119 protein-coding genes and 3 pseudogenes (2 of these 122 running past the window's edge) are annotated in these 115,343 nt (G+C 37.4%); 15 read left to right on the forward strand and 107 right to left on the reverse strand.

The window, feature by feature from the left end; all coding sequences use genetic code 11:
* From ACZ427_RS08910 to ACZ427_RS08920, 3 genes and pseudogenes are all read right to left on the reverse strand, one after another.
* Window positions 1–110, reverse strand: partial view of a group II intron maturase-specific domain-containing protein gene (locus ACZ427_RS08910; protein ID WP_464883581.1) — the beginning only. 148 nt of this gene lie to the left of the window's left edge; the window shows 110 of its 258 coding nt (coding positions 1–110); it begins with the start codon at window positions 108–110; its stop codon lies off the left edge, out of view.
* Window positions 111–1,154, reverse strand: a complete 1,044-nt coding sequence (gene ltrA, locus ACZ427_RS08915; protein WP_461177732.1) for a group II intron reverse transcriptase/maturase — start codon at window positions 1,152–1,154, stop codon at window positions 111–113.
* A 549-nt stretch (window positions 1,155–1,703) separates the two neighbouring features.
* Window positions 1,704–2,344: pseudogene (locus ACZ427_RS08920) on the reverse strand (reverse transcriptase domain-containing protein); the annotation flags it as partial.
* 894 nt (window positions 2,345–3,238) lie between these two features.
* Here ACZ427_RS08920 and ACZ427_RS08925 point away from each other — a divergent pair.
* Window positions 3,239–3,631 (forward strand): hypothetical protein, encoded by a 393-nt coding sequence (locus ACZ427_RS08925; RefSeq protein ID WP_461177731.1) that lies wholly within the window; start codon window positions 3,239–3,241, stop codon window positions 3,629–3,631.
* A 782-nt stretch (window positions 3,632–4,413) separates the two neighbouring features.
* On the opposite strand, the gene ACZ427_RS08930 is transcribed toward ACZ427_RS08925, so the two are convergent.
* The 19 genes from ACZ427_RS08930 to ACZ427_RS09020 form a co-directional block, all read right to left on the reverse strand.
* Window positions 4,414–5,076 carry a carboxymuconolactone decarboxylase family protein gene (locus tag ACZ427_RS08930; protein WP_461177730.1) on the reverse strand — a complete coding sequence of 221 codons (663 nt, stop codon included), beginning with the start codon at window positions 5,074–5,076 and terminating at the stop codon, window positions 4,414–4,416.
* A 270-nt stretch (window positions 5,077–5,346) separates the two neighbouring features.
* Window positions 5,347–6,822: an aldehyde dehydrogenase family protein gene (locus ACZ427_RS08935; RefSeq protein WP_461177729.1), complete on the reverse strand. Its 1,476-nt coding sequence runs from the start codon at window positions 6,820–6,822 to the stop codon at window positions 5,347–5,349.
* Window positions 6,823–6,873: 51 nt separating this feature from the next.
* On the reverse strand, window positions 6,874–7,887 hold the full coding sequence (gene adhP, locus ACZ427_RS08940; protein WP_461177728.1) for an alcohol dehydrogenase AdhP: 1,014 nt from the start codon (window positions 7,885–7,887) through the stop codon (window positions 6,874–6,876).
* Window positions 7,888–8,137: 250 nt separating this feature from the next.
* On the reverse strand, window positions 8,138–9,610 hold the full coding sequence (locus ACZ427_RS08945; protein ID WP_461177727.1) for a sigma-54-dependent transcriptional regulator: 1,473 nt from the start codon (window positions 9,608–9,610) through the stop codon (window positions 8,138–8,140).
* Window positions 9,611–9,617: 7 nt separating this feature from the next.
* Window positions 9,618–11,297, reverse strand: a complete 1,680-nt coding sequence (locus ACZ427_RS08950) for an ATP-binding protein (protein WP_461177726.1) — start codon at window positions 11,295–11,297, stop codon at window positions 9,618–9,620.
* Between the two features lie 12 nt (window positions 11,298–11,309).
* A complete protein-coding gene (locus ACZ427_RS08955; RefSeq protein WP_461177725.1) occupies window positions 11,310–12,458 on the reverse strand; it encodes an iron-containing alcohol dehydrogenase in 1,149 nt (382 codons plus the stop codon).
* A 200-nt stretch (window positions 12,459–12,658) separates the two neighbouring features.
* Window positions 12,659–13,405, reverse strand: a complete 747-nt coding sequence (locus tag ACZ427_RS08960) for a class I SAM-dependent methyltransferase (RefSeq protein ID WP_461177724.1) — start codon at window positions 13,403–13,405, stop codon at window positions 12,659–12,661.
* A 284-nt stretch (window positions 13,406–13,689) separates the two neighbouring features.
* The gene (locus tag ACZ427_RS08965) at window positions 13,690–14,298 is read right to left on the reverse strand and encodes a malonate decarboxylase holo-ACP synthase (RefSeq protein WP_464883559.1); all 609 of its coding nucleotides are present in this window, start codon (window positions 14,296–14,298) and stop codon (window positions 13,690–13,692) included.
* Between the two features lie 207 nt (window positions 14,299–14,505).
* Window positions 14,506–15,141: a GntR family transcriptional regulator gene (locus ACZ427_RS08970; protein WP_461177722.1), complete on the reverse strand. Its 636-nt coding sequence runs from the start codon at window positions 15,139–15,141 to the stop codon at window positions 14,506–14,508.
* A 72-nt stretch (window positions 15,142–15,213) separates the two neighbouring features.
* Window positions 15,214–16,902: a biotin-independent malonate decarboxylase subunit beta gene (locus tag ACZ427_RS08975; RefSeq protein ID WP_461177721.1), complete on the reverse strand. Its 1,689-nt coding sequence runs from the start codon at window positions 16,900–16,902 to the stop codon at window positions 15,214–15,216.
* The gene (locus ACZ427_RS08980) at window positions 16,895–17,194 is read right to left on the reverse strand and encodes a malonate decarboxylase subunit delta (RefSeq protein ID WP_461177720.1); all 300 of its coding nucleotides are present in this window, start codon (window positions 17,192–17,194) and stop codon (window positions 16,895–16,897) included. The genes ACZ427_RS08975 and ACZ427_RS08980 overlap by 8 nt, the downstream gene beginning before the upstream one ends.
* A gap of 16 nt (window positions 17,195–17,210) precedes the next feature.
* Complete coding sequence (locus ACZ427_RS08985; protein WP_461177719.1) at window positions 17,211–18,047, reverse strand: triphosphoribosyl-dephospho-CoA synthase; 837 nt, start codon at window positions 18,045–18,047, stop codon at window positions 17,211–17,213.
* A complete protein-coding gene (mdcA, locus tag ACZ427_RS08990; RefSeq protein WP_461177718.1) occupies window positions 18,044–19,702 on the reverse strand; it encodes a malonate decarboxylase subunit alpha in 1,659 nt (552 codons plus the stop codon). The genes ACZ427_RS08985 and mdcA overlap by 4 nt, the downstream gene beginning before the upstream one ends.
* A 2-nt stretch (window positions 19,703–19,704) precedes the next feature.
* Window positions 19,705–20,622, reverse strand: a complete 918-nt coding sequence (locus tag ACZ427_RS08995) for an ACP S-malonyltransferase (protein ID WP_461177717.1) — start codon at window positions 20,620–20,622, stop codon at window positions 19,705–19,707.
* A 67-nt stretch (window positions 20,623–20,689) separates the two neighbouring features.
* A complete protein-coding gene (gene madM, locus ACZ427_RS09000) occupies window positions 20,690–21,457 on the reverse strand; it encodes a malonate transporter subunit MadM (protein WP_461177716.1) in 768 nt (255 codons plus the stop codon).
* Window positions 21,454–21,852, reverse strand: a complete 399-nt coding sequence (gene madL / locus ACZ427_RS09005) for a malonate transporter subunit MadL (RefSeq protein ID WP_461177715.1) — start codon at window positions 21,850–21,852, stop codon at window positions 21,454–21,456. The genes madM and madL overlap by 4 nt, the downstream gene beginning before the upstream one ends.
* Before the next feature lie 54 nt (window positions 21,853–21,906).
* Window positions 21,907–22,185, reverse strand: a complete 279-nt coding sequence (locus ACZ427_RS09010) for a hypothetical protein (protein WP_461177714.1) — start codon at window positions 22,183–22,185, stop codon at window positions 21,907–21,909.
* 454 nt (window positions 22,186–22,639) lie between these two features.
* On the reverse strand, window positions 22,640–23,017 hold the full coding sequence (locus tag ACZ427_RS09015; protein WP_461177713.1) for a hypothetical protein: 378 nt from the start codon (window positions 23,015–23,017) through the stop codon (window positions 22,640–22,642).
* Between the two features lie 139 nt (window positions 23,018–23,156).
* On the reverse strand, window positions 23,157–23,279 hold the full coding sequence (locus ACZ427_RS09020; protein WP_464883560.1) for a hypothetical protein: 123 nt from the start codon (window positions 23,277–23,279) through the stop codon (window positions 23,157–23,159).
* 697 nt (window positions 23,280–23,976) lie between these two features.
* On the opposite strand from ACZ427_RS09020, the pseudogene ACZ427_RS09025 reads away from it, so the two are divergent.
* A pseudogene (locus tag ACZ427_RS09025) lies at window positions 23,977–24,123 on the forward strand (integrase core domain-containing protein); the annotation flags it as partial.
* A 539-nt stretch (window positions 24,124–24,662) separates the two neighbouring features.
* Here the strand turns inward: ACZ427_RS09025 and ACZ427_RS09030 are convergent.
* Window positions 24,663–24,962 (reverse strand): hypothetical protein, encoded by a 300-nt coding sequence (locus tag ACZ427_RS09030; protein ID WP_461177712.1) that lies wholly within the window; start codon window positions 24,960–24,962, stop codon window positions 24,663–24,665.
* Between the two features lie 186 nt (window positions 24,963–25,148).
* A complete protein-coding gene (locus ACZ427_RS09035) occupies window positions 25,149–26,006 on the reverse strand; it encodes a tyrosine-type recombinase/integrase (RefSeq protein WP_461177711.1) in 858 nt (285 codons plus the stop codon).
* Between the two features lie 708 nt (window positions 26,007–26,714).
* Between ACZ427_RS09035 and ACZ427_RS09040 the strand changes: the two genes are divergently transcribed.
* Genes ACZ427_RS09040 through ACZ427_RS09055 form a run of 4 tightly spaced genes read left to right on the forward strand, consistent with a single transcriptional unit; the run spans window position 26,715 to window position 29,763 of the window.
* On the forward strand, window positions 26,715–27,494 hold the full coding sequence (locus tag ACZ427_RS09040) for an ABC transporter permease subunit (protein WP_461177710.1): 780 nt from the start codon (window positions 26,715–26,717) through the stop codon (window positions 27,492–27,494).
* Between the two features lie 27 nt (window positions 27,495–27,521).
* Window positions 27,522–28,217 (forward strand): ABC transporter ATP-binding protein, encoded by a 696-nt coding sequence (locus ACZ427_RS09045; protein ID WP_461177709.1) that lies wholly within the window; start codon window positions 27,522–27,524, stop codon window positions 28,215–28,217.
* Entirely contained in the window at window positions 28,218–29,231 is a 1,014-nt protein-coding gene (locus ACZ427_RS09050; protein WP_464883561.1) for an aliphatic sulfonate ABC transporter substrate-binding protein, read from the forward strand. It abuts the gene before it with no gap.
* A gap of 16 nt (window positions 29,232–29,247) precedes the next feature.
* Window positions 29,248–29,763 (forward strand): thioredoxin domain-containing protein, encoded by a 516-nt coding sequence (locus ACZ427_RS09055; RefSeq protein ID WP_461177707.1) that lies wholly within the window; start codon window positions 29,248–29,250, stop codon window positions 29,761–29,763.
* A 1,011-nt stretch (window positions 29,764–30,774) separates the two neighbouring features.
* On the opposite strand, the gene ACZ427_RS09060 is transcribed toward ACZ427_RS09055, so the two are convergent.
* The 9 genes from ACZ427_RS09060 to ACZ427_RS09100 form a co-directional block, all read right to left on the reverse strand.
* Window positions 30,775–32,160: an HNH endonuclease gene (locus ACZ427_RS09060; protein WP_461177706.1), complete on the reverse strand. Its 1,386-nt coding sequence runs from the start codon at window positions 32,158–32,160 to the stop codon at window positions 30,775–30,777.
* Between the two features lie 758 nt (window positions 32,161–32,918).
* A complete protein-coding gene (locus ACZ427_RS09065; protein WP_461177705.1) occupies window positions 32,919–37,586 on the reverse strand; it encodes a DEAD/DEAH box helicase in 4,668 nt (1,555 codons plus the stop codon).
* 123 nt (window positions 37,587–37,709) lie between these two features.
* Window positions 37,710–37,934 carry a site-specific integrase gene (locus tag ACZ427_RS09070; RefSeq protein ID WP_461177704.1) on the reverse strand — a complete coding sequence of 75 codons (225 nt, stop codon included), beginning with the start codon at window positions 37,932–37,934 and terminating at the stop codon, window positions 37,710–37,712.
* 303 nt (window positions 37,935–38,237) lie between these two features.
* The gene (locus ACZ427_RS09075; RefSeq protein ID WP_461177703.1) at window positions 38,238–41,372 is read right to left on the reverse strand and encodes a DEAD/DEAH box helicase; all 3,135 of its coding nucleotides are present in this window, start codon (window positions 41,370–41,372) and stop codon (window positions 38,238–38,240) included.
* Window positions 41,362–42,189 carry a Hachiman antiphage defense system protein HamA gene (locus ACZ427_RS09080; RefSeq protein ID WP_464883562.1) on the reverse strand — a complete coding sequence of 276 codons (828 nt, stop codon included), beginning with the start codon at window positions 42,187–42,189 and terminating at the stop codon, window positions 41,362–41,364. Before ACZ427_RS09080 ends, ACZ427_RS09075 begins: the two co-directional genes overlap by 11 nt.
* Before the next feature lie 116 nt (window positions 42,190–42,305).
* Window positions 42,306–42,758: a serine integrase family protein gene (locus ACZ427_RS09085; RefSeq protein ID WP_461177701.1), complete on the reverse strand. Its 453-nt coding sequence runs from the start codon at window positions 42,756–42,758 to the stop codon at window positions 42,306–42,308.
* A gap of 11 nt (window positions 42,759–42,769) precedes the next feature.
* Window positions 42,770–43,249 (reverse strand): 23S rRNA (pseudouridine(1915)-N(3))-methyltransferase RlmH, encoded by a 480-nt coding sequence (gene rlmH, locus ACZ427_RS09090; RefSeq protein ID WP_461177700.1) that lies wholly within the window; start codon window positions 43,247–43,249, stop codon window positions 42,770–42,772.
* Between the two features lie 71 nt (window positions 43,250–43,320).
* Entirely contained in the window at window positions 43,321–43,674 is a 354-nt protein-coding gene (locus ACZ427_RS09095; RefSeq protein ID WP_461177699.1) for a hypothetical protein, read from the reverse strand.
* 100 nt (window positions 43,675–43,774) lie between these two features.
* Window positions 43,775–44,113, reverse strand: a complete 339-nt coding sequence (locus ACZ427_RS09100; protein WP_461177698.1) for a hypothetical protein — start codon at window positions 44,111–44,113, stop codon at window positions 43,775–43,777.
* An 868-nt stretch (window positions 44,114–44,981) separates the two neighbouring features.
* Here ACZ427_RS09100 and ACZ427_RS09105 point away from each other — a divergent pair.
* The 4 genes from ACZ427_RS09105 (at window position 44,982) to ACZ427_RS09120 (ending at window position 48,866) form a co-directional block, all read left to right on the forward strand.
* The gene (locus ACZ427_RS09105) at window positions 44,982–45,395 is read left to right on the forward strand and encodes a hypothetical protein (RefSeq protein ID WP_461177696.1); all 414 of its coding nucleotides are present in this window, start codon (window positions 44,982–44,984) and stop codon (window positions 45,393–45,395) included.
* A 118-nt stretch (window positions 45,396–45,513) separates the two neighbouring features.
* A complete protein-coding gene (locus tag ACZ427_RS09110) occupies window positions 45,514–47,202 on the forward strand; it encodes a recombinase family protein (protein WP_461177695.1) in 1,689 nt (562 codons plus the stop codon).
* Between the two features lie 536 nt (window positions 47,203–47,738).
* Window positions 47,739–48,095, forward strand: a complete 357-nt coding sequence (locus tag ACZ427_RS09115; protein ID WP_461177694.1) for a YhjD family protein — start codon at window positions 47,739–47,741, stop codon at window positions 48,093–48,095.
* Window positions 48,096–48,584: 489 nt separating this feature from the next.
* Complete coding sequence (locus ACZ427_RS09120) at window positions 48,585–48,866, forward strand: hypothetical protein (protein WP_461177693.1); 282 nt, start codon at window positions 48,585–48,587, stop codon at window positions 48,864–48,866.
* A 183-nt stretch (window positions 48,867–49,049) separates the two neighbouring features.
* Here the strand turns inward: ACZ427_RS09120 and ACZ427_RS09125 are convergent, their stop codons facing one another.
* The 34 genes from ACZ427_RS09125 to ACZ427_RS09290 form a co-directional block, all read right to left on the reverse strand.
* Entirely contained in the window at window positions 49,050–49,139 is a 90-nt protein-coding gene (locus ACZ427_RS09125) for a putative holin-like toxin (RefSeq protein WP_464883563.1), read from the reverse strand.
* A 152-nt stretch (window positions 49,140–49,291) separates the two neighbouring features.
* Window positions 49,292–50,737 (reverse strand): vWA domain-containing protein, encoded by a 1,446-nt coding sequence (locus ACZ427_RS09130; RefSeq protein WP_461177692.1) that lies wholly within the window; start codon window positions 50,735–50,737, stop codon window positions 49,292–49,294.
* Window positions 50,738–50,816: 79 nt separating this feature from the next.
* Window positions 50,817–51,941 carry an AAA family ATPase gene (locus tag ACZ427_RS09135; RefSeq protein ID WP_464883564.1) on the reverse strand — a complete coding sequence of 375 codons (1,125 nt, stop codon included), beginning with the start codon at window positions 51,939–51,941 and terminating at the stop codon, window positions 50,817–50,819.
* A gap of 73 nt (window positions 51,942–52,014) precedes the next feature.
* Window positions 52,015–52,410 (reverse strand): hypothetical protein, encoded by a 396-nt coding sequence (locus tag ACZ427_RS09140; RefSeq protein WP_461177690.1) that lies wholly within the window; start codon window positions 52,408–52,410, stop codon window positions 52,015–52,017.
* A gap of 31 nt (window positions 52,411–52,441) precedes the next feature.
* Window positions 52,442–52,795: a hypothetical protein gene (locus ACZ427_RS09145; RefSeq protein WP_461177689.1), complete on the reverse strand. Its 354-nt coding sequence runs from the start codon at window positions 52,793–52,795 to the stop codon at window positions 52,442–52,444.
* Between the two features lie 125 nt (window positions 52,796–52,920).
* Window positions 52,921–53,571 carry a RadC family protein gene (gene radC / locus ACZ427_RS09150; RefSeq protein ID WP_461177688.1) on the reverse strand — a complete coding sequence of 217 codons (651 nt, stop codon included), beginning with the start codon at window positions 53,569–53,571 and terminating at the stop codon, window positions 52,921–52,923.
* 106 nt (window positions 53,572–53,677) lie between these two features.
* Window positions 53,678–54,049 carry a hypothetical protein gene (locus ACZ427_RS09155; protein WP_461177687.1) on the reverse strand — a complete coding sequence of 124 codons (372 nt, stop codon included), beginning with the start codon at window positions 54,047–54,049 and terminating at the stop codon, window positions 53,678–53,680.
* Window positions 54,046–54,291, reverse strand: a complete 246-nt coding sequence (locus tag ACZ427_RS09160; RefSeq protein ID WP_461177686.1) for a hypothetical protein — start codon at window positions 54,289–54,291, stop codon at window positions 54,046–54,048. The genes ACZ427_RS09155 and ACZ427_RS09160 overlap by 4 nt, the downstream gene beginning before the upstream one ends.
* Before the next feature lie 1,035 nt (window positions 54,292–55,326).
* On the reverse strand, window positions 55,327–56,316 hold the full coding sequence (locus ACZ427_RS09165; protein WP_461177685.1) for a thermonuclease family protein: 990 nt from the start codon (window positions 56,314–56,316) through the stop codon (window positions 55,327–55,329).
* Between the two features lie 173 nt (window positions 56,317–56,489).
* Window positions 56,490–57,194, reverse strand: a complete 705-nt coding sequence (locus ACZ427_RS09170; RefSeq protein ID WP_461177684.1) for a RecB family exonuclease — start codon at window positions 57,192–57,194, stop codon at window positions 56,490–56,492.
* 83 nt (window positions 57,195–57,277) lie between these two features.
* Complete coding sequence (locus ACZ427_RS09175) at window positions 57,278–57,718, reverse strand: single-stranded DNA-binding protein (RefSeq protein ID WP_461177683.1); 441 nt, start codon at window positions 57,716–57,718, stop codon at window positions 57,278–57,280.
* A 57-nt stretch (window positions 57,719–57,775) separates the two neighbouring features.
* Complete coding sequence (locus tag ACZ427_RS09180; RefSeq protein WP_461177682.1) at window positions 57,776–58,534, reverse strand: hypothetical protein; 759 nt, start codon at window positions 58,532–58,534, stop codon at window positions 57,776–57,778.
* Window positions 58,535–58,539: 5 nt separating this feature from the next.
* Entirely contained in the window at window positions 58,540–59,838 is a 1,299-nt protein-coding gene (locus ACZ427_RS09185; RefSeq protein ID WP_461177681.1) for a RecT family recombinase, read from the reverse strand.
* A 1,065-nt stretch (window positions 59,839–60,903) separates the two neighbouring features.
* Window positions 60,904–61,539, reverse strand: coding sequence for a DUF4352 domain-containing protein (locus ACZ427_RS09190; RefSeq protein WP_461177680.1), 636 nt, complete (start codon window positions 61,537–61,539; stop codon window positions 60,904–60,906).
* A 509-nt stretch (window positions 61,540–62,048) separates the two neighbouring features.
* The gene (locus tag ACZ427_RS09195; protein WP_461177679.1) at window positions 62,049–62,477 is read right to left on the reverse strand and encodes a hypothetical protein; all 429 of its coding nucleotides are present in this window, start codon (window positions 62,475–62,477) and stop codon (window positions 62,049–62,051) included.
* Window positions 62,431–62,655 (reverse strand): hypothetical protein, encoded by a 225-nt coding sequence (locus ACZ427_RS09200; RefSeq protein WP_461177678.1) that lies wholly within the window; start codon window positions 62,653–62,655, stop codon window positions 62,431–62,433. Before ACZ427_RS09200 ends, ACZ427_RS09195 begins: the two co-directional genes overlap by 47 nt.
* Before the next feature lie 99 nt (window positions 62,656–62,754).
* Entirely contained in the window at window positions 62,755–62,946 is a 192-nt protein-coding gene (locus tag ACZ427_RS09205; RefSeq protein WP_461177677.1) for a DivIVA domain-containing protein, read from the reverse strand.
* Window positions 62,947–63,153: 207 nt separating this feature from the next.
* On the reverse strand, window positions 63,154–63,597 hold the full coding sequence (locus tag ACZ427_RS09210) for a DUF6841 family protein (RefSeq protein WP_461177676.1): 444 nt from the start codon (window positions 63,595–63,597) through the stop codon (window positions 63,154–63,156).
* 279 nt (window positions 63,598–63,876) lie between these two features.
* Window positions 63,877–64,014, reverse strand: coding sequence for a hypothetical protein (locus ACZ427_RS09215; RefSeq protein ID WP_461177675.1), 138 nt, complete (start codon window positions 64,012–64,014; stop codon window positions 63,877–63,879).
* A gap of 785 nt (window positions 64,015–64,799) precedes the next feature.
* Window positions 64,800–65,291, reverse strand: coding sequence for a hypothetical protein (locus ACZ427_RS09220; RefSeq protein ID WP_461177674.1), 492 nt, complete (start codon window positions 65,289–65,291; stop codon window positions 64,800–64,802).
* Window positions 65,292–65,467: 176 nt separating this feature from the next.
* Complete coding sequence (locus tag ACZ427_RS09225) at window positions 65,468–65,824, reverse strand: DUF3923 family protein (protein WP_461177673.1); 357 nt, start codon at window positions 65,822–65,824, stop codon at window positions 65,468–65,470.
* Window positions 65,825–65,882: 58 nt separating this feature from the next.
* Window positions 65,883–66,461 carry a DUF5694 domain-containing protein gene (locus ACZ427_RS09230; protein WP_464883565.1) on the reverse strand — a complete coding sequence of 193 codons (579 nt, stop codon included), beginning with the start codon at window positions 66,459–66,461 and terminating at the stop codon, window positions 65,883–65,885.
* A gap of 345 nt (window positions 66,462–66,806) precedes the next feature.
* A complete protein-coding gene (locus tag ACZ427_RS09235) occupies window positions 66,807–67,223 on the reverse strand; it encodes a hypothetical protein (RefSeq protein WP_464883566.1) in 417 nt (138 codons plus the stop codon).
* Window positions 67,224–67,484: 261 nt separating this feature from the next.
* On the reverse strand, window positions 67,485–68,327 hold the full coding sequence (locus ACZ427_RS09240) for a nucleotidyltransferase (protein ID WP_461177670.1): 843 nt from the start codon (window positions 68,325–68,327) through the stop codon (window positions 67,485–67,487).
* A gap of 90 nt (window positions 68,328–68,417) precedes the next feature.
* Window positions 68,418–68,759 (reverse strand): hypothetical protein, encoded by a 342-nt coding sequence (locus ACZ427_RS09245; RefSeq protein WP_461177669.1) that lies wholly within the window; start codon window positions 68,757–68,759, stop codon window positions 68,418–68,420.
* Window positions 68,760–68,884: 125 nt separating this feature from the next.
* Window positions 68,885–69,571, reverse strand: a complete 687-nt coding sequence (locus ACZ427_RS09250) for a hypothetical protein (protein ID WP_461177668.1) — start codon at window positions 69,569–69,571, stop codon at window positions 68,885–68,887.
* Window positions 69,572–69,763: 192 nt separating this feature from the next.
* Window positions 69,764–70,480: an FRG domain-containing protein gene (locus ACZ427_RS09255; RefSeq protein ID WP_461177667.1), complete on the reverse strand. Its 717-nt coding sequence runs from the start codon at window positions 70,478–70,480 to the stop codon at window positions 69,764–69,766.
* Between the two features lie 121 nt (window positions 70,481–70,601).
* The gene (locus ACZ427_RS09260; RefSeq protein ID WP_461177666.1) at window positions 70,602–71,360 is read right to left on the reverse strand and encodes a hypothetical protein; all 759 of its coding nucleotides are present in this window, start codon (window positions 71,358–71,360) and stop codon (window positions 70,602–70,604) included.
* Window positions 71,339–71,605 carry a hypothetical protein gene (locus tag ACZ427_RS09265; RefSeq protein ID WP_461177665.1) on the reverse strand — a complete coding sequence of 89 codons (267 nt, stop codon included), beginning with the start codon at window positions 71,603–71,605 and terminating at the stop codon, window positions 71,339–71,341. The genes ACZ427_RS09260 and ACZ427_RS09265 overlap by 22 nt, the downstream gene beginning before the upstream one ends.
* A gap of 126 nt (window positions 71,606–71,731) precedes the next feature.
* Window positions 71,732–72,445: a GNAT family N-acetyltransferase gene (locus ACZ427_RS09270; protein ID WP_461177664.1), complete on the reverse strand. Its 714-nt coding sequence runs from the start codon at window positions 72,443–72,445 to the stop codon at window positions 71,732–71,734.
* A gap of 11 nt (window positions 72,446–72,456) precedes the next feature.
* Window positions 72,457–72,927 (reverse strand): DoxX family protein, encoded by a 471-nt coding sequence (locus ACZ427_RS09275; protein ID WP_461177663.1) that lies wholly within the window; start codon window positions 72,925–72,927, stop codon window positions 72,457–72,459.
* Window positions 72,928–73,021: 94 nt separating this feature from the next.
* Window positions 73,022–73,204, reverse strand: coding sequence for a hypothetical protein (locus ACZ427_RS09280; RefSeq protein ID WP_461177662.1), 183 nt, complete (start codon window positions 73,202–73,204; stop codon window positions 73,022–73,024).
* 343 nt (window positions 73,205–73,547) lie between these two features.
* Complete coding sequence (locus ACZ427_RS09285) at window positions 73,548–74,141, reverse strand: TetR/AcrR family transcriptional regulator (protein WP_461177661.1); 594 nt, start codon at window positions 74,139–74,141, stop codon at window positions 73,548–73,550.
* Between the two features lie 300 nt (window positions 74,142–74,441).
* Window positions 74,442–74,525 (reverse strand): LPXTG cell wall anchor domain-containing protein, encoded by an 84-nt coding sequence (locus ACZ427_RS09290; protein WP_200090415.1) that lies wholly within the window; start codon window positions 74,523–74,525, stop codon window positions 74,442–74,444.
* 412 nt (window positions 74,526–74,937) lie between these two features.
* Here ACZ427_RS09290 and ACZ427_RS09295 point away from each other — a divergent pair.
* Window positions 74,938–75,171, forward strand: a pseudogene (locus tag ACZ427_RS09295) (GNAT family N-acetyltransferase); the annotation flags it as partial.
* Window positions 75,172–75,323: 152 nt separating this feature from the next.
* On the opposite strand, the gene ACZ427_RS09300 reads toward ACZ427_RS09295, so the two are convergent.
* Window positions 75,324–75,800 carry an Hsp20/alpha crystallin family protein gene (locus ACZ427_RS09300; RefSeq protein ID WP_464883567.1) on the reverse strand — a complete coding sequence of 159 codons (477 nt, stop codon included), beginning with the start codon at window positions 75,798–75,800 and terminating at the stop codon, window positions 75,324–75,326.
* Between the two features lie 453 nt (window positions 75,801–76,253).
* On the opposite strand from ACZ427_RS09300, the gene ACZ427_RS09305 reads away from it, so the two are divergent.
* A complete protein-coding gene (locus tag ACZ427_RS09305; RefSeq protein WP_461177660.1) occupies window positions 76,254–77,417 on the forward strand; it encodes a hypothetical protein in 1,164 nt (387 codons plus the stop codon).
* A gap of 571 nt (window positions 77,418–77,988) precedes the next feature.
* Here ACZ427_RS09305 and ACZ427_RS09310 read toward each other — a convergent pair.
* From ACZ427_RS09310 to ACZ427_RS09480, 35 genes are all read right to left on the reverse strand, one after another.
* Window positions 77,989–78,441, reverse strand: coding sequence for a hypothetical protein (locus ACZ427_RS09310; RefSeq protein WP_077326287.1), 453 nt, complete (start codon window positions 78,439–78,441; stop codon window positions 77,989–77,991).
* A 9-nt stretch (window positions 78,442–78,450) separates the two neighbouring features.
* The gene (locus ACZ427_RS09315) at window positions 78,451–79,464 is read right to left on the reverse strand and encodes a DUF3231 family protein (RefSeq protein WP_461177659.1); all 1,014 of its coding nucleotides are present in this window, start codon (window positions 79,462–79,464) and stop codon (window positions 78,451–78,453) included.
* A 142-nt stretch (window positions 79,465–79,606) separates the two neighbouring features.
* The gene (locus ACZ427_RS09320) at window positions 79,607–79,834 is read right to left on the reverse strand and encodes a hypothetical protein (RefSeq protein ID WP_010529229.1); all 228 of its coding nucleotides are present in this window, start codon (window positions 79,832–79,834) and stop codon (window positions 79,607–79,609) included.
* A gap of 79 nt (window positions 79,835–79,913) precedes the next feature.
* Window positions 79,914–80,387, reverse strand: a complete 474-nt coding sequence (locus tag ACZ427_RS09325) for an Hsp20/alpha crystallin family protein (protein ID WP_077326285.1) — start codon at window positions 80,385–80,387, stop codon at window positions 79,914–79,916.
* Between the two features lie 666 nt (window positions 80,388–81,053).
* A complete protein-coding gene (locus ACZ427_RS09330; protein ID WP_461177866.1) occupies window positions 81,054–81,134 on the reverse strand; it encodes a putative holin-like toxin in 81 nt (26 codons plus the stop codon).
* A gap of 164 nt (window positions 81,135–81,298) precedes the next feature.
* The gene (gene sda / locus ACZ427_RS09335) at window positions 81,299–81,448 is read right to left on the reverse strand and encodes a sporulation histidine kinase inhibitor Sda (RefSeq protein ID WP_461177658.1); all 150 of its coding nucleotides are present in this window, start codon (window positions 81,446–81,448) and stop codon (window positions 81,299–81,301) included.
* Window positions 81,449–81,467: 19 nt separating this feature from the next.
* The gene (locus tag ACZ427_RS09340; protein WP_461177657.1) at window positions 81,468–82,166 is read right to left on the reverse strand and encodes a hypothetical protein; all 699 of its coding nucleotides are present in this window, start codon (window positions 82,164–82,166) and stop codon (window positions 81,468–81,470) included.
* A gap of 13 nt (window positions 82,167–82,179) precedes the next feature.
* Window positions 82,180–83,025, reverse strand: coding sequence for a S1 RNA-binding domain-containing protein (locus tag ACZ427_RS09345; RefSeq protein ID WP_461177656.1), 846 nt, complete (start codon window positions 83,023–83,025; stop codon window positions 82,180–82,182).
* Between the two features lie 88 nt (window positions 83,026–83,113).
* Window positions 83,114–83,476 carry a hypothetical protein gene (locus ACZ427_RS09350; protein ID WP_461177655.1) on the reverse strand — a complete coding sequence of 121 codons (363 nt, stop codon included), beginning with the start codon at window positions 83,474–83,476 and terminating at the stop codon, window positions 83,114–83,116.
* Window positions 83,477–83,543: 67 nt separating this feature from the next.
* Window positions 83,544–85,745 carry a type IV secretory system conjugative DNA transfer family protein gene (locus ACZ427_RS09355; protein ID WP_464883568.1) on the reverse strand — a complete coding sequence of 734 codons (2,202 nt, stop codon included), beginning with the start codon at window positions 85,743–85,745 and terminating at the stop codon, window positions 83,544–83,546.
* Between the two features lie 97 nt (window positions 85,746–85,842).
* Entirely contained in the window at window positions 85,843–86,016 is a 174-nt protein-coding gene (locus ACZ427_RS09360) for an aspartyl-phosphate phosphatase Spo0E family protein (RefSeq protein WP_461177653.1), read from the reverse strand.
* A 275-nt stretch (window positions 86,017–86,291) separates the two neighbouring features.
* A complete protein-coding gene (locus ACZ427_RS09365; RefSeq protein WP_461177652.1) occupies window positions 86,292–86,552 on the reverse strand; it encodes a hypothetical protein in 261 nt (86 codons plus the stop codon).
* Window positions 86,553–86,675: 123 nt separating this feature from the next.
* Complete coding sequence (locus ACZ427_RS09370; protein ID WP_461177651.1) at window positions 86,676–86,900, reverse strand: hypothetical protein; 225 nt, start codon at window positions 86,898–86,900, stop codon at window positions 86,676–86,678.
* A 25-nt stretch (window positions 86,901–86,925) separates the two neighbouring features.
* Window positions 86,926–88,011: a replication-relaxation family protein gene (locus ACZ427_RS09375; RefSeq protein ID WP_461177650.1), complete on the reverse strand. Its 1,086-nt coding sequence runs from the start codon at window positions 88,009–88,011 to the stop codon at window positions 86,926–86,928.
* 265 nt (window positions 88,012–88,276) lie between these two features.
* Complete coding sequence (locus tag ACZ427_RS09380) at window positions 88,277–88,948, reverse strand: hypothetical protein (RefSeq protein ID WP_461177649.1); 672 nt, start codon at window positions 88,946–88,948, stop codon at window positions 88,277–88,279.
* A gap of 272 nt (window positions 88,949–89,220) precedes the next feature.
* A complete protein-coding gene (locus ACZ427_RS09385; protein ID WP_461177648.1) occupies window positions 89,221–90,303 on the reverse strand; it encodes a peptidoglycan DD-metalloendopeptidase family protein in 1,083 nt (360 codons plus the stop codon).
* Window positions 90,304–90,319: 16 nt separating this feature from the next.
* Entirely contained in the window at window positions 90,320–91,006 is a 687-nt protein-coding gene (locus ACZ427_RS09390; RefSeq protein WP_461177647.1) for a hypothetical protein, read from the reverse strand.
* Window positions 91,007–91,025: 19 nt separating this feature from the next.
* Window positions 91,026–93,515 carry a CD3337/EF1877 family mobilome membrane protein gene (locus ACZ427_RS09395; protein WP_461177646.1) on the reverse strand — a complete coding sequence of 830 codons (2,490 nt, stop codon included), beginning with the start codon at window positions 93,513–93,515 and terminating at the stop codon, window positions 91,026–91,028.
* A 75-nt stretch (window positions 93,516–93,590) separates the two neighbouring features.
* Window positions 93,591–94,220 carry a hypothetical protein gene (locus ACZ427_RS09400; RefSeq protein WP_461177645.1) on the reverse strand — a complete coding sequence of 210 codons (630 nt, stop codon included), beginning with the start codon at window positions 94,218–94,220 and terminating at the stop codon, window positions 93,591–93,593.
* 21 nt (window positions 94,221–94,241) lie between these two features.
* Entirely contained in the window at window positions 94,242–96,833 is a 2,592-nt protein-coding gene (locus ACZ427_RS09405; RefSeq protein WP_461177644.1) for an ATP-binding protein, read from the reverse strand.
* A 20-nt stretch (window positions 96,834–96,853) separates the two neighbouring features.
* A complete protein-coding gene (locus tag ACZ427_RS09410) occupies window positions 96,854–97,318 on the reverse strand; it encodes a TcpE family conjugal transfer membrane protein (protein WP_461177643.1) in 465 nt (154 codons plus the stop codon).
* 85 nt (window positions 97,319–97,403) lie between these two features.
* On the reverse strand, window positions 97,404–97,625 hold the full coding sequence (locus tag ACZ427_RS09415) for a TcpD family membrane protein (protein WP_461177642.1): 222 nt from the start codon (window positions 97,623–97,625) through the stop codon (window positions 97,404–97,406).
* Between the two features lie 34 nt (window positions 97,626–97,659).
* Window positions 97,660–98,688 carry a conjugal transfer protein gene (locus tag ACZ427_RS09420; protein ID WP_461177641.1) on the reverse strand — a complete coding sequence of 343 codons (1,029 nt, stop codon included), beginning with the start codon at window positions 98,686–98,688 and terminating at the stop codon, window positions 97,660–97,662.
* A 33-nt stretch (window positions 98,689–98,721) separates the two neighbouring features.
* Window positions 98,722–98,943: a hypothetical protein gene (locus ACZ427_RS09425; RefSeq protein WP_461177640.1), complete on the reverse strand. Its 222-nt coding sequence runs from the start codon at window positions 98,941–98,943 to the stop codon at window positions 98,722–98,724.
* A 124-nt stretch (window positions 98,944–99,067) separates the two neighbouring features.
* Window positions 99,068–99,775 (reverse strand): hypothetical protein, encoded by a 708-nt coding sequence (locus ACZ427_RS09430; protein ID WP_461177639.1) that lies wholly within the window; start codon window positions 99,773–99,775, stop codon window positions 99,068–99,070.
* Window positions 99,776–99,794: 19 nt separating this feature from the next.
* A complete protein-coding gene (locus ACZ427_RS09435; protein ID WP_461177638.1) occupies window positions 99,795–100,169 on the reverse strand; it encodes a hypothetical protein in 375 nt (124 codons plus the stop codon).
* Window positions 100,170–100,172: 3 nt separating this feature from the next.
* On the reverse strand, window positions 100,173–101,225 hold the full coding sequence (locus ACZ427_RS09440) for a ParM/StbA family protein (protein WP_461177637.1): 1,053 nt from the start codon (window positions 101,223–101,225) through the stop codon (window positions 100,173–100,175).
* Window position 101,226: 1 nt separating this feature from the next.
* Window positions 101,227–101,481, reverse strand: coding sequence for a hypothetical protein (locus ACZ427_RS09445; protein WP_461177636.1), 255 nt, complete (start codon window positions 101,479–101,481; stop codon window positions 101,227–101,229).
* A gap of 57 nt (window positions 101,482–101,538) precedes the next feature.
* Window positions 101,539–101,991: a metal-dependent hydrolase gene (locus ACZ427_RS09450; protein WP_461177635.1), complete on the reverse strand. Its 453-nt coding sequence runs from the start codon at window positions 101,989–101,991 to the stop codon at window positions 101,539–101,541.
* 57 nt (window positions 101,992–102,048) lie between these two features.
* A complete protein-coding gene (locus ACZ427_RS09455; protein ID WP_461177634.1) occupies window positions 102,049–102,192 on the reverse strand; it encodes a hypothetical protein in 144 nt (47 codons plus the stop codon).
* Between the two features lie 457 nt (window positions 102,193–102,649).
* Window positions 102,650–103,294, reverse strand: a complete 645-nt coding sequence (locus ACZ427_RS09460) for a hypothetical protein (RefSeq protein ID WP_461177633.1) — start codon at window positions 103,292–103,294, stop codon at window positions 102,650–102,652.
* A 38-nt stretch (window positions 103,295–103,332) separates the two neighbouring features.
* Window positions 103,333–105,531, reverse strand: a complete 2,199-nt coding sequence (gene recD2 / locus ACZ427_RS09465) for an SF1B family DNA helicase RecD2 (protein ID WP_461177632.1) — start codon at window positions 105,529–105,531, stop codon at window positions 103,333–103,335.
* On the reverse strand, window positions 105,528–106,427 hold the full coding sequence (locus ACZ427_RS09470; protein ID WP_461177631.1) for a transcription termination/antitermination NusG family protein: 900 nt from the start codon (window positions 106,425–106,427) through the stop codon (window positions 105,528–105,530). The genes recD2 and ACZ427_RS09470 overlap by 4 nt, the downstream gene beginning before the upstream one ends.
* A 157-nt stretch (window positions 106,428–106,584) precedes the next feature.
* A complete protein-coding gene (locus ACZ427_RS09475) occupies window positions 106,585–106,857 on the reverse strand; it encodes a hypothetical protein (RefSeq protein WP_461177630.1) in 273 nt (90 codons plus the stop codon).
* A gap of 25 nt (window positions 106,858–106,882) precedes the next feature.
* On the reverse strand, window positions 106,883–107,089 hold the full coding sequence (locus ACZ427_RS09480) for a helix-turn-helix domain-containing protein (protein ID WP_461177629.1): 207 nt from the start codon (window positions 107,087–107,089) through the stop codon (window positions 106,883–106,885).
* A gap of 185 nt (window positions 107,090–107,274) precedes the next feature.
* Between ACZ427_RS09480 and ACZ427_RS09485 the strand changes: the two genes are divergently transcribed.
* Both ACZ427_RS09485 and ACZ427_RS09490 read left to right on the forward strand, forming a co-directional pair.
* Complete coding sequence (locus tag ACZ427_RS09485; protein ID WP_461177628.1) at window positions 107,275–107,883, forward strand: LexA family protein; 609 nt, start codon at window positions 107,275–107,277, stop codon at window positions 107,881–107,883.
* A 41-nt stretch (window positions 107,884–107,924) separates the two neighbouring features.
* Window positions 107,925–109,457: a recombinase family protein gene (locus tag ACZ427_RS09490; protein ID WP_461177627.1), complete on the forward strand. Its 1,533-nt coding sequence runs from the start codon at window positions 107,925–107,927 to the stop codon at window positions 109,455–109,457.
* A 73-nt stretch (window positions 109,458–109,530) separates the two neighbouring features.
* Here the strand turns inward: ACZ427_RS09490 and comGB are convergent, their stop codons facing one another.
* On the reverse strand, window positions 109,531–110,583 hold the full coding sequence (gene comGB, locus ACZ427_RS09495) for a competence type IV pilus assembly protein ComGB (protein ID WP_461177626.1): 1,053 nt from the start codon (window positions 110,581–110,583) through the stop codon (window positions 109,531–109,533).
* A complete protein-coding gene (gene comGA, locus ACZ427_RS09500; RefSeq protein WP_461177625.1) occupies window positions 110,546–111,556 on the reverse strand; it encodes a competence type IV pilus ATPase ComGA in 1,011 nt (336 codons plus the stop codon). The genes comGB and comGA overlap by 38 nt, the downstream gene beginning before the upstream one ends.
* Window positions 111,557–111,675: 119 nt before the next feature.
* On the opposite strand from comGA, the gene ACZ427_RS09505 reads away from it, so the two are divergent.
* A complete protein-coding gene (locus ACZ427_RS09505; protein WP_461177624.1) occupies window positions 111,676–111,894 on the forward strand; it encodes a YqzE family protein in 219 nt (72 codons plus the stop codon).
* A gap of 371 nt (window positions 111,895–112,265) precedes the next feature.
* Here the strand turns inward: ACZ427_RS09505 and ACZ427_RS09510 are convergent, their stop codons facing one another.
* Both ACZ427_RS09510 and ACZ427_RS09515 read right to left on the reverse strand, forming a co-directional pair.
* Entirely contained in the window at window positions 112,266–114,173 is a 1,908-nt protein-coding gene (locus ACZ427_RS09510; RefSeq protein WP_461177623.1) for an LTA synthase family protein, read from the reverse strand.
* 255 nt (window positions 114,174–114,428) lie between these two features.
* Window positions 114,429–115,343, reverse strand: partial view of an ROK family glucokinase gene (locus tag ACZ427_RS09515; RefSeq protein ID WP_461177622.1) — the 3' portion only. The gene runs 57 nt beyond the window's last position; only the last 915 of its 972 coding nucleotides appear in the window; its start codon lies beyond the right edge, outside the window; its stop codon occupies window positions 114,429–114,431.

The following is a 115,343-nucleotide window of genomic DNA, read 5'->3' on the forward strand; positions in this document are numbered from 1 at the left end:
ATTTGAACGAAATGTTCGGCGGCATTACTCCATCGGTAGTAGTTACACCATCCCTTTAAGATGGGGTTGATGATGGACGCAAGTTCTGAAATTGGTGTTCGGATATCTATTCACAATGCTTGTTTAATTCTCTTTCTTATCCTTTTCATCGATTTCTGAGATGGCCACATGTAACACCAGAACTTCCCCGTTCTAGATTTCTTATACCTGAAATGAAAACCTAGAAAGTCAAACCCCTCTTTCGCATGGATCACGCTTGTTTTCTCTTCATTAATTGTTAATCCTAATCGCCTCATGATTTGTCTAACAGCTACTAAATAGCGCTCAGGATTATGTCGACAACATATCACACTATCATCCGCGAATCGCACTAGTTTTGCTTGGTGTTTTCCTCGATCCAATCCCTTCTTATGCCACAATTGATCAAAGGCGTTCAGATAGATATTAGCTAATAATGGAGAGATAACCCCACCTTGCGGTGAGCCTTTCTCTGAGGATCGGAAAACATTATTCTCAATGACTCCAGCTTTTAGCCAGCGTCGGATAAGCCTAATCATCCACGGATCGGTGACTCGTTGCCTAATTAATGCAATCAAGTTTTCATGCGGAATGGTGTCGAAGTAAGATTTCAAATCCAAATCAATTATATAACAATGTCCTGTGACAATGTGTTTGCGTACCTTCCGAATCGCTTGATGTTGATTTCTTTTAGGGCGGAATCCATATGAACAATCATGAAAGTCAGACTCGAATATGGGTTCCATCACGATTTTCGCAGCTGTTTGAACAACCCGATCTTTGACTACAGGTATTCCTAAAGGGCGTTTCTTTCTATTTTCTTTCCGAATATAGACACGCTTAACAGGCTTAGGCCGGTAGGCCTTATCTCTTAATTCCTGTTGAACCTCCTGTAAGAACGTGTTAACGCCGATAAAATCAACGATATAGTCAACACTTCGGTCATCAATTCCTGCAGAACCTTTGTTCATTCGGACTTGCTTCCATGCAAGTTTTAATACATCCCATCGGTGGGTTTTGTCATAAAGAATTCCATATTTCTTCTTTGGTTGTTCCTTGGCACTAAGATATAGCTTTCGCTGCAGTACCCGAACCTTTTCTTCCATCGGCGTGTGTTGAGCTTTTGAAGCAATCACGCAAATTCCCCCTGTTTTGAAAGCATTAACTGAAGTACAGGTCCTTCCCTTCTATAGGGTTTTGTTGTCCCCATCATCATCAGTACTATAACCTGTTCCGATTCCCTATCCACACGTTCCTAACAATTTCGAGGATCCCTCTTATATGTTGGGTTACTCTATGAGATGTGGGAGGGCCTCAGCTGTTCTCCGCCATTCTTTCCCTGCATGCCACCGCCTTTGTACCGGAAACTCTTTAATGTTCCACTTCCTATTATTCCCATTAAAGCAACGGCCTTCGCCCAACGACTCGAGGCTCGGCAGTTTCTGCTTCAACTCTCCCAGTGATATTCGTTGAATATACGCTGACGATACTTTTACGGACGTTCACTCTCGTTACGGCCTGCAGGTTTGCCTACGCTCCTTGACTGGGACGAGAACGTTGTGTCGAATCTGCTTCTACGCTACCAGTTACCCAGTAGCGCATGATTCCAGGCTAACCGAATGAATAGGAAACTTTCGGTGTGAGTACGTTTCAACTCACTAGAAATAACGGAGCTTTCAGCTCGCGCAATCATCCGCATACCTAACGAATTTATGACCGCGTTTCTCCAGTTCTTTATCCAGTTCATCCAATACAATATTTGAAAGTAACGGACTTAACGGACCACCTTGAGGAGTCCCTTCTGTGATTGGGCGGACCAATCCATTTTCGAGCACTCCTGCTTGCAGGAAACTTCGGGTAAGAGGAAGTAATTCCTTGTCTTTAATTTTATCCGCAAGTTTTGCCATGAGGCGGTCGTGGTTCACTTTATCGAAGAATTTCTCCAAGTCCATATCTACAACCCAGCGGTATCCTTCTTTAATATAGGCTCTTGCCTGTTTAACGGCAGTATGTGCCCTTCTATTCGGGCGGAACCCATAGCTGAATTCCGAGAATGTCGGATCAAACACTGCTGTCAGTTGTTGGGCAATGGCCTGTTAATGAAACGGTCTGTCACCGTAGGGATACCCAGTTTCCTGATACCTCCGCCTGGTTTCGGCTGATAGGTACCCGACCCTAGGCTGTCAACGATGGCTGTCCAGTTTTCTGTCAAATGCATCCGCAGGTCTTTTGTGGTCATTTGATCAACACCGTGACTGCCTTTATTCTTTTCTACTCGTTTTATTGCCTGTAAAAGATTTGGTCGTGCTAGAATCCGTTCCATCATAGATATATCCTCCTGCGTGAATCAGCTTTCTTCTTGTGCCATCCCATTCTCCGCCCTCGTTAAGTCCCCCACAGGATTCACCGTTTCCTCCTTAAAGTAGGTTGCCATCTTTTCTGCTTCATTGAATGGAATGAACGCTTAGACGTGATTCTCCATAATTGGTTCCGTCCTTCCCTGCTTCCTTAAGTAAAGGGTACTATGACTTCTGCTGACGCCTGTTGTTCAACAGCCTTTCACAAAGCTGCTTACCGTGTGGGCACGGCGTATCAACAGGTTCTCCCCGGGTAAGAGTACAAACTTTCCTTCCATGTCCCCGCCTCATCTACTTTGTAATACCTTTGGCAGTATGGGTTTTGTCCTGTTTGGCAGACTCATCCAATATTACCTAGCCTTAAATGAGGTTCGTGTCCCTCGGAGCGGAAGTTTGCCGTCGACTTCCTTCAGACATGACGGTCGCCCCCCATGCCCTTGTCTTGAGCTACAGCTACTACTGCCTTCGCTGTTCGGGACTTTCACCCTATAGTTTGTACCCATGCCGGGCACACCAAAAAAAGCAGGGTTTCCCCTGCTTTCCGATTTGATCTTTTATGTTTTTAAATTTTGTTGTCGTTCACTCGTGAAGAAATGGTTAGAAATCTAGTAATTAACAGAAAGTGTACTGTGGTTTCTGATTAAGTACAGATTATCGAGCATTTTGAGGAAAGCGAGTTGCCATAGGACTTTATAAATCATTTCCGTATATAATTATTACAATTTTACTAATTTTGATAAAAGACGAAAAATCGCTTGCTTATTAGTTATCGTTTTTGTACTCTAAGAATAGAGATTATTGCATGGTTTGTTTCTTTGTTTGAATTCAGAATTATAGTTCAAAAGAAAAGGAGGTGTCTATTAATGAAAATTAAACTTATCTCTTCTTTATTTATTGCTGCTTTGTTGATGGTAGGGAACCCTTTTCTTTCAGAGGCAGATGCAGCAAACAGAACTGACCCTATTACTTTTGAAACTGGGGATGGTAAATGGGATGGCAGTGTTACTGCTAGGGTACAAAGTGATGTTTCAGTACACTTATATGATTGGTCTCCTAGAGACCAGTTAAAAGTCCGGTTATGTAATGCTTCATCTGGAAATTGTACAGGATACAGACAATTTGATCCAAATACTGGTCATAGCGCCACTTTTTATAATGTACTTCCGGGAACTTACTATGGCGATGTAGCAAAGGTTGAAAACCCTTGGAGAAATGTTAGGGGGATGCTCGCTTTCCAACTTCATGAAGGGATTTAGCATACGCCATACTAAATTACAATTACAGAAAGTATGAATGAACGTCTTCCGTAAGCAGGTGCTTTTTCCTAATAAGGAACAGAGCCAATATCGCATATAAGGGCTTGATTGTTGAAGACGGACAATAAAAAATAATCATACTTTCTTATAAAAATTGAACAATACTTCATAAAAAGAATCCATTTTGATCAACTTTTTCAAAACGGATTCTTTTTATTTATCGTAAAATGTGAGTTTGGAAGGTACTTTTGATCAAACTTTATCTTAAAGCTACATTTAAAACCGGCCTCCCCCCCTTGGATAGGCATGACTAAGGAATGAGAGGGCATTAGACCCGTTGAGACATGGGAGGGTAAGCCTAAAGGGGCGGCGTGGAGAATGCGCGCAGTATACTTTTTAGAATATTTGGAGTTTATGGCTCCTTTATTCCCGCATGCCTTCATGTAGCCTTTAATATCAACACTCATTCCATTTATCCGTTATTGTACTGAAAAGTGGTTTGAAATCCTGCGAATAAGCGAGCATTTACGAGTAAATTGAATCTATCTGGGAGAGGTAATAAAGTATTTTATAAATATCGTAAAAAAGAAAACAGGAACTGCACACTTTCAAGCTCCTAAGGAACGTATTACTGTTGGTATTTTGTATACTTTTTCCTTTCCAATGCAATTCGTAAGCGTCTTGTCATTATAACTAAACCTTTAAGCTCCAACATGCACAATGGCTAACCATGAAAAATTGGGGCGGCATATCTGTGAAATTTATGCCGCCCCGTTTTATGTTCATTTTGATTCGTCAAAAGCGTTTAGGGCATTTACACTGTGTGCAATAGCCGAACCAGCTTTCAATGCGGTAGAAACCATAATCCCCTCAGCAATTTCTTCTTTTGATGCACCTGACTTTTTTGCATTTTTTGTGTGCAAATCAATGCAATACGGGCACCCTGTTGTGTGGGCGATAGCAATTGCAATCAGTTCTTTTTCCTTTGTATCAAGGAGTCCTGGTTTCATGGCTTGTTGATCAAAATCAATAAATGCCTTAAATGCATCGCCATTTAAGGATGAAAATTCCTTTAATCTATTGAAATAAGCTGCTCTGTACAGCTCTTCCTGATCGTTTTCATCAAATGCGTTTAAAGCATTCACACCGTGTGCAACGGCGGAGCCGGCTTTTAATGCAGTAGCAACCATGATTGCTTCCAACATCTCTTCCTTTGAAACATCTAAATTTTTGGCGTTTGTTACATGAATATCAATGCAATAAGGACACCCTGTAACATGGGCTACTGATACTGCAACGAGTTCCTTTGTTTTCTTTGAAAGTGTCCCTTCTGATAATGCTAGTTGATCAAACTTAACAAATGCCTTGAATGTTTCTGGTGATAGTTTTCTAAGTTCATTAAGTCTTTTTCCATATGATTTTTTATATAAAATATCTTCAGACATTTTAACAGCCCCTATTTATTTGTTTTTAAACTTATATAGTATGTACTTTCGAAGTACTAATACTAGTATAGTTTCATAGATGCACATTAGCTCAAATATACAGAATCAATTTTAAAGAAAATGTGGAAATGTGTCCGTTTAATGAACAATTTATACTAAAACAATTACTATCTTTATGGCTCTTGTATTTTCTAATACATATCCACATAAAAAACGGACAACAATCCACAACAATGAACCATTGTTTACCACCATGAATGTCAGTATTGATTAACTCATATTGATCCAGATCGTTTTCACTTCGGTATAATTATCAAGCGCATACGATCCCATCTCACGGCCAAAACCGGATTGTTTGTAACCGCCGAATGGTGCGGCCGCGTCAAAGACGTTATAGCAGTTCACCCATACCGTGCCTGCGCGCAGACGATTAGCGACGTAATGTGCATTTTTAACATTTTCCGTCCATAAGCCCGCAGCCAATCCGTATTCCGTATTGTTGGCCCGTTCGACCACTTCATCCAGATCTTCAAACGGCATGGCCGATACAACCGGTCCGAAGATCTCTTCCTTCGCGATGGTCATGTTATCATCTACGTCGGCAAACACAGTTGGCTCAACAAAATAGCCTCTGTCCGTATGAGAGCCCCCGGTAAGTAGTTCCGCACCTTCTTCCTTGCCTTTATTAATATAATTGACCACTTTATCCTGCTGCTCTTTGGAAATAAGCGGACCCATCTGCGTGTCTTTGTTCATTCCTTCCCCCTGCTTGATCTTTTTCGAATGATCAACGAGATCAGCCATGACATTATCGAAGGATTTCTTCTGTACGAACAACCGGGAGCCGGCACTGCAAACCTCACCTTGATTCATCATAATCCCGCTCATTGCTCCTGGGATAGCGCGGGACATGTCGGCATCAGGCAGAATAATGTTCGGTGACTTTCCGCCGAGTTCAAGGGTGACCCGCTTCAAGTTACCGGACGCCTGGCTCATAATATGCTTTCCCACTCCCGTCGAACCCGTAAAAGCTATTTTATTTACCCAAGGATGATTCACAAGCTCTGCACCTGTTTCGCCATAACCGGTCACGACATTGAAAACACCCTCCGGAATACCGGCTTCTGCAGCGAGCTTTGCCATATACAGTGCCGAGAGCGGCGTTTGTTCTGCCGGTTTCAGGATGATCGTACAACCGGTAGCGAGCGCTGCTCCCATTTTCCATGCCGCCATTAACAATGGAAAATTCCATGGAATAATCTGTCCGACGACCCCTGTTGGTTCATGGCGTGTGTACGTGAAAAAGTCCCCCTGCACTGGAATGGTTTGCCCCACCATTTTCGTCGACCAGCCTGCATAATAGCGGAAATGTTCGATTGCAATCGGAGCATCCGCTGCCATGGTCTCACTGATTGGCTTTCCATTATCCAATGTGTCAAGTTGTGCAAGTTCTTCCTTATTTTCTTCCATCAAATCAGCTAGTTTATAGATCAACCGGCTTCTTTCCGCTGCACTCATTTTTGACCAAGGACCATTATTAAATGCCTCCCTTGCAGCACGGACAGCCGCATCCACATCTTCTTTTCCAGCCTCGTTTACAGTCGCAAGCATTTCACCTGTCGCCGGATTTAAACTTTCAAATGTTTTGCCTTCAGCCGAGTCCACCCATTTACCGTTAATGAACAATTGCTTGGTACCCTTTAAGAATTCGGCTATCTTCGGTTGTAAATCAAGTGTTTGTACCATAATGATACCCTCCCCTAATTCTACATAGTCGTTACACCAAAATAATTGCTGTTATTCTACTGACATAACAATCCGTCCATCAATTTTTCCCTTCTCCATTCGTTCAAAAATGTCATTGATATTTTCAAGGGGTTCTACGTCAATGTTTGCTTTTACCTTTCCTTGCGCCGCAAAGTCAATGGCTTCCTGTAAATCTTTTCTTGTACCGACAATAGAGCCCTTTACTGTTTTTCCATCCAACACCGTATCAAAAATAGGAAGGGACATTTCTTCATTTGGAAGAGCGACTGCAACGAGTGTCCCTCCGCGTTTCAAAGATTGATATGCTTGTTCAAATGGTTTCTTAGCTACGGCCACGCTAATTGAAGCCTGGACGCCCCCGACCTCATCCGTTATGACTTGTGCCGGATCTACATTCGCGGAATTAACAGTTTTATCGGCTCCCAATTTTTGGGCAAGAGAAAGTTTTTCGTCATAAATATCGACCGCAATCACGTTGAATCCCATGGCTTTAGCATATTGAACTGCAATATGTCCAAGTCCACCGATTCCATATATTGCCACCCAGTCACCAGGTTTCGCACTTGAAACTTTTAACGCTTTATATGTTGTTACCCCAGCACAAAGAATTGGCGCAATTTCCTCAGAACTAACAGTGTCAGGAATTTTTCCGGCATAAGCAGCTGGAACTTTAAAATACTCTGCGAAACCACCATCAACGGAGTAACCAGAGTTTAACTGATGAGGACAAAGAGTTTCTCTTCCCTCTAAACAATACTCACATTCTCCACACGCAGAATGTAACCAGGCGTTACCAACACGGTCTCCTACTTTAATTGTTTTGACTCCATCAGCGACCTTTTCAACAACACCAACAGCTTCATGTCCTGGAATCAAGGGAAGTTTTGGTTTTACAGGCCAATCTCCAATTTTGGCGTGCAGGTCTGTGTGACAAACCCCAGAAGCTTCTGTTTTAACCAAAATCTCACCGTACTCCAATTCAGGTACAGGAACATCTTTAATTTCGAGATTCTTCGTAAACTCGTTAACAACTGCCGCTTTCATAACATCTCCTCCTTAAAAAGTTAGATTCATTTATAATACATGCAATTTTTATGCCAATTTATAAAGTGGATGAACTCAAGCTTTAACAACAATTAAGGTACCGAAAAAACGGCCAATCTGCCAATAAAACGGCAGAATGACCAAAAAATTGTCACTATTGAAAAATATTTACTTCTTTCAAGGCGACATAATTTGCAAAAGCGGTCGTCCGGGTTTTAAGAAATACACGTTTTTTATTGTTTTGCAGGGCCTAACGTTGCCTTGTTGCCTCCTTGTTCTTTTCATTTAAAATGTAACGGAGTTTTCTTTGGCTGATATTTAAATACCTCGCTGCCTCTTTACGGCTCCCGTTTGCTTCTAAGAGAGCTCTATTTACAAACTCTTTACTGACCCTGTGATCAAGTTCTTTCAATTGATTTTCTATTTCATCAAAGTCATATTTCGGCGGATTATCTAACGAATGAAGGATCCAGTCTTTCCAAGTAGACAAAAAGGATTTTAAATCCATTGTTTCATTTTTGTGTACCTGCGGTTTTTGAACAGCCACCTGATGTTGTGATTTGATGTTGAATCCAGAGATAATCTTTTCCGGTAAATCATCTGGGGTGATGATAACCTTTTCCCCTTCTATCAGAGAAGTTAGCTGTGTTACCATGTTTGAAAGTTCACGAATATTGCCGGGCCAACTGTAATTTTGAAGAAGATTCATTGCCGTCTCTGAAAACTTCAAGCGCGACTGATTTTTTTTGAGAAAATAGGAAATGAATAAAGGTATATCACTCCTTCGTTCGCGCAAAGGTGGAATATTCAGCTTAACCACATCAAGCCTGTAAAATAAATCCTCCCTGAATTTGTTTTGGGATACGGCCCTATTCAAATTAGCGTGAGAAGCGGCGATGATTTGCGTATTGGTTCTGAGCGTCTTTTCCCCTCCGATTCTCATGAACTCACGCGTTTCGAGTACTCGGAGCAATTTCACTTGAATATCTTGGGTCATTTCCGCTATTTCATCCAACAGTAATGTTCCTCGATTGGCAATTTCAAAGATGCCCTTCCTTTGGTTCGTTGCACCGGTAAAGGCACCTTTTTCATGACCGAAAAGTTCACTTTCCAAAAGCGAATGAGACAAGGCGCCGCAATTAATCCCGATAAATGATTGATCTTTCCTTGAACTTGCCTGGTGGATAAAACGAGCCAAAACTTCTTTCCCGGTGCCGGTTTCCCCCTCAATTAATACGTTGACATTTTTAGAAGCAATTTTATAAGCCAGTGTGGCTAAATGTTTCATCTCTGAATGTTTGCCTATTAGAAATCCAACATCGTTTGCGAGTGTATCAATCGTGTTCTGGGCGAATCCGCTGCCACTAAACAGAAAAGTATCAACTTGTTTTTCTAATTGATCGATGTTATCGAACGGTTTTTCAATATAATCGTCGGCTCCCAGTTTTATCGCCTCGACTGCCGTTTTTACCGTACTGTATCCAGTCATGATGATGGTTTTGCACAGCGGAATTTTTCTTTTAATTTCTTTTAATAAATCGAGTCCATTTGCATCAGGTAGTCTGATGTCTATCATAGCCAGTCCAAAATTTTCATGGTTCAAGCACTCTTTTGTTTCTTTTCCGCTCGCCGCTAGGGTTACGTCATACCCCTTTTCATTTAGTAATGCCTTCAGAAAGTTGCCAACCTCACGCTCGTCATCAATCACCAATATTTGATCCATTCTCAGCCTACCTTTCTTCTTTATGAGAGGTTGCAGGAATCATTAGTAAGAAAAGACTTCCCTGATCTTTTCTACTGCGAATCTCCAGTCTGCCGTTGTGCGTTTTTGCAATACCAAGACTTACAGACAGTCCCAATCCTGTCCCTTTCATTGCTTCCTTTGTCGTATAAAAAGGATAAAAAATTTCATCTTGTTTTGCCGATGGGATCCCCCTTCCGTTATCAGAAACTTTAAGCGTTACCCAATTCAAACCGTCCCACTCTTGAAGTCCGGTTCTTATCGTTATTTTTTTGTTAGGATGAGTACATTCCTCCAACTCGTCTTTTGCATTGATGAGAAGATTAATGAAGATTTGCTCAATTTGTTGCAAATTCCCATCAAAATCCGGTATATGCTGATCCAGTTGAATATCAAGCTGAATATTTTGTCGTTCAATTTGATAGCCTATTAAACTGGCTACCTGATCCACGGCTGAATTAATAGAACATTTTTCAAACATTAAATCGTCTTGCCTGGAAAAGGTAAGCAGATTGCTAATAATTTTTTTACTTCTATCCCCGCAGTTGCGAATGTCTTCCAACATACGATAAGATTGTTCTTTTTTATCAAACTTTCTCATTAACAGCTGAGAATTACCTAGAATGGCTGTTAATGGGCTATTAAGTTCGTGTGCCACCCCTGCGGCCATTTCACCGATTGCAGCCAGTTTGGCGGACTGCAACAATTGTGACTCCATATAGACTTTCTCAGTTATATCTTTCATACTGAGAATAGCTCCCTGAATGTCATCCGCATCATGATGGTAAACAGGGTATATTGATACTTCGAAAACACGGTTATTTTTTAACGAAATTTGTTCAAATACAGAACTTCCGTTAAAGAGATTCTTCAGTAAGAGTTTCTTATTCTCACTATCAGCTAATGAAAAAACACTTTCTAAGGTTTCCCCGTATATATGATGGTCAGGTACTTGAAGAAATCGGGAAACAGCTGCGTTAAAGCGCTGGATCACGCCATTTGTATCAACAACAACCAGAAGATCCTGTACACCATGGAATGTATTTTCCCATTCTTTCTTACTTTGAACAACGGCATTGTACAGACGGGAATTTTCAATACAAACTGCAAATTGATCTGCCAGCTGTTGAAAAAATGATTGGTCGGCTTGATTATATTCCATGCTTTCCTCACCTCCAAGACTAAACACACCGATAACTTTTCCTTTTAGAATTAGAGGTAAAATACATTGGTTTTGTATTTGCAGTTGGTCAAATCTTTCTTCTTTGGTATACGACACTATATTTTTATTATGATACGTCCGGAAAATCGCTTTTCGTTCTTTAATCACCTTCCAATAAAGCGACCCTTTTTCATGTATTTCACTTCCAACCGTCCTATGGTAGGAGTTCAATGGATAGACATGTTTTAAAAACAAGCGACCATCTTCTACCAGCGAAATGCTTAACCCGGTAAAACGGAAAATTTGGTTTAGTTTGTTCAGCAGATTCTTAAGCATGTCTTCCAGGGACATATCAACATTAAAACTTTTCATCATATCATTAATAATTTCCAGTTCTGTGTTCTTCTTTTGCATTTGCCCCACGGTTTTCTTCAGTTCTGTATAATAACTTTTTTTCGAGGATTTGATGCCAGTAAGTGATTCAATAAGGTTTTGTTTTTCGTGCACAAGGATTCCCTCCTAAATCGCCTGGTAAAACAGTTTTTCTACATCCCGGATATTTAGATCACGAGGATTGGTGATCATGCAGGCATCTTCCATGGCTATCTTGCTCATGGCGGATATATGGGATTCTTCCAGCCCCATTTCAGAGAATCGCCTGGGTGTACCGATATCATCGGCCAGTTTTTTCACGTGGGAAATCGCCTTCTGTCCGCTCTCCATTACCGTTAATCCTCTTGTGTCTTCCCCCATCATCACCGCAATGTCTGCAAAATGTTTTGGAGCAGCAATTAAATTGTACTCCATCACGTAGGGTAACAAAACGGCATTGATTTCTCCGTGGGCTAGTGGAAACCGCCCCCCGATGGCATGGGACATTGCATGTACTGCACCTAAAATGGCGTTGGAAAATGCCAGCCCTCCCTGTAAACTCGCCATGGCCATGGAAACTTTCGCTTCTTTATTTGACCTTGAGGCAACGGAAGGACGCAAATATTCCGAAACAAGGGAAATGGCGTTTTTTGCCTGTACGTCCGTTAGGGGAGTAGCAGCAACACTTACATAAGATTCAATCCCATGTGACAAAACATCTAACCCCGTTGACGCTGTGAGAGCCGAACCTTTTGTTGAGAGTGTATCAGGGTCCACAATCGCAATATCCGGAACAAGCGATTTCGATATAATCGTCAACTTCTTTTTTGCTTCTGTATCCACAATAATGGAAAATTGCGACACCTCTGATCCTGAACCGGCCGTTGTGGAAACCATCACTAAAGGAGGTAACGGGCGGTTGATTTTATCGACACCTTCATAATCCTGTATTTTTCCTCCGTTCGAGGCAATAATAGCAATTGCTTTCGCCGCATCAAGTACACTTCCGCCACCAACGCCAACGACAGCGTCACACTCGTTTTCTAGATAGACTTTTACTCCCCGGTTGACCTCATAATCTTTTGGATCAGAAGTTAATTCATTAAAAACTGCATTAAGAAGATTAACAGACTTACAATTTTTCACAACTTCTTCCTCCCATCCCGCGTTAGCCACGCCATCGTCACTAACAATTAGCACCTTTTTAGCACCAAGCCTCTGGCAGCTTTCACCTACCTGGTTAATCGCGCCATCTCCAAAAATAATTTCCGGTGTAACAAATTTACTAATATACATTGGCACTACCTCCATTCTTTAATTTGTATTTCCCGATTTCACAATAAAGATGACGCACTCGCATGTAAATCGCCATAGCAGGAATCTTTCCATCGATTTTTGTTGCTCAATATCTACAAAATTAGGAAGGTGTTTCTGCGTGTTATTTAACGATTACCCCATTACCCGTTTTCTTTCCAATAAGTTTTATCCATTTCTGTTTAAACATCGCTTCCCCGTTTTCTATTGTATGGAGAAAGGCCTGTTATTTCATTTCCTGTATCAATTTCATGATTTATATCATGGATGATCTGCTCTTTTATTTGATTATCTGTCTTGGTCAATGCCAGCCACCTTTTCAAGTGAACTGGAACGTCTACAACTTCAACTTGGTTGATTTCCAATCCAGTATTTTTAAATAGTTCAATAAATTGGGACTTCTTCAGAGCACTCGAGTGGGAAGGATCTCTGAGCCTTTCATAATGATTATAAAGGCGGTGCAATTCATTATCTTCAGGAGAAATCATATCGATTACGCCGACAGCCCCGTTACGAACGCATACCTTACTCATTTCCTGTAGGATTCTATTCGGATTTGTAAAATGATGAAAACCTAGTCTGCTAACAACCAACTCAAAGGACTCTTGTTTAAAGGGGAGATTTTCAGCGTGAGCAATGCGAAAGGCAATATTTGATATACCCTTTTGTCCTGTTTGTTTCATTCCTTCGTTAATCATTTCTTGAGATATGTCAATGGAAGTAACACGATTAACAAAAGGAGCTATGGATTGACTCAAAATGCCGGTACCTCCCGCAACATCCAAAACAGACATACCTTTTTCTAAGTCCAGACTATCCAAAATCCAGGTCAAAAGATCCTCTTGATTCAAAGTTAACGACTTATTTGAAAAGCCTGCTGCCTGCTTTCTAAATTGTTCTTTAATTTTCTTCTCGTGTTCCTTACTCATTCCACTTTGCACCTCTCAACTGGTGTTTTTGTAAAAAAATGAGTCTTTTCGAATACTTGGCCGGGTTTAACAGTAGCACCTTCCTTATTCAAGAAGTGTCAGCAATAGATAAGCTTTATGATAAAAACATGTTACAGTAATGTACATTAAATAAGAGAATGAGATATTATGTACATTGTCTGTCAAAAAATGATAATGTGTAAAATAAATAAACAAGAAAAATAGCTCCTCTTGTTATGATAAAATGAATTCTATGTTAATTTACTATATTTCCAACTTTTCGCCTATAAATTAGCCCATGGGTCTTCTACTAGTTGCGGACGAACTGCTGTTTTTAGCAATACACCTTTTCCCCTTGCCCATTCTCTTAATGAAAAAGCACCTACTGGTAAGATAACTTGTGCATCAATGAACATCGGAAAGTTCTTAAATTGTTCAAGTAAAACTCGTGATTCATCAATTCCAATTGGTTTCTGCGGTGTAATTACAATATCAAAATCACTATTTAATGTCGTCACTTTTCTTCCTGATACCATTTCGAAACCTATACTTCCAGCTGGTCCCCATTCTAAAACGTCATTTAACAATAATTTTAAATCTTTGAATGTTTTTTTTACCTGAGGTAGATGTAAGTATTCGGGCTCTAACTTTGTAAGATCAAGTGGCCGATAGTGGGTCTTTACGCTTGCGGGCATTATATAAGTTGCAAATCGCTGTGATTTAGTAAAACCGCGAACTCCAACTGGTATTTTTTCTCCGATTGTTCCCCCCCACCTTACGACGACAATAGGTGAAATGTCCAAGGAAGTTTTTATCCATTCAGGAATATCTTTATTACCAGTTTGAAGTTCTTTCCAGCTGGATATTACTAACAAGTCATGTGGTTTCATCATTAACACCTTCTTTTGGTTTCTTATGGTTTCCTATCGACTTTTTGTACGAATGTTTGAAAGCTAGAAACTAAAATTCAATCTCGCCTTATCTTTGAGAAGAGAGTATCTAACCATTTAATTTAGATTCAGAGTCTTTAAGGGAAGAAAGGGGTGATGTAAAATTCAGGAAAAGGCAAATTACAATATTCTCTTAAGTGACTTTATCAGTTATTTCATATACCCTTTTAATACATCATCGTTGTGCTTTTCCAATAGTTGTTGTGCTTTATTTAGTTCATTGGTTTGTAAATATTGTATGAGTAAAGAATGTTCTTTCAGTGACTTAGAAATTTTCCCTTCCATAGAAAAGGAATTACTTTGTACAGTTAATAACGGGGTCCCGAGGCGATTATATATGTCATTAATCATTTGACTTCCACTCATGTCTATAATGTGTTGGTGAAATGAATGGTTGAGCCTTGCATACTTGCCGGGATCTTTTTCATTTTGCATTTCCTCAAGCTTTTCATCCATCAATTTTAAGCCATCCTCATCAATACCAGCAGTCGCAATTCTTTTCATTGCTAATGACTCTAGGAAATTCCGAATTTCCAAAAGGTCAAAAATTTCAGTTTGCGAATATTTACGCACAAGCGCAGCCTTCCGTGGAGGCTTTTCCACAAGTCCTTCTAACGTTAAAATATAGAAAGCATCACGAATAGGAGCTCGACTAATACCATAAGTCTCTGCATAGCTATTCTCCACAAGCTTATCACCTGGTTTAAGCTCACCAGAGATAATTTGTTCAGTGATGTATGCAGCAATTTGATGTGAAAGTGCATCCTTAATAATTTGATTTTCCATAGTCTGTTTATCCCCCGCCATTGTTATACGTGATATTATGACAAGAAGACCCACAGAAGGGGTCCCCTCGTATTAATCATACCATTGTTTCAGCATTTCTTCTCTTACTTTGATAGAGTTGGCTCGGCTTGTCTTAGCTAGTGATGAATGTAGCCTATTTTTTAAACTAAAATCTTCTTTTAAAAGGATATCCTGAATAGCTTGTTGCAGCCTATTACAAACGTTATCCACATCCTGTTTAGTAGGATGATCAGCATGTATACCACCAACAAGTTCATGTAGTGCTCCTAATGTTTGGAAGGAATGAATATCATATGCCATTGCTGGTGCATCTTTAGTGACCTGCTCCAGCTCATCAATTGTTCGTTTCGTCACCCTTGCTGCAGATTCTTTAGACATCACATGTACATTGACTTCATCGTCATCGAATGCAATCAACCGATTAGCTTGTAACCCATGGCTAAGGAATGCCCCCGAAATAGCATTTCCTACAAGTAGAGCTACTATCGGATGGCCTGCTATACGCGCCTCTGCATATGCATTCACGGCGGCTGCACAAGCTTGGTGTATACCCAATAACTCTTCCTTATAGCCATATGCCTGACTTGGAACGTCAACGATTGCTACTATAGGACGACGTTGAACTTTACCAGCATCTGCATCTACAACTTCTTTTATAGAACTAGCAAGTGCCCATCCTTCTACTAATCCAACTTCACCACCTCTCACTCGAGGAAAAGGATTATGAGGATCTGGTCCCACGGTAATGAAGCGGGCTAATTCGTTACCCAGATTGGCATCTCCGTACCAAACAGTAGATGCCCCTTTTGTTTTAGGACATTTAAGTGACGTTAAAGCATAAAACCATTTTTGTCCGCGACTACTAGCTTCTGGAGGAAATTGCTGTGTGTTAAATTCAACAAACGTCCGTGATGCAGAAACAAGTTCCCTAAAATTATTAGGTGTAATATCATTATTAGGATCGACTTGTTTAAGTAAAGATAGGTTTTGTTCTATTTGAGTACATTTTGATTTAGATAGTTGATTTTCAAACGCCTTTCTTACCGAAGTAGCGATTTGCTTTACATCGTCATCAACGAGCTCTTCTGCTAATGATGTAGCCACACGCTGTGCGCCTCCAATACTTTTCCAAATAAGGGGACGGTCTTTACTGTCCAATTCTGAGATCCCAGCTTCTTGTTCAACGACTTCAGGGCCATTCAAACCGAGACGACCTTCAGTAGTCATAATCAATTTATCAAACAATCCTGCAGTGATGGACATACCGCCAAAACTACCTATTTTTCCTGGTATTACACCGATTACAGATACATGTTTCCTTAAAGCGACAACCGCAGCCTGAATCTCTGCGATGGCCAACAATCCGTAGTTGGCCTCTTGAAGACGGATTCCTCCAGTGTCAAGAATTATCACCGGACGTGTTTTAATACCGTTAGAATAATCTTCTAAGACCATCTCTAAAGCAGCTGCAATCTTAGCCCCGGAGACTTCCCCAATTCCACCTCCTTGAAACCCACTTTCGATAGACATAACCACCGTTGATTCTCCATCTATTTCTCCCTTTGCCACGATAACGCCATCATCGTTCTGAGGAACAATTCCCTGCTTTTCAAGATGTGGTGAAGCCAAACGATCAAAGGGCCCTAATAATTCACGAAAGGAACCCGAATCCAATATTTGTTCCGCTCTTTCTCGTGCATTACACTCTACAAAACTTACTCTTTCACCTATACTATTCATATTCTTGGCTCACCTCCCATGCCTGTTCTAAGCGGAGATTAACTACTCCTGGCGTGGCTCCGAAATCATTGATTTCTATATAAGCTGCTAGATCGTGAACTGAAAAAAAACGATCTAAAATTGCCCCCCATGTTCCTGCAAAACCTTCAGTTCCTGTACGAATACATACATTGGCTTCATTTTGATTTTGTGGCTCCATTAGAATTTCCAAATCTCCCGAACCTACTACTCCTACATGAACAAGCTTCTTCAATGGTGTTTTAGCTTGATAAGAAAATTTTATTGTTTCCAACTAAGAACCCCCCTTTTTATTGACTTTCTATCATATCTAAAAATATTGTAGCCGCTAATAGGTCGGCACTGCCACCTGGAGATACTCCAATTTCACTCATTTCTGTATTTAGACGTTGAAGTTCTTTCCAATTTAGCTTGTCGTGCTCGATAATTTTACGAGCCCTTTTCTTTACGTTTATTAAAGCCGAATAGCCACCACGATGAAGAATACAAGTATCATCAAGTTCAGCCACAATAGCTAATAGAGTATAAAGCTGTGCTGTAGTTTTACTAAACCCTTTTTTGCGTGCAATTTGAAGCATTGGTAAGCCGATATTAATGATATGAGGAAATCCATTTGTTGCCTCACCGCGGGCTCCACTTACATTAAATTGCTTTTGTACTTTCAAACCATTTGTGTCCCTGTTACCCTGATAACAATCGTCTGGAAAACGAGCAAGTTTAGCTGCGAGACGGCAAATATCACGGCTATTCTTTACGAATGGAGTAAAAAAAACAGATGCGGCTGTTAATAATCCCAGAGCCCATATTGCACCTTTGTGTGTATTTACCCCCTCTGTAGCTTCTAGCATTTCTTTCTCGCCTTTACGTCCAGCTGCTGCTATCTTTTCCCGCATATCTTGGGAAGGATGCTTATTCATTGCAATATCTGCGATTCGTTTAAACGTTGGTTCTAATGTTAGTGCGGAACGTTCCATAAGCGCTAGATTCATATCGCTATGGGCACCGCTGTCCCACTGGTCAACTAGGCCTGGTTTCGGAGTTAACCGTACTTCCGCAAGCAACGATTCTGTCGCTTGTTTACCTCTTACACTAGCCAAGGTACTATTAGAAACATTTATGGTACTCATGACCAATAGCTCCTGAATTGTTGTGGGGGATCATATAAGTCATCAGACCAAGTTATCAAATCTTCTACACTTTGTGCAGCTAATAGGGAACGCTTAGCATCAGCTCGACGAATACCTAGGTCTTCTGGGTAGGCGACGATACCCTTTGAACGTAACTGTTCTTTTTTCTTAAGACTTTGTTCTTGCCCGACGGGTGTTACGCCTGCTACAGCAGCAATGGCTTCCCTGCGTTCGGCGATGCTATTAGTTTTATAAAGATAAGCAATACCTTCCTCGGTAACGAGATGAGTCACATCTTCACCATATATCATGACCGGAGGTATATCTAAACTCGTCTCTTTAGACACATCAATAGCGTCAAGTCGCTCCACGAAAACTGGACTATTTCCTTGCTGATGCGTTTCCATCATTTGAACAACAAGTTTTTTACCACGAACCAACGTTTCTTCCGGATTCATCATATCAAGCCACGCGGGTGTAGAGTGACGTCTTCCTTTAGGGTCATGCCCCATATTTGGAGCACCACCAAATCCTGCTAGTCTGCCTCTAGTTACTGTTGACGAGTTCCCCTCGTAATCCATTTGCAGAGTAGAGCCGGCAAAAAGATCAATGGCATATTGGCCTGCCATTTGACAGAGTGTCCGATTCGATCTAAGCGTTCCATCTTGACCGATAAAAAACACATCTGGGCGCTCTGAGATGTATTTTTCCATACCTCGTTCTCCGCCGAAACAGTGGATGCTTTCTATCCAACCGCTTTCTATTGCAGGAATAAGTGTAGGATGTGGATTCACAGCCCAATGCTGACAAATCTTACCTCTTAAACCAAGGGATTCCCCATAGGTTGGAAGAAGTAACTCAATAGCAGCTGTATTGAAGCCAACTCCGTGATTCAATGATTGAACTTGATGTTTTTCATAGACCCCTCGTATCGTAATCATTGCCATTAGTATTTGAATCTCTGTAATATGGCGGGGATTTCGTGTGAATAATGCTTCAAGTTGATAAGGTTCTTCGGCAACTACGATGACATCAACCCATGAAGAAGGAATATCCACTCTTGGCAATTCGTCCACTTGCTCATTCACCTGAACGATAACAATACCTTCACGAAAAGCAGTGGCTTCTAAAATAGTAGGTGTCTCTTCCGTATTCGCACCTGTATAGAGGTTCCCTGCTGCATCTGCCTTGTCGGCAGCTACAAGGGCAACAGAAGGAATTAAATCAATAAACAAACGACCGTATAGTTCTAAGTAAGTGTGAATATTTCCCATTTCCAATTGACCATCATCAATCATCTGGGCTACTCGTAAGCTTTGTGGCCCAGCATAAGCGAAATCAACTCGGTTCGCTATTCCTTTTTCAAAGATATCAAGATGCTCGGGTCTCGAAATACTGGACATAATCATATGGAGCTCCTTTACGACGTCCGGATTCACAGTAGCAAGGGCAGTTGACAAAAATGAAGCTTGTTTTTGATTATTTCCTTCTAATACAACCCTATCTTTCGGGCGAATCAATGTCTCTAGTACTTCAGTAATATGATCAGCTGCAACATATTTTCCCTCTAAAAGATGTTCAGCTTTTTGCATGCGAGCACTTTTTTCGTCTCTTTTGGTTGTCCATGAACGTTTAACTTTGGTATTTTGAATCATTGTTATTCATCCCTTCTAAAATAATTGGTTATCGATTTCACATTATTTACTAGTGAAAGTGCACGTGAATTTTCAAAAGTCTGGTTGATAAGGTCTGTATGAACACGTCCAGGAGGAAGTTGTACAAACTGACGAACTCCGCGTTCATATAACATGGTCATACCATCATGCCAACGCACAGGGGCCTCAATATTGAAGGCGAGGTCTTTTCGGATAGATACTGGGTCCCACAGCATCCTTGCTGTTCTATTAGCAACATAAGGCACTTCGGGTCTAGCAATGCTCAGCTTATCTAGTTTCTGATCAAGTCTTTTTGCTAAATTTGAGAATAACGGACAATGAGAAGGGACAGTAACATTCAACCATTGTACCTTTCTTGCTCCCTGTTCACTAGCAATTTTAAAGGCATATTCTATACTGTTTCTACACCCAGAAATCGCAATTTGGCCGCCGGAATTCTCGCTGGCAATATAAACGGTATGGCCTTTATCACGCGCTTCATCCAGCAATATTTCAACCACGTGAAAAGGCAACCCTTGAATAACTCCCATACCATAACCTGAGGGAAAGGCTATCTCCATTTCCTCTCCACGGTATTTCACAACCTGAAGTGCATCATCGAATGAGAGCACGTTAGCAATTACAGCCGCAGTGAATGCCCCCACAGAATGTCCAGCAACAAATTTAGGTGTAAGACCTTCTTCCATGAGTGCTCGTGCACAACCTACACCAATGGTAAGTAAGGATAGTTGTATATTTCTAGTTGATTCAAGGGCACTAGATTCACCCCAAATATAAGGGTCTTCATTTATACAGGCACGTGCTTTTTCTATCGTTTCACGAACTTTCGAGTGTTCCGGAAGAGAATTTAGCATGTGCGGAAATTGTGAGCCTTGACCCGGAAATAAAAATGCAACCATTTTACCTCACCACCTAGGATTGTTATTAACAACATTAATTGACAATTAATTATTTATAAAGAAATAATTAAGCGCTGAAGACTGCTCTCATGATGAGAAATATGATCGATGGGCCAAGCAAACAGCTAAGTCCCGTATAAAAAGTAGCAGTCAAAGCCCCATATGGAACAAGCTTTGGGTCCGTGGCCGCCAAGCCCCCAGAAACACCACTCGTAGTCCCTAATAAACCACCGAACACAACCGCAGAGCGAGGATTATTTAAGCCAATGTATTTTGCTACAAAAGGTGTTGCTGACATTGTAAGCACAGATTTCATAAGTCCAGCTCCAATACTTAGGGTGATAACTTCAGAACTAGCACCAATAGCAGTACCCGTAACGGGTCCGGCAATATAGGTGGCTGCACCTGCCCCGAGGGTGGTTAAACTAATCGCATCCGTATATCCAAACATTATTCCAAGGACTATACCAACGATAAACGATAGTATGACTCCTACAAAAAGGGAAATCACCCCAATAAAACCCGCTTTTTTTAGTTCATCCATACTTGCCCCAAAAGCTGTAGCAACAATGGCGAAATCCCTCAACATGGCACCGCCTAACAGACTAATACCTGTAAATAATTGAACATCCGCTATGCCACTATCACCACCGGTTTGAACTCCGCCAAAATATGCTAAAACGAGCCCAAGAACAATTGCAATCGCTGACCCATGGACATGACCGCGTGTTAAATAACGTGAGATAAAGTATGCAAAAAACATAATCGCTCCTATAAGGGAAAAAGCGAATACTAAGCCATTATCGACAAACACATTAAATATAGAATCCATCATAGCATCCTTCTATCCTCTCCAGGATTATAAGTTTCCTTTCGATTTTTTCCAATATTGCTAATCAGGGGGACAAATAAGAATCCCGCAATTACAGCAGAAACTCCAGCAGTTATCGCTAACGGACCACCTTCTATTGCTCCGACCACATTTTGATTTGCAGCCATTGCTACAACAATTGGGATATACATCGATCCCCAGAAAGATAAGCCATCTTGCGTCGGAATACTTAAGCTTCCTCGTTTTTTTAATGCATCTATAACGAGAACCAAAATGAGCATTGCAATCCCTACTCCACCAACGTTAGCTTCCACACCAATCACAAGTCCGAACATTTCTCCAAGAATGATACCGAGAAGCGTACATCCAGCTAACAAGGCAACACCGTATATGACCATATAATCCTCCTCTTAAGTAATCGCTTACATAAATTGCATACAGTCGACTGTGTGTTAGTGCATATTATACTGGGGACCACAAAACAAGTCAATGAATATTTTGATAATAATCATATTTCTATAAATTCCGTCAACCTTCTGCCAATGTGCGGCAGTCGTATCCGTCGATACACTTTTTCCGAAGAATATCTTCAACCACTGTTCTGCCGAATTTACTAGTACTTCAATCCCCATGACTTTAAAGTCATGGGGCGTGCAGGAATATTGACGGGAGGGTTCGGAAAATGTGGTTACGTCATTCCCATTCTCGGTTGTAACGTTAGGATTTCTCATGATTCATCCTCTGTATTTCAAGCGTTAAAGCGCTTATAACAAAACTTGTCGTGCGGCGCCCTTTTCTCGAACTATAGTGTTCAAAATGTAACTGGGTAAATGGATGATGCAGAGACGTACTTACTCACGTAAGATAAATAGAACAAAAGCTGTTAAGCATTGGGTTATTATTTAGTCAACAAAGTGGAGGAACTAATCCTCCGCTTTGCTTTACAGAAAGACCATGAAGGAATGAAATTCATATTCCATTCCAGTACCCTATTGCGGAAGATCGCTACCAAACACTTTGGGGTTTATTACTGAAAGATAAATCCAAAAGAAATACCAAGACACTAACAGTTACTTAAAAAAACTCAATAGATTCTACTAAATTATTAACTTAAACTTTTAACTCATGTGTCAAACTGCCCCTTTTATTGAACAACAGCAGATTGTAATTAGTCCATTAATTCATTTATGAGATCGCTTCTTGTGACAAGCAAAAATACTTCATTGCTAACTCGTTCGTAACTTGCAAACGCCTCATTTCTTCATCATTAATTAATTTACAATGCGCAATTTTATTTCGAATTGGAACGGTTCTTAATAGTTGGGAGTATACTTCTTTTGGAATATCAGCAAAACAGGGGTAAGCTTGCAGCATGGAGATGAGTTGGTGGTAATTAAAGGAGTTAAATCCTATTAAACAAGTTTTATATTTCATGGTTACGGGAGCTTGAATCTGCCAGCCAATCCCATAAGTTTGCTCCATCGTTGTTTCAATGTATTGCCTCACCCTAGTTTCAATTTCAAACAGCAATCCATAAGCTTCTTTCATATATTCGGTTTGCATATAATCGTTCTCCTTGTGTCAATAGTAACAGTTAAACTATATTTCTCTGTGTCTGTAGTAATAAAGTTCGACATGGAATATCGAAATCCTGCATTAAAACCGATTTTTTCTCAAAAAATTCCTCTCCCTTATGGAGAGGCTAATCAATGTATGCATCTAAGACACTATCTAAAGGAAGTACTGTTCGATCATTATCATTTAACTGGATGCTTTTATTCATCGAATCAGTTTTCCAGTTTAGCTGCAATCTGATGATAGTCATGGTTTGAATAATATTCAATCTTAACCGTCAACTCATTATAAATGACCATATGCAATTTTTCTTCAATATCCTGTACTTTTGATTATCCTAGATTGGCTTCTCCTTATATTCCTGTTTTTCCATGTGTGATTTAATAACTGAATATCTCCGGCATCATTAACGAATTCCATTTAACAACATAAGAGTTAGAAAATGAGATATAAGGAATTGCTGCATAGCGCTAACATTAAATCAGTCTCTCGCAGCGATTTTATAACACTTGGCATATCTAAAGCATTCACAAATTTCATTAATTTCTGCTACACCAGAATTTGTATAGCTTTCGCGCTCTTTTTGAAGTTTTAAGTAACGGAGTATAATAGAGTGGCATCAACCTTTGTTCTGCCGAATCTACCTTTACTTCAAGACCCGTGACCTGCCAGTCATGAAGCATGACGGGATGGTTTCGGAAAACGTGGTTCCTTCATTCCCATCCTCGGTTGTAAAGTTAGGATTAATAATTCCTGTATTTCACGCTTCAAATCGCTTATAAAGAACTTGTCAAGCGATGCTCTTTATAGGGACAATGGAAGAAATGATTACTTTACTAGTGAATGATTTTTCGTTTGTCCTTTCCCCTTGGTCATCTTGATTGTAACCTAGAAAGGACTTTGGAAACATTCTACTAACCCCTTCTATATCTTTCAACTCTTCCTGATGGCGTACCATAAAGTATGAAGAAGTTTATCTGAAAGAATACAATAGTCCAAGGGAGGCAAGGCAAGAACTTAAAAATTATATTACATTCTATAACCAAAAACGAATACATCAATCACTAGATTATCAGACTCCACAGACTGTCTACTATTCTTAAAAAATATCATTTTGTATATAAGGATAGAATAGAGCCATTGTCACGACAATTTGAATAAAATTTACAGTAAGAGAACTACACTTTGTAAGCCACCATTGACCTTGCTTTTGTCCGGAGTTAATTGCAGGTTAGCTAAAAATAAAGCCTAGAGGCTCACCTGTAACAAATGGTAACACGGACAAATCAATTCTAAGCATTCGCTGGCGGGGCCCCGACCCCTTCCACCGAATACTAAGAATTGGACGCTACGGTAAATGGCAAGCAGCAGAGCTGTGGCTAGATTCAACACTGAGAAAGCATCTATCTCCGTCGTGACAGGTGTTGTGTTTTATCCATGGACAGTGAATTAAATTAACAAAATATTCAATTTACCCTCCTCGTTCTTAGGGAACCTTTGTGAAGCTCCTCCTTGACAAAAGTTTTTTAGTGAATGAGAATGATGATGAAAACTGCTAAATCCCACTAGGGAGCATCCCCACGCTCCCCCACCTTAAATATTTAAAAACCGTGTCTTGACAATGGGGTCCACTTTAAATCGTATCGGTATGCTCTATCATAATCGCATATTTTTCCGACATAAAGTGGGATTTAGCAGCATTTAACCCCCCTTTTTCTGCACTATAACTATATAAGGTATTATGGGATAAAAGGAAATTTTTATAGGAGCGAAGTTTGTTACCGGGTATCCTATTAAAAATATTCAGCAGATCCCCTTTTAAATACTTTTGAATCTTTTCCATATACTGATTTACACCCAATGTATCACAGGTTTCAATAGCATAAAGAAAAATTTCTCTATATTTATGACTTTCTTCAATTCTTTCATCCACTGTCTTGCTGCGAATTGTATCCATCTATAGGTCTCTTTTATATATGGAGGTGCTTTTATTAAATATTTTACAGACAACGAGTAAAATTCTTTCCTTACATCGGTCTTTCTAATTGATAGTTTTACTTTCACAAAATCCTATTGCTTTACCATCACTAAATAAAGGCAAAATTTGTCAATAACTTCTTTACAGTTGATCCATTTTATCCAACATCTCCGTTTTAGTGGGATTCGTATACAACAATGTCGTATGAATATTTGAATGTCCAGCCTGATTTGCCACTTCATGAATACTCATTCCCTTATTAATTGCATTCGAACAGAAGAAATGACGTAACACATGAGGTGTGATCTTTTTACCAACCTCTTTTGAATATTTCTGAAATGCTGTATTAACAACGGTTCGATCAAGTCGCCGATTCCGATTACTAGGAAACAGGTAATCACTATCTATTCCTTTTTCTTTCCTTTCCTTCAACCAGGACTGTAATGCTATACGAACCTTCGCACTCATGTAAACAATTCTCGTTTTATCCCCTTTTCCATTTCTCACCGTAATTTCTCGCGTTACCAAATGAACATCATGAACATGCAAATCCAATGCTTCCGATAGTCTTAGCCCAGCATACGCAAATATCGTAGCTAAAGCATAATAGCGCATATGATCATCATCCAATATGACCTGCCGAAATTTCTCCACATCTTCATATACTACCGTAGATAAAGAAGCATATTGTTGTTGCACTTTTTCAAAATCCTTTTTTTCAATCACTACATTAGGCTGCACACATAATTCTTCCACCAAAAATTGGTTAAATTTCATTAATCCACTTATCTTAGTATTAATCGTTTTAGGATTGAGCTTTTTAACCGTTTTCAAAAAGGAGATATACTCAAGTATATTTTCACGATGAAGTTTTTGAAAGGATACGTCTTTCGATTCATCAAACCATTGTAAAAATCCTCTGGCTGATTGAACATATCCTTTTATCGAGTTTTCTTTCAATCCATTGTTTTGCAAATAAATATAAAATGATTCTATCATTTTTTCACTCCATAAATTATGTTGGATTCTGCAAATGTCTTTTCCTCTAAATTATGTTGGATTATATACTAATAATTCTATCAAACGAAAAGAAAAACACAACATAAATGATATTATGTTGTGGAATGTAGAACTCTCTATTTCTCTTATTTATTATTAAAATCCTAGTTATAGGCGAAAAGTTTCCAGTATTATTGTTCAATTATTACTACTTAGACTTGCAGTTACAGTAATTATCCTTTATCCATTTATATCCTTCATAATGTTTAGTTTATCATACCACCCATCTTTGAGAGACAATTTTATTAGAATATAGGATAGCAAAAATCGGTAATTGCAAACTTTTTTCTATCGTTCAATCCTATAAAATTTAAAATAAGTTGCAACAGTTAGCAATCTCTTAACGAAATAAGTATGTTAATCGCAGAGGTGAAAGAAACAACCTTTACAGTGACGGAATCAATTTAACGATGGTTGATATAAGAGTTAAAAAATATGGAAAGACATATTTCCGTGACTGGGAACAAGAAATTCTCTGACACCTATATTTTTTTGCTTAAATACAGCATTTTCTTTCCATGCTTATGGAATTAATTTGAAAGGATATATTACCGTCAATTTTATCAAATGATTTTTAAATATTGACAAAACCTATAGGAATTAATATGATTATATTAATCTATTACCTTAGCATAAGGAGGTGAGAGAGTGAAAAAGAGCACCAAATGGTATAACAATCAATTCTTCCCGTGGCTATTACCAATTGTCATTGTGGTGCTGTGGCAAATACTTGGTCATTATAAAATTATTACATCAACATTATTACCGACTCCAATCGAAGTTGTACAAGCCGGGATTCAATTATTCCAAACAGGCGAACTGCAAAAACATGTTTTGATCAGTACACAACGTGCGTTAATTGGATTTGCCATAGGCGGAATTATCGGTTTTCTTTTTGGACTACTCAATGGTACGATATTATTTTTTGAGAAAATGATTGATACAATTATTCAAATGATTCGAACTATTCCCCATTTAGCGTTGATTCCACTTGTTGTTTTATGGTTCGGGATTGGCGAAAGTGCAAAAATATTCTTAGTTGCAGTTGGGGTGATGTTCCCGATTTACATTAATACATTTAATGGTATTAAAAATGTTGATCCAAAGTTAATTGAGATGGGATCTGTTTATGGATTATCAAGATGGAAGTTGTTTACGAACATCATCTTACCAGGCTCCCTACCTGCGATTTTAGTTGGTGTTCGTTATGCGCTTGGAGTAATGTGGATATCACTTATTGTTGCAGAAACAATTGGGGCAGATTCAGGGATTGGATTTATGGCAACGAGTGCTCGCGAATTCATGCAAATGGACATTGTTGTTTTAACGATTGTGCTTTACGCAATTTTAGGTAAGTTATCCGACTTTATTGCGAAGATGTTTGAGCAACGTTTATTAAAATGGAATCCATCCTTCAATAAAAAGTAAGATTGGAGTTAGACTGGGGGGATAAGGATGTTCAGCATTGAACTAAAAGATGTAGGTAAAAGCTTTGGAAATAATGAAGTCTTACATAATATCAATTTATCAGTTAATCAGGGGAGTTTCACTGCCATTGTTGGACGAAGTGGTTGTGGAAAAAGTACACTTTTGCGAATCATCGCAAAGTTAGAAGAAGTTTCGAAGGGAACATTATCGTTTTCAGGTGATGAATCAAAAGAGCCAAAAATTCGCATCATGTTCCAAGATGACCGACTCATTCCATGGAAAAATATTTTAAATAATATCTCTATCGGTGCGGTCAATCAAGCAGCAGCAAAGGAATCGCTTAAAGAAGTCGGATTGATCGATAAGAAAACTGACTTGCCCGATCAATTGTCAGGCGGACAAAAACAGCGTATTGCCCTTGCTCGTGCATTAGCGACTAACCCTGATATTTTACTATTTGACGAACCGCTTGGTGCACTTGATGCACTTACACGTATGGAAATGCAAAATTTAATTGAAAATCTATGGCAACAACAGCAATTCACTTCTCTTCTCGTTACTCATGACGTCACAGAAGCCGTACACTTAGCTGATCGAGTGATTGTCATTGACAAAGGGAGTATTCAATTAGATGAAGAAATTGATCTACCCAGACCTCGCGTACGTGATGAAAAATTTACTTATTATGAGAAAAAAATATTAGACCAAATTTTAGGGGGATAAATGATGAAAAGAGGAATTTTTATTTTAGTAACATCATTAGTGATGCTAGTATTAGCTGCCTGTAGTAGTGATTCTACTACAGGAACTGCTGAAACTGACTCCGGTTCAAATAACAGCAATCAAGAAGAAGTAATCACCATCGGTTATCAAAGAGGTAACACTATAAATATCTTAAAAGAACATGGTAATTTAGATGAAGCATTAAACGAAGCTGGTTATACCATTGAGTGGAAAGTATTTTCTACTGGTACCGTATTATTAGAAGCATTAAATACGAATAATATTGATTTTGGTCACGCATCTGACGGTAACGCTGTATTCATACAGTCTGGTGGCCATCCGCTAAACTATCTAGCTTCTGAAGCACCATATCCAGAGGGAGTTGCATTAGTCACTAAAGAGGATTCAGATATTGAAACAGTAGAAGATTTAATAGGGAAAACGGTTGGTGTAACTAGAGGTGGTAACCAACATTACTTATTATTAGTTGCATTAGAAGAAGCAGGCATTTCTTTAGATGAAGTGGATATTAAGTTTTATAAAGATGCTGCAGAAGGCTTATCAGCATTTACGCAGGACGAGTTTGATGTATACGGTTCATGGGATCCATATTTAGCAATTGCGGAAGATACGATTGAAACACGTACCATTCTGAATGGTACTGATTTAACTGAAAATCGTACATTCTACTTTGCGACAGAAGAATTTTTAAATGAAAAACCTGAGGTTGTAAAAATCATATTAGAAGAATTACAAAATGCTGACCAATGGGCAAATAGAAATAAAACAGAAGTTGCTGAAATTTTAGCTGCTGAATTAGGTTTAGAAGCAGCTCCTCTGGAACAAGCAAATGAACGTCGTACGTTCGGTGTTGAAAAAATTGATGAAGAAATTATTACAAGTCAGCAACAGTTAGCAGATAAATTCTATGAAGTAGGACTACTTGAAAATGACATCAGTGTGGAAGACGCTGTCAACATCGACGAAGCAGTTATTCCGAGTAACCTAGAATAATATTGGAGGGATTCATATGACAAAGATGGTAGAAAATGCATTCTTAAGCTATGGAAAGTCTGATGCTCCTGTAAAAGTGGAAGTATTTTTAAATCTTGCATGTCCTTACTGTGCAACATTTTTCGAAGCAGCAGATCAAGGCTTAACACCCTATATTAAAAACGGCCAAGTACAGTATATTATTAAGCATTATGACAAACCCCGAGAAATGCTATTATATGGTACTTTAGTCAATTTATTCCTTGACTACAATGATCCAGAACGTATTTATACAATTATGAAAGACCTATTCGCTAACCAAAGCGAGTGGAGTGAGTCACATAGCAACTCCATCAAAAAAATGTTAGTAGACCAATACGGATTAAAAGAAGAACCTGATACAATTGACTTAAGTTTAAAAATTACTAATGAAGCCATTAGACGAGAAGTGAAGATGGTACCGACCGTATTCATTAACGAAAAGGAATTTCAATACCCTGTTGAAATTGATGCTCAACAATTAAAGGATGAAATTGAAGAAGAATTAACTTAATGTGAATAGAGTTCACTGAAAACCCCTTAATTTTTAATAAAGCGATAAATCTGTTATAAAAAAAGATGACTTCAATTCATTTATTGAAATTTGGAGTCGTCTTTTTGCTAAATATCTGCTTTTCTTAAAGAAATCATACTTCAATCCCACCTTTAACATTGTTCTTGACCATGGTTGAATCCTTTTGTCGGATGGAATAAAAAAACAGGCTTATGGACTCCATCCGCACAACAAGCGTACTATGGACAATCACTCCTAAGTTCCGCTGGTGGGGCCCCTACCCGTCCCCTTCCAGTGTCTGCAAAGAATCGGGCGTTACAGGTCAATGGCAAGCAGCTACGCTGTGGTTCTGATTCTATTCCATAAATACGTAATTTCATTTGTGGCTCTGTGTTCCGCAAACGGGGGCTCTTTTTTCCGCAATGACTGGCTCAAAATTCCGCATAAGTGGCTCAATTCTTCTGCAATAATCAGTGGCAATCGAATCGCCGTTAAAACATTGGATATGAATATGGCTTTCCCGGATATCGAAAAACAATTGAACCGTTTCGCTGAAAGATTCTTGTTAAATTAAGTATTACTGCATGATGGTAGGAACAGGAAGTCATACATAAAATCCCCACCTTTATAGATGGGGATTATTTGACGATTACTTTTTTACATCCAGGGCAGTATTCGAGCCTGGGACCAACAGCTTAGAAGGCTGTTGACATTATCAAGACAGAAACAGATATTCTAAGAAGAATCTTGGTCCAATAGACTTTTATTATACACTAATATGATTATTAACGATAGTTCCCAACCCCAAATAAAGAATTTCAACCCCAATTCAACCCCAACTTTATATTATGCACCTAGTTTCTACATTACCTTTCTGTTAGTGGGCTTAATTGTTTGGTGCATACTCAAGTATCTCGTTTATATTAATTAATTCAAAAAATTCCACTAGTCTACCGTTATCATATCACACGTTTGATTGTTACTATGTTGTGTCTAAGATAATTTATACAACTAGATATAATATAAATTCAGTAAATTTTCTAGATTAACTGCTATTCCTGCCTGCTCAAGTTCCTTTTTTCGTTTATTATATAGCTCCCCTATTAATTTGTCTGCCCCATTTCCGTAATGTATTTGATTATGACAAGTACTACATAAAGAAACAATATTCGCTTCCACATCTAACGAATGTTCAAATTGATTTTGATACCCCATTGGAATTAAATGGTGTGGCTCAGCATATTTAATATTCGTACTTTTCCTTATAAAGCTGGGATGTTTAGAATCGATCTCACAATTGTGACTAGCCCTAATTAAAGCATTCATTGAAACCTGCCTATTTCTTGGGTATGATTTAGCCTCCGATGATACTATAGCTTCTGGTTTTTCTTTTGGTTCCGGCGAGTATGGAAACACTGATTCGGGCATTTGAATTAGCATTTTATCAATATCGTTAATCAGTTTCTGGTCTTCTGTTTTTTCATTTAATTGAGTGTCCTTCTCCTTTAATAAGCCCAATAAAAGCTTCTTTTCGGCTTCGGTCTTTTGGATGGATGCAGACATTCCTATAATATATTCAGCCATTTCTTTATTAGCCGTAAATAAGTATCCAGTATTCCCCCTTCCTCTTATATTAAAAGGAGCTCTTGTTTTCGGCTGTAATTCCATTAGTTTATTCATATGATTAGATGTAACAATTGGATTAGCAATCGTATAATATTCTGTATCTACTCTCCATCCTTTATTGTTCCACTCATTTGATAATTCTACGGGTCTATTAGCCTCATAAACATTAGATTTAGCCACGCTGATGGCAACTATCTCTTTTAAATAGCTATGTAGTATTAAATCACCTTTTCTGACGTCCCTCATCTGATCCCAATGCGAGACTTTTTTACCGTTGTCGTCATGTTGAGGTGACCACAAATATTCACCTTTTGATTCCTCATTATAACTCTTGTTCTGAAATACAAAAAAATAACGTCTTCTACTCACTTGTTGTAACTGGTTTGTCTTATTTAAAATAAACTTTTCTAATTCGTTGGTTAATCTACTTGGGCTTTGAACAGATTTTAATCCTTCAGCTTTTAATAACTCATAAGGTAGTAAATTATCATCAAAGGTTTTTAAAAGTTGTAATTCCATATATCTTCCATACTCCTCAAAATTTGTACCATCAATAACATATTCGGAGTCGTACGGCTTTAATTCTGGCAAGTTAATTGCTATTGCTTTTGTTTCGAATTTAATTGAGCTATATGGTTTTCCAATATATATATATACAATATCTCCAACCTGGACATTGACACTTTGTTTCCAATTAATTCTTTGAAAATCCTGAAAAGCCCCGACTACATCATAATATTTTGGATTACAAGTGATAATCCATTTTCCCATTAACTTTACCCCCTCTTGTTTTATTTATCACGTTAGACTCTTCTAATGTCTATAAAACCCTACCAAAACATTAAACACATTATATATACTACTGTATGCACCTTCCTAGGGCCATTTACATGTGACACATAGTTTAGGAAACCAGTTAAAAGAATTTTAATGCATTTCAGCTTATGGTGAAACGTCCATAATATGCAATTTAATAAGTTGATTTTTGGATTGTATTCCAACTATTTTAATTTATTTCGCATGGTAAGTCTCCAATTTTGTCACCAAAAAGATTTATGTTAAGCCTAAATACTGGTGGTCGGGGTCAAATATAGCTTTTATCGCTGATATATCAGTATCAATAAAACACCCTGTGTAAAATTCGTGTAAATAGAGGAAACATCTTCTTCTAAAAAATAGCTCCAAGAATCTGGGAGTATTCGAATCCCCAGCCCCTGGTACCGGAAACCAGTTAAGCCCGTTTTATTTCCTTTCGGCCCGTACCTTAATTTCAGACGTACGTCACTGAATGTCACCTTACTAAGAAAAAACAATTTCCTTTTCTTTCTATGTAATGATAAGATGGGTTATCAATAGTTAGAAGCGAAAATTTTATTCTAACATCCTACCGGCGTTAAATGAAATAGTACTTCTGTAGCTTGAATTGAATAAACAGACTCATGAAAATAGTGCTAATACTATTCGGTTATGGCACTGTTTGTTTATGAAAAAGAGTTGGTTCTGAATTTATTGGAACCAACTCTTTTTCATTATTCAATTTCTAAGGGCGGTAAACTATTAACGAGATCAACTGTTTGAACAGATACGTTTATAATCGAAAGTAACAACTTAAAAATATACTTCTCATCATCTGAATATTCATTTGGATTATCAACTAGACCTGATTTCTTGTCTTCTTTTACCTGATACTGTTCCATAACCCATTCGATTGCTGATTTCCCATTCACGATATATTTGTATGCCTTAGAAGGCACATTCTTTATAGATATATCTGAGTTTACAATAATCGTCCCCTTCTCATTTCTCTTTGGAAAACGCATCTTCTTCACGAAATAGGAAGGTGAAGAAGTTGCGTATTCAACATCTACTGAAGGATAGGGGGCTTCTGCCTCATAGTTTAAGTGTAGATTAATTAGTTCATTACCAATTCGAACAAATTGCTCCTTGTTTTTCAAGATGGGGATATGTGGAAAACCCTTCTTCAAATCGTTTTTATATTTCTCTTTATATTCGGGTGAGTGTAAAACAGCATACACATAAGCAAATACATCATTATCTGATAATTTCAAACTCTTCTTCATCTCATCGTTAATGTTTGTTGACTTTCCAGTAAATAGCCCATCTTTTTCAATAACATGATTAGTAAAGCCTTGGCCCGAATCTTGTAAGTGTAAATTGGGAATATTATCTAAAACTATTGCGGAGAAATCTCTACTTGCGCTTTTTCCTGTGATATAAATTACTCTGGTATCTTCACCCATAATATCTTTGTATTGTCCTGGACGTTCAATGATTCGCTCATCATAAAACAACCACTTTTTCACAAAAGGTCGATACATACTCAATTTAATTTTATCTGCATCTACTTGTAACTTTTCATTATTGACAAAACGATTGCTTAACTTAGCTGTCCATTTTATATAAGCATCATCTAATCGTCTAGCAGCCAACTTCTCCTTCTTTTCAGTAATAGGGCTTAAACGCTCTACTTCATGATTATAATTTTGCACTATATTAAAAGTATTTTCTTTTACCTTTTCTTTATTAAAACCATAGACCCAAACATCGCGATTCGTACTGACCCCTACTGCTCTAGTGTAAAAATAGCCACCTTCCATCGATGGATAACTTGTATAATCTTGATCTCGTTGATTTATCCAATCATTGTTATCATCTGGAGTAATAGAAGACCACTTAATCCCTTGGATTGATTTAAATTTTTCAATGACTTTAAGTTTTTCATCTCGTGTTAAATAATCACCTATATCATGATAATGGATTTCATGCTGATTTGTTCCATCTTTTACTAATACAGTAATAACAATCGGTGTTCTTGTACCTTCACCGAAAACATTTCCTGCTTCTTTCTGTCTTATCACTCCAGATGAACGAGCATCTCCACGTAAATTAAAAATATAAATATGATTAAATTCCTCATGCCAGGACTTACGTAATCCATCAGTACTTTGACTATCGATGAAAGAGGCATTCGAAACAAATCCAATAACACCTCGTTCTCCTATACGGTCACTTGCCCAACGATATGCCTGAATATAGGTATCGTATAATGATTTTTTAAGGTTAGCTTTACTAAACCTTCCATATGTTTTATCAATTGCCTTTTTTAACTTAGGATACTCTACATTCTGATTATTATCATTTGCACTTGTTTGTCCTACTGAATATGGTGGATTTCCAATGATTGCAAAAATCGATTCTTTTTGCTGTTTTTCCAAACGAGCATTGTTTTCATCAAATAAAACGTCATCAAAGCTATTTTCTTTTTCAGTTGTATCAAATGTGTCTGTTAATACCATTCCTTCAAATGAGGTATAATCTCCCTTATGCATGGCATGAAATGTCTCTTCAATATTAATAGTAGCAATATAATAACTTAATAATACAATTTCATTCGCATGAAGCTCTTGAGTATATTTTCGTAATAAATCTTCTTTTGGAACTAAGCCACTTTGTAAGAGGCGAACAATAAATGTCCCTGTCCCTGTAAACGGATCTAAAATATGAACACCTTTATCCCCAATTGATTTTCCAAAATGCCTCTTTAAGACATACTCAGCAGATTGAATGATAAAATCAACCACTTCAACAGGAGTGAACACAATTCCTAGCCGATCTGTTGTTTCTTTAAAACCAACTTTAAAGAATTTGTCATAAAGCTGAATAATGATTTTTTGTTTTGCTTCCAGGTTGTCGATGCCTTCTGCCCGTACACGCACACTTTCATAAAAATCTTCTAGTTTTTCTTGTCCTCTTAATAATCCCCGTTTATCTAACACATCTAAAATAGCCTCCATTGAATGAGAGACAGGATTATTATTCACAAAGCTATAAGATTCAAATAAGGCTTCAAAGACCGGCTTCGTTATTAAGTGCTGCGATAACATTTCAATGGCCTGTTGTTCCGTAATGGAATCATTAATATTGTGACGGATGCTTTTCATAAACTTTTGAAATTCTTGATATGTAGCACTACTTTTATCCTCCAGCATAACATTGATCCGCATAATATGCTTTCGGGCTATCTCCGCAACATCTTCGGACCATTGCTCCCAATACTTCACATTCCCCACTTTTTGAACGATTTTTCCGTATATAGCACGTTCCAATTCGGATAATTTTTCCTCAGATAAATCTAATTCTAATTGTTCAGTTCCCGCCGTACTATCTAAATCTTCAGGTGCATCACCAATTCCAATAACTTGTATCTGAGTTGGTTTGTTTTTGTTCAAGTCCAACTTATTGATGGTTGCATCAAATCGTTCATCAATAGAGCGTAACGCGTTTAAAATTTCCCAAACAACTTGATATTTTTCATTGTTATCAAGTATGGAGTGGGCTTCCGATCCTGAAGGCACACCTATTGGAAGAATAATATAACCATAATCTTTTCCTTCTGCTTTACGCATCACTCTACCAACAGCTTGTGCTATATCAATTTTAGATTTTCTTGGCTTTAAAAACATAATAGCGTCTAAATCTGGAACATCAACACCCTCTGTTAAAAAGCGTGCATTGGAAAGTACCCGACATGTATTGTCTGGAACCTCACTTTTCAACCAATTAATTTTTTCATTTTTTTCAATCGCATTCATAGAACCGTCCGCATGTTCAATATCAATCGAAAATGGATTAGAGTAGTCTGCACTTTCATACAGATACTCTTCCACTACTTGTGAAAACATTTCTGTGATTTTTTTGGAATCCTTGATTGTTCCCGTAAAAGCAATTGCCCTTTTCATCGGATCTCCTAATGTTTCATTAGTAGTTCCATTCCTCTTAACCAATCCGTTCCAGCATCCAATAATTTTAGTCACATCATCAAAAGCTAATCCTGACTTGTTATCAGCTAACATATCTTGAAATCGTCGAGCAATCACATCTTCTTCAACCGCCAAAACCATTACTTTATAATCAGTTAGTATCTCTCTGCGAATCGCATCTCCAAACCCAATCCGATAAAACTCAGATCCATATGTGTCAGGATCATTCATATCCGCAATAATTACAGACTTTTCTTCTGCCTTTTTCTTGGCGTCTTCTCCATAAACACGTGGTGTTGCTGTTTGATAAAGACGCTTAAAAGCTTGAACATTATTATTACTATGCACTTTTGTAAAAGCTGAAGCTTCCTGGTTTAATTCTGTTGTACCGGTTGTTCGGTGTGCTTCATCACATATAATTAAATCGAAATCATAAAAACCATTTTTTTGTGCTTCAATAATGACATCAATCGATTGGTAGGTCGAAAAGACAGCTATAAATTCTGCCGAAGTATTTTGTTGTTCAATCGTATGTTGGTATTCCAATAATTTATCAGCATTTGTTGTTGCAGGATAACCAATATCGGCAGTTGCTATATCTTCAATTTCAGTTCCAATTCTTTCTTTGGTTACCTTACGGTCGGAACATACAGCGATTGAATCCATATTGTAATCCGTGTCTGCGTTCCAGCTACGTAAGGATTGAGAAAGCAATTGAATACTTGGAACTATATACAAAACTTTGAATGTGCCTTCTTTTTCTTTAGCCATTTCTTCTGCTATAGCCATAGATGTAAAGGTTTTTCCGGTTCCAGGCGCCATTATCAGTTTGCCCCGGTCTGCATCTTGAAACCCATTTACGACAGCTTCAATAGCTGGCTGCTGATGCGGTCTTGGTGTTTTCTTGTCTTTTAATGCTACCTCTTTTGGGTGATTAAAACTGTACGCAGACCAATTGATCCGACTTTCTTGCAGCTCTGATAGAGAAATACGCATGATGGATTTATCACGAGAATTTAGGGACTTATCCGCGTTATCACTCCATTTATCGGTAGTGGTTACGATAAGTCCTTCTGCGTAATAACTTTTTCCTACTTCGTTTAAGAAGGAGTCGATATGCTCTTTCCTTATGACGGTATCTTTTGAATAATATTTACACTGTACGGCAACTAATTCACCTGTTTCACGTTTCCTAGCAACTAAATCTACCCCTGTATCTTTCTTTGGAATATGATATTCTGCAGGAACATCACTCAGCATCCATATTTGATCAAAAAGACGTTTATACATCGGTTCATTTTCTAAATATGTAATAACTAATAATTCAAATAACGTGCCTCTATCTCTTTGTTCGCGTTGTTTATCATCTATTTCTTTAATCAATGAAACAAAACTTTTGTAGCTGCTTTTCTCCATTTTTGTCACCTTTCCTCTATAATTAATATTTCAGAAATTATATTTACCATTAATCAACCAACATTATTTAACAAACCACTTCTTTTAAATACTCTGATCCAAAATCTTGCCTTATTTATCATATCACCAATCTACAGAACTATCTTTTTTAAAAATACAACTCCGGACCAGATCGTTCACCCGCAGCCCGGTATTTATTCCGATCAAAAAAATCAGCACATCACGCGCTGCCATTTCCGGCCGTTTAGATGTGCCTTTATTGCCTCGTTTAATGGCCAGTTTCATTTCTTCGATTTCTTCTGCACTTCGTAGTGGCTCCACGTGATACATTTTGGTTTGTTCAAGCATAACACAACCTCTTTTGTACGTATTAATTAATGACATTATAACATTTAAAAATAAAAAAAGAGGGAAATGCTGTCATATCAGCAATAAAATGTGATCATATCTAAATTCCTTACAAAAAGGGCGCGACTGAAGAAGGTGGAAAATGACCAGACTTTTTTCAAAAGCAACAATAGCTACATTCATATTTCATGAACAATGGCGTCTTATTTTAGAGACATACTTTCCATGATTAAGGATATTAGAACTTTTTCAGAGTTCTAACTATCTAAGGTGGGTTATAGACCTAAAAACACAGATTTCTTTTTAATTCAAGATATTGTTTAAAACAAGGGTAAAGTATGATGGATAAGGTGAGATATTCTCGCGAATTTCCTTTTCCTTGTTTTTAATCATTTTTTTTAATTTTCTTTTGCTTTTTGGTACTCCTGAGACTTTTAAAACTGAACTTAAACTTAAAGAAATAACTCTATCGGCGAAACCTAATTCATAAACCATTATACTTAATAAATTAGGCAGACCATACTTTAAACGCTTTTGCAATATCTTAAGGTTGTCAAAAATATTTTCATCATCTTGTATATCTATTAGAGTTTCAGCTAACTCTACTACTGCTCCAACAAGAAGCATACCTTCATATGAAAATGCGTTTTCGCAAATTTCTACAACATGGTCTATCTTAACCTCTCTTCTCTGTTTTTTAGTAACTATTCTAATATTCTTTTCCTTAAAGATATTAAGTAATTCCTCATATGATTTTCCACTAATCCATCCCAAGGCTATATCTTTTAGGACCTCTGGTCTTTCGCATTTATTAAATACGCTATTATTAATATTCTCAGAAAAGAGTGGCCATAGAACTTTTAATAACTCCTCAATAGTCTCGCAATTCTTTATTTCTTCTAAATGCCTTGTAGTCCAATCTTCAATTATCAAAGCAGATTCTACTCCATACAGCATCTTTCCAAACAATTTAATTTTTGAATTCCGGGGAACTTTTTCAGAGATATTCCTGGCGAGTAATTTAAAAAGAGTGACAATTTGTTCCTTCAACTGTTCATTAGCCAAAGAATAAGCTAATGTTTCTTTGGCAAGGGTATCTATTTTAATTTCATCTATTTCTGAAGTGATACCTCCCCAATTAGCCATCAAATAACTTTCAATAGATGAGATTGCATCTATTTTAGTAGAAATTTGTCTATTAAGTCCATCCGTTGTAAACCCCTCTTTTGCATATAATGTTGCAATTTTTTCTATGCCCTTAAAAAACTTATCAGGATCCTCTATGTAAGCTTTAAAAAACTTCATGTAATCAATTTCATATTCATATTGTTTACTATCACTATATAGTGGTTCAAATATTTTTAACAGCGAACTTCCAACAGGTTCTGAGTTATCTGGGTCTAATAATTCTTTCACTTGTTGCCAGCGCCATCTATGTTTTACACTGCTACGTTTATCATAAACACTTGGATCTGCAAAAATAATACTTCCTTCTGTATGTATACCCGACCGACCAACACGACCAATTAAATTATGAAAATCACGAACCTTCATTCTATCAATTCCTTGATAAATGCTTGTTACGATAAGATATTTAATTGGAAGATTAACTCCTTGCGCTAACGTTGATGTACATATTACAAATTTAGCCATACCTTTTTTCATAGAATGCTCAACAGCTAAACGAATACCAGAAGGTATATTCCCGTGATGTGTTAATATCCCTAACCCCGCACTTTTAGTTTCAGGTTGCTCTGCACCAAGATGGCATCTATATAGAAAATGAAGTTTCTGTATTTCGTTACTTTCCGAAAAAACATAAGGCGTTTTTAAGGATAATCCACGATCATAAGCATCAATAATTTTGGTACAAATACTTGATACACTATTCTTCTTGCCACAAAATATGGCCACACTTCCATTCGAAACAAGCTTTAATCCTAAAAATGAAGAAATGGTATTACTGTCATTTTTTTCAGGAAAAAATCTTTCTTTTTTTTCCCTACCCTTTAATTGTAGTTTTTGCTGTTCAATTATTCTTGGTACATAAAATTCATTTTCATCAGGATTTTGTTTATTTACAAATTCAAGCCTTCCAAGGCGATCTAACCAACTTGCTAATGCTACGGTACGATAAGTGGGGGACAGATTAATACCTGAAACCACTCTGCTCTCCTCTCCATTAAGCCAAGAGCCTACAACTTCCGCATTGCTTATTACCGCTGATATTAACACCTTTTGTACTCTTTCTGAGACCATCCCTTTTAATGATGTTAGTAGTAATTCGTAGTTAATTCCACGTGTTCCGCTATCAAACTGATGACCTTCATCATAAATTAATAGCCCTATTTTTTCCGCCAATTCTGTAGAATGACGAAGCATGTAAATAAGTTTTTCTGGAGTAACAACAAGAATTACTTTTTCCCTAAGTATTGATTCAAGTTCGAAATCGATTTGAAGTATATCAGTCAGTTCATCAATATTAATAGAGTCATTCTCGAAAGATCTATTTAGGCTTTCACTAATTTCATGGCATAAAGATTTAAAGGGGGCTACAATTACAGCTAAAGTGGTTCTTTTTGATAAAAAGGCACTCCTAATTATTACTTCTGTCGCCTTAGTCTTTCCTGCACTAGTTGGTAATTGAACTACAGCAGATTCCCCTCTAAAAACTCCATTTCTTCCTAGTAAATGTTGGGCAGGCCAGAATTCTTGTATGAAATTCTTATTCCTTAAAATATTTTCCCAAGTCTCAGAAGTAAGACCAGAATAACCCGGTAAAGATTTCCAAGTAGAATTTTCTATTCTTTTTCTTACCACTGCGCTAATTACATCGGAAAAAAGTAATTCTCTTGATGTACCAAACTGGTAAGTTTTATTCCTTAGACGAGATATAACTTCATATATATCCTGCTCTTTAGAACCGGAATCATAAAAATTGCTTACTAACAGTGAAATTTCTTGTATTTCACTTTTATAAGTCCCTTCATCCATCTCTAAATCAGATGAAAAATCCCCACTAAGAAGCCAAACCAATAAAACATCTAAATTAGAACATCCTAAGTTAAGATCCTCTTTATTAACACGGTTTACTAAAACTGAGGAGCTTCCGGGTAAATCGCATAGATAATAAGAAGCTGATCCCAACAATAAAACGTATGTATCTAAATCTGTTCGAAGATTTGTTTGTAAATATGCATCAAAAAAATGTGCAGAAAATAGTAGCTTATCACGCAATTCCTTAACATACTGTTCATCTACATTATCTGAATTTAAATGAGCAGATAAATCGCCTAACAACCCTATTGTTAATGAAAAAAGCATTGATGGGTCTCTAGTAAGTTTAATATGATATTCTTCACTGACACCGTATTCATTCATCTTTGCTTTTGATCGAGTAGCACCTAATAGTTGTTTAGATTGTTTCTCAGGCTTCATCTGCTGCCCTCCTATACAATTCATGAACAAGATTCATCATATCTTCACCGTGAATCACTATTAATTTCAGATTATCCTTATTGGGATGATTGTTAGTAAAAGTATTAGAAATCACCGCAGGATCATATAAGGTTGAAGAGAATAAAGCTGCAGCTCCCGAAATTTCATTATAAGGACGATCAATAGGATTTTGAAACCTGTCTATACTATTGGCTTCTCGAAGTTTGTTTTTATAAAATAATTGTTGCTTAATTGCATTGAGAGATTCAGCTTTTCTGGTCAGATCCTTAACTGAATCATCAACTGCTTTTTGAAGTGTCGGTTTAGCTTTTTTTCCAGAGAACTGTGCCTTCGCTTCAATGATTGCTAATGTATCTTCGGGTGTATCTTCTCCGTCTTTAATAATTTTAAAGGCTAGGATATCGCTACCCTTTGTTGATTCATTACTAACAGTTTTTGACCCATAGCGAGTGCGAGGTATCCAATAGTTAAGTACGAATTCAAGGTAATCAGCAACTAATATCTCACTAAAATCACCAGATCGGATGCTTGGACCTGGAGGAGAAGAATCAGGAAATTTAATTTTATTTAGATATTCAGCTTTGGTGTAACCATAGCCATTCCTGAAAAAATCAATTTCTTCATCTAAACAATAGTGTTGTCGAAAGTGTTTTGCCCAAGATGATAGAGTTTCTTCATCATTTTCGTGTTTGAATTCCAATACTTCTATTTTTTTACTTTCAGAGGTTGAAATAAAAGTCCCTGTATTTACAAACCATCTAACATGTTCCTGCATAGTTGATATCATGTTTTCCATTCCCCTATTAAATATATTTCTATAACTTGAATAATTTAATTATATTTCACCAAATAACCAGGCTATGATTTGATTTTTTATAAAACAAAGCCTGTATTTCATATCGACTTTTGCATCTAAACGATACTCCTCTTTATATCATATATAGTATTTCTTGATATTCCAACTTCACGATGAATGTCCATTACACTTTTTTGTTCACATAACAACTGTACCACTTTATCATAAATCACTTTATCCTTCCCTGTAGCACCAGCATGATATTTCTTCTTACCACCGCGAAATTTACCTTGTTGTTTGGCTATCTCGATACCTTCTTGCTGTGCAGTCCTTGTACGTTCTCTTTCTTCGTCAACCATCCATGAAAGCAGTGTTAGCACTAAATTGGAAACTAACTGCCCAACTCCTTCAAGCTCTTTATATTTTCTTGTATCAAGAATTGCCATATTTAAGACGACAATATCAATTTCTTCTTTAATAAGTGCTTCCCATTCTTCTTTTATTTCCTTTTTGTTTCGGCCAAAGCGACGACCGCAACGGCAGGAATCTGCAAACCTGGGCCATTCCAACCTTTATACAATTACTTATGATATGGCTCATTTTTTTGTATTTTGAAAGATCGGTATATTTGTTCTAGCAGGATCATCTTCATTAATTGATGCGGAAATGTCATTTTGGAGAACGATAGCTTTTGATCTGCACGTTGTAATACTTCGTCACTTAATCCATTTGAACCTCCGATAACAAAAGATAATTGACTCTTGCCGTGGATACTAAGCTTATCCATTTCTTTTGCTAATTGTTCTGATGACCAATTTGCTCCTTTAATATTTAAAACAATGACATATTGGTTGAATTTTATTTTACTTAGAATACGTTCGCCTTCCTTTTGTTTTACTTGGAGTAACTCTTTCTCACTCATTTGCTCTGGTGCTTGTTCATCATTCACTTCATCCATCGTTAGTTTACAATAAGGACGTAATCTTTTTTCAAACTCTGCAATTCCCATCCTTATGTACTTTTCTTTGATTTTACCGACACTCACGATTTGAATTTGCAAGTGAAATCACCTCTATCTTTAAATACTCATTAGTACAATGCAGCTAGTAATGCATTGTACTAATGGATTATTCATACGAAACATGGTTGTTGATTATTTCTGGATCTGCGCCCAATGCGATCATTTTCCAACCGATAAATGTACGGTTTATCATCAGTGACATCCTTCTGACACATTAGCTTGACGTACTCTTCATACTTGGACACCATCGAATCAAATACCATCTCCTTAAGGACATCATCACACAGCTCTATTATCCTTTCTTCATCATCCGTAGAAGGGAATTCAATAAAATACTTCTCTGATAAATCATCAATTTTTAACATCACTCCAGATACTATCACAAGTGAATGGAGCTTAACTCGACCCAATGCTAGTATATCATGTGACGGAAAAGTATCCGTAATTTCTACTATGATACTCATTTCAGTCTCTCCTCTTAAGTATTATGTAGCAATTCACTATATTGAAGACCAATGTTTTTAATGCTACAATCAATTTACACAATTAATTTTTCATGACTGTCTATTGTTTTGTTGGAACAGAGGCAGTCTTTTTCTGTTTTGTTATCACCTGTAATGGTGGCAAAACCTTATCACCAATTAACAACGCATTTACCCCCAATATCTTGTGTAACATTCTTTTTCGTCTCCTTAAAGTCGATGGAGCATATTTGGCTCGACAGTCATCTTCCCCATTGACTAACAGCTCTATTGCAAATGCTATTAATGCTGATTTACTTCTAAGTTGAATTGGTTCCCTGTTTATTGCATCAATTATTTGTTGAAGTGAAGTATATTTCACGCCACTGTTTAACCCATTACGATCTAACCCCTTTTGTAATATATGAGATGCTATATCCATTCTTAGGATATTCACTGCTTTTCTATTGGAATTTATTTGACGTATTTCGTTATCGGAAAGTTCAACTTCATACCTAAGTATTCCTTTAACTTTCTTTTGATGACGTGATTTTCCAGGATATGTTTTCTGCTGTCCTACCTCTGCCTTCTTGTCATATAGCTTCTCTTTCCTTTTTGTAGATTTCCATTCAACTGACTCAACTTTATCACTTCCTTTGGAGCAATAATACCGCTTTTTTATATTTTGCTATAGTGCAACTCGACATCGCTTTTAAGTAATTCTGCTTCAGATTGCCGACATTAAAATTTTTACAAACATGCACCTTTTCAGCCACTCACGTATCGATTGGGGAATTCTTGAGATATCAATCTTTAATTTAACGGAAATATATTTTCGCATTACTTTTAAAAAATATATCAATATCCCCATCTTGGAGTTCATTTACATTAAATCCTATTAAAAATGCTGGGATTGATACTTCTATCTTCAACTTGCATTTGGATGGATTATCCTCCTTGTATGAATACCTTATAAATGGGCAACCTTTGTATTTTTTCATCATACAACTTCATGTAGATCGAGCGAGATGCTACGAATCTCTTAAAAGAGTCAGTTTGCGTCCATTCAATATCCTTTATCTCCTGTTTGGCTAACTTTATAGGTACTGCAATTTTCACAGTATCAATCACTTGTCCCACGCTCCTTAAGTAGCTAGTTGTGCACGTATTACAGAGAAAGTACATTATTTACTCTGTTTATCGTAATAATCATCAATTATATCTGTTATCCTTTGAATGAATTGATTACCTTTCTCTTCCTTTGCTTTGAGCCATTGTAAAGGGCTATCTTCATTTTCAAATCCCGAAAAATGGATTCTACTTTCATTAGCCATACTTACGCACCTCACTTTCTTTATGCCGAGGAAACAGTTACATTAACACCACCACTGTATAATACAAATGAAGCTCAAATGCCTACTAAAGATAATGATAAAAGTGTTAAAAAAGACCTTTCACTTAATCCTCTTTTTGAAAAGGAACATGTTATTAAGACAACTGTTAGTAAAATTGCTACAAATCAAGGTGAGCAAATAACCTTCATTTTTAAAAGTCGAGAAAAGTATACAGAGCAACAAATTCTCCTACTACTTTCACAGATAATCAATCAAATTAATACGTTGGATGTATCGGTTAATAATCAGCACATAGAGAGTACTCAACAAGCAGGATTGGCAAAAGAATTCATTAAGCACGGGAAAGAGTCCTTAAATAGCTTCCCTTGATATTCGAATTTGGACAAAGCTGAAATGGATAACGAACTTCACGAAATATCTGTTTAATATACAAAAAAATTGCTAGATAATCTAAAGCAAAACAATGAAAAAGAAAAGGGGTTGGAAAATGAGTAAAACAAAAGCTGCACTCTATGCTCGTGTTAGTACCGAAGAACAAGCAACAGAAGGTTACAGTATTCAAGCACAAATAGAAGAAGTCGAAGCATATGCAAAAAAAAACAACATGGAGATTGTCACAAGATACGTGGATGAAGGTGTAAGCGCAAAGAACATATCTGGTCGTCCAGAGATGAAAAGACTGTTAAAGGACATGAAAAACAATAAATTCAACACTGTGATTGTATATAAAATTGATCGTATATCACGCAAATCCAAAGATGCATTAGAAATTGCTGAACGTTGCGAACAAGCAAATATTAGCTTGATTAGTCTTAAAGAAAACTTTGATATTGCAACACCTATCGGTAAAATGATCTTCCAAATCATGAGTAACTTCTCGGAATTTGAACGTAATTCAATTATCGATCGGGCTAAGATGGGAATGATCCAACGTGCCAAACAAGGGTATTTTAATGGTGGACGAGTTTTTGGATACGAAAGTGTCAACAAAGAATTGGTTGTGAATGAAGAGGAGGCTCATGTAATCCGCTTAATCTTCGACTATGCTGAACAAGATTTAGGTTATAAAGCAATTGTCACTCGAATTAATGCTATGGGATATAAAACAAAAAGAGGATACGACTTCTCAATCAATACAATTAAATCAATATTGGACAACCCACTTTATATAGGGGAAATTCGGTTTAATATGTACGAGAATTGGTCAGAAAAACATCGGAAAGGGAAGAATAAAAATTATATTCTGGTTGATGGAAAGCATGAAGCTATTCTTGATCAAGAACAATGGAATAGGGTACAGCAGATTCGTAAAAAACGTTCTGTTAAACCTGCACAATCCAATAAACCATACATATTAAACGGTCTTATTAGATGTCCTGAATGTGGATATGGTATGGTTTCCGCATCATCAAAAGGTTCAAAAGGTACAAAGTATCGTTATTATGTATGTGGACTATTTCATAACAAGGGGAGTCGCGCATGCAGCGCCCATTCTATTCGTGCAGATCGATCCGAACAGCATGTGTTTGATGAATTAAATCGAATCGTTTCTGAACCATATGTATTAAAACGAATAATTGACAATGTTAATCAAAAACGCAGCAATGCAAAGACTCCAATTAATGATGAGATCAAAATATTAAAGTCAAAACTAAATAAAACGGAAGTTCATATCAATAACATCACAGATCAGTTGATGGATGATCCATTATTAGCAACCATTTTTAAACCTAAGCTAACAGGTTTAACAGAAGAGAAATCCAACCTTCAAAATAAACTTGAATCCTTAAACTCTAATTTAGATGAGTGTGATACAGCACCCATTGATACTCATGCATTACATCACCTTTTAAGTGACTTTGAAAAGGTAATGAGGGAAGCAAAGCCTGAAAGACAAAAAGAACTCCTTCGTTTGATTATTAAGGATATACAAATAAGCAAAGAGGCACCGCGAGGAGTAGGAAGACATATTGAAAATATCAATCTACACTTTGACTTTACAATAGAGGGATTAGAGAATCAGACGTTGGAAATGTTGAAGACAGCTCGTATGGGTTTCATTGCACCAATAGAACCTTGGATGCTGGATAATGAGGATGGTAAAATGTTGAGCGAAATGATGGATTCGCTTAATATTTTACCCTTAAAAGACATACGGTTCGCCGTGGTTTTTTAAGAGGCAAAAGTAGGCATTAAAAGAGATTTATATCCAATGCCTTTATTAAATTATCAACTTCTACTAACCAAGAATCATTTATATAAGATTACATCATGCCGCTCGTACTTGACTGTTTTATTTAGCATTTCGTGGGTGCCGTAATTTAGCATTTTGTATTATTTAGAGCTTGTTAATTAAGAACTTACTTTTGCTCGGTTTCTTGGTTTTATTGATTTTTGTGAGGTTTATGTGAGGTTTTAAAACCTCACATAAACCATTTCATTATAAGAAAGGCTCACAATGCATAAATGTAAACTGGTACCGGAAACCAAACGAAGGTGTTTTAGTCAAATTTAAGGTCTATCAAACTATCGTTCTATTGTTTTCCATCAATTCACATGATAGCTTATTTCAGTTTATGTTAGATGGTTAGTTAGAAAAGATGTTAGACAATAATAAGAAAGGAAGGTGGATAATTCATACAAAATCCATGTTGATAAAATAATACACATTGCATATAATAAGAATGAACGTTCTTTAAGGTGTGATGATTTATGAATAAAACAATAATCAAAAAATACATAGCAATCCCAATGGCCATTAAGGTGTTTCGTCAAGACCAGGAAAAATTCAAATCCTATAAGATAGGCAACGTGTATCTGGACAAATTAGATGCAGTAATCAATCAGTTACAGCATGATTTAAACAATATTAAGAAACAAATGTACACCGTACATCATATAAACATCAAACGTATTGATAAATCTAAGTATAAAGTAAATAACGAAATAATCGAATTTACTCCTGACGAATTGAGAGAAATGACAAAGAAGATTATGCAGGAGTATTTGTACGGGGATGAGGCCTCTGACTTTGAGACAAAAGAGCGTATGTGGCCTGATCAGATTTAAAACTTTCTATTTCATTTTCTATTCTTAATATCTTCTCTGACAGGCAATCTAAGTAAAAGTCAAGTTCTTTTAAAGCTTCTTTCATTCACGTTAACCCCTTCTTATGTAGTGATTCTATTTTACTATAATTTTTGTGAATAGTAAAAATTTAAGTTAATTATGCCCTCTTTGCTTATTGCTTCTAATTTTTTGGAGTTATTTTATACAAACAAAAAAGCCCTCAAATTGAGGACTAATTACAACGAATTTTCCTGTCTTACCTTTGTTTCTATATGTTTAACGCTAGTAACCTATATTTTTTCTCATACTTCAAGTATTCATATGTAAGTCTACTTAGCTCATCGAAATCTATAGGCTCTCTTTTTTTGTAAATAGATTTATGAAGTTCTTCCAAAATACTGTTTAAATATTATTTATGGAATACTATGAAACTAAATATTATATCAACCTTGGAAGAAAATAAAATACCTAAGGAAAAGGATGCTTTATATGGCTGACATCATACCATTTAAATCACGAGCGCAATTGGAACAAGGGAAAAAGGAAAGAATACAGGCTGAATGGGAAGAATGGCTGAAATTTGAAGATCAATATCTGAAACAAGAAAGAGAAGATAACTTCAATAATAAAGATGAACATCAAAAAGAGAATAAATATAATGGAATGACAGAACAGGAAATTGTTGAAGATGCGAAGCAATATCTCACCGAAGAAGAAATTCAAGCCATCAAGGAATTTGACAAATGGTTGGATAAAGACTCTGATAAGTAACGTCGAAAGAAATATGTTTTAACTTTTTCAAAAATGAGGTATACTATAACAAGAAGATAATATAATAACTAAAAGATCGCTAGCGCTGTCACGCTAACGATCTAGTACAATAGCTTGATTCCCTGCAAGGGGGATTGGCAATCAGCAGAAATAATCCATCAGAGCCGTCAACTCAGGGGTGGATTATTTTTTTTGATGAAATGACAGTACGGCTACGATTAAACTGGAAAAACTAATCATCAGAATTAGTGTTTGAAATACTGTCATCGGCATCACCTCCCTTCATTCGGAGATGATGCCAACCCACCCATGAGTTAATCAATTCTATTGTTTCTCCATTATAACAAAAAACCTTGTTGTATTGGTAGTTATCATCAATATCACCAAAAAAATTAGACCCTGCATTGCAGAGTCCAGTCTTTGTCTTATAATTCAAATGCAGTAAAACTACCCTCATCCGTAAAATCTTTTATTTGTACTACTTTATCGGAGAAATGTAAAACCGCCTCTTCGTTGGATCCGATTAATAGCGATAATACTTCGAACGCCTTCTCCATTTTTTGTTCCCGAAAGGCGTGAAGAAAATCTTCTGACACACGTGCTTCCCCGTCTGTGACAAAGATCATATCAGCATTTTTAAAGCTACTTCTCTTGATAACTTCTGTTCCTTTCCGTAATGCATGCTCAAAATTTGTACCGCCACCAATGAAGTTCTGACACAGATTTACCATATCATTTCCTTGTATGTTTCCTTTTTTATAGACATATTTATAAGCACTGCCGGAAAATGGGATGAAAGCAAAATCACGTTTTTGCTTTCTGGCGATACTCATCAGCGCCAGTGCAAAGCCTTTAGATTGCGTATCCAAACGTTGCATGCTTCCTGATTGGTCTAAGCATAAAATAATAGGACCCCGTCCAAGTGTATCTTTACTTTTCGTATCATGTTGGCGTGTTCTTCGTTTGGCAAATCGGCGCAAAAACTCCATTCTGGTTACTTCATTCTTATATAAGGCTAATTCCGATGGCAATAATCTAGCTGGGTCATTCCCAAGTGTGACACCACTTCGGTTTGTTGCCTTATTGTGTTTGGATTTTTGCTTCTTTCGGGCAATTTGCTTGAACCGTCCAGCCCATTCTGCAACCTTTTTAATCTGAACATCGTCTGTTAATTTTTCAGCTAATGCCAGTTGATCACGAAGGGGAATCCTTTTTAATTCAGCATCACCGCTGCCGGCTTTTGTACCACCAACAAGGGACATTACATTTTCTTTCGTGTCCTGTGTTTCCTGCATGGCTTGTTCCATTGCTTGTTCAAAGCCTTTCTTATCTTGGCTGATTGCTTGCCCAATATGGTCCTGCATCTCCTTTGATTTTTGTTGCACGTCCTCCTGGAGGTTTTGATTTTCGTGTCCAGCCCCATGTTCACGACGCTGTTTTTCTAATTGACGCTGCATGGCATTCAGTTCATGCATGTGCTGGTCTAATTCCTCATTTTCCTCTCGTTGTTGTTCCAGCCATTCCTGTGTTTTCTTTCCAAACTGAACGGTACCAATCGCAGAGGATAAATCATCCAAGCATGTGGTATCCCGGTAACGCTCAAAGTTCTCATCATACATAATTCGTTGCACGAAAGCGTGATTCGTTTGATACGCTTTCGATACTTCTTCCTTCTCTTTCAATGACGGCTTCATTTTATATAAGGAACCCCAGATATCATTTAACAACGGTTCATAGGTTGGAAATGGCCTATCAACGTGATTCAAATCCTGCAACCCTTGTGACATGTCATAAAGCTTTTTAAACCTTCTCTTATCAAACATGTCGAGGTTGATGACCGACTCCTGTTTTTTCCATGCACTTTCATTCATTATATCGTCTCCTTTTATACAGAAAGAGAAATGCCGAAGCCTTACACCTCAGCATTTCTCTCATTGTTAAACTTCATTTTTATTGCTCAATCGGCTCCAACACCGAATTGGTTAGCTTTTCTAAATGGTTTTTTAAGTCCATATGCGCAGTTTCCAATTCTTCTTCCCTTTCTGGATACTTGGGTTTTAAATTGGCTATTTCTTGCGCCAGGGATTTCACCTTTTGTGTTGCTTCCAGCACATATTCCGTTGAAGTGTCCTTACTCATCCCGTCCATGATATCTTTTGCCTCTTCCTCTATCATTTCCAGTGTATGAGCTACCGCATCTTGTGCATGGTGATGAATAATATCTGTCACTTGCTCGCGTTGGTCTACGTTCTCCCACAGTGCATGTTTCAGAAACAAAATATCTTTTATTTCCACTACCTGACGTTGTTCAATCAAAGCTTTGGCCTGCAACGCAGCATAGGATTTCTGTAACCTTCGATCAGAAGGGTGGATGCCTTCATCACGCAAATCTTCCCATATATCTGCGATGGTTTCATACACATTATCAGGAATATCCACCATCTCACGTAAAAATTGTAGGCCTTCCAATTCCGCCAGTGTGATGGTTGGCATGTTCTGCCGTTGACCTGATCCTTTCATCATTGCAATCAAGTTTTGACGGTCTTTGATAGCATCCACTTCAAACCGTAATAAAAAACGGTCGAATAAGGCATCTAAACCCTCATTTTCTTCGGGGTACTCGTTACTTGCCCCAACAAGTGTCATTAGTGGCATGTCCACTTCCTCTGTCCCATTTTCAAATGTCCGTTCGTTGATTGCTCTGAGTAAGGAATTTAAAATCTCCGATCTTCCTTTGAATATTTCATCTAAAAATACCAAGTGGGCTTCCGGCATTTTAGAATCAGTATTATGCTTGTAGATACCCTGTTCCATATCCTTCAACATGATTCCACCAAACACTTCATCCGGTGTGGTGTATTTCGTCAATAGCCATTGAAAATAACGTGACCCATCAATCATGTTGGATAATTCATTTGACAAGGCATTTTTTGCTGTTCCTGGCGGGCCAACCATCAGCATATGTTCTTTGGCTAATAATGCCACGAGCATGCCTTCGATTTGTTTTTCCCGTTCCAGATACTTCCCGTTTAATGCATTTTTTATTTCTTTTAACTTTTTCAGGTTATCGGACATATAATCCATTCCTTCCTATTATTTTAAAGTAATGATCTGTTTCTTATAATTTCTCCATAAGAAAACAAAATTTTTATTTAGAAGCTATGGTATTTAAGAAAGCAAGTTCTTTCTCTTTCATCCGCAACTCCATTTCCTTCATTTCTAATTCTTTCTCCTTTAATTCATTGGCGCGTTTGATTTCCACCGTTATTTCCTTTAGAGACTTGGAAATCAGTGGTGTATGATGACAAAAGAAATCATGTCCCATTCGTGTTAAATGAAAATACTGCATGAATTTTCTCTCCTTTATACTTCCGTAAGAATTTGATTGATCTCTGAACGAATGGTGAGAATGGTGTGTTCCATCTGTTCCGACTGTTCCTGCACCATTTATAATGACGATAGTTTTGATGAAGGAATTGGCTTCATCAACCAATTCCTTCACCTGTCCTTTTTTCAGTCCTTCTCTGTTTCCGCACTCCGACAAGAAGAATCGCTTTTGGCAGCTGCGAGATTATCTAACTTAACCATGATATCTCACTCCTTAAGGGCTCCATTTTAACAAGAAGGGCATCCATTTCAATGGTTAAACTTGGTTCAAGAGAATAAGATCCATTCGACCAACTTTCTCCATCAATATCATAGTTATAAACTGAAACGATACCTGTTTCTTTATGGATAGAAACCTTTTTATTTCCCTGACTCCATGTATTTAAAGAAGCCAATTGGCCGAAAGATAAAATGTAGGAATCATTATTTTCCATTAGTGACCCACCTTTATAAAATCGATCTTTATTCTTTGTTCCAATTGCATAAAGTCTTATTAATTCTAAATTGACATTATCTTCCAGTACTTTTTGAATATTTTCCATTGTAGTATTTCTCCTCCTCTAAATAATAAATAAGACAGAGATATATTCCTATCCCTGTCTTACCATTTAAAATATGGTTTCCATTTTTATTATTTTATAAGACTATTTTCTTTCTGAATCGTTCTTTAAAAGTATCCTTTTTCTTTTAAGCTTACAAATCGCCTATTTCCAATCACCACATGGTCTAATACCTCAATGCCAATCATCTTACCGGAATCCGCCAAATGCTTTGTCACGCGGATATCTTCGTCAGACGGGCCCGGCGATCCACTGGGATGGTTATGTGCCACAATCACGGAGGCAGCCGATTTTTTCACTGCCTCTCGAAAGACCTCTCTCGAATGGACAATCGACGCATTTAGACTGCCAATGAAAAGTGTTTTTTTATACGTCACCTCATTTTTGGTGTTCAACACGAGCACAACAAAATGCTCCTGATTTAGTGGGTGCATCTCTTCCATTAAATAATCTGCCACATCTTCCGGACATCTGATGACCGTTTTTGGCGATTCTTTATACTGACTGTATCTTTTTCCTAATAGCAAGGCAGCATGGAGTGTTACAGCCTGGTTGTACGTCAATCCTTCCTGTTCCAATTCCTGTACCGACATTTCTGATAAGGTACGTATAGTATAGCTGCTTAACTTATGCAAGCTATCTCGTTTGGCAAAAGGACCAAGAACGACAGCGAGTACGTCATACGTACTGACCAAACCTAATTCTCCAACAGACTCATACGTTGCGACTGCTTCTCTTGCTTTTTCTATTACACGCATATTATCTCCTTTCCATACAAGACAGGAACCAGATGGCACCCGTCTTGCATGCCATCTGATTGTATACCTTGATGGAAGGCTTATTTTTAGTTATACTATCTTTAAGTTAATTTTTACGTGACGTAAACCTTTGCGTCACTTTTTTTGTGCCTAATTTGGAAAGGCGTTGTTCATCCCAGCCCAACTTATTGATGTTGGATTTGGAAATGTTCATCATCTCCCAGGGATCAATGCCTTCCATGGCCATTTCACCAGCAAGTTCCTTCAAATGCTTGCTCGCGAATTTCCAGGAAACAGATTCATAGAAGTCCCAGACTTCTTCACCTGTGTCCACACTCCCATGTTCCTTCACATAGGATTTCAATTCGTCTTTCATCTGCTTGAGCGCAGCTTCTAACCGATTAATTTCGTTCGCAAGCTGAACAGCATCTTTTTGTGATCCTAGTTCCTGTTCTTGAAGTTTAATTGCGGTACTCATTTAACACCAACTCCTTTATCCATGTTTTGAAAAGAACCAATCCCTCGGAACTCCACTTCTTTGGCAGAAATCATCAGAAAGATTTGATATGCCTGTTTGAGGCTTAATTTCTGGATCTCTTTTTGGCTGGATAGATGGAAATACTGTTTCCCCTTCCGTACCAAAAATTGATTCCTGTTGCTTTCATCGGCATAAGCGATGAACACCTTTTGCTGCTTTTTGAACCATGCATGATTATTCATGCACTCCCTCCTTAAAGTATTTTATATAATAAAAAAAGCCGATTCATCCCCGAAGGAATCAATCGACTCTTTTATTAGCATTAAAAAAGCATTGCAACAGCAATACCACTTTTTAGACAAACTTGTTATGAACACAAAAATAATGTGTGTTTTTCTGCGCCTTTTAAACGCCAATTCAGCCTTTCCCAATGGAATGGAGTCTTACACTGGACAATCTGAACAAAAACAATTTGTGTCGAGTCTCCTCCCCATCGAAGGTGTAACGACTTTTACTTAGGTAACTTAAACACAACTATAATATATTTTCAGTCTAATGGAGTTATTTAAAAATGTCAAATGACTAGATGAAAAACCCCCTTGTTACTGGCTCTTAGGGCTTATTTCAAGTTAGTCTAGTAAGTTTGCTTGAGAGTGTCGAACGTATTTGGAGGGACAAATACTTTCATTTACTTTATTATTCTAAGTAAAAATGTACGGCTCGATCGACCAATATAATTAAATAATGGCATAACTAATCAGGTAGAATAATTGAGAAATTAATATTTTGAGATAAGGTTTATAACATAACAAAAAACATTTTTGATAATGTTGACATTTCACCACATAATTCGGCGTTACCCAAATGAGAAAAATGTCTTTCCATAACAATAAAGTTCTTTACTTTACATAAAAGATGTTCACTGAACCAAAAAGTCTTTTACTGAATCTGGATGATGATTATCAACTAAAGGGCAAGCTTTCACTAGGAAGTATAAAAATCTCTCAGGATAAGAAGGATATTTGATTTTAGATTTCCTTGTCATCCCTATATTTTTTCGATCTTCCGTAAGATGCTTTCGGTATTACAAAAACCTCTAAAGCAGATGTTCTGCTTTAGAGGTTTAAAAAGAAGCATAAGATTTACCAACGGAATTGCAAGGAAAATTATTACGAAAAAACGGTTAAGTGACATTGAAAATGTCCGAACTAGTATTTTCCAATCATTAATTGTTTAAAATTTGTATATAATGGTTGCTTTTTATGTTTATTACTTGATTACGGCAGCGATTCACATACTTTTCCATCGTTGTCAGCTCCATCCAAACGGTGCGGATCTTGTTCGGTCCCTCCCGCTTTTTCATAAAATTCCTGTGCTGCAGCCTGCGTATCAAAATCACTGCAATCCCTATCGGGGCCGTTGGGATCAAATCCTGATGATAAACTTTCTGACTGCGAAGATGATGTTGTTTCGGTATCACCTGAATCCTCCGATTGAAAGGAGTAACCATCCGATGTTACATAACCCTCGATACTCCATATCCCCAGCTGATTGTTTCTGGCATAGTTCTCAGCCTTTTGGAACGCCTCTTGATGCGTATACGGTGGGTCATAAACATATGCGTATCGGGCCAGACCTTTTCTTAACAGCTGTTTGTTAAAATTCTTGCCATCATCCCAAATATAACCAAGCAATCTTTCGTAATGATCACGCTTTGGCCCATCGAATTCAATATAAACCGTTTCTCCTTTTTCTAATGTTTCTTTGGCAAAATTCGAAGCTTCCAGTCCAAACGGCTGTACCGGTTTTGACGGATGGACAGTCTCCGGTGTATCGACAAGAAGCAGTCGAACATCCTCAACAGAGCCATTATAGTTGATTTCTATCGTGTCCCCGTCCACTACCCGGTTGACTATTGCTTTTTCTGCATGGTTTGGGGTTTCTTGACCAGGCTGTTCCTTTCCTTTATTCTGATTATTGTTTGGTTGTCCATTTGACCTTTCACTATCTCCGTTGTCTTTGACTGTCTCCGATTGACCTTCATTTTTTTCTTTGGCATCGGTGTCCAGCTCCGTGTTCATTTCTTCCGTTTGAACAGCCTGTGTTTCTTCTCCCGGTTCTTCCAATCCAGTATTTTCTGCTGAACAGCCTATCAACGAAAAGCCAATAATCATGATCAGCGGAATCATCTTAAATACCAGCCGTTGCTTCACCAAGATAAATGCTGAAAACACCGCAATAAAGCTAATTAATAGTATGATTTCCAATATGCTGCGAGCCCCTTTACTATTGTAGTCTGTATGGATTTAATAGAATTATAAATTCTTTAAATTAAGTCTACACTAGATACCCTGATTTAGTACATCCATTCAGGATAAAAATCACCTATCAAACTGGCTTACTTATAATAAACATCGCACAGATTACGCTCCGTGCGATGTTAAGACATGAGACTGTTATTTTTAAGACACTCCCAAGCAAATGGACAGTGACCACAAAGACGGGATGGCTGAACAGGAAATAATCTTTCTGACTCATCCGGCAGTAGTTCTTGCAAGGCCATCTTCTCATTAATCTCATTCGCTGTATTTAATGCCCAACTTCTCGCTTCTTCCATATCTTCTACATTAAAAACATGATTACTTTCTTTGCGAAAACGAAGAAAGTATAAAATTCCTTCTACGGTATCCAACCCTTTTATTTGGCCTATCGACCAAGCGTACAAAGCGACCTGCCTATTAGCTTGTACATCATACGGAATCCGATTGGTCTTCCAATCCGTAATTGCCCCGTCAGGTGAATACAAATCGATATAGCCTTGTATTTCCGGTGCATCAGCCTTATCCGATAACGGCAGTTTGAAATATACTTCGTTTTCTCCCATTTTAGGCTGAATAGGCGCTCGTTCCACTAACTCGGATATTTCCTGCTGCGTTAGCTCCTCATGGAATCCTGCTTCTGCATATCCATTCAAAACCGCCTCTTCATGCGTTAATCCATTGATTTTATCGTCAATAGCCTGATGAACCGCCTTTCCCAGTGCAAGTGGCTTTGTCATCGGTTCTTCTTTACCAAGGACATACTTGTTATAAAATCGGTACGGACACTGTTCATACAAGTTCAGTCGGGAGAATGAAAAAATCATGGTCTCACCTCTTCCTATTTCTTTTTAAAAGGAAAAAAGGAAGATGGATGCTATCCAACCTCCCTTTTATCTTGTTCAGTCTTTTAAAATGGCAGATCGCTATCGTTTACATCAACCGGGATGCCTTGCCCCTGATATGGATTTTGCTGTTGCTTATTTTGGTTAGTTGGCTTAAAACCGTTTTGCTGATTTCCCTGACCTCCTTGATTGCGGGTACCCAGAAATTCAACGTTATCGGCAACCACTTCCGTCATAAATACGTTTTTACCATCACTGCCCTCAAACGATCGCGTCTGAATCCGACCCGTGACACCAACTTGAGAACCTTTGCCGCAATAGGTAGCTGTGTTTTCAGCAGGTTTCCTCCACACTTGACAGCGAATGAAATCCGCCTCGTGATTCCCTTGGCTGTTCTTAAACGGACGATTTACCGCCAGTGTGAATGTTGCCACTGCATTCCCATTCTGCGTATATTTCATCTCCACATCTTTTGTCATGCGACCAATCATTTGTACGTTATTCATTTTACTACACGCTCCTTGTCATTTGATTTTTTATATTAAGCTTGGTATGTAACCAAGTTAATTTACCTTTCCTATTACATCTTCCTCTTTAGGAAGGTGTCTTTTTTTATTTTCTATTTTGGCTACATGCTGTAAAAATAGGATATTTAGAAACAACGTATCTAGATCAATGTCCAGGCTTTTCAAACAAACACGCCAGGCACTGCGACCTAAGGCTGTCCCCTCTTTTGCCCAACCTTTTCCATCCATACAACGCTTCAGGAACTCATTTTGAACCCGCCCATACATATTGGGAATCGGTGAATCCCAACATTTCTGTATGAACCATGTCAGTAATTCCTGTTGCCGCTGTACTTGATTCTCTAGATGAGCTATACAAAGGAACATCGCATAGTGTGTCACCAATTCGTCATGGACATATTGCTTCCAGTCTTTTATGATTTGCTCCCGTTTTTGCTGAAATCCCTTAAAGGACATTCTTTTATATTTTTTCCAGCCAATTCGCTCTAACTGATAGGGATCCAATTGATAAGCAGGGTGAAGCCTTGTTTTCTGTTTACCAAAGTATTGTTGTTTTACCTCGGCATAGGTCTTTCCGCTCAACTTCACTTCAAAGTCCAGCACGCCACCGGACTGCCGACAATACCAGCACTTGTAGACATTGTCTTCCGTATTTAACGAGAGATAGTGTTTCTTTGGTTTGCTGGCATCCTCCCTGCAAAAAGGACATTTACATAATGTCTCTTTTTTGCCATAAGATTTTGCTTGGAAGTGTACTTCATACTTTTGTGCAACATCCAGGATACATGGTAACAACGTGATCACCCCACTTGTTGTATGGTTTCAACGACATCAACGAGAAAAAGAAAGCCATTCTCTTTTTTCAATGTGAGGTTAACGTGATCACCTTGTTTTAGCCTCTCTGCTTTTTGAACTGCTTTATCGCCACGAGCAAGAATTAATTGTGTCTTTTCATCGATAACACCGGTAATTTTTGCAAACTTCTCCGCAGCCTTTTCACCAAATTTTATATTTTGGATCATGACTTGATAATCATCACCTGTTGGACTTTGCTCCATCTGTTCCATTTGTGTTTTATCGTCAGATTCTTCTGTCTGCTCCTCCTCTTGTTGGGATTGTTGCTTTGTTTGTTCAACTTCCTTTTTATCTTCTTGCCCATTTTCTCCAGAAGGCTTTTCGGCATAATCTTTTAGGAAATAAAAACTATTTTCTTCATAAAGTTCCAAGTTTAAAATCTCCCCGGCATCTACCTGTTGCAAAGCTTTGATTAACTTGTCATCTCGAACTAATACGTTGATTATTTGTTCAGATTGTATGCTTTGCATCGTCAGCAGTCCATAGTTTTTCTTTGAGGAGCTTGTTTTGATTTCATACGATTTGACTACCATTTCCTGATTGATTACGTTGTTTTCTGGCTGAAAAACTTCTCTTTCAGCTTCTTGCATAGCCTGTTTGGATTGCACTGAACGCCGCTTGGTTGGTAATGCTGTTTCATTCACATTCTCCGTTGGCAGATCATCATCCAGTCCGATTTCTTCTTGGGTGTATAGCCCACCTAATGGGAACTGCCGGCGCAATACAAAAGTTTCAGCAATTTTAATAATCATGGCACTTGGTAAGGTATCCCACACATTGGCATTGCCATACCGGGAGTTTTGCCTGCCACTGTTGGCTTGAAAATACTCTTGAAAGTCCACAAAGACCGCAACAGGATTATGCTTTTTATGCTTCATGATGGCATATGCGCCAAGGATTTCACCCCGTTTGGTACCGAATTTATGTTTGACATCCCCTTCTGCTGGAAGGAACTCAAAATGATCACCTTCTTTCACGACATTAGCGTTAGGGGGACCGACATAACTCGGTTGACGAGTGGCTACACGAAGAAGGCCATCCCGTGTTGTGATAAATTGGGTTTTCGCTCCACGTTTCGTTTCATAACGCTGGAAGACAATATCTCCCAATAGTGGATTCAGTCCGAAGTTCTCACAGACCTCCAGGAAATGCGCCGCTTCCTCTTGAGTACCCTTGGCTGGTTCGATAAACCGATTCCAGATCAGTGATTTTTCATTGTTGGAGAATTGAATTGCTTTTTCCATGATTTTATCCACTCCTTATTAATAGTTTTTGTGATAAGCAACAGTTTAAATATCTGTTGTCAGGTCATATCATCACTCCCTTTAAATAGATTTTTATATATTAAAAAAAGCCAGTTCACCCCATAGGTATGGGATTAACTGGCTTTAATAAGCAATAAAAAAGCGTATCGCTAAGGCAATACACTACTTTTTATTTCTTGATTCTTTGGCACACATAAAGTGTTGTTTTGGACATTTTATCAAATGTTGTTCAGTTTTTCCTGAATAAAAAAATTGCTAGATAATTTGAACAAGAAACATTTTATGTCGAATCTCCCTCTTCTAAATCGAGGATATGACGACTTTCATAGTCAACATGACAAGTACTCTCATTTATTACACTTGTATAATAACAGAATATTAGAAATAAGTCAAAGCTAACAGAAGTACCCTACGTACATAACTAGACTGTAAAATAGATGTTGTTCATACACTCGCTGTAACTGTTCTTGTATTTTTTTCTTTTCCTCTAACAAATACCTTTGATTTTCATTTAATTCCCTGTATTTTTTTGAGCATTGTATGAAGATTCTTCTTCAAATAGATCAGTTTCTTGTTCTGTTGTTACTATCTCTACTTCCTTAATAGAGGCTCCTTATCAGGTGTATCAACATCTTTGTAAACCAGGATCGACTCCTGGTTGGACTTCGCCAGAATCCGTTGGCATACCTTCTCTTATAGAGTGGCTCCAGCCTTCACTCTGCCGAATTACCTGCGCTTCATACCCCAAAGCTTGTCAGCCTTGACGCATGCAAGATTTGTTGACGGGATGATTTCGGGAAACGTGGTTCCCTCATTCCCATCCTCAGTTATAAGGTTAGGATTAAACACAAATAATCCTCTGGATTTCACGCCTCAAAGCGCTTATAGCAGAACTAGTCGAGCAGCACCATTTAGCTCAAAATGAATTTCTTTTAAGATTTCTTTTTACACATAGTTAATTTAACTATTATTCTTTTTACTGCATCCAATTGTGGCATAGGATAGCTAGCGTTTGAAAATAACTTTAAAATTATTTTTTGAGTTCTATTCTACTAACTCATAAACTTTTTGAAACACTGAACCTGGAGGATCAATGTACATATAATAAGTACCTTGAGAATCATCCGTATTCACAATAAACGGTAAATCTAATGTCAATGACTCACTTGGTTTGATGTCTGTAGCAAGTTCTTCTGCAATCGCGCCCTCTAGCATATAATTAAATCCTTCTCTTTCATATTCGAGCAGAGAGATATTTGAGTTCTCTTCAAATTTGAAAGTTTCACTACCATTATTAGTCACAGTAACGTTTACTATGGCAAGATAGAAAGCTGAATCCTCTTCAAAACCGATAAGATATTCCTCCATCGGTTCTCCTTCAAATTCCCTTGTTATTGCAAAATCATTCACTGTTAGTGTATATGGCTGATTAATCATAACGGATTCTTCGAAATGAGCAGTATCTCCTACATAATAGTATTCTTTATCATCATCCTTAGATTCTTTATCTGGCTCTTTTTGAGTAGCATTATCTTCCTTATTTTCCATTGAAGTTTGTTCAAGTTGATTTATTTCTTCCTCTGAGTTGCTTTCTGTCGACTGTTGTTGTGATACATTATCATCGTTACTGCACGCTGTCAGTACAATGCCAGACAGCAAAATAATTAAAATTTTTTTCATCTTCCCTCTTTATTCCTCTCTAATTTTAAGTTGCGAATATTGGCTATTTTATCCAATTTTTAGTAATATCATTTTGATTTATAATCAACAATAGGACACGATGCTGAATTATTACAATCCGTTTCGCAAACGTAATTATATCAACGCTTATAAGATTACCGAACTTTATTTAAAATGATCACTCTTCATTATAGATTAGCATACTTTGGTGCAAAGCCACATTTACAAAAAAAGAAGATCAAATTGATGACCGCCATGTTAAACTCTTGCACCAGTTAAAGCAGTGAATCATAAACATCTCTTTGTATACACACGCCAACATTATAATCATCGCCCATTGATTGAAAGTCTGAACAGAATCGGACATTTACGGGAAGTTTATCCACCCCGCTTATCTTTCTTGGTTTTACCGCATAATCTTTTTGTTATGGGTGTTACAGCTCGTTACATACGAGATAAATAAGTTCGTGTTACTGTTTTGTTTTAGACGATTGGTTAAGGACCTAATTTTATTGAAGTGATTTTCCATCTTCATCAGTTAACTCGAATGTAATGGTACCATTACTTAATGTATTAAATTCCAATCGCAAGCTGCTTAAGTCCCTATTTCCAAGCTTATAAAGAATCACCGACACACGTTCCTCTGGATTTATATCCTGAGTTGTTGCATCATCCCCAACGAATGTTGCAAAGTGTTCAATCTCAGCGTCCCCTTGCATTAACCGATGTCTGTCATCGAATGAAACAGGTGATTCAGTATTTTGACCATAATCAATATATACCTCTACTAAATCTGAACCTTCACTGGATTCAATACCTGCATCTGGGAATTCTCCATATTCATACTCTACACCTTTGACTACAATTTCCTCATCACCAAGTTCAATATATTCACCCAGCGGTTGTAGCCTTACCTGTGTCAATTTCAACTGTTTCATTTGTGTTTTCTTCTTCTCTGATTATCTCTTTATTTTCAGATGCATCACTTTTATCGCTGCTTTCATCTACTTCCTCCGTTTCAATATCTGCTTCTTCAGTGTTTGAATTCTCATTTCCACATGCCGTGAGCAAAAGAACAACAGATATCCACAATGCGAAAAAGTACTTTCTCGCCATAATCTCTCTCCTTTTAACATTTGCACCAGATTGTTGAAGAAGAAAAGAGACGTTGATTCCACAATCGTGCCCGTTCGCTTAAAATCGCTTATTTCTTCTTTATCTGTAGCCTCTCTTTAGTTTATCCACTTCATTTTTTAAGCGATCAATTTCTCCATTAAGCGTTCCATAATCTTCTATAACCTTGTCTATAAAATTATCAATATCATCTTCGTTATAACCTCGAAATGATCGTCTGAACCTCATTTCATGAACATCCATTGCAGAAAAATTAGCTTGTTTTTTATCCATAATAGCCTCCGTGTTTTATAAAATAATTTTACATTTTTAATTTACAACCACAATCATTGAGTTACTATCTTCATCCACTTTTTCATCTTCATCTCGAAATTATTTCAACCATTCATTATGCTTATTCGCCAATAAGCACGAGAATTGAGTGTTTTTCTTGAGCAATCGCGCCCGATTGTAGTATAGTCTTCATTTACCTTCTGTGCCTTAGATAATACCTTTATCTTTTAATAATTGTGATTCGTCACCAGTTATCCATCCAAAGATAATAGGCTTGTCATCCCTAAATTGGATAAGATAATTGTTTTTAAATGGAATGGATACCTCTTCTTCCTCTTTTAGATATACTGAATTCCATTTAGTATGGGCAACAGCATGTTTGTCATCAAGTGAAGTGATTTGAACTTCCTTACATTCCATTTTTTTAGTTCCTATCGAACGGTAGTATTCATATCCCTTATCCATAGCCTCTTTAAGTTCATTATTGTTCTCTCCAGCTTTTACACCATATGGATTTGCTGCAATAAATTCTTCAGCGTAGAATCCTGCAATCATTTCTAAATCAGATTTACCTTCTAAAGCATTATTAAATTGATTTTCATATGTCTTGAAAAACGCTTCAATCTTTTCCTTCATTGCTGAATCATTCATGCAATCACACCCTTTAAAAATATTTGTTCCATAAAAATGGAACAATTGTCCACTCTATTAAAAACCATATACAATCATATCCAAAAGGGTAAAAAGGTGCAACTGTATTGAGGGCGCATTTTTACTCTACACCACTCACATCATCATTGGATGACACATAAGCTTCCCTATGTTTTAACTTTAGACCCTTACATTCGGAAATTTGTCAGTTCCCTTTCGTAGGAACATTCTCACCTTATCCAGTTTTTTCAGCCATGCGGCATATACGTCAGCATACCTTTAAGCTAGTAAAATATTCTCTCGTGATGTAATCATTTCGTATAAATGGTTAAATGAACCGTTGTTACTAGCCCTCTTGTGTAAATCCGTAAAGGTTTCTGTCATATTGTAGTAATCCCAATATCTCAAAGTTGACACTGTGGCATCCCTCCCAAAGAGTGATGTTCCCACATTCCTACCCGATCGGTGTCATTCACGTGAAGAAAATAATCGTTCTAATTCGCTAGACTTGGGGCTGTTCCTCCACTCCCATTACAGAGATTCATCGGTCGTACCCCTACCCTCACAAGGATAAATGCTTTTTGGCATAAGCCTTATAGCAACCGTTTCAGATGACAGTCCTTGTTCCAACGTTCCTTGCTTTCCAAGTGCCTTATAACGTAGCTATCTATTCTGGACGTAGGTGCTTCCTATAAGCCTGTGAGCTGGATACCGCCGTTGTCCGGTATAGCGTATTTCAGAGGGCGCATTTTTACTCTACACCACTCACGCCATCGTTGGATGACCCATAAGTTTCCCTATGTTCAATCTTTAGACCTGTACATTCGGAAGTTCGTCAATTCCCTTTCGTGAGAACATTCTCACCTTATCCAGTTTTTCAGCCGTGCGGCATATCCGTCGGCATACCTTCTCTTGTGGAGTGGCTTCAGCCTTCGTTCTGCCGAATCTACCTGTTCTTCAAACCCCATGACCTGTCAGTCATGACGCATGCAGGAGTATTGACGGGATGGTTTCGGGAAACATGGTTCCGTCATTCCCATCCTCCGTTGTAAAGTTTGGATTAACTATAAGTAATCCTCTGCATTTCACGCTTCAAAGCGCTTATAGCATAGCTTGTCGAACGGCGCCCGATTACAGCATAAGCAATCCCAGATTTCTCTTGTTTACATTCTTAGCAGTGTCCTCCAGTAGCCTAATAGAATTTACTTCTTTATAAATTTTAAAAATCTATCTTGAATAGAAATGTTTTGTTTCATTTTACCTTTAAACCTAATTTCCGGCGTTTGAACAACGAAGGTTCTATTTGAAATTGTTACACCTTCTATATTAAAGCTAACATCAAAATCATCACCAGAATTTATGTGAATGTTTATGGCATGACCTTTATATATTTTTGTTGCCGCTTCTCCACTACCTATTTGATTAACTGTAATTTCAAAAACTCCTGCATACTCACAATTCACCCGATTATCGCTTGCTGTTACATTATTTATTACAAAAAAATTGTCTCTAACATTTCTAATTAAAAGAGTGTAGCTCCCAAAAGCAAACGATTGTATCTTTTCTATTTTGAATACAGGCGTTTGTGTTTCTATGGCTCTTTTGTTGTCCTTGTGATTTTTAACAACAGTGGATACAGCCAACACTAATGATATAATTACTGATATACTTGCTGCTATTTCTCCTACGCTCAAAAATCCTCCCCCTCATCAAAATTTTTTATCCTCTTCCTACTTATGTTTATGGATTTGTGGGACATATAACTAAAAGGATTTTTATAAGACACTTCCCTAAAGGTTCCTGCTAATGTTCAAAAACTTGACCCAATTCCGCAATACATGGCGCAAATCCCTATTTTCAGAAATGCGCCCTATTCCTGAACAGTCATTTCTTTATTTCTTTTGTTTTTAATAACCAGCATTGCAACTAACCAACCAATTTGAATGAGTAAAGGGATCAAAAAAGGTAATGCTAAAACCAAAATATTTAACATAATGATTTCCGGAGTTTGAATAGCACCGGTCGCATCTACGTCTCTTTGTGCTAAAAAAATCGATCCTGCTGCAAATAAGGCCAACCAAAAAGCATTTACGATCCACCAAGCAATCCAAGCAAATTTCACCAAATCACCCCTCTTATGAACTAATAGAATAAAAGCCATCTGGCCCGATTCAGAAGTACGCAATTGCTCAATTAGCGCGCCCTTTTCTGGAACAATTAAATTCAATTATCAAAACTTAGTTCATTATTTACTGTGTATTTTCACTCGCTTAGATAATCACTGGCTATTTCGATATTAAACAGTTCGCTTTCTTTAAAAACTGCAAAAGCAAGTGAAGATGTCCAGCACCATACAAAACAAAAATCCGTTCTTCTTTTGATTCGATTAAATTTACCAAATTTTTGTATATTAGCATATTACGATAATACCAATACTTGGCTGTCCATATCGCACCAACAGGATTGCTCTTGCTACCTATCAAGGCCAGTTTCATATACAATCGCTGGTTCTTTGCGATATTTTCCTTTTCATTAAGCCAAAGCAAATATTTTTTTAATGAGTGATGTTGATAATATTGTTCAGAATGGGAGGCCATTATCTGTCTTATTTTTTTAACTTCATCGAAAATATCCGATTGATTATTCTGATCTGCTGATTTTCCAAAATTAAGATCACAATCCAAATTATCGTTCCAATCTACTGCATAAACTTTATCAAGATTACATTTTTTTGCTACCTGAAAGCCAATTTGATGGACTTCATTTGACGACAGTGTAAAATATCCTTTCTGATAGGAAACATAGTCTTGATTTAGTTTTTCATCATACGCAGTTGAAATTTCCAGCGCTACTTTTGTAGGCATAAACCTTTTTATGCAGCCCACTATATCAGACATTTCATTTTGTCTTTTATCTGTTAGTATGCCTTCGGTTTGAGCTATAAACATATCACCGTTATTTGGATTAGAAAAATGGTCTGTACCAAGAACTAATATGGTTGGTTTAATAATAAGCCACCTTCCTTTAACTTAATAGCATCATCTCCAACTCTCACATTGCCACAATTAGTTATTCGGATAATGGCCCGATTCTCAAACTTAAAGATATCAATTTTATTTCCAATGGGCGGTTTCTCTTGTGCCAAATTTAGTAGCTATTACATGAATAACACTTAAATGCCTTTATTAAATCCTTCTTTCACTTCTTTTTTAATTAATTAAATCTTTAAACCAGTTAATCAACATAGGTATCTCATCATTATTAACTGTAGCAATGACATTTTTTCCATCTGTTATGATCAGGGAATCTAAAGGTACATTATTTGTCTCTACGACTTCAGATATTCCACTATCCGGCCAGTTTGTTCCACATAAAAATGGCGGCTCTGCTCCAACTAGAAATCCTGAAGGGTCTTTTTCTAGCTGTGAAATCAGCTTGTGATTAAGATCATAGCCTACAAACTCATACACTTGATTATTTACTTCTGCGATAATTGTTAGGTTATATAAAGATGTTCTAAACAATCTTCTTTGTTCTTTAATGTTAGGTTTAATCTTGAAATTTACTTCTTTTAGTTTCAGTGGTTTATTTTTTTCTACATGATAAGTTGCTTGGTCTAAATTCATAGACACTTCCATAGTCTCATTCCTTTATTTACATTTCGGTATTTTACTTGTTAATAGGAGAATCTAAAATAGTCAGTTAAAATTTTAAAAGGATTAAACCAAAAGTTAACATTAGTACTAGGATAGTTTTATCTTTAAATTAACTTCCTTAACAATATAAAATAACCTTAACTAATATTTTTGTTGTTCCATAATCTGGCCCATTTCCGTTAGACTTTTATTCCAGATAGGCGCCCCGTTTAATGAATAGTGGCCACCCTGTCAAAGTGGAAGATGTATTTCTTTTGTTGGATTATAAACCTTGAGCCAGTTCTCCGTTTCTAACTCCATCCAATCTCCAAAGCTATCTAGGTATTTCAATATTTCTTCCGAATTTGATAAGGGATTGATTGCATACCAAAGAGCTGTTCTCATCTCTTGCTCTTTTTCAGGATAATGTCTGGAAAATAGTTTAAATGCTGGAAATAAATCTCTTGTATACGAATGCTCTTGAACAATGACAAGCGCGAGACCAGCCCTCACAATAATTCTCATGATCCATGAACAACAATCCCTAATGTCTTCAATATCATCATTTCCCGTTAAATCATTCCTGGCTTTATCAATCAAAGAGGATAAATGAATGAGGTGTTCATTTGCCAGGGAGCTGTCGGGTTTATAATCAGGAAGTTTGCTTATTAGATTATCACCATAAATGCAAATACCATAGGTCTTTAAAATAAAAGGAATCATAGAACAATATTTAGTTTCCTTTACCTCACTTAAAGGGCAGAATCCTAATTCTACTCCATTTATAAAAGGGAACTCTTGATCAATGAGTTGCTCAGCCTCTTCCACCCAATCAAGGTCAATATTCTGAGGATCCGAATAGGTTACTATTATTACATCAACATCAGATACACCTTCAATCTCTGATCCTCTTGGCAAAGATCCTCTTATATAAATACTATGAATTTCCCTTGGTAAAACATAAAGGCAGCGCTCTTTTATTCGCTGGATTGCTTGTAGAAATTTATGATTAATTTTTTCAGAATCAGACTCGTTTATTATGTAGCCTTTGTCATCCAAAGAACATAAGGATCCTATTTCTTTAATCTCGGTCATTATCTAAAATCCCCATTTCCTTTTTGATTGGATATGGCCTTATGATGCAACATTGGCACAATTTTTTATTAAAGATAAGCGCCCGTTAATTTAATATTCCAATTGACGCAAGTACAGGTGAATTTCTTCTTCATTCAATTTTTTAACCTTGTATTTGCGGATCTTGCTGTCAATTTTCTTTTGTTGCTTACTGCCTTTGCTAAAGAAATTGTTAATATGAAAAAATACTCCTCCCCAAATGCCAGCCCAACCACGGAATCCTAGTTCAAAGGCCATTTCTTCTGTGTCCGTAAGCGGCAATTGAGTATTTTTCTCGAACTCTTTTTTATAGTCTTCCTGAATTATAATATAATTTCCTTTGTTCTTTAACGCGGAAAGCAAATCCTTGGGGTTATCAACTATGAAGCAATCATCAACTTGTTTATATTCCAACAAATTCATTCCTTTTAATGAAACAGTATATCCTGATTCAATATTAGCATAATTCTTTCGATAAAATGACCAATATTAATGGGGACGCTTCTGCTGATTCTTATTCAATAAGCGCGCCCGATTGTTTAATCTAAAATTTCTATTTTTTTAATAACACTTTCAACTTCTTCATCATCCCCTGGATCAATCATAACTTTCTCAGGATTATCAATAATACTTTGGGTGTACTCTTCCATTGTTTGATTCCTTTCTTCTTTTAATTGTTCAGGAGTAGGCCAACGAGTAGGAACGTCATACAAATTAATGCTTCCGTCTCCGTTACTACTATAAAATACATTCCCCCCTGCTAGAAAATCCGTAAACAAATGTACTACATTTTCTGGATACTTAACACTTTTGTCTTCGTATTGACCAACTGATTCTCCTTCTGAAATATGACTAATCTTCAGTGTGTCTATACCTTTATTGTCCACTACTTCCAACCAAACACGAGCATATTCAATTTCCTCTGCCGAATAATTGGATAATGGATCATTTTCTTCACTACCACTTGAATCATCAACTGTGTTTTCAACTTGTTCAAAATGATCAGCTGAGGTTGTATCTTTATTATTACTTTTATTTGATTCTTCATCATTATCGTTAGAAGAATTTTCGTTACTTGTTTCTTCATTATTTTTATTTTCTTCATCAGTAGCCTTATCTTTACTATTGCTATCTGCGTTATTCTGTTCAGATGAGTTCCCGCAAGCAGCTATAAACACTGCGATTAAAACTACTGTTAATAAGATAAAGAAATTCTTTTTATTCATGTTTTTAACTCCCTCTTTAATTTGACTAAAAAATCACTTTTTCTTTTCCTCATTTCTCTATAAAATAAAGATCTCACTATTAAACTAATCTGCACTATAATGGACTAAGAACCTAAGAACCAAGAAAATGGACTACAGGGAAAAGTCCATCATTGTTCAATTCTTGCGCCCGATGTTGCATTATATAATTTATTATTCCGTTATTGATTCCACCTCTTTATCAATTTCTCCAGTCCAGTAGGAGCTATTTTCCATAATCCAATTTACATGATCAGATAAGCCATCTAAATCAGGAAAAAGGGATAATTCATTTATACCATAATGTGATAATTCAAATCTTAACTCCTTACGATATGAATGATCAATAATAATTTTTTCTAATTTATTCTCTTCTTTCAAATTATTTTCCAAACGTAGTGTAGGGGGATTATGTATAGTAAAAATGCCACTTTGTCTAACTACTCGTGGAGCTGCACCATTAGGCTTGATCTTGGACACTCCTTCATGTTCAAAAGGTTTTATTTCTTCAGTTTTTAAACTGCATTGGTTTAAATAAGCGTATAAAACGGCATCACATTCTTCATAACTTTGTACAGCAAAAAAAGCTGCAACTAGAGGATTAAATGTCCAATCCAACAGCCTAGTGGCTAAACCGTGATGTTGCGCAACTGTCAGCATATCCCATTCGCCGTAAGCCCCATTTAAAAAGTGTGCTGCTTGCCTTTTCCAAGATTGGAAAATCTCGGCATCATCATATTTATAATAAGGATTTCTACCAGCTTTGGGAACTAAAACCCATTCAGGATTACTATGTCCCCTAAACAACCATAAATTTGTTTTTCTATATTTGCTTAGTGCTTTATGTAATTCCTCAAATTTTTTAACCCTTACTTCTTTTATGGTAATCACCTCTTCATCATAATTTAATTATAAAGAATAATTATTTTAAATAAATACTGTCGTTTATTAATCATTGCTATAACCTGACTCTTTTCCCAAAGTTTGACGATCCTTTACAGATAAGAGCCCTTTAGTTGAATAAGGATAATAATACTCCAATTATAATCAATAAGATGGGGAAAATAATAATCCAAAATACTTTCCACGCACCAGCTTTTTCATTAAATATTAGGCTTTTAATTATTATCATCAGAAATCCAATTCCTAATAACATCGTTCCATTAATAATTAATATTAAATTTATTATTTCGGTAAAGTCTCTGTCTTTAACAGTTATTAAAATCCCAGAATTTCCAATAATAAATGTAAAAATAGCAATAAAAATAGCCATTAACTGCATTGACTTTCCGTGAAAATTATCAATTTTCTTCTCTAGCTCAGGTAATATTTTATGCTTTTCTTGCAAAGCTATTGTGATAGACCGCAGTTTCTCATATTCTTCATTTGTCTTTTCTTTTAAAATTTGATGATAGATCATAGTTCCAGTTATTGTTCTTTCACCCTCTATAGTTAATCTTATAAAAGGATCTTGTTCTTTCCATCCTTTCTCTAATGAATAATGTTTTTTCAATTGTTCCTCTGCATCTTTACTTATATTATTAACAGTCATAATACTTGCTGGAACGTATGATACTAAACCCTTGTAATACAAACTATCAAGGATCTCCTCAAACTTTTCCTCAGAATAGCTTTTATTAAAAAACTCTTTATATAAGGTCTTTCTATTTTTTATGTTCGTGTGTGCTTCTATTGGTGGGAGCTTTATATAATCACCCATAAGCAAGATTATTTGTTTTTCCACTTCTGTTAAATTTGAATAACTAAACATTTTAATTGATTCTCCTTCAAAATGGCCCCATTTGGGAAGGCAGCATTCTTATTTAAGAATAGCGCCCGATGATTGAATAAACCATGTTCTTCTATTAGCTGGTATAATTGAAGAAGTTTACTATTTTCATACCTGCCTTCGTTTAACGCTTTTCTATATTCACCGTTTTCTTCTTTGATAGCTATAGCTTCGTCTGTACTAACACCTTTGATGGAAAAGTATTTAGTTCCTTTTTTCATACTCATTAGAAAAATTTCCAGAGTATGTCCCCTCCGTATCTGAATACTTCGTTACCTCTCCGATTTCTTCAGACACAATGAATTCAACGCGACCGATTCTGGAATACCGTCGACGCTCAAGTTTTATGCATTTTATTCTTTAGAAAATACGTACATTGGTATGACTGTTTCATAGCCCAGCTTCTTATATAAATGGAATCCCATTTCGCTTGAACCTAATATATTTTTTGTTACACCATAACTTTTAGACATATCTAACATAAAAGAGCAAAGGTTAGCAGCTAATCCAAAACCTCGATAATTTTCATCCGTATGGACTCGATCCAAACAGGATACTCCTTCATTTATAGACATAATACCGGTACAAACGGGTTTATGGTCAATCTCAATAAAGTAATAGCGGATATAAGGGTCATAAATTCGGTTTGGATTATACTTTTGAAAGCTAAGAACATCATTTATCTTCTCTGCTTGTTTTTCGGTTTTAACTTCCTTTACCTGATACTTATTATATTGCATGAACTCTGTTTTCGCTGATAGTTTCATTAAATACTCACTTGCTTGCGAATCATATCCCAAGCCTTCCATCTTTTTATTTACTTCCTGTGTATGTGAAAAAAGTGTTACCCAATGAGGCTTATTTAGGTGTTTGAATTCGTTTGGCAGTGGATCAGATTGATAGAAATGAAAAAATTCAAGCTCACGTCCATAGACTTTTTCTCCAAACTTCACTTTTTTTACATCCCCTGTTGTATTGATCTCAGTATTAGGGGTCTTCCTACAATATCCCCAACTTTTGATAAAGGCTACGATTTCTTTCTCAATTTCTACCTTATTCCAATTCACGCGCTCATCTCCTATTTTGATGGTACTTTTTCATTCTTGAATGGTGTTATCGATAACCATGTCCACAATATAAAGAAAGGTTGAATGAGTATTACACGTATCCAATGATAATATGGCACATACTGTTCGATGCCGCCAGGGATTTCTCCCGTATTTATGGCATGGTATATGTTCGCTGGCCATATTAGAATGAAATATACGATAAGGATTTTACCTGTCAATTTATATGTCTTGTCAAACAAAAATAATACTCCGAATAAAAGCTCTAAGAATCCCGTGATGTATACGATTGAAAGCGCAAATGGAATTACTGGAGGAATCATTTCCATTAAGTTTTCTGGGACGAAGAAGTGGCTAAAGCCTATGAAAAAAAGCATTGCACTTATGGCAATACGTCCTATTTTTTGATAAGAAATAGCCACGTTAATTTGTTTTAAAACAAACATTATTAAAAAACATAACAATAAAACCAATGTCGCCATATCATTTCCTCCTCATGCCAAAGCTTTTGAAAAAATTATAAATACAAATTTCATCCCTTTATGACTTCTTCATCATTCAACATTATGACTATCGTCATATTTCAATTGAGGATGACGTACTATCTGTCCTTCGTACAAGTCCGACACCGAGAACAATCAATCCTGCTACTAAACTTATAGCACCCACATACGCCAAATAAATGAGAGCATTTGGTTCAGTTGCATCTGGTGGTAATACCGATAAAAAGAATGCAGCAGGAATAAATATGGCAGACAACGGAATAGCAGTTCATACCTGCTGATAACCTTGCCTTATACACATATAGATACGCCAGCAAAGAAAGCATCAAAAGTATACCTGCATGTGCATGTCCTTCCCTCCACAAATCCCGCCGCAACGGGCCTTCATGATAGCTTGAACCTGGTTCGATTAGCAGAGATAACAAGCTTGCGCCTCCATATATCACTGTTGGTAAAATAATGATTAACCAACCCACATGTCTTCGAGTTTCCTCATATACACGTCACCCTTTCGTGAATAGTGATTAGCCAAAATAAAAATTCAAATTAGGTGTTCTTACATAGACAACTCATCAATTCATGAAGCTTTTACGTCATCTTTACGGTTTACGCAACTTATTGCGCATCAATTCATGAAATTCTTGACTTGCATTTGACATGTTCGAGGCATCGATCATTGCCCGGACACGCAAACCGTACGAAAATGTCATGAACATCATTGCTGTTTGTTTCGCATCCAAATCATCCGTAATAACTCCGGCACGTTGACCGGCTTCAATCCAGGAAACAGACAAATGGATTGAATGCTCATATATATGGGATAAAATATCCGCAATTGCAGGTTCTTCTTTTCGGCTCAGCAAATAAATAAATATTACGTTCGTAACGTCTTCTTCATCGGTTAGATATTTCATTCCATTTGCAATCGCACGTAGCGGTCCTTCCAATCCGGTATTTGCCTTCTTTGTCTCCTTGTGGAAATCTTCATTGGTTTTTTCCGTTTTGATTTGTAAAATCAATCCGAACAATTCATCCTTACTTCGAACATAATGATAAATTGCCCCTTTAGAAAGTCCGGAATTCTGGATAATGTCTTGTAACGTTGTTTTTTTACACCCTTTTTCCTGAATGAGTTCTTCGGTGATTAACAATAAGTGGCGAAAATTCGAAGTGAGGCTGATATGTTCCAGCAAAATCATCATCTCCTGTTCTCAAATTACCAGTGTGATTTGGTTGATCTTTATTTTTGCATACCGACTGTCGGTTTGTCAATGGGCTATTAAGTTTTATTTTTCCATAGTCCCTCGAAATAAATATTAAAGAATATTGTTAATCCTTGCCTTCACCTAATATGAAACTTCTTCCACAATATAACCCTAAAAAAAATAGTGTGCTGACTCTTATTCAAGTTAAGCGCCCGTTCGCTGAACAGAGGACAATTCCCTATTTCAGATAAGCACCCATTAGCCTAATAAGAATTTATTCAAGAGATGCTATTTTTTCTTTTTTGATTTTCCAAACAAACCTATTCCAGCAGCTATGGCAATACCTATAGCGACCCAGACACCAGTACCCATCGTTTCCGCCCCCCTTGTCTAATTCATTTTAGTTTGATCTAATACACTTTCTATTCAATCCATTAAATTTCCTGCAAAACTGTCAAAGTGAACTCTATTCCTTCCATAATCTGACCATTTTCAAAAGGCTGAGTGCATTTATTCAACTTTTGCGCCCGATTGTGGCACAGTCACTACCATTTTATCATAAATAAAAATATATAGTTTTTTAAATGTAAATTAATTTACAAAATGATTAAAATGTGATATATAAAAAATAATTAGCATTCACCTCTTTTGAGTGCCAAAAACTTTCTTTAAAGGAGTGATTTGGATGGTTGCAATAGTTCTTGATAGAACAAATCCGTCACCTGTTAGGGAGAGTTCAAACTGTATGTTAATTCGTTATAAAAAATGCTACAGAAAAATTGCGATGGGTCTTCTTTCATTCACGTTGAATAAAAGAGATATCAAATCATTACAAGAAATTGTTGACCAATATGAGAATAACCCTAATTGGCATCTTTATCTTTGGAAACAGTCAAATAATATTATTGGAGCAATTGGTTTTAAAATTAAAAGTGACGTAAACGTGATTATCCAACACGTTTCAGTTAATCCTTCCTATAGAAGTGACGAAATTGGTTACAAAATGATTCATGAAATAATCAAACAATATGGTCATAAATATGACATTCTCCCAAATAATCGAAATCAAAATTTTTTTCAATTGATGTGTAAATCGGTAAATAGTCTAAAACTAATAATAACCAAAGAAAAGCCTCGCGAAATTGACCGTGAGGCTTTTCTTGTACAACATTATTCAATTTCAATTTTACGTGAATTATCCTTCACTGCTTGTTCATCTTTACCCACAGTGATTCTCAGCAATCCATCTTCTAGCTTCGCCTTTACATCATCGGTCTTGGCATTTGCCAAAAAGAGTGAACGCTGCATTGAATCGTAACGTCTTTCTTGATGAATATAGTTGTTATCTTCATCTTTCGTATCAACATTTTCTTCCCGGTTCACCGAGATAGTTAAACGACCTTCATCATTTAACGTGACATCAATATCATTTTTCTTTATCCCTGGAAGTTCAGCATCTACTAAATATTCATTATCTGTTTCCTGAATATCTACCTTGAACGGATCTGTAACAAGGTTTCTTCTGGCCAATGGAAAATCTTTAAAAGCATCATCAAAAAAGTCGTCAATCATGTTAAAAGGGTTTGTTGGTGTCACATTTGATACATTTCGATTTTTTCTATTGAAAGGTATTAAACTTGACATCATGACTCACTCCTTTTCAAATAAATATTGACATTAGCACTTCATTTCAATACTAACAGAGGTGAATTTCATATTACAAAAAGAGATAAACTTTCAATTAAAATGCTCGCTAAGCCCTATCCAAGGGCACCCTTCCCCTCAACCAAAATCCGTTTGAAAAGTCTTCCATCATACTAAAAGGAATAAATTTAATCAGAATAAATCAACTCCTTTCTTCATATTTTCTCTGACTTAGCATTAGACCCATCCGAGTGCTAAGTTCTATTTTTTATATACCACATTTTAATATATTTATAAACATAATTATTGGAGTTACATTTTTATTAATTGATTTTTTATATCTTTTTACTTTTCAGACCAGCGAGTTAATGAATTGTAAATTTTCACTATGTTTTTATTCCAAAAAATCGGGTAAATAAAATGAACCAATTCTTATATTTATTGGAGGTGAGGTAATTGTCACGATTAACTATTGGACTTATTCCTTGTCCCGATACGCCAGAAAAATTAGCTAAAAGTTTCAAAAATAAATTACCTGAATTCTTATCTGCAAAGGTTTCAGATCAAGTCAAATGGTCTGTTGAAGTTACAACAGACCCTCTTATTGGCTCAGCTGAAGACACGCAAGAACTGATGGAGGAAACTGAGTCTATAAAAAAGCAAAAAAACTGGGATTTTGCCATATGTTTAACAGACCTCCCATTGTTTGATGATAAGGATTTGGTCGTGGCAGATGGTGATTATAATCGGCAAATCGGGCAAATATCGATTCCAGCATTTGGATCTTTTCCTTTAACCGCACGCATAAGGAAAGTATTGCTACAAGTTGTAAAAGAGTTACACAGCCATCAATCGAATAATAGTATGAAAAAAACTGCTGTTACCGCAAAAGAAGGCATGTCTGATCGTGAAAAAGGCGCTGTATCCAGACAATTTTTGTTTTCACTGATTCGTCGTGAACATTCAACCCCTATGGGTAAAAAAATGGATCTGCATCTTGTTATTCGCCCACGTTTTCAGGCTAAACTGCGTGTTTTAGCGGGAATGACCTATGCAAATCGCCCATGGGGCATTATTCCATCATTTAAGCCTGTCGTTGCAGTGGCTTTTGCTACAGGGGCTTATGGCCTTATTTTCCCTACTTTATGGAAGTTAAGTGGAGCATTTGAACTTTTTCGCTTTTTGGGCTTAATGGTTGGTGCAATCTTCAGTATCGTGGTATGGATTATCATCTCGCATAATCTGTGGGAAAAGCCAGCTATAAATAATGATAAAGCTGTCAGAAAATTATATAACCGAACAACAGTAGCTACTTTAACAGTAGCAGTATTATGTTACTATATTACGCTTTTTGTATTATTCCTGCTGACAGTCCTTTTGTTTGTTCCACCGGATTTATTTCAATCATTAGGTGATTTAAACGAATCTGTTAGCTTCTGGAATTATACAAAATTGGCCTGGTTGGCCACTTCCATAGCAACTTTTGCGGGATCAATTGGTGTCGGCCTTGAAAACGAAGAAATGGTACGAAACATTATGTATGGATACCGACAAAGCCAACGTTCCAAATACTATCGGGGTCAGCAAGATGAAGAAAGAAACGAAACCAAAGATGGTTAAAATAAGATACTCAATCTTGGACATAAAAAATAAGCCCCCGACACTTGATGTAAAAGGCTAAAGTAAATTAAATTATCAAGCTGCATCCTGGAACATCCTGTTGAATAAGCAATTTAAAAATTGGTTAATTGTACAGCTCCATGGATTTTGGATACCGCAATATTCAGTCTACAGAATACAAAAAATACGCAATCTTGATAAAAAAAGTTAACAGTTGAAGAAATAGCGGTCTTGCCAACATAATGACAAAAAACAACGCTAATCCATTTTCTTACAAAAATGACCTAAAAATAGCGTAGATGGATTCTACGATAAAATAATGCCCTAAGTGGGAGAATCATAGCTTCTAAAAGGGGTTTAATGAGGTGAAATTTTTGCGTAGAATTATAAAATTACCCCTTAACGAGCCTATAATCAGGATTCATATGGAAGAAAGTGGCTTAGCGCAGGTTAGATGTCAAAATGTCGGTAGGACCCCTTATGTACAATACGCGCGCTGATCCGGAAAGGCTCCCGTTAAAGGAATAAAGTTGGTAATACCCAAGCCTGTGAATCCCCCCTGATGCAAAAGCTAAAACCGATTAGCCAGCTTTTTTATCATGATGTGCTGCAATAAGAATCCCACAACCAAACCCGGAATGACGCTTAATATTGGAAGCCAAATTGGACCGAGCAATATGCTGAATAAAGTTAGTTTAGATGAATAGATCGTTCCTACAGTCACAAAATAGGCTGAAAATACAAATGGTAAAAAGGAATATGGCTTTTTTCCGCCACCTGCATCTTTAAAGACATCCCACATGGCAAAAAAGTATAAACAAGGATAGAACATGTGCCACTGATAATCTGCATATTGAATCGCTTTTTCTATTTCCCCATGAAAACTTAGAAGGATGACCTCGTTAAAGTTTCCCTGTACGTTGACCAAAAACACTAAGAAAATTAGTACAATCCCTTTGATGTATTTTTTATTTAATAATTGGCCAAAACCAGGTAATGGGATGCTCCACAGCAATTTATCCATTCATAAGACCTAACCCTTATCTCTTGCAATTTGATTTCGATCCGGTGCTTGGGGCGGTTTTTCCAACCATCGATTTTTAATCATAAGATTAGCACCATCTTCGCCGTATTTCGCAATTTCAGCTGTAAGACGTGTGTACGTTGCAATCAAGTCAGTCCTTTGACTGGATCCAATTGCCGCCCCATATTGACCAATCCCGGCTGTGTTCATTGTTGTAATATAGAACATCATAAGTTTGTCCGAAAACGGAGATTCGGTTGAATCCGTTGGTTGAGCATCCCATACTGACGGTGTTGAAAGATGGTCATTGTGCATAATTTTATTGAAAATATTCACGTGTTTTTCTGATATATCCCGTCCTCGTACCAAATACTTTCGAACTTCTGGCGATTGGGCTACCTGACTAAATCCCATAATCAGCGCTGCACCCACCCTATTCCTTTCAATATTGTAATATAAATTCGTAATTTCAATGGCATTTAACGGGCGTTTGTCACTAAACCATCCCCCACTCAAATAATGTTGGTCGTTAATGTATTCGACCCTTTCAGGTTTGGGAATATAGGGGGCTCTTGAAAAAATCCCTTTTGTTAATTTTACTTGCGTGGCTTGATCCAGTAAGTCTGCAGATGTGCTTAAGTTTTGTTTAAAATATTGCACAATATCAGAACGTGCGGCATTAGATAAAGCCATCGTATAGGTAGTCATACCTAATTTTCCTAAGTTTTGGATATACAAGAGGAAAAAATCATCGGTGTATAATCTTGGTGCGTTTAAATTCACATCCTGGGTTGAAAATCCATCGGGTACAGCAATTTGCTCATTGGTAAACAGGTTTTCGATAAATTGGACGTGTTGCTGGGATAAACTTAAAGCAAATTCCAATACAGAGCGTATGTCTTCATCTTCAACCTGGATCAATGTATAACTAATAGTCTGTACAGCCATTGAATCGCTTAAGTAATTACTCCAAAGACTTGCGATTTCAGCCGAGGTCAATTCAGGATTAGGCTGTGTATTCATAAGATATTCCTCCAAGGTTTTATAAATATCTTTAACCTTACCCTGCAAAATATTCATAACCCTTTTTGGTATTTTTGCTCATTGAATCAACAAGTAAGCCCCCGTGGTCAAGCGGGGGCTTACTTTGACAACCTTTTTCAATTTAATTTTCTGCCACGTCATTTCCTTGTTTTTGTATATTTTTTCTGCTTTGATTAATCTTTTTATACAGGGCCATCACCCTTTCGTCTGGATGTTCTTCAAACGGACTAACATAAAATGATTCTTCTAGCCGTGACATCAAAACACCAAGCATTTGATTTTTACGTTTTGGAGGCAAATGTGACTTCATAAGAGCCTCGTATTGTTCTTGTATCACTTGTAAAATCATGTTATATCACCCCCATTTATTAAGGGAGCCCCCTACATTAAGTAATGTAGAGTTCAAGGGGTAACAGGCGTTTTGTGACCTATTCGATTTCTATCCTATGCGTGTTATCGTTATTCGCCTGTTCTTCTTTGGTCACATTAATTTTGAGCAAACCATCTTCCAACCTTGCACTGACGCCATCTGGTTTGGCGTTTTCCAAATAAAGAGAACGTTGCATAGCCTCAGAACGACGTTCCCTGTGAATATAATTACCATCTTCGTCTTTGCTCTCAACATCCTCGTTTCGATTTACAGCAATAGAAAGCCTACCGTCGTCGCTTAAATTGACATTAATGTCTTCTTTTTTTACCCCTGGAAGTTCAGCCTCAACCAGGTATTCGTTGTCGGTTTCCCTTACATCAACCTTGAATGGGTCTGTAGTCAAGTTTCTTCTAAGGGACGGGAAATCACTAAAGGCTTCATCAAAGAAGTCATCAATCATGTTGAAAGGATTCCTTGGGCTTGCACTAACCACATTACGATTTTTTCGGTTGAAAGGAATCAATCCAGCCATTATTAATCACTCCTTTTATAAAATTTTAATTGTTGTACTCATTCAGTTAATGAGTGGTGATTTTTGTTTTAAATCATTGGGTTTCTATTCGTAAACCACGGGTCATGAAAGAAGTCGCCAACCATGTTGATAAAATTCCCCGGCCCGTCCCTACTGAGACCTCGAACCCTTTTGTTGAAAGGAATCAATCTAGTCATCATTAACCACTCCTTTATGATGTGTTGTTAGCACTCGGTAAATATGAGTGCTAACTTCTATTCTTTATATACCACGTTTTTATATGTTTGTAAACATGTTTTGCACAAAAAATTTTATGTTCTAGTCTTCCACAATCTGGCCCGTTAATTTAAGTTAAATTCTTCACAAACTCTATGTTATATTATTTTTATAATTATTCTGTAAATTTAGTTTACACTAAATTTCCTAATCAGTTAAATCCTTCAGAGACATACATTACTACATAATTCTAGACTTTTTGAATAAGATTCGATTTTAGTTTTCATTTCCATAAACTTCGGGTATAATAAAAGTATATTCACTGCATAACATAAAAAGAGACCGCTAGTGCTACTACACTAACGGTCAAGTACAATAGCCCTTCAAGGGGGCGGCTCACAAAAGAGTATAAAATAACCACCCTAATCGCTTGCCAGGCTCATAGGGTGGCTATTTTTTTTGGTTTGACAGTATCGCTACAATTAATGTTCCGAACGAGATCATCAAAAACAATGCTTCAACTACTGTCATTAGGCATCACCTCCTTTCTCAGAAAATGAGAAAGAAAGTGAGCCGCCACCCATGAAAGCCTTATTGTACTAGTATGATTGTAACAAAGATTAACCCATCTTTACAGAACATATTTTCCTATTATTTGTTCACAGTGAAATGTTCCGCTTTTCCCTCTATGAAAATTAACCATTTTCATCTGTCTGTTCTACTCTCCGTGACAACTTTCTTCTTGATAATTCTTTCTCCAGAAGTAAAATAAAATCTTTATCTACATGCATATCGAGCGCCTTTTGATACGCTTCCATTAAAAGTTCATCCGTTAATTTTTCCATTTTCTCCTCCTTTGACTGGTTATGCTTCTTGAACAAAGGCTCCTTTTTCATCTAACAAATAAAACATATTTTGAATATTGCTCTCTCCTGCCAATAAATTCTGATCCGTGGTGGTTCGCAGTTTCATGTCCTTTGCATGCATTACCAGTGGTTGAATATGTTTCAGCGATTCAGTAATGACAATCATTCGTTCCGCAAATGGACTCCCTTTCCATTTTAAATACATGATGAGGTCTTTGATGCCCCCTCGGGATACATAAATATAAAACGGATTGCCATGAAATTCGATGGCTCCGACAAACGGTTCCGGTGTCGGGATGATTTTGGCGTCCGGAAAGTAATAATACAATTCAAAAAACAAAACACGCTTTAACACATCCTTTGTTTGGTACTCCACCCAATAATTTGGTTCGTAAGGGACATTCGTAATTACTGCACCTGCCTGTCCCAAGGTGTAGATAGGAATGATTTGTTTGTTCACGTGCATTTCATGTCGGACAATTTTTTGCTCCCTTTCCATTCGTTTCAAGCGTTTCTTTGGTAAACGGAATAACCGGGAGAGTTGCCTCCCCCCGATGATTCCTACTTTTGCTATTGCACCTAACGCTGCACATTCTTTCGGTGATTCATTGTTGATATAGTTAATTGATCTCAAATTGGACGGCAGACGCTTCCAGTGCAATTCCCAAGGTCTTTCCAACGAGAATGGGCTGGTCATGGTTCATCCCTCCTTACAAAACACGGGTGATACGTGTCCGAATCTGTTCCTTTTCCGTATTGATGTTATCAACGCGTACCAACACCCGGTCATCTTTTTGGACATTCTGGAATTTTAAGTGGCTGGAAAGAGAATCCACGCCTGCTTCCAAACGGACAAAGACGCCATATTCTCGTACGCCGGATACGATTCCTACATATTCGCCATTTTTCTGGTAACGTTTGATGCAATCCGGCCACGGATTTTGCTGCAGGGCTTTGGCGCTGACTTGTACCTCTTGTTTTTCTTTATTGATTGTCATGACTTTTACTTTGAGCGCATTACCTTCTTTAAATTCCTCATGCAAATCATCAATCCACCCATAGCGAATTTCAGCTATCGGGAGAAATACTTGAATACCGCCAATGTCCCCTAGCATATAGTCATCGCCCACATGTCGGATGACTGCCGGGATGATGTACCCTTCCTCAATTTTTCGTAGGGTAATATCAGCCATTTTTTCCATTGCTTTTGTTCGAGAGGCAGTAAACAATTCATTTTCCTGATCGTAATTCAGTACCATAAAGGCAATATCTTGTCCCGTCATGGAACGCAGCTGCCGGAGATTTTCCGCACCTGTGAATTCCAAAGGAATAAGGCCACGAATGGATCCCACACGGACGACTGCACAAGCTTTCTTTTCTTCCCCGTCTGGTCCCACTTTTTCTATCCCGGAAATAGGGGCGTATAGAATTTTGCTATTCTGATACGCCCCGTAAATTTTCATCCAATTTTCTATCGAATTATCCTGTTCCTGGTCGACCATTTTGGCTGCGTCAAACCCTTCAATCATCACATTCTCGTTCAATTCTTCTGCCATTGTTCATCGCTCCTTTTTATATTTTTCGTTTTCTTTTGTCTTCATTCCATTTCAACTATTACCGAAAATAGCTTTTCATTATTTCTTTTTATTGTTTATTGCCCCCGATTTCCTTTAGCATGTCGTTCTCATACCTTTCCAGTATCTTTTCAATAATCGTAATGGCATTTTGCAAGGCTTCTTCTTTTGTCTTGAAGAGACCTATATCAGATGGTGGAGCACCAAATTTCTGAAACAACTCCTTGTTGCTGCTGTTAAACGTGCGTACTTCCTGCGACAAGTTATCCCAGTGAATGTTATCTTCATGAATATGGCATTGAAAATGATATTGTTCTCCTGGAACATGGAATAGACTAATTTCGGCTGCAGACACTCCCTTATATCGAAAATGATAGGTTTCCTCTTGGTAAATTAAACTCCCATTAGCATGGCTGAATGGATATTTTCCCATTTTGATTTCCCCTTTCGTATGAGTGTAAATTTATATTAAAAAAACCCCTCCTATATTGGAGCGTTTTTTAATCCCAAAAGCCATCGCCGGATATTTTTGGTTTTACCGTATCCGTTTTCTTATTTGGTTGATATTCTTCCTGTGTTGGATCTTTTTCTTGTTGTAATTCTGTTTGGCTGGTTGGTACGGATTCCACTTCACCGTCTGAGTTAAGAACAGGGTATTTTGTTTCTTTTAAAATGTCTTTTGCTTGCTCTGGCTTCATTGATTCTTCATTTGTATTGTTTGCTGCATCATTTGAAACAGCTTTTGTTTCCATTGTTGCTGCTCTGGTTTCCACATTTAATTCATGACTTGTTGAAATGTCTTTTGCTGGCTTGTGATATTTCGCTTTCGATTTTCTACTGTTATTAGAAATGCGTTTCATTTGCCGGACGGTCCCAGCCCCAGTTTTTCTCACGAGATTATTTAACTTCAGTGAGAGGCGTTTGTCTTCCCACTCTTTCTTTTCTTGCCAATCAGCTGGTACGAGATTGCCTCTTGCCAAGGCAGGTTTCTGCATGGCTGCTTCATACATGACTTTGTGAATGAAACTGTATTTCGGTAGGTTATCCATGATATCGGTTGGATCAAAACGATATTCTTCCGACTCCGTATCCCGATACGAGTCCGGAAACAGGTTTGGCATAAAGATTCGATGTTTGTAAGTGGGCTGCCGTAACATGATTTTGTCTTTCCCGAATTCATCCGCAAATTCCTGTGCATCCTGAAAGCCAATTCCGTTAAAGCATAATTTGTTCCGGCAATTGGTCATGATCGCTTGTTTCATCGCACGTGGACTGATATCCCCTGCTTCCACTTCCAGTTGCCCGAGTGATTGAGAGGCCAGAATCCCAGATACTTTGTAACTGGCTGCAAGTGATAGAAAGATTTCCACTTGCGGGTTGATGTAGCGTTTATACTCATCAATGAACATGAAATGCGGCGAGCGTGTATCCTCTGTACCTGGTCTGCGAAAAGTTCCGTTTTGTAAATGCATAATTAAAAACTGCCCAAACGCATCCCCGGCTTTTTTCAATGTCCCAAGTGCTGTATTAACGATAAGCACCCCGTCATTGGATAAGTGTTCATCGACTTCCAGGTCGCTTTTACCGGACATGATGTTCTTTAACAGTTCATTACTGGTGATGTTTTCGAGCTGTGCCCGTAAGCCGATGACAAACTGCTTGTATTTTTCCGCCATGCTGCCGAGCAGTTCATTTTCAATAGACTGGACGAGATCCGAATCCCCATCTCGTATACGCAATTCACTGGTTCGCTGATGCAGTAAGTCTAAATCTCTCAACGTTTCCAGTACTTCCATCAGGTCCACTTCATCGCCTTTTAATTCCTTGAGCAAGCGTGTCACATTACGGGCTGCAAGTTCCTGCACATTGGCAAAGAACGCGTCCTGTTTCCCGAATAAGCCACGTAAGACAATAACGGTTCCTTCCACCACATCTTCCACATTCCCTTCCATGGGGTTGAACTTATCGGTGTCTGGGCTGGTTGGATCAATGTAAATATAGGGAATATCCATTTCATCACAGAATTTTTTTACTTTCTCCGCAAATTCCCCTTTTGGTTCGACTACGGATAAGCCGAGTTTCTTGCCCTGCTTCTTTTGCATTAATAGTTGATAGATCATTGGTTCCAGAACGGATGCTGTTTTACCGGAACGAGTTGCTCCGACCACGAGCATGTGGGTGAACATGTCTTTGCCTTTCCATATGATTGGTACATCACTATGCTCCAAAGAGTTCCCCAACACGGTAACAATTTCACTACTTTTTTTGTGTTTCGATTGCTTAAGGTCTTTTTTGTATTCTGTATATCCCTCTTCCGGTTGTTCCTTAATCCGTTGATTTCCTCTCTTTTTGCGATAGGCTGCCTCTGCCCGCATATACATGATGTTTACGTAGATGCCAAACACCCCAAATAGAAGAAGGGCCGTTTTCATCATGAATTCCCGCGTCACCATCTGTTCCCACTGCCAGTACTCAAAAGCAAGACTCCCAATGGACAGGACGATCAAAAGCGTGATGGTTAGAGCAACGAGACGATTTATACCACTTGTGACCGCCTTTTTCCCCCATCTATTAATAAGATAGAGCAATAAAATAACCCCTGCTGCACTTAGGGGGTACAGTGGGGCTGGGATGACGATTTCCTGAAACATAAGAAAGTATCCGGATGTGGCTAATATAAAGCCAAGGATGGATACTGTCATAAGCATGTAATCACCTCTCTTATAAAATTGTGCATAAAAATAACACCGTATAACCACGGCGCTAATGAAAAACCATATATGTTGTGATTCCTGTTGATTAATGGAGTTCTCCATTTGCAAACTTGTTTAGAAGGTCATCCAATTGTTGACTGCATTTTATCGTTTCATAACCCGCCAAGCCATACTTCAAGCCTAGCTGAATCATTTCCTGCTTTTTCACTACGATAGCTACAGGCAAATCTGATTCTGTTGGTTCTATTACTTGTTTCATCTGTTCTCTTCTCCTTCACACGGTATCTAAATGCTTTTTTAGGTCTTTCGTTTGTCAGACCAACGAAATTCATTATGAGAACATTGTATATTTGATGCAATAGTTTCGACAAAAGAAGTCATATTGTTACGAAAATAAAAAACCGATTTAACCTATTAAGCTAGTTAAAAGCAGCTTCGTATAGGTCTATTCGCAGGAAAAATAACGCCTTTAGAATAAATGATACTGGTTACAAAGTTTCAGCATTCTCCATGGCGTTTTAAAATCTTATCTATTTATTGCTTTCTCTTTTCCCAAAAATAAGACGTTAACACACTGAACACGGAACCAAAACAGAGGACACGTCCATATGCGATGAAATTCACACTGTACTCAAATTCAAAGCCAATACCAACACTGCCCAGAATAAGGCTTATTGTAAGTAACGAACCGAATATCCAGAGATTAAAGTCTACACTAAATCTATATCTCGTTTGGATAATTTTCAAAATCGTAGAGATTAGCAGGAAAGTAGCTGTTATATATAGATAAATCATTTTGCTCCACCCTTCTTACTATTTACATCGTTTAGTCGTATTGAATCTACAAAGTATGAGTTAGTCTTACTTATGCTTCTTCATTGGCGAAGCTCTTTCCTGCTTTATTGGTCAATACTCCGCTTAATAATTTTTCCTATATCGCTTCATATTCTCAACTGACAAAACATAAGCCATCTCATCGGCCATTAAGGCTTTCATCACTTGTAGTATTCGTTTCTGTATCTTCGGCTGAAATGTTTCCAGTTCATTATTTAAGGATTGTTCTGAATTGGTTAGTCTCGTAATTTCTTTCAACTCCCCAATTATCTCGTACGTTGGATAAGGATTTCTTTCTTCTGCTATCATAGGTTAATCCTCCATTTCATTCATTTTATTGAACCAGCGCTTGCTCCATAAAGGTGGCGCCTACTTCCAGGAATTCCGCGTGATGGACGTGTTGAAGAAGTTCAGCGTGCTTATGGCGTAAACCCGGGTGTGTTAGTACCAGTACCTTACGTCCGATTCGTTCATATCTGTCTTTCCGGTATTGCAGGATATTTGTGATTTTCACGACGTCAGTATCCAGCAAATTGACAAAGTACATTTCCTCTCCACGATACTGTACAATTTGGCTGAGACCATCTGGATGTCCTCTGCTTTTAATACGTGTTTTAAAGGATGGATGAAAGCTTAGGACATTGTGATATTGGTTTTCTAATGCTTTCATCAGTTGTTGTTCATCCCCCTGGAAAGCCAGAAGGTAATTGATTCCGAACGTTTGTGGGAATATCTTTAGGCTGTGACACTCCCTTATCGCCCGGCTATCCATTAAACGATTCACGACTTGGTTAAAGCTCTCTTTGCCCTTGGCGAAAAACGCATAGGCATCAAAATAGCGTTGTCCTGATTCGGTTATTACATCAGAACGGTGCTGATCAATTTCCCTTATGATTTTCTCCAGATTCTTGGCCGATGTGCTGTGCAAAAAGGTGTAAATTGCAAAAACAATACCAGTTGGGCTTGTGATCATTCCCTGCACATTGTTGGAACGATTCAAATTGAATTGTTTCTTCACGTCCCGGCTATCCTGCACCGTCCATCCGGCCTGTTCCAGCTTGACGAGAATGTTGTTGGTGGACAGCAGAAACGGCAGGTGGAATCGGCGCACCCGTAAGTCATCGGCTTTACGCTCCAGCGGATAGCCCTGCTTTCGCAAGCAGGCGATGCCGCTCTCGCTGATGCGATGGTAATTTCCTTGCCTGCTTTGGCCTTTAATGTAGCCTCGTATCGGCTTGGACCTGATATAACCTGTGTTCCGCAGGATGTTTAACTTTCGGTACGTGTATCCCATGCTCATGTCATGGAATTCACTAATCTGTTCAGTGCTTAGTGCCCGGTAATGATATAGATTTTTCAGTATGCTAATATCCAATGGTTGGAGCCGTTTGATCATCTGCTTTTTTATGGTTTTTGCCATTTTTTCACCTGCCTTTCATGTTCGTGTGGAGGCTGTTTCGTTTCGCCATTTCTACGTGACCTCCGTACTGACTCAACAAAACTACTCGAAAATAACTTGATTTACACCATTCGGTCCATAATGGCAAATTGGCGTTTCCTCCAATGTTTTAAAAGAGATATTTCATGTACAACATCATTTGAACTTCACATATAATATTGGGGAAATTAAAAAAATTGAATGTTATACATAAAGAATCAACGTCTCATACATGTATAACATTCGATTACTTATCCCATAATTCTGGAAATGGCTTCTCGTCGTTTAGAAACGAATGTTCTTGGGTTTCCAGTAACGAATGTTGCTTATGTTCATATTCAACCTTCCTTCGTTTTCCCACTTCGGGTATTTGTTTCAGGCGATGTTGATTGCTTTTGAGATACGATAGGAAGTTCAGCCGGTTTTCTTCTGCCAACAAGTAAACTTGAATATGATTTTGCTTATCGGGTAAGCCTTCTTCCAAAATAGATAACTCTTTCCAATTATCATCCTTCACAAGTCGCGTATACCGGATGGCGTCAATAATATACTTCCGATTCCTATTATCCAAATCCCGAATAATATTATCTTGGAAATAATGCTGAATGACGAGTACCGCCTGATTAAACTGCATTTCAATCCCGGCGTAGTTATAAGATTCAAACGTAATGCGATGATAATAGTTTCGAACGAACGATGCATAGTCTCTATCATTCTCTTTGTACAAAGGCAGCATCCCGTCATACGAGAATTGGAAAACAGGATAACCATTTACATAGTGAGGCGTAGTTCTTGCCAAAGGATTGCTTGAAACAGCATCTTCTCTACCCTCCGGCTCAAGCTCATATAATCGCCGCATGGTTTCTTCTTTAAACATTTCTACACTTTTCAGTAATTCCACGTAGTGTGATTTCAACAATGTTATGCCTCCTTCTCGATTTGTCAGACGTTATTTCGTCCTTTAGACAGCGATACATCAATATTTATCTCTCTCAACGTCCGACGTTTTTGGAATTATAGATTTGTCTTCTATAGAACGTCAGACGCTCTAGTTGGTAAACCTTGATTTACCAGTTGTTCAACCCATTAAATCACGTCTGACACTTTTTATTCCCAACGTCCGACGTTCCAAATACAAAATCCTGTTACAGCAACGGTTCCACCCCCTTTTATTGTCAGACCTTATGCTTTTTAGTTATAACTTAGAAATTCTTCTATATAAGACATGGGATTGATACGTTGAAAACTGCCATTTTCTTTCACATGAATCTCAAAGTGTAAGTGCACCCCAGTAGAATTTCCTGTAGTGCCCATTTTGCCAATGACCTGTCCAGCTTTTACTTCAGTGCCAACAGGAACTCCTTTTTCTATCAAGTGAGCGTAATACGTTAGCATATCTTCACCATGTTGAATAACTACCAGGTTTCCAAAACCGCCAATGTTAGCTTGAGAAACAATAACTTTTCCATCCCTAAAAGCGACAATGGGTTGCCCACGATCATTTCCACCTGCTACATCAATCCCTCCATGAAAATCTCTTTCTCCATTTATCGTTCTGTATCCATATTCCGAGGTGAGGTTTTTGGTATGTGGAACCATCCATGCTTTATCACCATGAATTTCCACGCTTCCTACCTCTTTAGCTTTATATCCATCATTGTATAGCTGATAGTAATGCATCACATCATCTGCATACCAACTGGCATGATTATAAGCTAACAAAGCATCTCGCAGTCCGTTATTTCCATCAATATAAGGTGCAAGGTGATTGGCTGCCGCATGAATAGCGTCCTCTTCTTCCCACGGACTTGCTTTACCATTGTCATTGGCATCTACACCGAATCCCCCGTATTGCTTAATCTTTTCTGGATCAGTTTTAATCTCTTCAGGTATGGCCATTCCTCCAAGCCCTTCGCATATGGGATAATTCCACCCCAACCAGCTACAAGGCATAAACTGCATATGACCTTCTGCTCCGGCCGACGATACCATTTCTATGGATGAAAATACTGTCTCCACCCGGTGAACCGAAGCCAGCAACAACCAAGGTATTCCATATTTTTCTCCGGCATCTTTATAAATCGGTATAAATTGATCCGGGATTTCTTCTTCTGCAATTTGGGAGGGAGTGTTTGTATATAATATTTCTTCTTCCTCTCCCAATTCAAATCCGATGACAACCAAAAAGAGCACAAAAACACTTGCAACAGCAATTGCCCCTAGCGCCATAAGACCAATGAACAAACCGATGATTAATTTGATCATATTTCCCATCGTTTTTTACCCCGAACTAGTACGGAACATTCAGCATGTAATTCTCCACTTTGAATGTCCCTTTCGTTTGCTTTATTTTAAGTGTATAATCTACATTTTCTTCCGCAGTTACATCCCCACTGCTGTCATAGACCTTTCCTTTTACTCGAACTTTCCAGATGAATTGTTCCTCACTAGGTTCATAAGGTTCATAAACATTCAGTTCCTCTACCTCTTTTCGATAAACTGCTGCTGTAGGCCTTGGTGTTTCTTTACTTAATTCCTGGTACAGTTCCGTAGTCATATAGGGCTTAGCCTGTTCTATATGTTCCGTTGGTTCATCACCACGAAATGCATAATAATTTTCAGTAAAGGTTTGGGCTGCTTGTCGAGAATCTGCAATACTATCAGCTGGAAAATGATTCTCATAAAATCCTCTCGGTTCTTCCAATGTATCCGCATCGGGCAAATCTATATCCATGTCCTCATGGTGTTCTTTAATCATCTCGCTATTTTCTTCCTGCGTTCCTTGAGTTTGTTGATTATTGGAGTTGTAATCACGCACCTCTTGAGTTTGCTTCTTTTGTGTTGACTGATTTGATTTTTCCAACTCCAAACTTTTTTCATGTTCTGATCGATGACCAACAAAAATGGCATAAATAAATAGCGCAATGACGATTGTCATCACGCAATAAACAATAATATTTTTCGTTTTATCATTCACTCTCCTTCACCTCCATACCTTAATCGAGCGTTGGATATCCATCATTATTTTCATTACTATATTGATTTGGTGGTATTGATTTTTCCAATGAAATTAAATCGGCCTTTTCTTCATTCTTTACTTGTTGTTCCTGAAACCTATTATTCTCTGTTGGCTCCTCGTTCGTGGCTGAACCCTTAGTGGCCGGCTCCACCTTATCTGAGTGTATAGAATTACCTTGAGGAAGATCATTTCTAGGCACGTTTCCGCTAAGTGTTACATTACGTTGGTTATCTGATGTTGACCGCCTTAATGCTTCTCCTTCTAGGCTTTCGGTATCTTGCATGGAAATTGCCGGCATTTCATTCTCAGAAAAATTTGGTGTATCTTCCACCCAATTACTAGCAATATACGACTCATCATTTAGAACAACGCTTTGATCTGGATTTATTGGTTTGGGTGGGATATCATACTGTTTATTATCTGTATACATATCTGGAGTATCATCCACCCATTCACTGGATTCAGGCAAATGACGCGACTGAATATTTCGATTACCTTTTTCAGTCATTTGTTGCTCGTTAGCTTGTATTCGACGTAAACCTTGATGCTGTCTTTGTAACTCTCTATCTTCCTGTTGCTGTTTAACATGGTTCGCTAACAGCATAGAATAGTCTCCCTTTAACTTTCCGTTTTTTTCTGCCTGCTGAGATACATGATCATGCGCTTCATTTAAATCTTCCAATGATGCATGCTCCACACTATTTTGATCGAAAGCATCCATAATGTTGTCAGCACTATGCGTATCAATATTTCTTTCATCTATGAAAGAACCAATATTTTCTGCTCCCTCGTCCGATAAATGGTTTACTTTTTGACTTTCAGGTATGCTTTCGGATGGTGCTTTACGCAAAGTAGCCAATTGTGTCGAACGATGTGCATGCATTCCACTTTTGGCAACTTCGCTGGCACTGCCTTCTCCGGTTGCTGCTTTTCCAAGTGAACTACCGATACCTGCACCGGCCATGGTCCCTGCGCCACCAGTAGCTGCTGCACCAATCAATGCTCCAGCAGCAGTACTTGTTCCTTGTACACCTTTTTTCAGTGCGTCCATAAATCCTCCCATCGCATCTCGTAATTCTTGTACCCCCTTCGAACCTGCGGAAAAGATATTGCTGATTCGTTTACGTAAAAGGAAAATAAGCATAAACAACACAAAATGTATTAATGCCGCTGGAATATAAGCAACGAACGGATTATTATTATCCACTGCTATAAAGTCAGCTTCATATAATAAATCTGATATGGCAAAAATGACTAAAGCTGTAAAGGAAACAACGATTTTGAGAATTAAAGGTAAACCTAGTTCAATAAAATACCTCTTAATGGCATTAAACTGTCCTGGAATCGCACCAAATAAAAGGGCGAATGGAGCAAAAATAGCAATCAGCATAAACCAAAACTGGAATATCAATAATGCTAAGGTTAAAAAATAAATGGGAAAGGATACAATCCCATTTATCGTTAGGTACATCGGTGTAAAAGATAATCGTTTTTTGATATTGTCATAGAGTACATAATCATTTTGATAAGAAGTTAATTCTTCAGAAATCGCTGCATATCTTGCTTCAGAATTTGGCTGTTCTTTCAAAATTTGATTTACTCTATCAACCGCCTTTGCTTCACTTTCAGCTAAGTTACTCAAATCGGTTTCGCCATACATCATATACATATAGGGACGGTCTACAAACAAAGCCCATATATTATCCTTCATTCCATCTTTTAAACTATTTTCATCCAGATTAGTGGGCGTATCGGAATGGATCGGTTGTGCTCCACTATCGGTATTGGCTTCCTGTGAATCACCAGCTAATACTAATGAACTTGCTTGGGTTGTTATTTGATTCAAGCCAGTCAAGAATGTAGCATAATTGGTAAATAACAATATTGCTATTGCTAAAGCAATAACCGTTTGCAAAATGGTTCCAAGTGATGCAAACATAGATCTTTTCCAAATCATAAGGAACGCTGCATAAATTACTGCAAACACGGCTGCAAATATAGCTAGATTTCCGAATATACCGGATCCAGAGAAATTCCCATTACTCGTTATACCTGATATTTCAAACATAATCTCTTCGAGCTTTTCAATAATCGTATTGATGAAATTAAAATCATACGCAAAATCCAGAGAGAAAATCATGAAATTGGTCATAAGAATGTTCAAGTCAAAGGCGATATTAGCAAGATAGTTGAACATTTCATTCATCTTTTGCGTGATTTCATTGGAATCAAGAAACCATAGATTACCGGTTATATTGTCCATAAAATTTTCTTCTTCATTTAAATCTTTAGGAACTGCATCCAAATGATAATAGGACTTACCATCTTCCTTAAAATTCCCTAGTTGTTCCTCTGCATTCTCTTCCTCTTGCTCATCTTCTGCAAGAACTGGTTGAGTAAAACCCAATCCAATCATTATCCATAGCATCAACACAATTTTTATAACCCGTTTCAGGATTGGTCTCATAATAATTGAGCATAAAAAATAACCCCTTTTATAAAAGGGATTATTTTAAGCTGTTACCTCCTTTCTTATTTAGTTTTATTCAAACCCATATTCGTCTTCGTTTTCTCCTTTATTTTCTTCGTATGGATGGATGACCGTTCCAGAATTTTTATTAGTCACAGGCTCTGGTATACGGTCTATAAATTGTTTCACTTTCCATTCCCCGCCTTCATTTTGCTTCAAACTAATAAAATTAGAATCACCATCCTCAAACTCATATCCCCTCCAAGGTTTGACATAATAAATAATTTCCTTTGACTCATCACTGTAGACATAATCATATCGACGAATTTCATATCCATCCTTCAGTTGGTCAAAGTCCTTGAATTCTTCGGAGCCTTTTTCTTTATATTTTTCATAGTCTTGTGGATCGACCAGTTCACTCGCATGAAGATCACTACCATCCTCTTTTGCAATTCCAGTTACATATGGCTCATCTTCGAGTTTTTCCTGTCCAGCCGGTGATAACATGGAATGCGCTTTAGGAATATTTAATTCAAAACCTGCCTGATAGAATTCAAGTGCTAATTTATCGGTTTCTTCAAATACATCCGCATGCTCTGATTTTTCTTCTTCATCTGGGCTTGCACCGCTGTCTGAAGAGCATCCCACAACCAATAATAAGCTCACCACTAACATCAGTAATCCCAGCATTTTCTTATTCATCGTATTCACCCCTTCGTCGGATTAGGAAGTTTGCATCAACTCCCTTACTCGTTCATCTTCCGTTGCTGTTGATGAGTCAAAAGCATCTACCAGATCTTTAAATACCGGATTAACATGGATAACTGCTGAACGTCCAAATATATCCTGGAACAAAGCATCTCCACGCCCTAAATTTTTTAATGTATCAATATTTTCATCAGTCTGCGGTAGATTAAAGTAATTTAACATTTCCTGTGCTTCTTCAGTTTTACGTAATCCAAAGCTGAATTTCATCCCCATATTTGCTACTTCTTTGCCGTGGTCAGAAGCATTTTGTGATCCTTTGATTAATGTTGTGTTGTAATAGCGCCCCATCCGTACAATAAAGTCCATTAATTCTGAACCAATGACACTTCGTTCAATTGAACTGGCCTCATCCTGCAAGATAAACTTATGCTGCATGCGATCCTGATTAAACATATATTGTTTCGTAAATGCGGTTAATGAAATCATGATAGCTTCAGAGATTTTATGCTGGGGACGTAGTTTCTTTGTTGTATTATCTGGCAGGTTTAAGTTCTGAACCATTAATACCTGAATCGGCACACCCGTTTTTAATACCTTATATTTCTGTCCAACTTCTCCAAAAAGTAATTTGGCTAACTGATTTCGCCGCAACGTTTCCAGTGTACTCTTTAACTTTTCCACGGAAGCATAACGAACGGTTGTCATATTGTCTTTTTGATCCTCATAAATGTTTTGTAAATGCGTAATCACTGCACCGATACAAGGATCTTCCTGCTTGGCTACTGTTTCGATTGCCTCACTTAAAACTGCATACGCATCATCATCAATATTCACATTAACCAAATGGGATAAGATATCCATACAAATGTCTTTTCCCTCTTCAATATTCGTGCTTGTTCGAAATGGATCCAATGAACCGGCATCCCTTTCGTCTGTGCCCATTTCCCAGATCGAAATATACTCATCTGGAATATAAGGTAATCCGTTCTTCCATCCTTTGCGGTCTCCCTTCGGATCAATAATTAACCCTTGCGAGCCTGTTAAGCTTGCCAGATAGACAAATAAGTTCATGAAGAAAGATTTTCCTTTCCCCGTCATCCCTGCCACAAGCACCGAAATCGAGTCAAATACGTTATTTAAATTCTCATATGCTTTTGCTGCAAGGTCTGGTTTAATGAATACCGGTTTTTGAAATTGTTTGGTATATCCAATATAAAAACCTCGATTATCCCCAATATTGGTAGTTGCCCCAAACATCATCCCTGCTAAAATATTCGGTGAAACATGCATTTGATAGTCGGTGTTAAAAGCAGTCGATCCAGGTATGGTTTCCATCATCAAATTAAGTTGTTCTCCATATGGAGGAAGGACGGATAAACCAAATCGGGATAATTCATTGGTCAGTTGTTCTACACGAGAATTTAGCGTTTTCTTATCTTTGGCATTTACTCTAAACACAAAGGAACAATTATATCCAGGTTGCCCTGTCTGTTTAAAGTAATTTTCCATCTGAACGGCACCTTGTTCCGATTCATTAACACTTAAATCAACCGTTTCCTCTCCCTTGGCTGCCTCGTGCCTTTGGTCTTTAAATTCCAGTCGAGCATTACTTAATTTCTTCCGTATAAATGAGTTAGATTGGTAGTTCGCTCTTATCGAAACACCAATCGGAAAAGGCATTCGGGCCTGAACATGATACAGCCATTCAAAGCCAGGATGCAAACTCATATCATCCATATCACTGCATATCACATATTGGGTATATAGTTCTTCTATTTCATTATCGATGATTTTACTTGATAACAATGTCTTCGGACCAATTTCTTCAATGTTCGCATTCTGTAAATCTATAAATGCTTTTTCCTTCGGCCGTACAGCTTCATGTGCCTGTTTTTTTGAATCTATTCCCTCTACCCTTTCGCCGGATTCAAAACCTTTACGATGTTGTATATCCTGATTGGTTGTAGAGACGGAATACGTTTTTTCAGCTAAATAAATAATTTCAGATGTGGTAGCCGGTTTCACCATGGATGAAAATCCGTTTATCATGTTTACAATTAAGCTTTCTGCCTGTTCTTGATAAGCCTGAATAACCTCTATTGGAATATCATAAGGGTCTAACCCTACTGCACGATAAACGGGCGAACGTAATCCTTCTAAAAAGTTTTTCAACTGATAAATGGCAGCATTCCCAAGGTTCATGGATTGAATTTTGTTTTTGCCTGGGTCCAATTGGACACCTAAATAATGGATATATTCTCCCGACTCATTCTTCGTACGCTGTTGGTTCAGTTCCCTTTCCACTTGCTGCATGAAGTGGAAACCATTTCGTTTTAACGGGTATTCCAACCGATCCATTTCCTGTTTTGTCTGGTTCATGATACCGCTGACATTCATTGGTGTTGGATCAATAATAAAGTGCAGGTCATGACCATTATTGGCTAAAAATCCCAATTGTTGTTGGAATGGTTTTATTTTATCATCGAAATCCAAAAAGTCATAGCCGAATCCTTCAATCCGATAATATGCCCAAACGGTTGTATCATGAGCAAAAACGAGATTATCCTCTACATGCTTAATTGGAAATTCTAATATACTGGTTGCCATCTGTAATCTCCTTCCTCCTTCTATCTATACGTCACAAATCCCCCGTATCGATGTGATTTTGGTTTGAATGTGCTTCTTTTGATACGACATGAATAGTGCGTATGAAAAGTATGCGTCTTTTCCTTCGGTATAGTTTTTCCCCGAATATATGTGATGCGTTTTATTTTTCTTACGTGATAAAACAGAAATGAACGGAAAAAGGCAATCGGTGAACGATTTTCTGTGCCAACATCTGTTAATAGCCATGCGAAAGTGATCGGCAAAACAAATAATATTCCCGGTGGAATCCAATGGATCAATTTCCCTAGAATGGGAGTGAAATACCAAACCAATTCTATGACGACAAAAGCTAAAAAATATAATACACCTTTGAATGGAATGGGTCTCCCTAATTTCATCCCAAAAAACTGATATAGCTTACGATCAAACTTTATAAAGTTATTAATGACATACAATGGAATACGTTTGTCTTCTCCGTCCCTCATTTTCATCCCCTTCTCTCAATTCAATATTCTTGTACCAGCAAGAGAGGAACATGAGCTATCCTCCCTATTGGTACAACATTTTTTATCAACCTCCGATGTTTAATTTATCGCTAAACCACTCGGACAATGCTAAGATTGAGGAAGGATTTAATACAAAAATGCCGATAAAAGCACCAGCGATCAGTACACCTACTGCAAAAATCCATGCCCGTTTGGCCACGGCCATAAGTAGCAATACCAAGATGACGAAAAACAATACATATTCTAATTCGCCTGTGAACCAGTTGAATAATGATTCTAGTGACACCACGCATCATCTCCTTTCCGATTTGTTGGGTCATTTACTCATTGGCCATCTCTTCTATCTCCTGCTCTGCGTTCAGTTTGGAGACGACGTAATGATCTTCCCTCTTCTCTACGATCAGTTTATAAACCGCCCGGAATGCAGTTTTCATTTCCGGTTCCTCAAAGGTAGCTTCCGTAATGACAATAAACTGATTATCCTGCCTTCCCTCATATACTTCTGCATTGTTTACTTTTACAAAGTTCAAAGCACCATGTAACCCGTTTTGATGTTCTTTATCGGTCAAGATATAACTGAGCTGGTCTTCCGAGTCCTCCACATAACTAGTGAAGAAGGTCTCCAGAAAAACCTCAATGTTTTCCACTTCAGAGTTATCTTTGACAGCGGTCAACGTTGTTTGGTATTGATCCTCGTTAACCTCTACATTTGTTTCTTCTATGACATGGGTAATGAATGGCATCTCATAAACACCATATGAACTCCCGTTATTTACGACAGGGACTGCAAAATATTTATTTGTTGTTTTTGTCTCTTTCTCTTTTTGCATTTCTGTACCGACTTCAAAGATAATATGTGCTTTTTGATTCGTGACTTCTTCCACTTGGCGAAGATGAACCTCCTGAACAGTAGAGTTCCATTCCAGTCCTTCGGTGACCAGTCCTGCTTGTTCATCCAATCCATTGGCTAAATACTTGGACAGCCTTTCTTGACGACTCTTCCAACCTTTCTTGTCCGATTCCCACGTAAAATAGTTACCCACAAATTCTTTGGCAAATTGAATCGCCTCTGGCTTTGTGGCTGGGTTGATGTTTATTTCTGGATCCTTCTCTTGATTGGATTGTGCCGAGTTTGAATTAGAAGTAATGTTTGCAACCACCACTAAAAACATAAAAGAAAAAAGGAACCAGAACGTAATGGCTCCCGCCTTTCTCATGACATATGTTTTCGGACGCTTCGGTTTTTCCTTGTTTGGTTTAGCAGCAAGGAACTTTTTTAGACTTTCTAACAAACCACCTTTTGCCGAATGGTTTTGAAGCTTCTTTTTCTTTTTCTGAACCTTGTTCATCTTTCAATCCCTCCTTTCCACCACAACATGGCGTTAAATCCGCTTATTAGTGCCAAATACTACGACAAGAGCGATGATAATGATAAATGTCGTAACCGCTCCATAGCGGACAATCGACATGTTATATAACTTTGCAATTTGCTCTTTAAATTCGTCCCACAATGGTTGCACTGCTGGAAATTCTTCCAATACCAGGCTACCAACAATAAGGAATAAAAAGATCCCTAATATCACTACAAGAAAAAAGCGAATCAAGTCACTCTCCCTCCTTCCCTCCTATAGTTTTTTATCTAATACTTTCTCAATTTCGTATGCCGCATCCCCCCTTTCAAGCAATAAAAATACCCTGTCTATTTCAGACAGAGCTTCTTCGAGACATTTATTTTTGCATTGATGTTTTTCCTGCAACGCGTGCCTCTTTCTTTTCTTCTTTTCGGAGATACCATTTAATGATTTCAATTTGGGTTTTCTTTCCCTTGAAACTTTCCCATTCCATCACTGTAGTCATTTGTTTTACCGCTGATATTGTTAACAGGTCCCTTGGCACGATAGAATCTTCTACTAATTTTTGTTGAATTTCATCCATGGTATTTCTCATCTGTTTGATAAAATCTTTTTGTTGTTTCACTTTCGTTTGTCGGATAAGTCTTTGGTTATAACGTATCCGACAAAAATTATAAATACCAAGCAACGTCATCAAAATCGTACTCCAACTGAACGCAGCTATTAATGTAGCGAAGACTTTTAACGGACCAATAGTTGATAGTATCCGGTCCGTTTCTATAAGGGACAAAACCATACCTAAAAGGAAGCATCCCACAAAAATATAAAGTGCTATTCGCAAAAAGGTATGAAAAGTCCAGGCGTATCGGTAATGATTAAGTTTGTTTGTATTGAACATTTCTCTCCACGTATTCAGTCTATGACGACAGTCTGCAATGTATGGATCTCCTTTTCGAATCAAATCTTCTCGCAATAATAAAAGCTGATGTGTTTGCTGAATATCCAATGTTTCCATGGCATTCAGTTTGTTCATCAGCCTCTTCATCCATATCCGATTTAATTTTACCTTCGTTGGAATGCTCAAACAAATACCTCCCTATTTATCAGTCATCAAAACTCATTCCAAAAGAAGAAAGGAAAGCATTGGCTGTATCATTTATAGCCTGGTCACTCATATCACTTGTTTGTTCTTTCTCCACCTGCTCTTCAGATTGAAAAGTGCCTCCTTTCTCCAATTGACCTCTTAATGTCTCAAACTGCTGTGCTTGTTTATCTTGCATATACTTTAATTCGTTCATAAGGTCCTGAAATGCCTTTTGTTGGTTTTGTTCGACGTTCATATACCTAACAGCAATCCCTAATAGTTGTCGAATAGCTTCACTACGCCGGTTCTTGGGCAAGCTTTCCAGATAGGTAGAAATGTGTGCATCTTCTTCAGTAAGACGAAAACTATATCGCTTTTTCCAATCTGTCGTCATCGTTTATCCCATCTTTTTGGCTAGCTGTTGGTTTGATAGGGTCTTGCCTAATCGTAAGTAACCAATCGCATTAGCAAACTGATTTTCCGTGATGGTTTCCAACCGATAATCAAAGTGGGGCTGAATCAATGTTTCAAATAGTTGACCGCCTCCACCTGCAAGGAAGATGGCATCAAATAAGTCACTTTCTTCTGCCCAAACCCCTTTTAGTCGGTCTGCAATATTTGTTGCTATCGACTGTTTACTATTTTGGATATCTAATGAAAAATCAATGCGTTTTCCTTTATACGTTAGAAATTCATTTTTCAAAACCCTGCTGATATTAAACTCATTTAAATCCGCACCGCCTGCCTTTGTCTTAAATACCTGTCGAATATCTCGATGAAGATTGATAACCCCTTCATCCACTGTTCCAGACAACTTTGCTTTTGGAACGAATGCTCCGTTCTCCTGCATTTCCACGACCACAAAGTCAGTTGTCCGGAATCCAATATCAATCAGCGCAATCAAATTTCCTTCCTCCATCAAATGAGGATAAACATATTTTTCTTCGTGATTCATTAATGCAGAAAAAATAGCTGAAGCCCCCTGCGGAAACACCATCGCCTGGTTAATATTAATTCTTTTTTCTTTCCCGGCAAGCGGGCCGGTTTTCCATTCTGTAACGGACTGCATCCCTAAAATCGATTGTCTGAACTCCTTAGCCTGTGATTGATAGAAATCTAGTGGAAGTCCCGTAGAGACGTGCACGATATCATCGTTGGTCACCATCTGAATAGCGATATTTAACAGGATTTTTGTATATTCGTGACTGAACCGTTTCCGTTCAAATATACGAGACGCCGACCGTGCTTCTTTTGCCAACTCTCCTACAAAATATTCTTCCCCTTGATACTGCACATGAATATTTTTAGCGTCATTTGGTGTGTCTCCAAGCACACTGGTAATACTTCGATCATAACCTTTCCCGACTAGTGACGGAAAAACAACTCGCTCTCCAGATGAAGACACTGCTTTAACAAATCCATATCCTAAATCAACAGCAACTGATTCCATATCAACCTTCCTCCCTTCGTTTCATAACATTTTGATATACATTTGGGTCAGCGCCTGGGGAATACCACCCATACATACTTCCTTTCATCATCGCTTCGGCTTGTTGTGGCATTACATTAATTGAAATGTTTTTTTCTCCCGCACTGGTGCCACAGTCCGTTTCAATATATCCATGCTTTCCTCTTTCTATCTTGACTACTTCACCTGTTACGGGATGATTTGCGAAACAATAAGCAGGTAAAGGTAATTTGGTCATAACAATAAGACCCCGCTTTCTATTAAAATACTCTCAGCAGTGCCTAGAGTTTAAGAATTAAGTGAATACATTAATCATTTCTACACCAATATAGACCAACAAAACAACAGCAGTTAATCTATCAATGACTTTAAACATCACTGGGCTGGCAGTAATACCAACTGCTTTTTTGGCTGGATAGAAAAATCTCACCTTTCCAGTTAGCATGTCACCTGTGATGTGTGATAATATCCCGGTGCTGGCTGCTAACCATACCCACCATTCTGTAAAAGGATATAAAAGAATCCCTGCCAGTAATACAAATAGCAGAGAATGCGTGATTGTTCGATGTCCAAATGTTTTATTAATCATAAAAGAAATCGGAAAAAGAATCTTCCCAAATTTTGATTTATGCTCATCCAAATCCGGAATGACTCCAGCTATGCCACCAACCAGTGCTGCTCTCCAGTCGCCACCTGTTATCACATAGCCTGCAACCATCCCTGATAAGCAATGTGTGGTCCATTCCATTAAGATAACTCCCTATGCTTATATTGGTCGATGATTTTTATTTCAAAGTCATAACAATCATTTTTTCTCCCTCCCTATTTCTGCTATAAACCACCTAACAGCTTGTTCCGTTTCTTTTTCATAGATTGAGTCGGACTTACTCAGTAGGAACCACAAAAATCGCTCTAATTCTTTTACATCTACATATCTTTTTTCACTCATATTCTCACCTCCTCGTACAATTGGTAGATTGGTAGAAAACGACTCATCCGCAGCATACTATCTGTAACGAAAGAAACATTTCTATAGGTATAGCAATGGCAGCCAGCCCAATTACTTTCTTTAGATTTTTTCCCACTCTTTTTAGAGAAACGATTGTTATCTGATTAAAAGATCATATAAACCTGCGATCTGAGCGTCCCATCTCTATGACAGTTGTATATAGAGAGAGTGAGAATAGGACACCATACCATAAACCGCCATAAAACTTGCTATCATGGCTTTTCCTGAAGTTTAAGGGTGTGGCATTTTCGCCACACAGGTGTGGTTTTTTTACCACACCCCCTATTCATACGTCTCCCTTTGCTTCGGGTGTGGTTTTATTGCACAGTCAATTGAAGCAAAGACCCTAAACCCTTGTTGTATCAGCCATTGCAGGTGTAGTTATAAACCACAGTTATTATTTTTTCTTGAATTGCAAATAAGTTTTACGTCGATACAGCCTGCCAAATTCGCTGCCATTTTTTAACCACAACTTCCAAGGTAAATACACTTTTTTTCGTTCCAATCGATCAAATTCCATGACCAATCTGGATAATGTCGCATTAATCCGATTTCGATCTCCCGAATAAATAATCTCAGGATTCATAAATAAAGGGCGCTGTGTAATGCTTCGCTTATGCTCTTTGATTTCCTGTACATTTACAAATTCAAATAACATCCCCTTTTGCAATAGCCTTGAAATGATCTTACTTGTTGCTGTTCTTTCTCTATCCAAGTACCGGGCAATTTTCGATATGCTCATAAATTCATTTGTTTCACGTTCAATAATGGCATTGGAATGCAATTGTACTAATGGCATAAGCGAAAGCAGTAATCCAATTTCACTATTCGTTAAATGTTTACTCTTTATAACCATATCCAAATTTTCTTGTATCGCCTGACAAAAATGGGCATTGTTCTTTTGTTTCAATTTAAAAAGACCATACCCCTTTTCATTCGCCTTCTCTTCTTCTTGGGATATGGTAGTCAAATCAATATCAGATTGTAAATCTCGACGCTTTGCATGATGCGTCGCCTTCTTAAATGCTTCATGGTTGCTCATGTATGTTTCACTCTTTTCAATAACTATTTAGATAATGGTTAACTACTCCTTTCCATTTGTTTATACTTAGGACCTAAGCTAATGATGCGTTCCGCAAGTTTGCTATTACGCTGTAGGATTTGATCATTATGAATAGCAATATTCATCGCTTTTTCTGTACCAATAAATACCATCTTTTCGGTTGCCCGTGTCATGCCTGTATACATTAGATTACGTGCAAGCATGTTGTAATGACTAGTGGTAACTGGAATGATTACTACTGGGGCTTCACCGCCCTGGGACTTGTGAATGGTGATCGTATATCCTAGTTCCAATTCTTTGGTGTCTTTTTTAGTATAAGAAATCACTTTCCCACCATAATCTACCTTCATGACATCAATGGAATCACCATTATCATCTTTTTCTTCTGTAACAGATTGAATAATTCCTATATCTCCATTGAATATTTGCTTATCGTAATTATTTAGAATTTGAATCACTTTATCCCCTTGACGAAATACTCTTTTACCAACAAGCCATTCCTGTGTGTCTGGATTTGGTGGATTAAGTGCTTCGCGTAATTTCTCATTTAAAGCTATTGTACCAACGGGACCTTTCCGCATCGGACTCAATAAAAGAATATCTGATAAAGCATATCCCCTACTTATAAATTGCTTTGCACTTCTCACCATTAATGCAGCAATCTTTTCTGGATTTTCTTGCAATAAAAAAAAGAAGTCATCTTTTTCCTTATCAATCAGAATGGACTTCCCTTGGTTTATTCGATGGGCATTATTTATGATTTGACTTTCCTGTGCTTGTCGAAATACCTCTGTAAGTTTTATGGTTGGTAATCCTGCTTGAATCATATCACCAAGAATGTTCCCAGGATTAACAGATGGTAATTGGTCTGTATCTCCAACAAATAATACCTTGGTGTTATCCTTAAGAGCCTGTACTAGATGATTTCCTAAACTGACGTCCACCATGGAAATCTCATCCACTACCAACAATTCGCATGGCAATTTATTATCTTGGTGATACGCTGGCGGCTCTCCCTGTCGATATCCAATCAGCCGATGAATCGTAGATGCTTCTTGACCTGTCACTTCAGATAACTTCCTACTTGCTCTGCCAGTAGGTGCTACCAGGCTAATTTTATCTTTTGGATACATTTCCTTATAAATGTCAATCATCGCCCGTATTACCGTTGTTTTTCCTGTCCCTGGTCCACCTGTTAATATCAACAGTTGTTCTTTAAACAATTTCCAAATAGAATCCTTTTGCTTTTCAGCAAGGGTCACTTTTTGCATTCTTTGATACTTTTCAAGGTAGCTTTTTAATTTGGGCATACCTCGCCCATTCCGAAAACCTCTCATTTTTGAAAGTTTTCGACTCAAATTGTCCTCATGATGGTACAAGAACTTAGGGAATATACAACCGTCCTCATTGACGATAAGTTTTTCTTCTGTACACATTAAGCTGTTTTCCAGTTCCTTCTTCGTAACACTATCAGATGGCTTCGAATTATGATTTAATGCCTTTTCCGTTTCGTATAGTAATTCATCTTTTGGGATATAAGAATGCCCAGATTCAAAACAGCACTTTTTTAAAACGTATTGTAAACATGCTTCAATACGATACCCCGATGTAGGCATAATCCCTATACGTTTGGCTATTTCATCCGCTTTCAAAAAGCCAATCAAGTCCAATTCGGTTAGCTTATAGGGATTTCTCTTGAGAATTTCTACAGTATTCGAGCCAAATTCTTTATAGAACCGCAATGCCATTTTGGTTGTGATTCCATATACCAGCAATTTTGATACAATCTTTTGTATCTCGAATGTATTTGTGACACTATTGACAATATTTTTTGCCCGCTTCCGTCCAATTCCCTCAATATCGGTGAGACAAGACTCACCCTCTGCAGAAATGATCTCCAATGTTTGTTTACCAAAAGACTGGACTATCTCCCTTGCTTGTTTTTTGCCACATCCCTTTACCATCGGCGATGAGAGGAATGCAAGGATTTGTTCCTCTGTCTGTGGAATTGGCCTTTCCCAAGATTCCACCGCAAATTGATCCCCGTATTTCGGATGGTGTTCCCATGTTCCTCTAACCGTCATCTTCTCTCCTTTTTCCACACCGTAAAAGTCGCCTGTGAATTTTATTTCCTCACTATTGGTACGTAATATTGCAATGAGAAAGTCCTCATTTTGATAGAGCATCCGAGAAATGATACCTGTATATTCCTTCATTCCAACATCACCTCACCCTTATACAACAACAATTTTAAGCGTTGTATAAGATCCATGGGGGAACTCAACTGGTCTGGAAGAATGTTATTATCTAACACTTCATGATATAATTTTTGAAAAAGAATCACAGGCATTGTAACGGTCTCGCGTTTATTTTTGATGAAAGCTTTCACGCAGTCTATCATAGAATCATGTGTTTGTTTTAAGGTGTTTATTTCAGCCGTAACATCAGTATTCATATCATCAATTGAATGTACCAATACTTTTTCTTCCTCTAGTTTATTCGATTGATTCGCTTGCTGCAGCAAATCATTTTGCATCTGAACATGCTTTTCATAAGATAGTATTTCATTAAATTGGAGTTCCACTTCGGCTGACATTTCAGTTTCTTCAAAGAAGGTATCTATTTCATGTTGAGGGATATTCATTCTGCTTGGGAACCCAGTTACTTTAGGAATTGATTTAATCAGATGCCATAAATGTTTTGGCAAGTAATGAAAATTACTATCCAATTCAATTAGGATGTATCCTTTTAAAACACTTTCAATTTTCTTGGATTTATTTCGGAGGTTTTTTAACTTGGTCGTTAAATCTTTTATTTGTTGTCGGTACTCTACTATCATATTCAAGGATCCAGTATCTTCATTGCCTTGCATTTGGTCATAAGCAAACCGCAGATTGCTTAAATTAGTTTGCAATCGTTGCACATTTAGATAGCTGGTAATATCTGCTTCCGTTAATTCGCTAAAATCAAGTTCATTAGCTGTCTGTGTATACGTTTCTAGTGCGTAAATTGATTTAATCTCATTATCACCGGATCGCATTAAATGTTTACCCAACATTTCCTTAACCGCTATTTCAGAACCGCTAACAACTTGAACAGCAAAAAATGACATCTTTTTTCACCTCACACTATCAATCAGATTAGTATTTGTATAATATATTTTGCTGATTATTGGGAAAATTTTAATTCACCTGCTGAAACTACCATCTTCCACCAATCTTTACTTTTGGAAATTATCGATCATGAAAAAAGTATCTTGTCTTCTAATGTCAATTGATATCCTCTTTTTTCAAACTCTCACAAAGCTCTTTGTGTAATTCTGTGATAGGTGATTTCTTTTCTCCCCATTTTCGAAGTAGTGTTACTGCTCGTTCTGAATTGTTATAAGACAACTCTGCTAGTTTTATAGGTATTTCATCTCGTTTTTCAAGGATATCCAAGTTGATTGGTAGAGTCGTTTCTGCCATCTTCTTTTTTTGAACAAATTCAGGATGTGTAACAAAATCAACGTTACTTTGCTGTATTTGCACTAATTCCTTCAATTTCTTGCCTCCTCTCTACTGTGTCTTAACAAGACACTTCATTAAGAAAAAAAATAGACACTGGAACATTATAAAATTTCGCCAGTAAATAAATTTCATCAGCGTAAAATCTTACGTGACCATTTTCTTTTCGTTTATACTGTGTAATAGACAACCTTAAATGATCTGCTACTTCTTGTTGTTTTTTCTTATGTGATACACGCAGTCCTTTAGGTGTTATTAGCGTATCCATATTGATTTACCTCCTTCTTTTCATTTGTATCTTTTCAAGACACTTTTAATGTACCATCTTTTTCCATAATTTTCAATAATAAAAAGAAACTTTTTTAATGAAAATTAGTGAAATAGTTTCTTATAAGGATTGTCTTTAATTAATATAAAATATATAATAAATAAATATAGAAAGGAGAAACAAAAATGACAGATTTTTATGTTAGTTTAGGTAGACGAATCAAATATTATCGAAAGCTTGCTCGGATGTCTCTTGAAGAAATCGGCAATCAGATCGGAGTTGGAAAATCTACAGTTAGAAAATACGAAGTGGCAGATATTAAAATAAGCCATAAACGGTTGGAACAAATTGCAAATGCACTAGGGATTGATGTCGCCTTGTTATATGGAGAAGAAATATCCGGAGACGTTGTAGATGTACCCCTTTATGGGTCCATATCATGCGGCAACGGATCTGTAATTTATGAAGAAAAAGAAGAATATATCACTTCCCCAAAACATTGGGTAGATACTGGAGTTTATTTTTATCTAACAGCAAAAGGTGATAGCATGACAGGAGCAAAAATCCATGAAGGAGATTTACTTTTAATACAACAGCAAGAAACTGTGGAGAACAGTGAAATAGCAGCTGTCGTAGTTGATAACGAATGCGTATTGAAAAGAGTTTACAAAAACGATAAAGACATTATGTTAATAAGTGAAAATCCAAACTACCCACCAATCAGATTTGATCCAAAAAAAGATCAAAACGTGAAAATCATAGGTAAATTAAGGAAAGCAATTACTCAGTTTTAAGGCAGATAAATACACTGTTCTTTTTTATAGGAGGTGACAATATGCGCGTAGCAAACTACTACCGAGTATCAACCAAACTACAAGAAAAAAAATTTAGTCTTACCGCACAAAAAGAGGAACTACAACGCTATCTCAACCAGCAGGACTGGACATTAATTGGAGAATTTAAAGATGTAGAATCCGGCGGGAAATTAAAAAAAGATGGACTAAATGCCCTGCTCGACCTTGTGGAAGAAGGCGGGATTGATGTTGTACTTTGCATTGAACAAGACCGCTTATCACGATTGGACACAGTATCGTGGGAATATTTGAAGAATACACTAAGGGAAAATAAAGTTAAGATTGCGGAACCAGGGGTATTAATCGACCTCGATAATGAAGATGATGTGTTTATTTCGGATATTAAAAATCTCATTGCGCAGCGAGACAAGCGAAATATCGTCAAAAAAATGATGCGGGGTAAACGTCAGCGATTACGAGAAGGTAAAGGATGGGGTATGCCGCCTTTTGAATACAGATATAATCGTGATACCGCAAAATATGAAGCGAAGGAAGACTGGAAGTGGGTTATCCCATTTATTGATGACTTGTACCTAAATGAACAGCTCGGCATGAAATCCATTTCTGACCGTTTAAACGAGGTTTCCAAAACGCCAACGGGAAACCACTGGAATGAACACTTAGTCCACACAAGACTTACTTCAAAAGCCTATCATGGTACTGCTGAAAAGGACTTTAAAAAAGATGGCATTATATCAATAACAGGCGTTTATGAACCTCTCCGTACAGAAGATTCCTATAATCAGCTACAAATAGAACGGAAAAAACGTAATGGTCAATACAGTGTGTCCGGGAGAAAAAATTCAAAAAACGTCCATATTCTTAAGCGTACCCACCTAACCTGTGGACATTGTGGCAGAAAAATTAATATCGAAATGCACGGATTGAAAAAGCGACCGCTCTATTATGCAAAGCATGGCAGAAAGACACGCATGAAGGACGGTCACAAGTGTGATATAAGCATTAATACAATCCGATTCGACCATAACATCATCCAAGCCCTAAAAGACGTCCTAACAAGCGAAGAACTAGCTAAAAAGTACATTAATATTGAATATGATGAACAGGAAATAAATCAGCTTAAAGATGAGATAAGAAAACATGAGAAATCATTAACTGATTTAAAAAGCTCTCTGGATCGTCTGCTTGATATTTTTTTGATAGGTAAGTTGGAAAAAGAAAGATACCTCGAAAAAGACAAATCCATAAATGCAAAAATTGATTTAGAAGTAGGTACATTAAATAAATTAAACCGAAAATTAAAAGCAATTGATTCCAGCTCGTTTACGTATGAAAGGTTATACCAATATATGGAGTTAGCTAGGAACATTGAAACGGAATTAACTGGACTGGAACGTGCGCAACTTATTGGAACTTTGTTCCCCGAAGGAGTTGTATATGAGAATAAAGTGATATTAATCACAGAAATTTTTAATGGGATACCGATTGAATTCACTGTCCCTATTGAGGTTGACCCTTATACATGGCACCACACAAAAAAATTTAATATGTAAGGGTAATACCCCATATGTATTTCTATTAATGTAAATCCTTTATTATTTTTAAACATCAGTGGTTCTCTCCTCTTTAGATGGATTTAATCAGTTGAAACATTGGCCACATTAATGTCATATAAATAAAAATAATGAATCCGGCCAATATAATAAAAAATACCGGTTGTACGAAGGTGATAACCTTTACTGTTTTTCGTTGTATTTCCTCGGTGATCATCTCTGCATAAATGCGCAGGTCCTTTTCTAAATCATATACATCCACATTTTTTTGGAAAATGGAGGTTAACTGATTTTCCAGCAAACTCATTTGGCTAAGCAGATTTGAGATAGGAAAGCCCCTTGTTAGTTCTTCTCGTATTAAATTTGAGTAATAGGAAATGATGGGTAACTTTGTTTGATTGGACATATGGGTCAGAATTTCCTTGAAGGGCATCCCAGTTTTTAGAAGCATGCTGAAATGTGTGGCGAATAGAAAGGAGGTCTGCAACCTGAGGAATTTACGATAGATAGGTAAAGCATTGTAGAACTTTATCTGCTGCTCAATAATAATCTTTCTTTTTATTACATACCATACCATTATTCCGATAAGAATGATGATGGTACACAAAATTACAAGTGTACTTAAATAATCAATAATCATAATTGATAAATTGACAGTGGCTGATGCTTCTGTACTTGTTTGAAATATATTTGCAAAAGACGGAAGTACAGATTGTTTAATAAAATATAAAAGGATAGAGAAGATAAATAAAAGTATGAGCGGATAACGAATGATCTGCTTGAATTTTTTTACATATTTCATACGATATTCATACATTTCAATACATTTATTAATACTTTCCTGTATGTCTCCATTAGCTCTTACAAAATATAAATATGCAGTAATGGAATGATGGAAGGCAGCTTTATCAAATGCTTGATCCAAGCTGCTTCCATTTTTCAGGGAAGAAATAATCTGCCTGGCAGAATCCTCCAACTGTTTGTCCCATTGAATTACTTCCAATGCATTTACCAATGGATAACCATTTATCAATAACCGATTCAGCCGTTTTAAAAAACGTAACTGTATCTCATTTGGAAGCTTTGTTTTACGAATTTTTAAAAGTCTCTTCGGATATATATCCATAAGCAAAAGCCTTCTTTCTTAAGTGGTCAAATGAATGAAAACTATCCAGTGCATTTGTATCAGCTCCCCATAAGGTGTTTTGCAATAACTCACCATCTAATAACTCAAGAATTGCTGCTCTTCTTTTCGTTGTTTCATTCATCTGGATTGGCAATAATTTCATAGCGGCCACAGCGATAAGTGATTGTTGCAAATCATTTTGTTTTAATCCCATTTCCATCAATCGGTGGATGGTTCCCGTAGCATTTTTAGCATGAAGTGTACTCAGCACAAGGTGACCGGTCAATGAGGCTTCAAATGCGAATTGAGCAGTAAATCTATCCCGGATTTCTCCAATCATAATAATATCCGGATCATGTCGGAGTGCAGCTTTTAATCCTGTCTGATAAGTAATCCCGGCTTTCTCATTCACTTGCACTTGCAAAATATCATCCATCTTTTTTTCAACTGGATCTTCGAGTGTAATCGTCTGATAGGACTTCTCCTTGAGTATCGCTTGAAGTAAAGCATACAATGTTGTCGTCTTCCCACTGCCAGTCGGACCGGTAAACAAAATGATGCCAGCACGGTTAGTAATCCATTCCTTCAATTTATTCAGTTGGTTCGGAAAAAGAAAAAGCTGATCAAGTGTAAGATTTTTTTCCTGGGGAAGGATGCGAATTGCTAAACTTTCCATGTGGTTGACGGGAAGTGTTGACAAACGAAGCGAATATAGTTGCCCAGTTTCCTGATGGGTAATCGTGCCATTTTGTGGTTTTCTAATTTCACCAATGTCCATTCCAGAAGTGAATTTATAATATGTTACCAGTAATTGGTACTGTGAATATTTTATTTTTCTGTAGAACATTCGTTTACCATGAATGCGAAAATAAATATCTGTCTGTCCAGGGAACGGGTAAAAGTGGATATCTGATGCTTGCGCTTCGAAGGCGGCTTTGAGAAGTTTATTCGAAAGGGATGCAGCATGATTCAAACTCTATGTCACCTCCTTTTTAGATTTGCAACATAATAATAAATTCGACATGTTTTGTTAATATCCTTCTTTTTTATAAAAAAAATTATATTTTTTGAGGGATAGACAATTTTAGTTTGGTGAATACTATATGTATTAGAATATCTGAAGGGGTGAGAATCATTTCCGGTAATGATTATATAAAATTTATAACACAGCAATTGGTGACATATATTGATTTACCACCGACGGAAAGAAAGAAACGTAAAGCTGAGAAAAACAAATACCCAACATATACAAATCGCTGGTTTGGTGTGTTGCCGTTTGCATTAAGAACGATACGGAAGAAGGCAGAATAGCAGGTAACCTTACATTTGGTACCTGCTATTTTTTTAATAGCTAAGAATTTATAAATACTCGGCAGCATATCAATCCTTGTCAGTAAACGCCTCGGGCAGCTCCAGCGCCTACACCTTCGAAGTCTTAAGCTGCGAACTCCCGTATGAGCAAGAGCCCGCATGTTGAGTGTTGGGTCCACAGGACATGGGCAGGTTGGTTGCCACGGGTGTGCTCTTAGTCGAATTTGCTATTACCTTAAGATGAACAAGGCGCTTCGAGTTTAATACATATCTTCAAGCTCAAGTTACACTTATTCAGCAGAAAAGTATTAAACCCGCACCTATCAGAAAAAGCTGCCTCAACTTGTGTTGAAGCAGCTTTTTCTGTTTACTTATTCATCTTCCTTAAAATCAACGAAGCGCAATAGGTCTCCATAAACCAATTCGTCAGAGTATCCTAGTTCTTTATCAACTTTTTCTTGTATTGGTTCACAAGCACTTCCTTCTGGTGCATCTGCGTTCTCTTCCGTATTACCAGCTTCAATAGCTTCACCTGTCTCACGGTCATAACATATTCCATTGGTTGCTATATAATTTTCACTGACAAAATCACCATTTCTTAATGCAATATAACCTTTTCTGTCATCAGAGAAAACATCGTTACCAAAGTAAATATCATTTTCATTTTCTATACCTAACAGGTTTAATATCGTTGGTTTTACATCAATCTGTCCGGTTACTTCAGACTTCACTTCACCTTCACCGTGTCCTGGTATATGAACAAAGAATGGTACCTTTTGTAATTGAACCTGATCATAAGGTGTAATTTCTTCTTTGTCCAGATAATCAGCCATTGCTTTGTTGTGATTTGCGCTAATTCCAATATGGTCACCCATTATAATGATAATAGAATCTTCATATAGCCCTGCTTCTTTTAATTGTCCAAAAAAATCTTCAATGGCTTCATCCATATACCGGACTGCCGGGAAGTAATTATTCAACGTATTTGAATTAGAGTCGAATGGATCGATTGACGTGTCCTCTTCATCCATTTCGAATGGGAAATGATTGGTTAATGTGATGAATTTGGAATAAAATGGCTGTTCCATCGATTGTAGATACTTAATGGATTGTTCAAAGAAAGGTTTATCTTTCAGCCCCCAGCCAATTGAATTCTCATTATTCACTTCGTACGCCTCTTCGCCATAAAAATGGTCGAATTCCAAGCTGTTGTACATTTGCTCCCGATTCCAGAAACTTTTATTATTCGCATGCAGTACTGACGAAGTATAACCTTTATCCTGGATTATTTCCGGCATGCCATTGTATTCATTACCACCGTGTGTAAAGAATACAGCACCCCTGGATAATGGATACATGGAATTTTCTACAAGAAATTCTGAATCAGAAGTATTCCCCTGTCCGGTTTGCTCATAAAAGTTTTCAAAGTAATAGGTGTCCTCATCTTCTGTAAGGCTATTCAGGAATGGGGTAATTTCCTGTCCATTCATATCATTATTTATAACAAATTCCTGGATAGACTCTGCATTAATGAAAATAACATTTTTTCCTTCGGCTACCCCGTGCATTTTTGAATTCTCATCAACTTTCACATTTTCATCAATGAAGTCCTGTATCTCAGGTAATTCGTTTCCATCAGCAAAAACACGCTGTGACTCTGTTTTTGACTGAACGACAACATCATAGATGTGGAAATTAAACAGACCGATATTTTTAACCAAATATTCCCGGTCAAACCCGCGGGTAAAGAGTTGCGGTCTTTCCATTTCAGCCAGGAAAAAGTTACCTGCAAGCAAGGCTAAAGATAGTGCCAATACAGAAACCTTCCCGCTTTTAGGATAGGAAACGGTCATGTCTTCCTGTTTCTTTTTACTTAAATACCAAATAAGAACAGCATCAGCAAAAAGTAAAATATCATACGGTTGAATTAATGTGAGGATACTTGAACCTAAATCTGCCGCGTTACTCCCCATGAATAGCTGCGGAATCGTAATAAAATCCGTGAACTGCCGATAAAACACAAGATTTGCAAACACAATGAGTGTTCCAATTAACGCCGTATATCGTAAAAATTTCATCTGGCGTGAATGCTTATTGAACCATACACTCAACGCAAAAATTAGAAACGCTGATACAAACGGGTTTATTAACAATATAAACTCCTGCATACCGTTTTCCAATTCAATATTGAACATAAATCGGTATACGATATATGTTTTAAGCCCAAACAATAAAGCTGCAATTATAAATAATGGCACCCTGGGTCGTTTAAATTTCATTATCATTTCCTCCTGATTAACCTTGTTGAAGCTTTTAAATTTAAAACAAACGAAAAACCAATTTCTAATATCCTTATTTTTATTTCTGTACTTTGATACCCGTTTCCGCACTTTTTAAACAAAATGTAAATTAAATGAATTTCATGTTAAATTACATCTACACTATATGACGGTTCAGCTATAGTAAAAGTTTCATAGAAAGCTGATTTTCTTTGTAAGATTATATTTTAATATATTTCGGGGGAAATATAAAGGCTAAAATTTAATATCCTGTAATTTCTGTTTAACTAAAAATGCCCCGCCAATAATTCCTGCATCGTTACCTAGCTGAGCAGCCTTAATTTCGCAAATTTCACTTACTCTTTTCAGGGCATATCTATGAAATGCTTTACTAATACCATTAATCAATTGATCTCCCGCTTTAGAGACGCCGCCTCCAATCAAAACTTTAGAAGGGTTAATCACTGTGCCCATATTTGCAATAATACGACCAAGCGTCTGTGAATTATGGTCTATAATGGTATTACTCAGTGTATCTCCCTGTTTTGCCAAATCAAAAACATCTTTAGAGGATATGTCCCCTGTTTGTTGAAAATGTTTCGCTAACATACTTTCAGGGTTCTGATCTATCTTATTCATCGCCTGTCGTACGATTCCAGTTGCAGAAACAATTGTTTCCAAGCACCCTCGACGGCCACAGTTACATAGGTTTCCATCAGCTTCAACTGTGATATGACCAATTTCCCCGGCCATACCGTTTTCTCCATTTAAAATCTGGCCGTTTGCTATGATTCCACCACCAACGCCAGTACCTAATGTTATGGCGATAAGGTTCTTTGCCTGATCACCGGCGCCTTTCCAATTTTCACCTAATACAGCAATATTTGCATCATTTTCTACAAATACAGGCAGACCGGATTTCTTCTTTAATAACTCGGCTAAATCAAAATTTTCCCAACCAATATTGACCGCTTCATAGACATGGCCTGTTTCTCCATCAATAAATCCGGGAGCACCTACACCCAGTCCCAGAACTGAACTTTTATCCACGTTTAACTCTTCCAGTTGATCAACAATGGATTCCCATATATCATCAATAATCGTCAAGCCTTTATTTGATTTATTTGTCGGAATTTCCCATTTCTTTAAAATTTTACCATTATCATTAAT

This window comes from Virgibacillus ainsalahensis (genome assembly GCF_055380755.1).

Excerpts from the sequence above, each read along its gene's own strand:
- ACZ427_RS09160 (WP_461177686.1), bottom strand. The coding sequence starts at position 54,291 with ATGAATAATCATGCATGGTTCAAAAAGCAGCAAAAGGTGTTCATCGCT.
- ACZ427_RS09325 (WP_077326285.1), bottom strand. The coding sequence starts at position 80,387 with ATGGCTGGATTGATTCCTTTCAACCGAAAAAATCGTAATGTGGTTAGT.
- ACZ427_RS09100 (WP_461177698.1), bottom strand. The coding sequence starts at position 44,113 with ATGGATATAGCATCTCATATATTACAAAAGGGGTTAGATCGTAATGGG.
- ACZ427_RS09110 (WP_461177695.1), top strand. The coding sequence starts at position 45,514 with ATGAGTAAAACAAAAGCTGCACTCTATGCTCGTGTTAGTACCGAAGAA.
- ACZ427_RS09125 (WP_464883563.1), bottom strand. The coding sequence starts at position 49,139 with ATGCCGATGACAGTATTTCAAACACTAATTCTGATGATTAGTTTTTCC.
- ACZ427_RS09360 (WP_461177653.1), bottom strand. The coding sequence starts at position 86,016 with ATGAAACAAGTAATAGAACCAACAGAATCAGATTTGCCTGTAGCTATC.
- ACZ427_RS09135 (WP_464883564.1), bottom strand. The coding sequence starts at position 51,941 with ATGTCCGATAACCTGAAAAAGTTAAAAGAAATAAAAAATGCATTAAAC.
- mdcA (WP_461177718.1), bottom strand. The coding sequence starts at position 19,702 with ATGATTCAAAATACCAAAGTTAAACGTTCATGGACAACCAAAAGAGAC.
- ACZ427_RS09035 (WP_461177711.1), bottom strand. The coding sequence starts at position 26,006 with ATGATAGAATCATTTTATATTTATTTGCAAAACAATGGATTGAAAGAA.
- ACZ427_RS09070 (WP_461177704.1), bottom strand. The coding sequence starts at position 37,934 with ATGCTTGAACAAACCAAAATGTATCACGTGGAGCCACTACGAAGTGCA.
- ACZ427_RS09015 (WP_461177713.1), bottom strand. The coding sequence starts at position 23,017 with ATGCAAACCGAATATATGAAAGAAGCTTATGGATTGCTGTTTGAAATT.
- sda (WP_461177658.1), bottom strand. The coding sequence starts at position 81,448 with ATGGAAAAATTAACGGATGAACTTTTAATGGAAGCGTATCAAAAGGCG.
- ACZ427_RS09320 (WP_010529229.1), bottom strand. The coding sequence starts at position 79,834 with ATGATTTTACAAGTGATACAAGAACAATACGAGGCTCTTATGAAGTCA.
- ACZ427_RS09210 (WP_461177676.1), bottom strand. The coding sequence starts at position 63,597 with ATGAATGATTCAGCAATGAAGGAAAAGATTGAAGCGTTTTTCAAGACA.
- ACZ427_RS08985 (WP_461177719.1), bottom strand. The coding sequence starts at position 18,047 with ATGAGTACCATAAATGTTTCTAATAGTACCTTGGCTAGTGTAAGAGGT.
- ACZ427_RS09395 (WP_461177646.1), bottom strand. The coding sequence starts at position 93,515 with ATGAGACCAATCCTGAAACGGGTTATAAAAATTGTGTTGATGCTATGG.
- comGB (WP_461177626.1), bottom strand. The coding sequence starts at position 110,583 with ATGGATATATATCCGAAGAGACTTTTAAAAATTCGTAAAACAAAGCTT.
- ACZ427_RS08970 (WP_461177722.1), bottom strand. The coding sequence starts at position 15,141 with ATGGAAAATCAAATTATTAAGGATGCACTTTCACATCAAATTGCTGCA.
- ACZ427_RS09240 (WP_461177670.1), bottom strand. The coding sequence starts at position 68,327 with ATGACCGAGATTAAAGAAATAGGATCCTTATGTTCTTTGGATGACAAA.
- ACZ427_RS09045 (WP_461177709.1), top strand. The coding sequence starts at position 27,522 with ATGTTCAGCATTGAACTAAAAGATGTAGGTAAAAGCTTTGGAAATAAT.
- ACZ427_RS09510 (WP_461177623.1), bottom strand. The coding sequence starts at position 114,173 with ATGAAATTTAAACGACCCAGGGTGCCATTATTTATAATTGCAGCTTTA.
- ACZ427_RS08965 (WP_464883559.1), bottom strand. The coding sequence starts at position 14,298 with ATGATGAAACCACATGACTTGTTAGTAATATCCAGCTGGAAAGAACTT.
- ACZ427_RS09105 (WP_461177696.1), top strand. The coding sequence starts at position 44,982 with ATGGATTCTACTTTCATTAGCCATACTTACGCACCTCACTTTCTTTAT.
- ACZ427_RS09250 (WP_461177668.1), bottom strand. The coding sequence starts at position 69,571 with ATGAATAAAAAGAATTTCTTTATCTTATTAACAGTAGTTTTAATCGCA.
- ACZ427_RS09200 (WP_461177678.1), bottom strand. The coding sequence starts at position 62,655 with ATGGCGAGAAAGTACTTTTTCGCATTGTGGATATCTGTTGTTCTTTTG.
- ACZ427_RS08995 (WP_461177717.1), bottom strand. The coding sequence starts at position 20,622 with ATGGTTGCATTTTTATTTCCGGGTCAAGGCTCACAATTTCCGCACATG.
- ACZ427_RS09455 (WP_461177634.1), bottom strand. The coding sequence starts at position 102,192 with ATGAGTGAAAAAAGATATGTAGATGTAAAAGAATTAGAGCGATTTTTG.
- ACZ427_RS09350 (WP_461177655.1), bottom strand. The coding sequence starts at position 83,476 with ATGGGAAAATATCCATTCAGCCATGCTAATGGGAGTTTAATTTACCAA.
- ACZ427_RS09375 (WP_461177650.1), bottom strand. The coding sequence starts at position 88,011 with ATGGCAAAAACCATAAAAAAGCAGATGATCAAACGGCTCCAACCATTG.
- ACZ427_RS08935 (WP_461177729.1), bottom strand. The coding sequence starts at position 6,822 with ATGGTACAAACACTTGATTTACAACCGAAGATAGCCGAATTCTTAAAG.
- adhP (WP_461177728.1), bottom strand. The coding sequence starts at position 7,887 with ATGAAAGCGGCAGTTGTTAACGAGTTTACGAAGAATCTCGAAATTAAA.
- ACZ427_RS09300 (WP_464883567.1), bottom strand. The coding sequence starts at position 75,800 with ATGATGTCAAGTTTAATACCTTTCAATAGAAAAAATCGAAATGTATCA.
- ACZ427_RS09075 (WP_461177703.1), bottom strand. The coding sequence starts at position 41,372 with ATGAAGCCTGAGAAACAATCTAAACAACTATTAGGTGCTACTCGATCA.
- ACZ427_RS09065 (WP_461177705.1), bottom strand. The coding sequence starts at position 37,586 with ATGGAGAAAAGCAGCTACAAAAGTTTTGTTTCATTGATTAAAGAAATA.
- ACZ427_RS09345 (WP_461177656.1), bottom strand. The coding sequence starts at position 83,025 with ATGGCAGAAGAATTGAACGAGAATGTGATGATTGAAGGGTTTGACGCA.
- ACZ427_RS09120 (WP_461177693.1), top strand. The coding sequence starts at position 48,585 with ATGGCTGACATCATACCATTTAAATCACGAGCGCAATTGGAACAAGGG.
- ACZ427_RS08960 (WP_461177724.1), bottom strand. The coding sequence starts at position 13,405 with ATGAGTAAGGAACACGAGAAGAAAATTAAAGAACAATTTAGAAAGCAG.
- ACZ427_RS09405 (WP_461177644.1), bottom strand. The coding sequence starts at position 96,833 with ATGGCAACCAGTATATTAGAATTTCCAATTAAGCATGTAGAGGATAAT.
- ACZ427_RS09445 (WP_461177636.1), bottom strand. The coding sequence starts at position 101,481 with ATGACCAAATTACCTTTACCTGCTTATTGTTTCGCAAATCATCCCGTA.
- ACZ427_RS09145 (WP_461177689.1), bottom strand. The coding sequence starts at position 52,795 with ATGGAAAATATTCAAAAAGTACTGGAAGATAATGTCAATTTAGAATTA.
- ACZ427_RS09400 (WP_461177645.1), bottom strand. The coding sequence starts at position 94,220 with ATGAATAAGAAAATGCTGGGATTACTGATGTTAGTGGTGAGCTTATTA.
- ACZ427_RS09435 (WP_461177638.1), bottom strand. The coding sequence starts at position 100,169 with ATGACGACAGATTGGAAAAAGCGATATAGTTTTCGTCTTACTGAAGAA.
- ACZ427_RS09440 (WP_461177637.1), bottom strand. The coding sequence starts at position 101,225 with ATGGAATCAGTTGCTGTTGATTTAGGATATGGATTTGTTAAAGCAGTG.
- radC (WP_461177688.1), bottom strand. The coding sequence starts at position 53,571 with ATGCGTGTAATAGAAAAAGCAAGAGAAGCAGTCGCAACGTATGAGTCT.
- ACZ427_RS09010 (WP_461177714.1), bottom strand. The coding sequence starts at position 22,185 with ATGAGAAATCCTAACGTTACAACCGAGAATGGGAATGACGTAACCACA.
- ACZ427_RS09130 (WP_461177692.1), bottom strand. The coding sequence starts at position 50,737 with ATGAATGAAAGTGCATGGAAAAAACAGGAGTCGGTCATCAACCTCGAC.
- ACZ427_RS09235 (WP_464883566.1), bottom strand. The coding sequence starts at position 67,223 with ATGAATTTAGACCAAGCAACTTATCATGTAGAAAAAAATAAACCACTG.
- ACZ427_RS08925 (WP_461177731.1), top strand. The coding sequence starts at position 3,239 with ATGAAAATTAAACTTATCTCTTCTTTATTTATTGCTGCTTTGTTGATG.
- ACZ427_RS09310 (WP_077326287.1), bottom strand. The coding sequence starts at position 78,441 with ATGGATAAATTGCTGTGGAGCATCCCATTACCTGGTTTTGGCCAATTA.
- ACZ427_RS08975 (WP_461177721.1), bottom strand. The coding sequence starts at position 16,902 with ATGAATAGTATAGGTGAAAGAGTAAGTTTTGTAGAGTGTAATGCACGA.
- ACZ427_RS09050 (WP_464883561.1), top strand. The coding sequence starts at position 28,218 with ATGATGAAAAGAGGAATTTTTATTTTAGTAACATCATTAGTGATGCTA.
- ACZ427_RS08955 (WP_461177725.1), bottom strand. The coding sequence starts at position 12,458 with ATGTATATTAGTAAATTTGTTACACCGGAAATTATTTTTGGAGATGGC.
- ACZ427_RS09410 (WP_461177643.1), bottom strand. The coding sequence starts at position 97,318 with ATGAGGGACGGAGAAGACAAACGTATTCCATTGTATGTCATTAATAAC.
- ACZ427_RS09460 (WP_461177633.1), bottom strand. The coding sequence starts at position 103,294 with ATGAGCAACCATGAAGCATTTAAGAAGGCGACGCATCATGCAAAGCGT.
- recD2 (WP_461177632.1), bottom strand. The coding sequence starts at position 105,531 with ATGAAGGAATATACAGGTATCATTTCTCGGATGCTCTATCAAAATGAG.
- ACZ427_RS09330 (WP_461177866.1), bottom strand. The coding sequence starts at position 81,134 with ATGACAGTAGTTGAAGCATTGTTTTTGATGATCTCGTTCGGAACATTA.
- ACZ427_RS09190 (WP_461177680.1), bottom strand. The coding sequence starts at position 61,539 with ATGAAAAAAATTTTAATTATTTTGCTGTCTGGCATTGTACTGACAGCG.
- ACZ427_RS09185 (WP_461177681.1), bottom strand. The coding sequence starts at position 59,838 with ATGGAAAAAGCAATTCAATTCTCCAACAATGAAAAATCACTGATCTGG.
- ACZ427_RS09420 (WP_461177641.1), bottom strand. The coding sequence starts at position 98,688 with ATGAACAAGGTTCAGAAAAAGAAAAAGAAGCTTCAAAACCATTCGGCA.
- ACZ427_RS09370 (WP_461177651.1), bottom strand. The coding sequence starts at position 86,900 with ATGATAGCAGAAGAAAGAAATCCTTATCCAACGTACGAGATAATTGGG.
- ACZ427_RS09490 (WP_461177627.1), top strand. The coding sequence starts at position 107,925 with ATGCGCGTAGCAAACTACTACCGAGTATCAACCAAACTACAAGAAAAA.
- ACZ427_RS09480 (WP_461177629.1), bottom strand. The coding sequence starts at position 107,089 with ATGGATACGCTAATAACACCTAAAGGACTGCGTGTATCACATAAGAAA.
- ACZ427_RS09230 (WP_464883565.1), bottom strand. The coding sequence starts at position 66,461 with ATGCCTACAAAAGTAGCGCTGGAAATTTCAACTGCGTATGATGAAAAA.
- ACZ427_RS09365 (WP_461177652.1), bottom strand. The coding sequence starts at position 86,552 with ATGATTTATCTATATATAACAGCTACTTTCCTGCTAATCTCTACGATT.
- ACZ427_RS08930 (WP_461177730.1), bottom strand. The coding sequence starts at position 5,076 with ATGTCTGAAGATATTTTATATAAAAAATCATATGGAAAAAGACTTAAT.
- madL (WP_461177715.1), bottom strand. The coding sequence starts at position 21,852 with ATGGTCATATACGGTGTTGCCTTGTTAGCTGGATGTACGCTTCTCGGT.
- ACZ427_RS09175 (WP_461177683.1), bottom strand. The coding sequence starts at position 57,718 with ATGAATAACGTACAAATGATTGGTCGCATGACAAAAGATGTGGAGATG.
- ACZ427_RS08945 (WP_461177727.1), bottom strand. The coding sequence starts at position 9,610 with ATGGATCAAATATTGGTGATTGATGACGAGCGTGAGGTTGGCAACTTT.
- ACZ427_RS09055 (WP_461177707.1), top strand. The coding sequence starts at position 29,248 with ATGACAAAGATGGTAGAAAATGCATTCTTAAGCTATGGAAAGTCTGAT.
- ACZ427_RS09470 (WP_461177631.1), bottom strand. The coding sequence starts at position 106,427 with ATGTCATTTTTTGCTGTTCAAGTTGTTAGCGGTTCTGAAATAGCGGTT.
- ACZ427_RS09355 (WP_464883568.1), bottom strand. The coding sequence starts at position 85,745 with ATGACAGTATCCATCCTTGGCTTTATATTAGCCACATCCGGATACTTT.
- ACZ427_RS09485 (WP_461177628.1), top strand. The coding sequence starts at position 107,275 with ATGACAGATTTTTATGTTAGTTTAGGTAGACGAATCAAATATTATCGA.
- ACZ427_RS09275 (WP_461177663.1), bottom strand. The coding sequence starts at position 72,927 with ATGGCGACATTGGTTTTATTGTTATGTTTTTTAATAATGTTTGTTTTA.
- ACZ427_RS09060 (WP_461177706.1), bottom strand. The coding sequence starts at position 32,160 with ATGGGAAAATGGATTATCACTTGTAATCCAAAATATTATGATGTAGTC.
- ACZ427_RS09340 (WP_461177657.1), bottom strand. The coding sequence starts at position 82,166 with ATGACCAGCCCATTCTCGTTGGAAAGACCTTGGGAATTGCACTGGAAG.
- ACZ427_RS09265 (WP_461177665.1), bottom strand. The coding sequence starts at position 71,605 with ATGAGTATGAAAAAAGGAACTAAATACTTTTCCATCAAAGGTGTTAGT.
- ACZ427_RS09205 (WP_461177677.1), bottom strand. The coding sequence starts at position 62,946 with ATGGATAAAAAACAAGCTAATTTTTCTGCAATGGATGTTCATGAAATG.
- ACZ427_RS09195 (WP_461177679.1), bottom strand. The coding sequence starts at position 62,477 with ATGAAACAGTTGAAATTGACACAGGTAAGGCTACAACCGCTGGGTGAA.
- ACZ427_RS09115 (WP_461177694.1), top strand. The coding sequence starts at position 47,739 with ATGAATAAAACAATAATCAAAAAATACATAGCAATCCCAATGGCCATT.
- ACZ427_RS09450 (WP_461177635.1), bottom strand. The coding sequence starts at position 101,991 with ATGGAATGGACCACACATTGCTTATCAGGGATGGTTGCAGGCTATGTG.
- ACZ427_RS09020 (WP_464883560.1), bottom strand. The coding sequence starts at position 23,279 with ATGACTATCATCAGATTGCAGCTAAACTGGAAAACTGATTCGATGAAT.
- ACZ427_RS09290 (WP_200090415.1), bottom strand. The coding sequence starts at position 74,525 with ATGGGTACTGGTGTCTGGGTCGCTATAGGTATTGCCATAGCTGCTGGA.
- ACZ427_RS09095 (WP_461177699.1), bottom strand. The coding sequence starts at position 43,674 with ATGAGTATCATAGTAGAAATTACGGATACTTTTCCGTCACATGATATA.
- ACZ427_RS09080 (WP_464883562.1), bottom strand. The coding sequence starts at position 42,189 with ATGGAAAACATGATATCAACTATGCAGGAACATGTTAGATGGTTTGTA.
- ACZ427_RS09170 (WP_461177684.1), bottom strand. The coding sequence starts at position 57,194 with ATGATTTTTTCATTCTCCCGACTGAACTTGTATGAACAGTGTCCGTAC.
- madM (WP_461177716.1), bottom strand. The coding sequence starts at position 21,457 with ATGATGGATTCTATATTTAATGTGTTTGTCGATAATGGCTTAGTATTC.
- ACZ427_RS09155 (WP_461177687.1), bottom strand. The coding sequence starts at position 54,049 with ATGAGTACCGCAATTAAACTTCAAGAACAGGAACTAGGATCACAAAAA.
- ACZ427_RS09260 (WP_461177666.1), bottom strand. The coding sequence starts at position 71,360 with ATGTTTAGTTATTCAAATTTAACAGAAGTGGAAAAACAAATAATCTTG.
- ACZ427_RS09385 (WP_461177648.1), bottom strand. The coding sequence starts at position 90,303 with ATGGGAAATATGATCAAATTAATCATCGGTTTGTTCATTGGTCTTATG.
- ACZ427_RS09315 (WP_461177659.1), bottom strand. The coding sequence starts at position 79,464 with ATGAATACACAGCCTAATCCTGAATTGACCTCGGCTGAAATCGCAAGT.